Origin of the sequence: Shewanella sp. SW32 (assembly GCF_025653365.1) — a bacterium.
Lineage (GTDB): Bacteria > Pseudomonadota > Gammaproteobacteria > Enterobacterales > Shewanellaceae > Shewanella > Shewanella oncorhynchi.
Window position 1 is genome coordinate 1 of the sequence record NZ_JAKKSJ010000008.1, and the last position, 115,343, is coordinate 115,343.

At 46.3% G+C, this 115,343-nt stretch carries 97 protein-coding genes, 3 tRNA genes and 1 pseudogene (1 of these 101 running past the window's edge); 36 read left to right on the plus strand and 65 right to left on the minus strand.

Going from position 1 to position 115,343, the window contains the following annotated elements:
• Both L5M28_RS06055 and L5M28_RS06060 read left to right on the plus strand, forming a co-directional pair.
• Nucleotides 1-241 (plus strand): integrase core domain-containing protein (locus tag L5M28_RS06055; RefSeq protein ID WP_263148716.1); only part of this gene is annotated, 241 nt, incomplete at its 5' end.
• A gap of 117 nt (nt 242-358) precedes the next feature.
• Nucleotides 359-1,120, plus strand: coding sequence for a hypothetical protein (locus L5M28_RS06060; protein ID WP_263195956.1), 762 nt, complete (start codon nt 359-361; stop codon nt 1,118-1,120).
• A gap of 731 nt (nt 1,121-1,851) precedes the next feature.
• On the opposite strand, the gene L5M28_RS06065 is transcribed toward L5M28_RS06060, so the two are convergent.
• Complete coding sequence (locus L5M28_RS06065; protein WP_263195955.1) at nt 1,852-2,421, minus strand: DUF7010 family protein; 570 nt, start codon at nt 2,419-2,421, stop codon at nt 1,852-1,854.
• A gap of 575 nt (nt 2,422-2,996) precedes the next feature.
• Here L5M28_RS06065 and L5M28_RS06070 point away from each other — a divergent pair.
• Nucleotides 2,997-3,488: a TIGR00645 family protein gene (locus tag L5M28_RS06070; protein ID WP_263195954.1), complete on the plus strand. Its 492-nt coding sequence runs from the start codon at nt 2,997-2,999 to the stop codon at nt 3,486-3,488.
• Between the two features lie 117 nt (nt 3,489-3,605).
• Here the strand turns inward: L5M28_RS06070 and L5M28_RS06075 are convergent, their stop codons facing one another.
• From L5M28_RS06075 to L5M28_RS06105, 7 genes are all read right to left on the minus strand, one after another.
• Nucleotides 3,606-4,850, minus strand: coding sequence for a dicarboxylate/amino acid:cation symporter (locus tag L5M28_RS06075; protein ID WP_263195953.1), 1,245 nt, complete (start codon nt 4,848-4,850; stop codon nt 3,606-3,608).
• Nucleotides 4,851-5,241: 391 nt separating this feature from the next.
• A complete protein-coding gene (locus L5M28_RS06080; protein WP_263202753.1) occupies nt 5,242-6,114 on the minus strand; it encodes a hypothetical protein in 873 nt (290 codons plus the stop codon).
• Nucleotides 6,102-7,322, minus strand: coding sequence for a hypothetical protein (locus tag L5M28_RS06085; RefSeq protein ID WP_011790750.1), 1,221 nt, complete (start codon nt 7,320-7,322; stop codon nt 6,102-6,104). The genes L5M28_RS06080 and L5M28_RS06085 overlap by 13 nt, the downstream gene beginning before the upstream one ends.
• Nucleotides 7,323-7,370: 48 nt before the next feature.
• On the minus strand, nt 7,371-8,024 hold the full coding sequence (locus L5M28_RS06090; protein WP_011790751.1) for a hypothetical protein: 654 nt from the start codon (nt 8,022-8,024) through the stop codon (nt 7,371-7,373).
• A 112-nt stretch (nt 8,025-8,136) separates the two neighbouring features.
• A complete protein-coding gene (locus L5M28_RS06095; protein ID WP_263202755.1) occupies nt 8,137-11,811 on the minus strand; it encodes an ATP-binding protein in 3,675 nt (1,224 codons plus the stop codon).
• A gap of 369 nt (nt 11,812-12,180) precedes the next feature.
• A complete protein-coding gene (locus tag L5M28_RS06100; protein WP_263202757.1) occupies nt 12,181-12,792 on the minus strand; it encodes a response regulator transcription factor in 612 nt (203 codons plus the stop codon).
• Nucleotides 12,792-14,804, minus strand: a complete 2,013-nt coding sequence (locus L5M28_RS06105) for a PhnD/SsuA/transferrin family substrate-binding protein (RefSeq protein ID WP_411569167.1) — start codon at nt 14,802-14,804, stop codon at nt 12,792-12,794. Before L5M28_RS06105 ends, L5M28_RS06100 begins: the two co-directional genes overlap by 1 nt.
• 315 nt (nt 14,805-15,119) lie before the next feature.
• Between L5M28_RS06105 and dsrO the strand changes: the two genes are divergently transcribed.
• From dsrO to L5M28_RS24140, 4 genes are all read left to right on the plus strand, one after another.
• On the plus strand, nt 15,120-15,902 hold the full coding sequence (gene dsrO, locus L5M28_RS06110; RefSeq protein ID WP_011790755.1) for a sulfate reduction electron transfer complex DsrMKJOP subunit DsrO: 783 nt from the start codon (nt 15,120-15,122) through the stop codon (nt 15,900-15,902).
• The gene (gene nrfD, locus L5M28_RS06115; RefSeq protein ID WP_025008365.1) at nt 15,892-16,974 is read left to right on the plus strand and encodes an NrfD/PsrC family molybdoenzyme membrane anchor subunit; all 1,083 of its coding nucleotides are present in this window, start codon (nt 15,892-15,894) and stop codon (nt 16,972-16,974) included. Before dsrO ends, nrfD begins: the two co-directional genes overlap by 11 nt.
• A 35-nt stretch (nt 16,975-17,009) precedes the next feature.
• On the plus strand, nt 17,010-20,117 hold the full coding sequence (locus tag L5M28_RS06120; protein WP_263202759.1) for a tetrathionate reductase subunit A: 3,108 nt from the start codon (nt 17,010-17,012) through the stop codon (nt 20,115-20,117).
• Nucleotides 20,118-20,420: 303 nt separating this feature from the next.
• Entirely contained in the window at nt 20,421-21,725 is a 1,305-nt protein-coding gene (locus L5M28_RS24140) for a methyl-accepting chemotaxis protein (RefSeq protein WP_168827655.1), read from the plus strand.
• Between the two features lie 83 nt (nt 21,726-21,808).
• Here L5M28_RS24140 and L5M28_RS06135 read toward each other — a convergent pair whose 3' ends face one another.
• The 7 genes from L5M28_RS06135 to L5M28_RS06165 form a co-directional block, all read right to left on the minus strand.
• Nucleotides 21,809-22,510, minus strand: coding sequence for a DUF3581 domain-containing protein (locus L5M28_RS06135; RefSeq protein WP_113939131.1), 702 nt, complete (start codon nt 22,508-22,510; stop codon nt 21,809-21,811).
• Between the two features lie 424 nt (nt 22,511-22,934).
• The gene (locus L5M28_RS06140; RefSeq protein WP_113939132.1) at nt 22,935-23,165 is read right to left on the minus strand and encodes a hypothetical protein; all 231 of its coding nucleotides are present in this window, start codon (nt 23,163-23,165) and stop codon (nt 22,935-22,937) included.
• Nucleotides 23,166-23,324: 159 nt separating this feature from the next.
• Nucleotides 23,325-23,720, minus strand: a complete 396-nt coding sequence (locus L5M28_RS06145; protein WP_105250257.1) for a DUF2391 family protein — start codon at nt 23,718-23,720, stop codon at nt 23,325-23,327.
• Nucleotides 23,721-23,799: 79 nt separating this feature from the next.
• A complete protein-coding gene (locus L5M28_RS06150) occupies nt 23,800-24,078 on the minus strand; it encodes a peptidylprolyl isomerase (protein WP_006084190.1) in 279 nt (92 codons plus the stop codon).
• Between the two features lie 159 nt (nt 24,079-24,237).
• Nucleotides 24,238-26,556 (minus strand): penicillin-binding protein 1B, encoded by a 2,319-nt coding sequence (mrcB, locus tag L5M28_RS06155; RefSeq protein WP_173248724.1) that lies wholly within the window; start codon nt 26,554-26,556, stop codon nt 24,238-24,240.
• A 91-nt stretch (nt 26,557-26,647) separates the two neighbouring features.
• A complete protein-coding gene (hrpB, locus tag L5M28_RS06160) occupies nt 26,648-29,221 on the minus strand; it encodes an ATP-dependent helicase HrpB (RefSeq protein WP_263202761.1) in 2,574 nt (857 codons plus the stop codon).
• A gap of 103 nt (nt 29,222-29,324) precedes the next feature.
• Entirely contained in the window at nt 29,325-31,544 is a 2,220-nt protein-coding gene (locus tag L5M28_RS06165; RefSeq protein ID WP_263202763.1) for a putative bifunctional diguanylate cyclase/phosphodiesterase, read from the minus strand.
• Nucleotides 31,545-31,743: 199 nt separating this feature from the next.
• Here L5M28_RS06165 and thpR point away from each other — a divergent pair, with 199 nt between their 5' ends.
• Nucleotides 31,744-32,295: an RNA 2',3'-cyclic phosphodiesterase gene (gene thpR, locus L5M28_RS06170; RefSeq protein WP_263202765.1), complete on the plus strand. Its 552-nt coding sequence runs from the start codon at nt 31,744-31,746 to the stop codon at nt 32,293-32,295.
• Nucleotides 32,296-32,402: 107 nt separating this feature from the next.
• On the opposite strand, the gene L5M28_RS06175 is transcribed toward thpR, so the two are convergent.
• On the minus strand, nt 32,403-33,182 hold the full coding sequence (locus L5M28_RS06175; protein WP_105250260.1) for a tetratricopeptide repeat protein: 780 nt from the start codon (nt 33,180-33,182) through the stop codon (nt 32,403-32,405).
• A gap of 430 nt (nt 33,183-33,612) precedes the next feature.
• On the opposite strand from L5M28_RS06175, the gene crp reads away from it, so the two are divergent.
• The 4 genes from crp (at nt 33,613) to L5M28_RS06195 (ending at nt 36,658) form a co-directional block, all read left to right on the plus strand.
• Nucleotides 33,613-34,248 carry a cAMP-activated global transcriptional regulator CRP gene (gene crp / locus L5M28_RS06180; RefSeq protein ID WP_006080082.1) on the plus strand — a complete coding sequence of 212 codons (636 nt, stop codon included), beginning with the start codon at nt 33,613-33,615 and terminating at the stop codon, nt 34,246-34,248.
• Between the two features lie 82 nt (nt 34,249-34,330).
• Nucleotides 34,331-34,678, plus strand: coding sequence for a PepSY domain-containing protein (locus tag L5M28_RS06185; protein ID WP_105250261.1), 348 nt, complete (start codon nt 34,331-34,333; stop codon nt 34,676-34,678).
• Nucleotides 34,659-35,333 (plus strand): response regulator transcription factor, encoded by a 675-nt coding sequence (locus L5M28_RS06190; protein ID WP_263202766.1) that lies wholly within the window; start codon nt 34,659-34,661, stop codon nt 35,331-35,333. The genes L5M28_RS06185 and L5M28_RS06190 overlap by 20 nt, the downstream gene beginning before the upstream one ends.
• On the plus strand, nt 35,330-36,658 hold the full coding sequence (locus L5M28_RS06195; RefSeq protein WP_113939137.1) for an ATP-binding protein: 1,329 nt from the start codon (nt 35,330-35,332) through the stop codon (nt 36,656-36,658). Before L5M28_RS06190 ends, L5M28_RS06195 begins: the two co-directional genes overlap by 4 nt.
• A gap of 102 nt (nt 36,659-36,760) precedes the next feature.
• Here the strand turns inward: L5M28_RS06195 and L5M28_RS06200 are convergent, their stop codons facing one another.
• From L5M28_RS06200 to orn, 27 genes are all read right to left on the minus strand, one after another.
• Nucleotides 36,761-37,567 (minus strand): DUF1338 domain-containing protein, encoded by an 807-nt coding sequence (locus L5M28_RS06200; protein ID WP_263202767.1) that lies wholly within the window; start codon nt 37,565-37,567, stop codon nt 36,761-36,763.
• Nucleotides 37,568-37,776: 209 nt separating this feature from the next.
• Entirely contained in the window at nt 37,777-39,237 is a 1,461-nt protein-coding gene (gene astD, locus L5M28_RS06205; protein WP_263202769.1) for a succinylglutamate-semialdehyde dehydrogenase, read from the minus strand.
• 9 nt (nt 39,238-39,246) lie between these two features.
• Complete coding sequence (gene astA, locus L5M28_RS06210; protein WP_105250266.1) at nt 39,247-40,266, minus strand: arginine N-succinyltransferase; 1,020 nt, start codon at nt 40,264-40,266, stop codon at nt 39,247-39,249.
• 127 nt (nt 40,267-40,393) lie between these two features.
• Nucleotides 40,394-41,611 carry an aspartate aminotransferase family protein gene (locus L5M28_RS06215; RefSeq protein WP_105250267.1) on the minus strand — a complete coding sequence of 406 codons (1,218 nt, stop codon included), beginning with the start codon at nt 41,609-41,611 and terminating at the stop codon, nt 40,394-40,396.
• A 308-nt stretch (nt 41,612-41,919) separates the two neighbouring features.
• The gene (locus tag L5M28_RS06220; RefSeq protein ID WP_219251059.1) at nt 41,920-42,831 is read right to left on the minus strand and encodes an alpha/beta hydrolase; all 912 of its coding nucleotides are present in this window, start codon (nt 42,829-42,831) and stop codon (nt 41,920-41,922) included.
• A gap of 54 nt (nt 42,832-42,885) precedes the next feature.
• A complete protein-coding gene (locus L5M28_RS06225) occupies nt 42,886-44,031 on the minus strand; it encodes an HDOD domain-containing protein (protein WP_263202771.1) in 1,146 nt (381 codons plus the stop codon).
• A 205-nt stretch (nt 44,032-44,236) separates the two neighbouring features.
• Nucleotides 44,237-46,717 (minus strand): prolyl oligopeptidase family serine peptidase, encoded by a 2,481-nt coding sequence (locus L5M28_RS06230; protein WP_263202773.1) that lies wholly within the window; start codon nt 46,715-46,717, stop codon nt 44,237-44,239.
• Nucleotides 46,718-46,896: 179 nt separating this feature from the next.
• Nucleotides 46,897-47,481, minus strand: a complete 585-nt coding sequence (locus L5M28_RS06235) for an anthranilate synthase component II (RefSeq protein ID WP_263202774.1) — start codon at nt 47,479-47,481, stop codon at nt 46,897-46,899.
• A gap of 178 nt (nt 47,482-47,659) precedes the next feature.
• Nucleotides 47,660-48,097: a ClpXP protease specificity-enhancing factor gene (locus L5M28_RS06240; RefSeq protein ID WP_105250272.1), complete on the minus strand. Its 438-nt coding sequence runs from the start codon at nt 48,095-48,097 to the stop codon at nt 47,660-47,662.
• A complete protein-coding gene (gene sspA / locus L5M28_RS06245; RefSeq protein WP_006080065.1) occupies nt 48,097-48,726 on the minus strand; it encodes a stringent starvation protein SspA in 630 nt (209 codons plus the stop codon). The genes L5M28_RS06240 and sspA overlap by 1 nt, the downstream gene beginning before the upstream one ends.
• Before the next feature lie 96 nt (nt 48,727-48,822).
• Nucleotides 48,823-49,518: a cytochrome c1 gene (locus L5M28_RS06250; RefSeq protein ID WP_131523976.1), complete on the minus strand. Its 696-nt coding sequence runs from the start codon at nt 49,516-49,518 to the stop codon at nt 48,823-48,825.
• Complete coding sequence (locus L5M28_RS06255) at nt 49,518-50,732, minus strand: cytochrome b (RefSeq protein ID WP_263202777.1); 1,215 nt, start codon at nt 50,730-50,732, stop codon at nt 49,518-49,520. Before L5M28_RS06255 ends, L5M28_RS06250 begins: the two co-directional genes overlap by 1 nt.
• The gene (petA, locus tag L5M28_RS06260) at nt 50,732-51,322 is read right to left on the minus strand and encodes a ubiquinol-cytochrome c reductase iron-sulfur subunit (RefSeq protein WP_006080059.1); all 591 of its coding nucleotides are present in this window, start codon (nt 51,320-51,322) and stop codon (nt 50,732-50,734) included. The genes L5M28_RS06255 and petA overlap by 1 nt, the downstream gene beginning before the upstream one ends.
• 370 nt (nt 51,323-51,692) lie before the next feature.
• Complete coding sequence (hflC, locus tag L5M28_RS06265; RefSeq protein ID WP_113939145.1) at nt 51,693-52,586, minus strand: protease modulator HflC; 894 nt, start codon at nt 52,584-52,586, stop codon at nt 51,693-51,695.
• A 3-nt stretch (nt 52,587-52,589) separates the two neighbouring features.
• Complete coding sequence (gene hflK, locus L5M28_RS06270; RefSeq protein WP_028761770.1) at nt 52,590-53,729, minus strand: FtsH protease activity modulator HflK; 1,140 nt, start codon at nt 53,727-53,729, stop codon at nt 52,590-52,592.
• Between the two features lie 36 nt (nt 53,730-53,765).
• Complete coding sequence (hflX, locus tag L5M28_RS06275; protein ID WP_028761769.1) at nt 53,766-55,073, minus strand: ribosome rescue GTPase HflX; 1,308 nt, start codon at nt 55,071-55,073, stop codon at nt 53,766-53,768.
• 23 nt (nt 55,074-55,096) lie between these two features.
• A complete protein-coding gene (hfq, locus tag L5M28_RS06280) occupies nt 55,097-55,369 on the minus strand; it encodes an RNA chaperone Hfq (protein WP_006084207.1) in 273 nt (90 codons plus the stop codon).
• Nucleotides 55,370-55,462: 93 nt separating this feature from the next.
• Complete coding sequence (gene miaA / locus L5M28_RS06285) at nt 55,463-56,389, minus strand: tRNA (adenosine(37)-N6)-dimethylallyltransferase MiaA (RefSeq protein ID WP_028761767.1); 927 nt, start codon at nt 56,387-56,389, stop codon at nt 55,463-55,465.
• A complete protein-coding gene (gene mutL / locus L5M28_RS06290) occupies nt 56,382-58,295 on the minus strand; it encodes a DNA mismatch repair endonuclease MutL (RefSeq protein WP_411569168.1) in 1,914 nt (637 codons plus the stop codon). Before mutL ends, miaA begins: the two co-directional genes overlap by 8 nt.
• A 13-nt stretch (nt 58,296-58,308) precedes the next feature.
• Complete coding sequence (locus tag L5M28_RS06295; RefSeq protein WP_028761765.1) at nt 58,309-59,766, minus strand: N-acetylmuramoyl-L-alanine amidase; 1,458 nt, start codon at nt 59,764-59,766, stop codon at nt 58,309-58,311.
• A gap of 8 nt (nt 59,767-59,774) precedes the next feature.
• Nucleotides 59,775-60,233 (minus strand): tRNA (adenosine(37)-N6)-threonylcarbamoyltransferase complex ATPase subunit type 1 TsaE, encoded by a 459-nt coding sequence (tsaE, locus tag L5M28_RS06300; protein WP_263202781.1) that lies wholly within the window; start codon nt 60,231-60,233, stop codon nt 59,775-59,777.
• Between the two features lie 102 nt (nt 60,234-60,335).
• The gene (locus L5M28_RS06305; protein WP_263202783.1) at nt 60,336-61,820 is read right to left on the minus strand and encodes an NAD(P)H-hydrate dehydratase; all 1,485 of its coding nucleotides are present in this window, start codon (nt 61,818-61,820) and stop codon (nt 60,336-60,338) included.
• Nucleotides 61,821-62,088: 268 nt separating this feature from the next.
• Entirely contained in the window at nt 62,089-62,544 is a 456-nt protein-coding gene (locus L5M28_RS06310; RefSeq protein WP_028761762.1) for a hypothetical protein, read from the minus strand.
• 556 nt (nt 62,545-63,100) lie between these two features.
• Nucleotides 63,101-63,176 (minus strand) — tRNA-Gly (locus L5M28_RS06315).
• A gap of 121 nt (nt 63,177-63,297) precedes the next feature.
• A tRNA-Gly gene (locus L5M28_RS06320) sits at nt 63,298-63,373 on the minus strand.
• Between the two features lie 42 nt (nt 63,374-63,415).
• Nucleotides 63,416-63,491: transfer RNA gene (locus L5M28_RS06325), tRNA-Gly, on the minus strand.
• A gap of 271 nt (nt 63,492-63,762) precedes the next feature.
• Nucleotides 63,763-64,308 (minus strand): oligoribonuclease, encoded by a 546-nt coding sequence (orn, locus tag L5M28_RS06330; RefSeq protein ID WP_263195935.1) that lies wholly within the window; start codon nt 64,306-64,308, stop codon nt 63,763-63,765.
• Nucleotides 64,309-64,420: 112 nt separating this feature from the next.
• Here orn and rsgA point away from each other — a divergent pair, with 112 nt between their 5' ends.
• From rsgA to L5M28_RS06355, 5 genes are all read left to right on the plus strand, one after another.
• Nucleotides 64,421-65,485, plus strand: coding sequence for a small ribosomal subunit biogenesis GTPase RsgA (gene rsgA / locus L5M28_RS06335; RefSeq protein WP_105250279.1), 1,065 nt, complete (start codon nt 64,421-64,423; stop codon nt 65,483-65,485).
• 62 nt (nt 65,486-65,547) lie between these two features.
• Complete coding sequence (asd, locus tag L5M28_RS06340) at nt 65,548-66,426, plus strand: archaetidylserine decarboxylase (RefSeq protein WP_028761759.1); 879 nt, start codon at nt 65,548-65,550, stop codon at nt 66,424-66,426.
• 6 nt (nt 66,427-66,432) lie between these two features.
• Nucleotides 66,433-67,314 (plus strand): DMT family transporter, encoded by an 882-nt coding sequence (locus L5M28_RS06345; protein WP_263195934.1) that lies wholly within the window; start codon nt 66,433-66,435, stop codon nt 67,312-67,314.
• Nucleotides 67,315-67,382: 68 nt separating this feature from the next.
• Nucleotides 67,383-70,586: a mechanosensitive ion channel domain-containing protein gene (locus L5M28_RS06350; protein ID WP_263202825.1), complete on the plus strand. Its 3,204-nt coding sequence runs from the start codon at nt 67,383-67,385 to the stop codon at nt 70,584-70,586.
• 14 nt (nt 70,587-70,600) lie between these two features.
• On the plus strand, nt 70,601-71,323 hold the full coding sequence (locus L5M28_RS06355) for a glycerophosphodiester phosphodiesterase (RefSeq protein WP_263202784.1): 723 nt from the start codon (nt 70,601-70,603) through the stop codon (nt 71,321-71,323).
• 20 nt (nt 71,324-71,343) lie between these two features.
• On the opposite strand, the gene L5M28_RS06360 is transcribed toward L5M28_RS06355, so the two are convergent.
• Complete coding sequence (locus L5M28_RS06360) at nt 71,344-71,679, minus strand: DUF3392 domain-containing protein (RefSeq protein ID WP_113939153.1); 336 nt, start codon at nt 71,677-71,679, stop codon at nt 71,344-71,346.
• Between the two features lie 92 nt (nt 71,680-71,771).
• Here L5M28_RS06360 and L5M28_RS06365 point away from each other — a divergent pair, with 92 nt between their 5' ends.
• Complete coding sequence (locus tag L5M28_RS06365) at nt 71,772-72,707, plus strand: D-2-hydroxyacid dehydrogenase (RefSeq protein WP_263202785.1); 936 nt, start codon at nt 71,772-71,774, stop codon at nt 72,705-72,707.
• Nucleotides 72,708-72,793: 86 nt separating this feature from the next.
• Here the strand turns inward: L5M28_RS06365 and L5M28_RS06370 are convergent, their stop codons facing one another.
• The gene (locus L5M28_RS06370) at nt 72,794-74,368 is read right to left on the minus strand and encodes a PAS domain-containing methyl-accepting chemotaxis protein (RefSeq protein ID WP_263202787.1); all 1,575 of its coding nucleotides are present in this window, start codon (nt 74,366-74,368) and stop codon (nt 72,794-72,796) included.
• A gap of 260 nt (nt 74,369-74,628) precedes the next feature.
• On the opposite strand from L5M28_RS06370, the gene L5M28_RS06375 reads away from it, so the two are divergent.
• Nucleotides 74,629-74,820, plus strand: coding sequence for a bacterioferritin-associated ferredoxin (locus L5M28_RS06375; protein ID WP_076498521.1), 192 nt, complete (start codon nt 74,629-74,631; stop codon nt 74,818-74,820).
• A gap of 276 nt (nt 74,821-75,096) precedes the next feature.
• On the opposite strand, the gene L5M28_RS06380 is transcribed toward L5M28_RS06375, so the two are convergent.
• Together L5M28_RS06380 and L5M28_RS06385 are read right to left on the minus strand one after the other, a co-directional pair.
• On the minus strand, nt 75,097-75,753 hold the full coding sequence (locus tag L5M28_RS06380) for a thiopurine S-methyltransferase (RefSeq protein WP_263202789.1): 657 nt from the start codon (nt 75,751-75,753) through the stop codon (nt 75,097-75,099).
• Between the two features lie 102 nt (nt 75,754-75,855).
• Nucleotides 75,856-76,197 carry a hypothetical protein gene (locus L5M28_RS06385; protein ID WP_105250285.1) on the minus strand — a complete coding sequence of 114 codons (342 nt, stop codon included), beginning with the start codon at nt 76,195-76,197 and terminating at the stop codon, nt 75,856-75,858.
• Between the two features lie 249 nt (nt 76,198-76,446).
• Between L5M28_RS06385 and L5M28_RS06390 the strand changes: the two genes are divergently transcribed.
• On the plus strand, nt 76,447-78,255 hold the full coding sequence (locus tag L5M28_RS06390) for a protein kinase domain-containing protein (protein ID WP_263202790.1): 1,809 nt from the start codon (nt 76,447-76,449) through the stop codon (nt 78,253-78,255).
• Nucleotides 78,256-78,275: 20 nt separating this feature from the next.
• Here L5M28_RS06390 and L5M28_RS06395 read toward each other — a convergent pair whose 3' ends face one another.
• The 3 genes from L5M28_RS06395 to L5M28_RS06405 all read right to left on the minus strand — a co-directional run bounded on the left by L5M28_RS06395 (nt 78,276) and on the right by L5M28_RS06405 (nt 86,139).
• On the minus strand, nt 78,276-80,684 hold the full coding sequence (locus L5M28_RS06395) for a zinc-dependent metalloprotease (RefSeq protein ID WP_263202791.1): 2,409 nt from the start codon (nt 80,682-80,684) through the stop codon (nt 78,276-78,278).
• Between the two features lie 128 nt (nt 80,685-80,812).
• Complete coding sequence (locus tag L5M28_RS06400) at nt 80,813-84,529, minus strand: response regulator (RefSeq protein WP_173496262.1); 3,717 nt, start codon at nt 84,527-84,529, stop codon at nt 80,813-80,815.
• Between the two features lie 215 nt (nt 84,530-84,744).
• A complete protein-coding gene (locus tag L5M28_RS06405; protein WP_105250289.1) occupies nt 84,745-86,139 on the minus strand; it encodes a PhoH family protein in 1,395 nt (464 codons plus the stop codon).
• A gap of 406 nt (nt 86,140-86,545) precedes the next feature.
• Between L5M28_RS06405 and rapA the strand changes: the two genes are divergently transcribed.
• Both rapA and L5M28_RS06415 read left to right on the plus strand, forming a co-directional pair.
• Nucleotides 86,546-89,452 (plus strand): RNA polymerase-associated protein RapA, encoded by a 2,907-nt coding sequence (gene rapA, locus L5M28_RS06410; protein WP_107403577.1) that lies wholly within the window; start codon nt 86,546-86,548, stop codon nt 89,450-89,452.
• Between the two features lie 189 nt (nt 89,453-89,641).
• The gene (locus tag L5M28_RS06415) at nt 89,642-90,544 is read left to right on the plus strand and encodes an alpha/beta hydrolase family protein (protein WP_263202793.1); all 903 of its coding nucleotides are present in this window, start codon (nt 89,642-89,644) and stop codon (nt 90,542-90,544) included.
• 35 nt (nt 90,545-90,579) lie between these two features.
• Here the strand turns inward: L5M28_RS06415 and L5M28_RS06420 are convergent, their stop codons facing one another.
• Nucleotides 90,580-91,386: a crotonase/enoyl-CoA hydratase family protein gene (locus L5M28_RS06420; RefSeq protein ID WP_263145490.1), complete on the minus strand. Its 807-nt coding sequence runs from the start codon at nt 91,384-91,386 to the stop codon at nt 90,580-90,582.
• Nucleotides 91,387-91,948: 562 nt separating this feature from the next.
• Here L5M28_RS06420 and L5M28_RS06425 point away from each other — a divergent pair.
• On the plus strand, nt 91,949-92,944 hold the full coding sequence (locus tag L5M28_RS06425) for a response regulator (protein ID WP_028759518.1): 996 nt from the start codon (nt 91,949-91,951) through the stop codon (nt 92,942-92,944).
• A gap of 18 nt (nt 92,945-92,962) precedes the next feature.
• Nucleotides 92,963-93,937: a sensor domain-containing diguanylate cyclase gene (locus tag L5M28_RS06430; RefSeq protein WP_263202795.1), complete on the plus strand. Its 975-nt coding sequence runs from the start codon at nt 92,963-92,965 to the stop codon at nt 93,935-93,937.
• Nucleotides 93,938-94,019: 82 nt separating this feature from the next.
• Here the strand turns inward: L5M28_RS06430 and rraB are convergent, their stop codons facing one another.
• The 6 genes from rraB to L5M28_RS06460 form a co-directional block, all read right to left on the minus strand.
• On the minus strand, nt 94,020-94,427 hold the full coding sequence (rraB, locus tag L5M28_RS06435; RefSeq protein ID WP_113939164.1) for a ribonuclease E inhibitor RraB: 408 nt from the start codon (nt 94,425-94,427) through the stop codon (nt 94,020-94,022).
• Nucleotides 94,428-94,467: 40 nt separating this feature from the next.
• Complete coding sequence (locus L5M28_RS06440) at nt 94,468-95,211, minus strand: 1-acylglycerol-3-phosphate O-acyltransferase (protein WP_105250295.1); 744 nt, start codon at nt 95,209-95,211, stop codon at nt 94,468-94,470.
• A 162-nt stretch (nt 95,212-95,373) separates the two neighbouring features.
• Nucleotides 95,374-96,174: a metal ABC transporter permease gene (locus L5M28_RS06445; RefSeq protein ID WP_263202797.1), complete on the minus strand. Its 801-nt coding sequence runs from the start codon at nt 96,172-96,174 to the stop codon at nt 95,374-95,376.
• Nucleotides 96,175-96,178: 4 nt separating this feature from the next.
• Complete coding sequence (locus L5M28_RS06450) at nt 96,179-97,087, minus strand: metal ABC transporter solute-binding protein, Zn/Mn family (protein WP_263202798.1); 909 nt, start codon at nt 97,085-97,087, stop codon at nt 96,179-96,181.
• The gene (locus L5M28_RS06455) at nt 97,071-98,255 is read right to left on the minus strand and encodes a hypothetical protein (protein WP_131523951.1); all 1,185 of its coding nucleotides are present in this window, start codon (nt 98,253-98,255) and stop codon (nt 97,071-97,073) included. Before L5M28_RS06455 ends, L5M28_RS06450 begins: the two co-directional genes overlap by 17 nt.
• An 81-nt stretch (nt 98,256-98,336) precedes the next feature.
• Nucleotides 98,337-98,627 carry an ABC-type zinc uptake system zinc chaperone gene (locus tag L5M28_RS06460; protein ID WP_263195924.1) on the minus strand — a complete coding sequence of 97 codons (291 nt, stop codon included), beginning with the start codon at nt 98,625-98,627 and terminating at the stop codon, nt 98,337-98,339.
• A gap of 288 nt (nt 98,628-98,915) precedes the next feature.
• On the opposite strand from L5M28_RS06460, the gene L5M28_RS06465 reads away from it, so the two are divergent.
• Nucleotides 98,916-99,041 (plus strand): hypothetical protein, encoded by a 126-nt coding sequence (locus L5M28_RS06465; RefSeq protein WP_105250299.1) that lies wholly within the window; start codon nt 98,916-98,918, stop codon nt 99,039-99,041.
• 145 nt (nt 99,042-99,186) lie between these two features.
• Here L5M28_RS06465 and L5M28_RS06470 read toward each other — a convergent pair whose 3' ends face one another.
• A complete protein-coding gene (locus L5M28_RS06470) occupies nt 99,187-99,516 on the minus strand; it encodes a hypothetical protein (protein ID WP_113939169.1) in 330 nt (109 codons plus the stop codon).
• 234 nt (nt 99,517-99,750) lie between these two features.
• On the opposite strand from L5M28_RS06470, the gene L5M28_RS06475 reads away from it, so the two are divergent.
• Nucleotides 99,751-101,409 (plus strand): mechanosensitive ion channel family protein, encoded by a 1,659-nt coding sequence (locus L5M28_RS06475; RefSeq protein WP_263202800.1) that lies wholly within the window; start codon nt 99,751-99,753, stop codon nt 101,407-101,409.
• Between the two features lie 84 nt (nt 101,410-101,493).
• Here L5M28_RS06475 and L5M28_RS06480 read toward each other — a convergent pair whose 3' ends face one another.
• Entirely contained in the window at nt 101,494-103,206 is a 1,713-nt protein-coding gene (locus L5M28_RS06480; protein WP_263202802.1) for a formate--tetrahydrofolate ligase, read from the minus strand.
• Between the two features lie 167 nt (nt 103,207-103,373).
• Here L5M28_RS06480 and L5M28_RS24145 point away from each other — a divergent pair.
• Nucleotides 103,374-103,471: pseudogene (locus tag L5M28_RS24145) on the plus strand (oxidoreductase); the annotation flags it as partial.
• Between the two features lie 80 nt (nt 103,472-103,551).
• Here L5M28_RS24145 and L5M28_RS06485 read toward each other — a convergent pair.
• Nucleotides 103,552-104,382 carry a MaoC/PaaZ C-terminal domain-containing protein gene (locus L5M28_RS06485; protein WP_081729006.1) on the minus strand — a complete coding sequence of 277 codons (831 nt, stop codon included), beginning with the start codon at nt 104,380-104,382 and terminating at the stop codon, nt 103,552-103,554.
• Between the two features lie 727 nt (nt 104,383-105,109).
• Here L5M28_RS06485 and L5M28_RS06490 point away from each other — a divergent pair.
• Nucleotides 105,110-105,883: a methyltransferase domain-containing protein gene (locus tag L5M28_RS06490; RefSeq protein WP_263178301.1), complete on the plus strand. Its 774-nt coding sequence runs from the start codon at nt 105,110-105,112 to the stop codon at nt 105,881-105,883.
• A gap of 34 nt (nt 105,884-105,917) precedes the next feature.
• On the opposite strand, the gene L5M28_RS06495 is transcribed toward L5M28_RS06490, so the two are convergent.
• Nucleotides 105,918-106,820: a TraB/GumN family protein gene (locus L5M28_RS06495; RefSeq protein ID WP_263178304.1), complete on the minus strand. Its 903-nt coding sequence runs from the start codon at nt 106,818-106,820 to the stop codon at nt 105,918-105,920.
• A 48-nt stretch (nt 106,821-106,868) separates the two neighbouring features.
• Here L5M28_RS06495 and L5M28_RS06500 point away from each other — a divergent pair, with 48 nt between their 5' ends.
• Nucleotides 106,869-107,177: a prephenate dehydrogenase gene (locus tag L5M28_RS06500; RefSeq protein WP_263178306.1), complete on the plus strand. Its 309-nt coding sequence runs from the start codon at nt 106,869-106,871 to the stop codon at nt 107,175-107,177.
• A 165-nt stretch (nt 107,178-107,342) separates the two neighbouring features.
• The gene (locus L5M28_RS06505; protein ID WP_263182568.1) at nt 107,343-109,100 is read left to right on the plus strand and encodes a GGDEF domain-containing protein; all 1,758 of its coding nucleotides are present in this window, start codon (nt 107,343-107,345) and stop codon (nt 109,098-109,100) included.
• Between the two features lie 43 nt (nt 109,101-109,143).
• On the opposite strand, the gene L5M28_RS06510 is transcribed toward L5M28_RS06505, so the two are convergent.
• Nucleotides 109,144-109,668 (minus strand): DUF3016 domain-containing protein, encoded by a 525-nt coding sequence (locus L5M28_RS06510; protein ID WP_263202804.1) that lies wholly within the window; start codon nt 109,666-109,668, stop codon nt 109,144-109,146.
• Nucleotides 109,669-109,946: 278 nt separating this feature from the next.
• Here L5M28_RS06510 and L5M28_RS06515 point away from each other — a divergent pair, with 278 nt between their 5' ends.
• Together L5M28_RS06515 and L5M28_RS06520 are read left to right on the plus strand one after the other, a co-directional pair.
• Nucleotides 109,947-110,255 carry a hypothetical protein gene (locus tag L5M28_RS06515; protein ID WP_105250308.1) on the plus strand — a complete coding sequence of 103 codons (309 nt, stop codon included), beginning with the start codon at nt 109,947-109,949 and terminating at the stop codon, nt 110,253-110,255.
• A 135-nt stretch (nt 110,256-110,390) separates the two neighbouring features.
• A complete protein-coding gene (locus tag L5M28_RS06520; RefSeq protein ID WP_263202806.1) occupies nt 110,391-110,705 on the plus strand; it encodes a hypothetical protein in 315 nt (104 codons plus the stop codon).
• 13 nt (nt 110,706-110,718) lie between these two features.
• Here the strand turns inward: L5M28_RS06520 and L5M28_RS06525 are convergent, their stop codons facing one another.
• Nucleotides 110,719-111,228, minus strand: a complete 510-nt coding sequence (locus L5M28_RS06525; RefSeq protein ID WP_212599624.1) for a DUF4240 domain-containing protein — start codon at nt 111,226-111,228, stop codon at nt 110,719-110,721.
• Between the two features lie 127 nt (nt 111,229-111,355).
• Between L5M28_RS06525 and L5M28_RS06530 the strand changes: the two genes are divergently transcribed.
• From L5M28_RS06530 to L5M28_RS06545, 4 genes are all read left to right on the plus strand, one after another.
• Entirely contained in the window at nt 111,356-111,736 is a 381-nt protein-coding gene (locus L5M28_RS06530; protein WP_105250311.1) for a hypothetical protein, read from the plus strand.
• An 82-nt stretch (nt 111,737-111,818) separates the two neighbouring features.
• Nucleotides 111,819-112,616 carry a response regulator gene (locus tag L5M28_RS06535; protein WP_105250312.1) on the plus strand — a complete coding sequence of 266 codons (798 nt, stop codon included), beginning with the start codon at nt 111,819-111,821 and terminating at the stop codon, nt 112,614-112,616.
• A 159-nt stretch (nt 112,617-112,775) separates the two neighbouring features.
• Nucleotides 112,776-113,048, plus strand: a complete 273-nt coding sequence (locus tag L5M28_RS06540; protein ID WP_006079990.1) for an HU family DNA-binding protein — start codon at nt 112,776-112,778, stop codon at nt 113,046-113,048.
• Nucleotides 113,049-113,338: 290 nt separating this feature from the next.
• Nucleotides 113,339-114,031, plus strand: a complete 693-nt coding sequence (locus L5M28_RS06545) for a TorF family putative porin (RefSeq protein WP_263171819.1) — start codon at nt 113,339-113,341, stop codon at nt 114,029-114,031.
• Between the two features lie 59 nt (nt 114,032-114,090).
• Here L5M28_RS06545 and rimK read toward each other — a convergent pair whose 3' ends face one another.
• Together rimK and L5M28_RS06555 are read right to left on the minus strand one after the other, a co-directional pair.
• The gene (gene rimK / locus L5M28_RS06550) at nt 114,091-114,996 is read right to left on the minus strand and encodes a 30S ribosomal protein S6--L-glutamate ligase (protein ID WP_113939182.1); all 906 of its coding nucleotides are present in this window, start codon (nt 114,994-114,996) and stop codon (nt 114,091-114,093) included.
• Between the two features lie 179 nt (nt 114,997-115,175).
• On the minus strand, nt 115,176-115,343 hold the final stretch of the coding sequence (locus tag L5M28_RS06555) for a putative bifunctional diguanylate cyclase/phosphodiesterase (RefSeq protein WP_263195918.1). It continues 1,548 nt past the right edge of the window; the window shows 168 of its 1,716 coding nt (coding positions 1,549-1,716); its start codon lies off the right edge, out of view — the gene reads right to left on this strand; it ends in the stop codon at nt 115,176-115,178.

Sequence of the window (115,343 nt, forward strand, 5' to 3'; positions counted from 1 at the left end):
GAGTCGTCGCGGGAATTGTTGGGATAACGCACCAATGGAGCGTTTCTTTAGAAGTTTGAAATCTGAGTGGATACCCGCCAATGGTTATGGGAATTTTACAGAAGCAGATAAAGAGATCACAAATTACATCACTGGATATTACAGTGAGACCAGACCCCATCAATATAATGGTGGGTTAACGCCAAATGAGTCAGAACGTTTATATTGGAATGACTCTAAAATCGTGGCCAATTTTACTTGACCACTACACAAAGAAAATCCAACCCTCAAAATGGAAGACTTCTTTCATGGGATAATGAAGCGGCCAGATTTCCCAGCAATCTATGGTGAACTCAACTTTCGAAATGTTGTGAGTCTAATGCCTGATGGAGAAAGGCTAATAAGCAAATTTGAAACGGTTGCATTTCGTCATATTGAAGAAATCATGAGCAATGCAAATAAGCAAATCAAAGACACAATCGAATTGCTCAATATGAATAGTCAAACTGCTGGAGGGCTGATTATTATTAACGAGTTAGCTGACTTTTTTGAACCAGATATTTTAGTCGATTATATATGCAAAAGGATAAGTCAAAAAATAGGAACTGAGCTAAGATTTTCACACATTAACTACGTCACACTTATTCAAGGCACTCATAAAGTAAAAAATTCGCACCTAAGTGGCCCAGTTATACCGATCTACGGAATAACTAATGATAACGTTCCACAGAATCAAGTTAGCAAACAAGCAGCAATGGCTTTGAAGCAGCTTTTTGAGCACTATTCTTACTTTAATAATTGTAACCACAAACTCCAAGATTCTGGTGAAGATGAGTTTGAAATTGAGAAATTGAATCAACCAAAATTAGAAATACCCAAGAAAGGTCAAGCATTTATAGTAGACCAATATCAAAAAAATCGGTATATGAAAGATTGGTCAGATAAACAGCTAATTGAGTTCGGCTCTATGGTTATGTCTGCATGCAATGCTACGTTATTAAAAGAAAATCCTTTGGTAGTTGATGAACATAGGAAGATGTATCTTTTTAAAAGCATGATTGAGTTATTTGAAGAAAGCAGATTAAGGCCATTTGACTTAAGAAGGCTCGATATTAACCCCTCAAAATTTTCACCGTTGTAAATTAATAAAAAAGTTGTGGACAATATCGCTTAACAAAAAATAGGACATATATGGTCACCTCGGGTAAAGATAGGACAGGCACAAATCTTTAGGACTAACAGCTAACACCAAGGCAACAGAAGTTCACCATCCCCTGCGAAGTTGCTGAAGAGCGTTGAAGAAAATCGCGTGAGCGAGGCATGGATGCCTCGCTAGCTTTCGGGGTACAGGATGTACCATCGGAAGCGTTAGTGATTTTCGAATAAGCACGAAGCCACTAACTAATGCATGTAACTTCGCTAGGGGCGTCTTGGAGAATCCAAGGAGGATAGGACGAGCAGTCCTCCTTGGTCGGGTGTGGGGTGAAGCCCCACGACTTTAACCGACCTCGGCCGATAGGCCGCAAGACTCATAAACCCACGAAAGATGGGACAGGCACAACTCTTTAGGACTAACAGCTAGCACCAAGGCAACAGAAGTTCACCATCCCCTGCGAAGTTGCCGCGGGGCGTTGGAATAAATTGCGTGAGTCCGGACATGGATGTCCGGCTAGCTTTCGTAGGTACAGGGACGTTGCCTTCGGAAGCGATAGCAATTTATCCATAAGACCAAGGCCAGTAACCAATGCATGTAACTTCGCTAGGGGCGTCTTGGAGCATCCAAGGAGGATAGGACGAGCAGTCCTCCTTGGTCGGGTGTGGGGTGAAGCCCCACGACTTTCTCGGCCGTAAGGCCGCAAAACTGACTAACAACTAACTTGCAACACAAAGATTTTGCTGAATCTTCCAACGACGTTCCATGAGTGGAATCGAAAACCCATAACACACCACCACAATCAAAGGTTGAAGCTGAAAACTCAACTCAGGCCAAAGCATGAAAGCTGCCACACAGGCTAAAGTGCGCACTATCGCATGCACTATGGCCACCTTTTGCGCAGCTAAAATACCGTGGACTAACCACATTAAACCTGTTTGCACCGCAAGGGCGAAAGGCAAAGCCAGATAATTTTCCATAAAAAAGGGAATACTGATGCTAAAGGTTAAAAAACTCATCCCCATCGCAGCGAGAAACACAGTCTCAAACCAATTACGCTCAGCGCTTTTCTTAAACGAGATATTCTCGCCCGTCAGCCGCGAAATACCCATGGCAAGGTAGATAATAGAACCAGTACCGATAAAGACCGCCATCACCAACTGCGAAGGAGGTAATACAAAGCTCAATACAAACAGTAAGCTCCACACAATCATGCCGGATAAGGGCATAGCTAAAGCACGTTGTTGACGGTATTCGATTAATTGTTGGTCCAGTGATTTATGTTGCATGATTAAGCCTCCTTGTTTAGATGACTTAAGTATCTGCGTAAAATGTCCATCACGGCAGTGTGAGTTGTCAGCAATCTAGGATGACAAATGTCATCGATGATAAACTTATTAGGGAAAATGAGCGGGAAAGATGGCACAGACATAACTCTTTCAGTAGTTACAGCCCACACAGTGGCCACAGAAGTTCACCTCCCCTGTGAAGTTGCTGAAGGGCGTTGAAGAAAATAGCGTGAGCGAGGCATGGATGCCGAGCTAGCTTTCGGGGTACAGGATGTACCATCGGAAGCGTTAGCGATTTTCGAATAAGCACGAAGCCACTAATCAATGCATGTAACTTCGCTAGGGGCGTCATGGAGCATCCAAGGAGGATAGGACGAGCAGTCCTCCTTGGTCGGGTGTGGGGTGAAGCCCCACGACTTTGTTGATCCACCTCGGCCGCAAGGCCGCATAAAGAGTTTCATACCATTATCGAATTGAAAAACTATCCGCCGATAGCGCGGCTTTAACCCAGTATGTTATTGTTTTAGCATCATAGATTCGATTTTTGTGCTTTAACCACTAAGGGTTTACTCCAAATGGAAAAAATATTTGAAAGACTCATGTATGCATCGCGCTGGATTATGGCGCCCATCTACTTGGGGCTGAGTCTGGTGTTATTGGGCTTAGGCATTAAATTCTTCCAAGAAATCTTCCATATTCTGCCGATCATTTTTGAGATGACGGAAGTGGATTTAGTGCTGGTGACCCTGTCTTTGATTGATATCACCCTTGTCGGTGGCTTGATTGTGATGGTGATGTTTTCTGGCTATGAGAATTTTGTCTCGCAGCTGGATGTGGGCGAAGACAGTGAGAAGCTAAGTTGGCTGGGTAAATTAGATTCTGGCTCACTGAAAAACAAAGTGGCGGCGTCGATTGTGGCGATTTCGTCTATTCACCTACTGAAAATCTTTATGGATGTGAAGAATATCGATAACGACAAAATCATGTGGTATCTGTTAATACACATCACCTTTGTATTATCAGCCTTTGCCATGGGCTATCTGGATAAAATTACTCGCACTAAGTAATGGGCTAACATAGTTGATGCCAACCTAGCAACGCATCAGTACCAGCATAGAGAATATTAAACAAAAGCCACTGTTTTCAGTGGCTTTTGTTTTTATAGAATACGACTTAATGGCACATTAACTCTTCGCCGACTCAAGCTGATGCACTTTCTCGGTTTGATCCACTATGGTCAACACCGCAGTATCACCAACCACGTTACAGGATGTCAGCACCATATCAATAATCCGATCTAAGGCCGCCACTATGGCAAAGGCTTCAATCGGTAATCCCATTTGATGGATTAACACACCTATCATCACCATGCCGCCACCGGGCACACCGCCCGCACCGACAGATAATAGGAAGACACTAAATAACAGCGAAGGCAATTGCTCAGTGGTAATGGGCATGCCAAAAGCATTGGCAACAAAGAAAATCGCAATAGTGATATAAATCGCCACACCGCCCATGTTCATGGTTGCACCCAGCGGTACACCAAAACCAGCAACAGCACGGTTCACGCCTAACTTGTCCGTTAAAGTACGCATGGTCACAGGAATAGTCGCATTTGAGCTTGCAGTCGAGAGTGAAAACAGCACTTGCTCTTGGGTCTTCTCGCGGAAGGTTTTGGCTGAAATTGGGGTAAATATCCCCACTGCCATAGGATAAACCACAAAAATCCACAGTAGCAACAGCGCGAGGATCAGCACCATATACTCAACCACACTCATAAACACACCGGCATCTAAGGTCGCGCCAAGTTTAAACATCAAGGCAAATACACCATAGGGCGCAAGACTCATCACCACAGAAATCAGTTTCATCATGATTCTATTGGCTGTTTGAAAACCTTGGACAGCACCCGCAACATGCTCCCCAAGGGACTTAATCACACCGCCAAGCAACAAGGCCATAAAGATCACTTGTAGCATATTGCCCGACATAAAAGCCGTCACAGGATTACGTGGGACTATGTCGATCACCAGCGCCATCAGGCTTGGCAATTCAGTTGCTGTAATCGCTACGCCATCCGTACTGCTCATATCTACACCTTTACCGGGTTCGAGTAGCAGTGCCACTAATAATGCCGTCGCGATTGCGACAAAGGTATTGATGATATAAAAACCGAAGGTCTTACCGCCCAAGCGGCCAAAACTTTTGAGATCTTGCAGCTCACAGACACCACAAACGATGCTCACAAACACGAGTGGCACAACCAGCATCATGATCATATTGACGAACATAGTACCAACGCCACCGGCAAGCTCGACTAAATTACCCGAGAAAAAACCGATATCGTTTAAGAAGTATTGCACTATTGTGCCGAAAATAAGGCCGGCAAACAGACCAATAAAGATCCGCGTCGAAAGTGATTTCATCATGCTTGTGATTTCCCCAGAAAGGTCATTTATTTGTTATTCATCTTCCATGATGAGCACAATTGCCAATCCATTTTTGGCTCAGGCGGGGATAGTGAAACATGCTAGCCGTTAATTCAATGAATAAATTTACTTATTTAATTTCAAATTAAGCAAAACACATCACAAAAAACTTATATCCATATGATTTTAAATAAAATAAAAACAACTGAATAATAAACAACCAGTTGACCACTTTATTTTAAAATAAAAATAATAACAGAATTAAAACAAAAAAATCACGATTAACGGGTTTTATTGGGATAACTCTAGATTTAAAAACTGAATAAACACTTTAATCAGCATTTAAAACCACTTATATCGCATTTTACAGAGATATGGGGAAGGATAAAGGTTAACTGTATGCCAGTAGTACTAGCTCAAGCCGATGATGCAGCAGGTGCTGCTGTTTGAGACTAATATGGTGTTGATTTAGCCAAACGGCTAATTTTTGCCAATGCTTTAACTCGGTATTTTGTAAATACTTAACCTGTTTCGCTTGCTTGTCGAAATCATCAGTAGAATTAATTTGTGCTATTGCCAATAACTCAGCAGGTGCTGTCAGCGCAAGTTGTGGCACAAGGCAATGGGTCACGCCCATTAAAGTATGGGCGATTTGTAACCCTGCGGGATCTAAGTCGGTAAAGGCAATGATCGGTAATTTATTTGCCATCGCTTGCAAAAAATGCCGCACGCCAATCGGGGAATGATGACCGCTACCTCGGTAGATAACCATCACATGAGTTAAATCCTGTGGTAAACGCGCTTGATAGATAACATCAAATACATCCAAATTTTCAACCACTAGGATGGCTGCGACATTGAGTTCATGGCAATGCTTTTGTGCTTCATCCAAAGGAATTCGCAGTGATGTGCGAGTTGAAATCCCAGTTGGTGAAGATTCGAAACCTAGATACTTCATCAAAACGTATTCGGCTTCAGGGCGTATCTTAGCGAGCTTTTCATCGTGACTTTTGGCGGACATCGCCATGCGATCGACATTAAAATCAAGCTGCCTTAAATCAAGCCCCATTAACGCCAACACGCTTTGCCTTAGCAGTTCAAAATCTTTGGGCGCAAAACACAGATACTTTTCGGATCCGTCTAACTCACCCACTTCTAACTCGCGGTAAATAGCGCGCCAGTTAGCCGTGAGCTTAACCTTGGGAGAACGCTTAATAAAAGCGTTCTCCAACAGTTGTAATTGTTGTTGGCCTAGGCGAGCCATAATTCCACATCGCGAATGATAAAGTTGCCGCTATAGATGGGATGCGGTTCGCCCAATGGCTCAAGCTCAAAGTAAGCTTTGTGTTCATCGGGCAGACCTTCGTAGCCACCAATCACTTGATAAATCCAGCTTTCAGCGTCCCAAGGCAAAGCCTTATCCGCCAGATATTCCAGCGCCGATTGGCGCAGGCCAGACTCAATTACATCGACGAAATACTCATCCACCGCTTGTTTGAGTGGATTATCCGGCACATCGAAGTCTTCACTTTGGGTGATAGAAACGGATACATCATGCTCACGCACAGCCGCAATTACAGGATGGCGGCTGATGGCCTTGATATGCGCGACTATGCCCATCAACTCCAGCTCTTGGCTGGCGTTGTGCACGTCCACCGATGCAGGGGCGAGCAAGATTTCGGCGCGATTAAATAGACTCGGGATTTCCTTGTGGGACACATGGTCCGCAGGCCGATAATCCGGATGCAAATCAGTGTAGAGCAACCAGCCCTTGAGCAAACGGGTACGCCCACGGATTTGTCTGAAGCGTCCTAAGAGTTCGAGTAAACGCCCCTGCACTACGCTCAGTTCCTGGGCGCAGTCGCTCATGGTTTCCTGCAAAGTCGTCACTAAGAGCTTGCGCAGTTCACGGATATCGCCAGCGATTTCGCCTAGCTCACTAAACTGGAACATCTCTAAGCCATTAAGCAATTCAGACACTTGGCTTTGAGCTAATTCGTTTTCGCGGATCTTAGCGTTGATCGTACCCACATAACCGAACTCGTTATTAATGCGGCCCCAGAGCACACGGATCGAATAACGCAGACTGTCGGCGAAACTATAAACATGCTCGCTTAAATCTGATAAATAGGCCTCGGCGGCGCTGTAGTCTGAGCTATGACGCGCCTCTTTATAATGATCGGCCAAGGTTTTAATCGTGGCTAAGGCCGAACCGACATTAGAGTCGATTTGGCGATTGCGCTCGTCACTTAAGCCTTCTTCGAGTAAGGCACGCACAGAACGCTTAAGCCGCAGCTCCTGATCTGGCTCTGGCCGCCATAAAATCCCTGCCTGTTTAAGCTTTTCGACCACGCTTGGATCGTGCGCATCCTCGTTAAGAGAGCCCGCTAAATAGGTGTCCATAATGATGTCAGCATGGCGACCTAACTGCTTGAGCAGTTTCACACCCGCCTGATGTAAGTTACTGCTCATCATGGCCTCCTTGGTCGCAGCTTTTACCTAGGTTTAACAGTGCCAACATTATATTAGATCCCGCTGGGTCGCCGTTTCTGCCTGCGCTTCTAGGCTTAAACCTTCGGTTTCATCGATAAAACGAATGACTTCATACAGATAATCCAGCTTGCCCGTGGCGATATAGATTTGCTTCTCCGCATTGGGTCGTACTAAATAGCCGAGTTCGACTAAGCGTTTGAAGACTAATTTGATTTGCGCATCGCTGTTAGTGCTAGTTGAGCCAAATAAACGATATTGGCTGAGCTTGGCTAACTGCTCACGGAACGCCGGCGTGTCTTCGATACGGCTTTGCAGCTCGGTTAAACGCACGGGCGCACCTTCGCTCAGCGGCGCATCTTGGCCACTGGCTTCTTGCACTAATACCAACCATTCCACCAGCGGGATCAATGCCTGACAGATATCTTTAAACTGCGATGAAATCACTTTACGTTCGGCATCGCCTAACTGTAAGTAACCGCAGAAGAACACATCACCTTCGGCGGCAGACGCCACGGTACGGTTGATTTGATTGAGATAAGCTTCGACCCGCTCGCGGGTACTGCTATTTTTAAGGGCGCGCCAGCCTTCTTCATTGGTGGTGCGGCAAATAAACTCGCCCTTGAGTAACAGCTCAATCAAAGCGCCAGTGCCAACTAATACGGTTTGGGTTGCATCACTCATTAGATGGCCTCCTTCGACAAACGCTTATTCAACATGTCGGCAATTGCGCTTTTCACGTTAGCCTTAGGTTTTACCAGCTGCAACATCTTGGTTTGTTTTAATTCAAGCATGATTAGATGGCCTCCTTCGACAAACGCTTATTCAACATGTCGGCAATTGGGTTGACCTTAGGCTTCACCACCTGCAACTTCTTAGTTTGTTTGTTGATAATGTAACGGTTGGCGAACAAGTTCAGCACCTCAGACTCAGGGTTCGGGAAGGCACCCAGCACACAAATATTGTTGTTTTCGCAGGCGTCGAAAATCTTCTTCACGTTGGTATGGTGCAAAGTGCCCAACTCATCAATTGGCCAGTGAATAGTCACATTGGCGCGTCCACGCAGCAAGCGCGTGAATGCCAACAAGAACTTACACAAAATCAGATACGCCATACCGTGGCTTGAGGATTCGTTAAGTTGTCTATCGGTGCGGATGATTAAGTCGCTGTTACCTTCTTTGAGGCGCAGCTCGATTTCCAGCAACTTAGAGATCCCCCCCGTTAATGCGGCGCGGCCGATAATGTCTAAGGCGCGGCGCATACTGTTGGTGTAATCCTCATCGGGCAAGCCATTAAAGCCATCGGCTTTCCAATGCTTAAAGGCTTTGACGAACTGCTCAAGCTCAGGCCAGAACTCTAACTCACTGATGCGCGAACGAATACGTACCGCCGATTCAGACACGCCATCGAGGAATAACTCTTCGCCCACTTCGCGGGTAATACGCGCACTTTGGGAGGCAATGCGGCGGTCGATATCGGCTAACACATCGTAGAAGGCGGTTAAGTCGACACCAAAAATCCGTCCTTGCTCACGCAGCGCTGTAATCGATTGCGGCACTATTACATTCAGCAATTGCTCAAGCTGAGGCACTAACTTGCGGTAATCCAGCAGACGAATACCTTTGTCATTGATAAAGCTCGATTCCTCACGGGCACGCTCCCAGGTTTCGGCAAGGCCCGAACCTGACTTGCTGGCGATCACTGAGTCGAAATGCTCTACATATTGCTTCACCGAACCCATCAGGTAATCGCGTTTTAGCAGCAAATCCTCACCTTGGCGCAGACGCTCGCCTAGGCTGCCTTGCGCTTCTTCGTTATTGGTCGGTAACTTAAGCTCGGCGAGTTTACGCATTACGGCACGTAACTTAGTTAAGTTTTCAGAAGCTTCAACCTGCGCCGCATCGGACGCTTTACGCTCGGTTTCAAGTTGTTGACGGCGAGTCTTAACATCCTGAGTTTTCGCCTTAAGCTGTTGATCGATTTCCGATACCGCGCGCTTCACATCGCTAAGCTGAGTTTGCAGTTTAGGTTTGCGCGCAAGCCAAGTGTGCTGATACCAATCGTCGAAGCGCAGTACGTCGCTGCGACGCTGCTCGGCGCGGCTAATTTTAGTTTCTAAATCACGAATTTGTTGCTTGAGTTTGAGGATATTATCCTCATCCACACCGCGGGATTTAAGCTCGTTTTTGTACCAAGTCTCACAGGCTTTCTGCTCGATTTTGGCACTTTCGCGGCGTCCTTCAATGGTCGCTTTAATTTGGCCGAGTTGATTGTCGAGCGCGCCGATAACTTCCTGCCAATAGGCATTCTTTTCCATGCGCGCTTCTAGCGCTTGCTCTTTTTGATCTTCGAGCCAGAGTTCGTGCTGATGTTTAAGTTGTTTTAGCTCACCATCGAGTTGAGTCAGTCTTTGTCCCGCATGGGCTTTGCGCTCGCTCAATGCTTTGTTAATTTTCTCTTGCTCGCTGCGCTTTTCATCAAATAGGCGACGCAGATCGTCACGGCTATTTTTGTACGCCGTGCGGGCAAAAGTCAGTTCACGGCTGAGATTATCCAACTCGCCATTAATGGCCACCAGCTGAGATTCGGCCTCGGCTTGCATTTCTTGGGCACTAGTGTGGGCTTCTTCGGCTTTGCTTAACCGAATACGCAGCTCCTGTTCGGAGGCGGCATATTCAGGCACATCGATCGCTTTAAGATCTAAATGCACGCCAAAGAAAGCTTCGCTCGATTCAGTCACTAAGCTTGGATGTAAATCAGTGCGATGCAGTAGTTCAGGTGCGATCACTTTCCCTAAACTTTGCTCCCAACCTTGGGATTCTTTACGCAGAAACTCCAATAGGGTGTGGGATTGCGGGAACAGCATGTGGTGCAGTTCATCCAGCGCAGTTTGACGCTCATTCACCCTTAAGGTGGCAATACGCAAGGCTTCGTTGGCTTGGTCACGTTTGGCTCTGAGCTTGCGTTCATCGCTGCTTAAGCGTTCAACCTTGGCATTGCAGCTTTCTTGTTCTTCGTCGGCGCGGTGAATACGTTCGTCGAAAATCGCGAGACTCAGCTTTTCTTCTTCGGTGTAAGTCACGCCATCAACACGCAATTTAAGCTCGGCGGCAGTGAGTTTGAATTGGTATTCCTGCTCGCTAAAGCTAGCCTTGCCCGCATCCATTTGGTTGCGCCATTGCAGCTCTAGGGCGTCAATATCGGTGCGCGCCACTTCACGTTGTTTATCGCGGGCTTCACGCTGCTTGTCTTGGTCGGCATGCAAACCTTCAAGCTCGCGGTTTAACTGCTCGCCAATCTTACTGCGACGGGCATTGTACGCCGCCTCAATGTCTTGGTGCTTCTCGGTTTGCAGCTTATGGCGTTCACTTAGGTTTTCAACATCGGTGCGCCAGTTCGGCAGCATCTCAAGATCGGCCTTGGCTTGCTCTATGTTCGCATCTAAAAAGGCAGCATGCTGATCTTCAATGGCATCGAGCTCATACTCGCACTTTGCCACATCGCCCTTAGCTGCCGATAAATCGAGATTGAGCTCATCGCGCTGCTCTTTCCATTCATCATCAAGCAATCTGAGTTTTAAATTCAGCTCTTTAGATAAGGTTTGCTGAATATCTTGGCGATCGGCTTCTAAGGTTTCATCGTTGCGATAACCGCGAGACAGACTCGATAAACGCAGTTCGGCGCTGAGCAGTTGGTTAAATTCTTGCTCGAGTTTTTCAAACTCAGGGCGAATGACTTCAAAGCCTTGGATAAGTTGGCTTTCACGGATCCACGCCTCAACGCGCTGCGGATTCAAACGTGAGCTGGGCGGATTAACCCCATCTTCCTCTAAAATGGCGGCGATCATGGATTTGACCGTCTCCATCTTGCCTTCTTTGGAGTGCACCGCTTTAGCGAGTTTTTCGATGTGGCGCAGGGAATGCTCCCCCTCACACAGGGCAAATTGGCGTGCATAACCGCGTAGTTCACTACGGTTACTGCCCGTGCTTAATAGGGTGCGATCGTTTTGAATAATGGCGCGATATTCACGGGTATTAAGCAAATTAGTGGTCGCGATGCCGGCACGTTTTAAATCACGGCCTAATTCCGCCATGGTGTGGCACAGAATAGTGTCGCCATTTTGCGATTTAATATAATCGCTTAGCTCAAAACCTTTGGCGATAAAACGATAGTTAACGCCCTTACCATCGCCCGCCGAGGCCAACACGGCTTGATACAGTAAGCCATCGGCCTTTTGATATTCGTAAATGATGTAGCTTGAATCGTGTGGCAAATACCAACGCTCGAAACTGTCGCGGGTCGAAGGCACCACGCGGCTTGGGTATTCACCATAAAAAACAGGGACTAGACGTTGTAATGTCGTTTTACCCGAGGCGTTAGTACCACAAATGTTGGTATGACCATTGAGGGCGAGTTCCACCACGCCCGGAAGGTGCGTATCAATCAGCACAATACGAATCAAGCTTGCCATTTCATTCCTTATGCAAACAGGAGAGTCTTATCTAAGCTGCAGAAGCTTCTACACAAATAAGAGAAAACAATCCAAGAGGGCCACTGACATTAAAATCGTCACTGTAAATAAACACTTTAAAAAAGTGACTAAAAAGTGATGTTAAAAATCGTGGCCTAAAAATAGTGCCCCTAAAATAAGGCAATCACAGTGTATTGGCAATTAAGCGGCGATGCACTAATGCCTTGGCTCACATCTCAGCCCATTGCTCAGCAAAAACATAACCCTATAGCTAGGCTCAAATCAAACGGCCAATGATACGACAACTTAGCCAAAATAGGCGGCTAACAAAGCGGCAATTAGCGCGATAAAAGGTAAATTCCAGCGGATTTATTCGAGACGCAGGCGTTCGGCAATCCGACTGTAGATCAGCATCATTTCCGCCAGCGATCCCACTTGCATGCCTTTCATCAAATTGGCGCGGTGGATCTCAACCGTGCGCATGGCAATACAGAGACTATCGGCGATCTCTTGGTTCTTCAGGCCTTGGGCAATCAGGTTGAGTATTTCCCGCTCCCTTGGCGTGAGCGCTTGATAAGTCTCAAGATACTGATTGTCTTGATGATGCGCCTTGGTATGTTCCAGCGCTTTGACGACCGCCTCGGCTAACTTAGCGCCATCGGCGGGCTTTTGGAAAAAATCCACCGCACCGAGTTTAAGCGCATCTACCGCCATTGGCACATCGCCATGGCCGGTGAGATAAATCACCGCTAGCGGACTATTTTTTACCACTAATTCAAGATGCAACTGCTGACCACTCAAACCCGGCATACGCACATCGACCAGCGCACAACCCGGCAGGGTTAAGTCTACGGCGGAAAAAAAGGCTTCGGCGCTATCAAAGTCGGTGATCTTAAGGCCATAACTTTCAAGCATAAAACGCAAAGAACGACGCACTGAGTCATCGTCATCGATTAAATACACTGGTAGTTCAAGACTCATTATTGTGCTCCATTAGGTTCAGGTTTACGCGGTATTGCCACCTGCGCTTGGCAACCGCCACCCATAGCGCTTTCTAGGCTAAACGTACCACCATGGCTCTCGGCAATATCACGGCAAATCACTAAGCCTAAACCTAACCCCTCTGATTTAGTGGAATAAAATGCTTGCATCAGCAGACTGGTCTCTTCGGTTAACCCTGTGCCATTATCTGTGACTGTCAGCAAGAGCGTACATTCTTGATAGCGAAGATCGATATCGATCGTAGGTGTGTATGGCTTTTGCGTGATGCTCTGTTCGGTGCCACTGGATTCAAGCTCTAACCGCTGAACGCAGGCGTCAAAGGCATTTTTCAGCAAGTTAAGCAACAACTGCTGCATGCCAACTTCATCGAGGGACTGTAAATAGGGTTCACCATTCACATTGACGGCAAGATTGATTTGATGTTGTTCAAACTCATAGGCAAGCAGTGGCACAGTATCATTGACCAACTCATGCAGATACAAAGGCTGTTTCGACACAGGTCGCTTCTTCAATAAATTACGTAAGCGACTGATAATATTGTCGGCGCGCGTGACTTCCTGCTGGATCAGCGCCAATACAGATTGCAACTCCTCAGGGCTCGTCCCCCGCTGTAATCGCACTTCGGCGCCATGACAATAATGGCCAATCGCCGCCAAAGGTTGATTCAGTTCATGGGAGAGACTCGCGCCAAGCTCGCCCGCGATAGCAATACGCTGGGCATGTTCCAGTAACGCACGGTTTTCATTGAGTTGGCGCTGAGTGTTAATCAACTCACGGCCGCGGCGGCTAAAGCGGTATTCAAGCCAAAAATGATACACATTGAGTAAAACCAAAATCCCTAACACAAGCCAAGCCCATTGTTGATGTAACTTGATCCACTGCCACGCCCTTTGCCACCATGGTGCCTGCAAAGGATGCATATCGAGATCTTTAAGCAGTTGATCGATCGCAAGCTGACTCACGGCCGTGGTCCAGCCCGCCGAATCAGCAGACTTAGCGGCGAGATGATCTTCAGGCAGCGCCAGCAAAGCTTGAGTCACACTTTTAGCCAGAGACTGGGAGGCGCGATTGGTCTTTGCCATAGACCAGTTGGGATAAAGGTGGGTCGAGACTTGGCAATTAAATCCCGCAGGCGCTTGATTATCGAGTACTCGATAATGGGCGATATTAATAAGACCTTCCGTTTGCATCTGCTCAAGCTGACACACGGGCACCACAGCCGCATCCAGTCGATTGTCTTTCGCCGCATAATTACCACTTTTTTGATCATCTAACTGATACAACAGATTATCTAGCGGGAACCCCAGCGGAATAATCTCACCCACAAAGCGAGGCAAATCTATGCCCTTTAGCTGCGCTTCGTACACTAAGGTCAAGTAACCGCCGAAGGCATTTTTCGACACTATCCCGAGTCGACGTCCCTTGAGATCAGTTAAAGTCTGATAGGGTGAATCGGCGCGCACCACCAGCGCCGAACCCACTTGCATCGCCGCGCCATTATTTAACGGACTGCGCAGGGTCGCCAACCAAGTAAGGGAATATTGCCGCGCCAGCAACACGAATTGCCCTGGGTTAGTGATCACAAAATCGAGCCCTTGGGTTTCAACGCCCTTAGCGAGCTCATCGAGGGAGAGAGGATGTAACCTAAAGTAACTGTTGGGAATTTGGGTTTCGAGCCAACCCATTAACGGCTGCCAGCGGTTAATCGTCGCCTTATAACCGCGGATGGCTAACACGCCCACATCGACCACTTGATAACCGGTCTCTTCGTTAGCGACTGGCGCAACAACCTCAGCCTCCATTACATCCGAAGGCGCGCTTTGATTCTGCGGCTCGGCGGCAAACACGTTTGCCGAAGCGAGCAAGCACGCTAACGCCACGGCTAGTGCCATCCTGAAAATCATTCGTGTTGTCACCTTAGTTGCAATTTGCCCCTGAATCGATAACGGCCGCTTGAGCGACATCCCTGAGCTAAACACTGTTTTCATCATCCTCAATAACGTGAAGTGCAATCCTTTATCCCCAATCACTCAAATTCAACTCAAGCTCAAATTCAGTTAAAAGCAGATCCAATTCAAATTGGAAGCAGGCCAAACTCAAGTAACAAAAAATAAAACCCTAGCATTTTGAAGGCTATTCTAACGGATATTTGTTGCGCTAGATCAAGTCCACACCCGATATGTGGAAAACCACTATAGTTATGCCGCCTCCCCTTTTACAGAATGCCTGTAAACCTCGCCATAAACCTTAACTCTAGGTCTATGAGCCAGTTTATTCGCCATCTGCAAGTAGTGAAGGAAATCTGTATGGACAAGAGTAAACGTCAGTTTCTCGGCAAAATGGCCAGCGTCAGTGTTGGCGCCGCACTCATCCCTGTCGTGCAAGTGTATGCACAGGATGATAAGCGCAGCCCTCAAATGCACAGTGCCAGCGAAGGCCAAGTGGGTAAACGTTACGGTATGGTAATTGACTTGCGCCGCTGTGTGGGCTGCCAAGCCTGTACCGTCGCTTGCACTATCGAGAATCAACCGCCCCTCGGGCAATTTCGCACCACAGTGCAGCAGTATGAAGTCTCGCAGCAGGAAGATACCACTCCGCCTGCGTTTTTAATGCTGCCAAGACTTTGTAATCACTGTGAAAACCCGCCCTGCATCCCAGTTTGTCCTACGGGCGCGACCTTCCAGCGCAAGGACGGCATAGTGGTCGTCAACAATGAATGGTGTGTTGGTTGTGGCTATTGCGTGCAAGCCTGCCCCTATGATGCGCGCTTTATCAACCACGACACCAATACCGCCGACAAATGTACCTTCTGCGCCCACAGGTTAGATGCAGGATTACTGCCTGCCTGTGTCGAAACATGCGTAGGAGAAGCCCGTGTGATTGGCGATCTGAATAATCCCAACAGCCAGATAAGCCAACTGCTTGCCGCCAACAAAACCGACATCAAGGTGCTCAAACCGACGGCCAACACTGCGCCACGGGTGTTCTACATCGGCATGAGCAGCGCTTTTGAGGACAAGATTAGCGGCCAAGCCCCCGTTAGAACCTTACTTACCGATACTGGCGAGGAGATCCACCATGGTCATTAAAGAAATCTTTACCCCAGATATCGCCATTACTTGGCTACCTTGGGCAGTGCAATACTTTTTTATGATGGGGCTCGCCTACGCCAGCGTATGGGTAGCGACAATACATTTGTTTAGCCAACCCAAACCCGATGACAGATTGCTGAAGCTCTGCGCCTGTTTAATGTTAACCGCAGGCATAGTCGCTCCTATCGCCTTACTCGCCGATTTACACCAACCGCTGCGGGCTTGGCATTTTTATGCGCAAGTTCGCCCTGATTCTTGGATGTGGTATGGCGCCTTTTTACTGCCCGTATTCTCGGGCACCAGCGCAGTATTTGCTTGGCTGCTACTGCGTCAATATCTGCCTAAGCACACCACGAATCAAGACTCAGATTGGGTGAATAAAATAGGCCAATTACTGAGATTCGGTGATTGGAACAGTGACAAATTCATCAAGCCGATCGCACTGATTACGGCCCTGAGTGCCTGCAGTATCGCCCTCTACACTGGCATGGAAACCATGGCCATTAAGGCGCGGCCACTGTGGCATACCTATTGGCTGCCACCTTTGATGGCAATGAGTGCCCTGCTCGCCGCCTGCGGCACTTTGGTGGTACTGAATCGACTATTAAAGGGCTACCAACAGCGCACCCAAGACAGCCTATTACTCTGGGTAAGAGCGAGTTTTGGTCTATTCGCCCTATGCCTTATCGGCTGGGCGTTATTCGATAAGGGCTCGGCCCCCGAAGCCGCATTATTGCTTGAAACCAGCCCAAGCTGGCAACTTGCTGCAATTTGGGTACTGGTCACACTCGCCGTGCTAGCACTGATGCTCGCCATTCGTCACTTACCCAATATGGCAATGCTAATCGTCAGCCTCACGGCCATTCACCTTGCGTGGGGATTTCGCTGGATAGTGTTAATTCAAGCGCAAACCGATCCTAAATACGGCGCGGGGACTTATCTCTATCAACTGCCTTGGGGACCTGAAGGGCTATTAGGCATAGCTGGTACCTTCGGCCTCTGGTTAGCATTAATGGCGCTGGTCTCCGAACTTATTCGCCACACGCCTGCAGCAAAACTTGCTCGCTGAGTACCCAATTAGTTTACAGAATTAAGGAGTCCATCATGGATAAGAGTAAACGTCGTTTTATCAAAGGGGCCGCTGTAACGGGTGGTGTGGGATTATTTGCTGCGGGTTATAGCCATACATTAGCGCAAATAGGTAAAGGTGTCGTCAATGGTACTTCAGGAAAACCAACCCAAGATCCGCTGCATGGCAATTCCTTAGCACCTGAATACAAAGTCGATTTACAGTCAGGCCAGTTAATCAACAATGACGATCAACGCATCGCCAATACTATGTGCTTAGGTTGCTGGACCAAATGCGGCGTGCGCGCTCGTATCGATCAAAAAACCGATAAGATCATCCGTATCAGCGGCAATCCCTATCACCCACTGTCATCGCGGGAACATATCGATTTCGATACGCCGATAAAAACCGCCTTTGTCGGGCTTAGCGCCTTTCAAGAACAAGGTCTACAGGGGCGTTCCACCGCCTGCGCCCGCGGTAATGCCATGTTAGAACAATTAGATAGCCCACACCGCGTCACCCAATGCCTTAAACGCGTGGGTAAGCGCGGCAGCGGCCAATGGCAGAGCATTAGCTTTGAGCAATTGCTGAATGAAGTCGTCGAAGGTGGTAATTTATTTGGTGAGGGGCAAGTCGAAGGCTTAAGAGCGATTCGTAATATCGCCACGCCGCTCGACGCCAATAATCCAGAATACGGCCCTAAAGCTAATCAGTTACTGGTCTCAAACGCATCAGATGAAGGCCGCGATGCCATTATCAAACGCTTCACCTTCAACAGCTTTGGCACGCGCAACTTTGCCAACCACGGCGCTTACTGTGGATTTACCTACCGTGCTGGAGCGGGCGCTTTATTGGATGATTTGAAAAAATACGCCCACTTAAAACCCGATTGGGACCATAGTGAATTTTTACTCTTTATCGGCACGTCGCCGCAGCAATCGGGCAATCCCTTTAAACGCCAAGCAAGACAATTGGCTAACGCGCGTGTGAATAACACCAATTTCAGTTATGTGGTGGTGTCGCCCATGCTACCCAATACCTCGAATCAACCTTGCGCGGGTAACAATACTTGGCTGCCGATCCGCCCCGCCACCGACTCGGCCCTCGCCATGGGCATGTTGCGCTGGATTATTGATAACCAGCGCTATGCCGCCGATTTTTTGAGTGCGCCCAATGTCGATGCCGCAAAAGCATCAGGTTACCGTGGCTTCAGTAACGCAGGATTCTTGATCGTCAGCGAACCTACCCATCCAAGATATGGCCAATATCTCTTTGCCAGCGATCTTGGCTTACCTTTCGACGGCAAAGCCTACGGCGAGCAAGACTCGCAGTTGGTTGTCGATGCCGCGAGTGACAAGATAGTTTTGGCGAGCCAAAGTCAGAAAGCCAAGCTCGACGTTAACCAAAACGTCGACACACCTAAGGGAATGATTGCGGTTAAATCTAGTTTCCAACTGTTAAGTGAAGCGGCGCAGAGCTTCGAGATCGCACACTATGCCAAGGAGTGCGATATCAGCGAGGCGCAAATTATCGCCCTCGCGGATAAATTTACCAGCCATGGCACTAAGGCTGCGGTGATCTCCCACGGCGGCACAATGAGCGCTAATGGTTTTTATAGCGCGTGGGCAATCATGATGCTCAACGCCATGATAGGTAACATCAATTTAAAAGGTGGCGCATTAGCTTCCGGCGGTTCCTTTCCCGCCTTTGGTAAAGGCCCAAAGTATAATCTGCAGGAGTTTGACGGCATGGTCGAGCCTAATGGCGTATTCCTATCGCGATCTAAATTCCCCTACGAGAAAACCTCAGAGTATCGCCGTAAAGTCGAAGCGGGCGAATCGCCTTATCCTGCAAAGGAGCCTTGGTTTCCGATTTCATCACCCTTGCTTGGCGAACATTTAACGGCGGCGGTGCACGGTTATCCCTATCGACTCAAAGCATGGATTAACCACATGGGCAATCCGATTTATGGTCAAGCGGGCCTAGGTGAAGCCATTGGTGAACAACTGAAAGATCCCAAAGTGCTACCACTGTTTATCAGTATCGACAGCTTTATTAACGAAACCTCGGCGCTATCGGATTATATCGTGCCCGACACATTAACGTATGAGTCATGGGGTTGGAGCCCTTCGTGGCATGGGACTCTGACAAAAGAAACAACAGGTCGCTGGCCGATTGTCGAACCAAGGGTCACAAAAATGGCCAGTGGCGATGTGGTGTGCATGGAGTCTTTCTTGAGCCAAGTGGCGATAAAACTGCAACTACCTGGCTTTGGCGAAAATGCCGTTAAAGCCGCCGATGGCAGCTTACATCCGTTAACGCGCGCAGCGGATTACTCACTTTACGGCGCCGCTAACGTGGCCTATTTGGGCAAAGCCGTCGCCGATATCAACGCTGAGGACATGTATCTTAGCGGTGTGAGTCGTATTCAAAGTGAGCTCAACGCCAGACTCAAGCCAGATGAAGTCAAAAAAGTCAGCTACTTATTTGCCCGCGGCGGCCGCTTTGAAAATATGAGCGGTGCACGGGACGAAGTGGGTAATCCAACCAAGGTTTGGCCAAAACCTATGATGCTGTGGAATCCCGAAGTGGGCAGTCGCCGTAACAGTCTCACTGGGGAATTTATGAGTGGCTGCCCACGCTTATATCAACCCGCATTAGCCAATGGCACACCGCTCGATAAGGCGTTTAATAAATCACAATGGCCTTTGCTGATCAGTAGTTACAAATCCCACACCATGAGCTCTATGAGTATTGGCTCGGATCGTTTGCGCCAAGTGCACCCTAATAATCCGGTGCGGCTAAACGAGAAGACCGCCAGTCGACTTGGGATCAGCACAGGTGACACGGTCAAGATCAGCACGCCCAACGGTAGCGTGATTGCCTTAGTAGAATGTGTTGCCGGAGTGCACCCTGACTGCATCGCTATCGAACACGGTTATGGTCATAAGGAACTCGGCGCGCGGGACGTAGTGATCGACAACCTTAAAATCGCCGCCAATCCGCTGATCCGAGTAGGCATCAATATGAACGACTTGAATCTGTTTGATCCGAGTCGCCACGGCCGCTACCCGCTGGTGGATTGGGCAAGTGGCGCTTCGGCCAGACAAGGGCTGCCAGCTAAGATTGAAAAACTAAGCTAACCGCCGAGCATAGATGACACTTAAGAAGCTGCCCTTTGGCAGCTTTTTCTTTGGCGTCAATTCAATCTGATTAAGCCTAATCGCCTCATTAATGCTTTCTAGCTATGCCTATTCGCGAATAAACCGAGGAATAGTGATCTTTTTTACTCAATTTAGGTATATAGATCCCGATCACGCGTTTCATAGAAATAAACCACATATTAAAATCACAGCTATATTTATCAGTATATCTAGCTCGAAATATCGAGCTTTCAATAAAGAACTGCAGTTTTTGAGTCAGTTAGACTCATCAGGAGTATCTCAGTGTTCAACTCTTCATTACGTAAAAGCCTTGAAGTGAGCGAAAGCAAACGCCAAGAGGCAGAGTCGATCATCGACTCGATTAAACACAGTATTGCCACAGTAGAATTTACGCCTGATGGAATAATTCTCGATGCTAATGCGTTGTTTTTAAAAACGGTAGGTTATTCACTTAATGAAGTCGTAGGCCAACATCACAAGCTGTTTTGCTCGGCGGCTTATGGTAATTCTGCTACCTACCAGCAATTTTGGAGCAGTCTAAAAGCAGGTCATCCACAGGAAGGCAATTTTGCACGAGTGAATAAAAATGGCCAAGAGATCTGGCTTAGAGCCACTTACTTCCCCATAAAACAGGCAGGTAAAGTCGTTAAAATAATGAAAACAGCCTCTGATATCACCCAAGATAAGCACCAACTTGACGACCAAGCGGCCATTTTTAATGCCTTGAATCGCTCGCAAGCCATTATTGAATTCACTACCGATGGCACGATTTTGAAAGCCAATACTAACTTCTTAAAGACAATGGGCTTTAGCAAAGAGCAGATTATTGGTAAACACCATCGTATTTTCTGTTTTGATGAGTTTTATCGACAAAATCCACACTTTTGGGACGATCTAAAGCAAGGTCGATATAGCAGCGGTCTCTTTGAACGTAAAAATGCTTATGGCGATTCGATTTGGTTAGAAGCGGCATACAATCCTATTATGGATGAGCAAGGTAAAGTGGTTAAAGTAATTAAATTTGCGAGCGATATCAGCAAGCGGATCGAGCAAAGCCACGCTGTACGTGAAGCCGCCAATATTGCACTGACCACGTCACAACGTACCGTCGAGCAAGCAGAACAAGGCGTACATTTACTCAATGCGACGGTAAATACCTCTAATGCTATTGCCGAGCAAACCCATAAAGCGACCTTGGCGATAACTCAACTCAATGAACAATCTCAAAGTATTCAAGCCATAGTCGCAACCATTAGTTCGATTGCCGATCAAACTAATTTACTGGCATTAAATGCCGCAATTGAGGCCGCACGAGCGGGGGAACAAGGCCGAGGTTTTGCCGTTGTCGCCGATGAAGTAAGGCAGCTTGCTTCCAGAACCAGTAAATCAACCAGTGAGATTGCCGCCGTCGTCACTAAAAATACACAACTCACCACAAGTGCAACTAGCATGATGAACGAAGTTGAAGGTATTGCACTGGAAGGAAAACAACAGTTAGCGGAGGTAACATTAGTAATGGGAGAAATACGTAGCGGCGCGGAAAACGTCTCAGCAATCGTGTCGCAGCTATCAGTCAATAACAATTAATTGCTAACATTTAATCGCGCTATCAAGGATTGCATGGCGCTTTATCTAAAAGACAAAACGCCAACCTATTGCTTTTACGTCAATCAATAATCAGTTTTACGACCTTCATAGGTGGCGCGCATTTGCTGTACTAATGGCTCGTCGTAAGCACGTAATCCACTCATCACTAAGGTTTTGATACCTGTGCCAACTAAAGTGTCGCCACTGTGTAATTCAAAGTGCAATGTCACATCGCCACGTTTACCGTCGATTTTTAAATCTTGGCCAACGAGTGATAAGGTCACTTGCACAAAATCGAGAGTAGTTAAGTCAAACGACATACTTTCGTAAATCACTAAAGGCCGTTCTGGGTTGATCATCACTTGATGTTGTTTCATCAAAGGGATCAGAATATCGATAAAATTATGCCCAGAGAAAGCAACATATTGACGAATAAAGGATTCGGTCTGCGCATCGCAACAACTCACATCGCCATGACGGCTGACATTAAGATAGGTTTTTTCACGACTATCGCGAATCGAAAAACTCTCGCTCACTTGTTCAGGGAATTGCAGTTCGACGCTATCACCCACCATACCCGCAAAGCTAAACTTCATGCTCTGGCTCAAACCATATTGAGTCAATACTAGGGCAAACAGTAAATCTCCCGGTACGCAAAAGCGTTTTGCCCCCACATCGTGGATAGGATTAAAGTCCTGCGCAATTTTCTTCGCGAAGTCACTGGCTTGTTGTGCTGAAACGGAAATAGCTTGATTTTGCTTAGAAAAATAAGGCGCTAGAAACATACAAACTCTATTTGTAATAACTCAATACAGGGATGGATAACAAAATTATCACGAGTCTACCTTAAAATAGGTATTTAACTCACCCGATGACTTGACCCACGTAAGGCGTACAAAGTAACACCCTGCCCACATTTGTAAAGCCAAACAAATAACAGGGGTATCAGGATCTGTTGACGTTTCAGGTTTATTCTGCAGATATTAGGCGGGATTTTATGCAAGATAGAGCCTGTATGGCGAGATGACGCGACATATAACAGCCGATAATGCCGCAGAAATGTTAGCTAAATAAGGCCGTTTTCATCACTCGTGACTCATTTAAAATAACTCAACATCATTTATCGTTTGGCGAGCAATACCTTGTCAGAACAAATAACATCTAAAACGTAAGTATTGCCTAGCCACCGATAAGCCAAGGAATAAATCGTTAGACCTTTTTAAATTCACGCTTTAACTGAAAACCATCGTCAGTGGCTAACTGCTCTAGCACTTCGATACGCTGACGAAGGATGGCTAACTCGGTCTGAAAAGCTTGGTTTTCTGCCACTTGCTCACGAGTCGACACACCTTGTTTGTTGCGAATTTTCATTATAGCGACCACATATCCGCCAACAATTGCGAGTATTGGGATAAGTAAAGCGAGGGCACCAGTGTTCATAGTCATTTCCTTTATCTATTGGCGTTATCGTTATCAAGCTCAACATTTAGGTCTGCTTATGACGCTTAATCAATGTCAAAGTCAGAACATGGAAATAAGTATGCGCAAGACAACCGCAATCAACCAGTGACAAAAGTCATGAGATTTAGCGAAAAAGTGTCATTCTTTATCAAAACTATCCACAACAATAGCGCCCATAGAGGCTGGCATAGTGATCACTATGATCCGTTTTATAGAGGTTAGTGGGTCCTCAAAAAAGGGCACTTTATCGAGGCAAAGCAGCACGAGGAAAACCACAAGGGCAGTGAGCAAATACGCCACCACGATACGAAAAATAAACACAGGAACGCGGGAAGCAATATTCTGTTGGAACACGCTGTGATAGGTGAATACCCCAAGAAAGAGCAGCGATAAACTAAAAAGCATACCGATATTCAATAAAGGTAAAGTCTCACCGAGATGCCACGCTTCCTCAGAAAATGCAACGGGAACCGCAAGGGCAAAAGCCCCTACGCAAACTTGGCTCGCATCTTCGGTGTTAAAACTAAATTTCATGCTGATCGCTCCCTAATCTTCCAATCTATTTGATTAGTCGAAAATAACGTTCGGTGAAGATGCGCTTATTACTGGGGTATTAAGTGCGATACAACACTTTAACCACATGCCAGCCAAACTTAGTTTTCACTATATGTGGCACCAGTAATTCACCTGAAAATGCAACCTTATCGAACTGTGGCACCATTTGGCCTTTTTTGAACTCGCCTAAATCGCCACCTTTTTTGGCCGAAGGGCAAGAGGAAAAACGCTTAGCGAGCACAGCAAAATTAGCACCATTATTCAGCTGCTTAACAATATCCTCAGCCTGTTCTTTGTGTTTCACTAAAATATGCACAGCGGCAGCGGTTTTAAACATGTCATTTCTCACTTTGGATTAACGTCCCGTGCAAAGGGAAGATTAGCGCCCCGAGTTTGCCCTCGATCACACCACTTCCATCGGCACAGGTTCTACTGACTAAAAGGTTTAATATCCAACGCATAAGTGCGTTATTGGCCCATTATCGACCCTATTAACCTAGAAAATTTTCTGCCACCACTGCAAAGGGTCGCCGCAGTTATTCACTGGACGATAGGTCGCAGCTAATGCCGGAAGCGCATCGACATTGCTGCAAGTGGATTCCTTAGCCACACCTGTATCTCGGTCAAAAAAGCCCTTCACTACGCCGCTTACAGGGATTGAGCGCAGACTAATAGGTGGACGTTCCTTTAAGAAGGCAAGATACACGGCCATGGCGCCACTGCTACCATACAAACTGGTTTTGCCGTTATCGTCACGACCAACCCAAATGGCGGCGACGTTACGCTCATCAAAGCCCGCAAACCAAGAGTCGCGGCTGTCGTTACTGGTGCCAGTCTTACCCGCAAGTCCAACGCCAGGGAAAGCATTACCTAAACGCGTCGCCGTTCCCGTATTCACCACTTGCTGCATAGCAAATTGAATTAAGAAATCTGTCTCAGGTGCTATAGCTTGCTCTTTAGGCAATCGCGTCACTGGCAATGGGTTCTTATCAGAATCTAGCACAGCGGTCACTGTGGTTAACTTACGGTAAACACCGCTATCAGCTAAGGTTTGGTACACTTGCGCTACCATTAATGGCGAGCCATTGACGGCGCCGAGTAACATGGAGGGATACTCGTTTAACGGCTCCTGCCAACCCGATTTAGCCAATGTTGTGGCGACCGCATCCACACCCACAGCAATTCCAAGATTTACCGTCGGTACGTTCATCGACTTTTTCAATGCCGTTAACAAAGGCACCTGACCACTGAACTTCTTATCAAAGTTTTGTGGTGACCATGTCTTACCTTGCTCGCTTTTTAAGGTAATAGGTTGATCTTTAAGAGGGGTCGCTAAGGTAAATTGGCTATTAGGTGCCAAAGCCGTAGCATACACAAAAGGCTTAATTAACGAGCCAATAGGACGACGAATTTCAACCGCGCGGTTAAAGCCATCAAATCCCGGGGTTTTATCGCCGACCATAGCCGCAATACCGCCCGTGTATTTGTCGGTCACGACCATACCAATCTGCAATGATTTATTGCTCTTATCTAAGCTTTTGAGGGTTTGAGTCACCGCAATTTCGGCTGCTTCTTGGGCCATAGGATCGAGCGTGGTATAGATTTTCACCCCAGATTGCTTCAATAGCGCATCGCCATAACGCTCGTTCACTTCCTGTTTTACCAAGGCGAAGAAGGAAGGCAATTTTTGATGTGCTGGTTTATTGAGATTACGGATCCCTAAGGGTGACTCTACCGCCACCTTGTACTCAGCCGTGGTTAAATCCCCCGCATCCATTAACAAACGCAATACTAGATCACGGCGTTCTTGAATACGATCCGGATATTTCCATGGATTGTAGTAAGACGGTCCCTTAATCGCAGCCACTAAGAATGCCTGCTGGGAAATAGTCAACTCACTGATAGGACGGCCGAAATAGAAACGTGAGGCCAAACCCATACCATGGACGGCGCGGGATTTATCCTGCCCCATATACACTTCGTTAAGATACGCTTCGAGGATTTCGTCTTTGCTGTAACGAAAATCAATAATCACCGCCATTAAGGCTTCGCGCACCTTACGCAGCAAGGAACGCTCACTCGAAAGGAAAAAGTTTTTCGCTAACTGCTGAGTTAACGTCGAGCCACCTTGCACAGTGCGACCGGCGCTGATGTTCACAAAAGCCGCGCGCGCAATCGCGAATGGATTCACACCATGGTGTTCATAAAAACTACGATCTTCCACCAGCAGTAACGCCTGCACGATCGACTTTGGCATTTCTTCGGTCGGCACAAACAGCCTGTCTTCACCATCGCCAGTAATAATACGGTCGAGCAATACAGGCTCAAGGTGGAATACGGCGAGTTGACGCTTGTCTGAGACTCGAGTGACCGAACTGATGCCATTGCTGTCGAAGCTGATCATGACTCTTTGTTCGACTTGATCGCCTTCAGGATGCAAAAACGGTCGACGCCACAATTCAATACGAGTGCTCGATGCCGAAAACTCTCCCACTTGGCGTGGGTTAGCGACTTTGCGATAGCCGAGCAACTTAAGCTCAGCCATCATTTGCGGATGGCTGACTGCCGCACCAGGGTACAGCGCCATAGAACGACTAAACACCTGTGCTGGCAAATGCCATTTTTGGCCTTCAAATTTTTGCGCAATAATTTGATCAAGATAAATGCTGTAAAAAGTCACTACAGCTAATCCAGCCAAGCCTAATTTCCAACTGATAGACCAAATTCGTCGAAATAAACCGCGGCCATGATTAGCCCGACGGGAAGCGGGTGATTTTTTTGTCGTCTTAGTTGTCATATCTACTTCATCATTCATGCATTTAAAGACATCAGCCATAGGCACAAAGCTAACGTGGTGCGAATCAAAGTGTTTCATAACAAAATGTTATAAAACCAGCGGCGTGGTGCTAGGGCTGAGCTAAACCCAAGGTTTTCTTCTTGGTAAATTTTGTCGGCAGTGTATTCACAGGATCGTCTGGCCACAGATGTTTTGGATATCGACCGCGCATTTCCTTCTTAACTTCCACATAAGGTCCCTGCCAAAAACTGGCTAAATCCGCCGTCAAAGCCAATGGGCGCTGGGCCGGAGAGAGTAATTCCATCGTCACCTTTAGCTTGCCCTGCGCCAACATAGGACTCTGCGCCATGCCAAAGGTTTCTTGCAGACGTACACGCAGCAGCACACGTCCAGACTCGTCGTATACTATTGGCGCAGAGGTACCGGTGACTAACGGCCAGGAAGTTGGCAATAACTCGTCAAGTCGCTGTTTCTGCTGCCAGCTCAAACAGTTTGCCACAAAACCAAAGCAATCAAGCTTAACTAATTGCGGCAGATTATTCACATTTTCGAGGTAAGGCGCCAGCCAAGTTTCTAGGCTCGCTAATAATGCTTCATCATCAACCTTGGGCCAGTCACTGCCCGCGTCGAACTCAGTTGCCAGTTTGAGCCTGTGTTGAAACTGTTCTAAGTTAGCGTTCCAATTAAGGATTTGTAATCCTTGCTGGCGAATATAGCCCAGTAAGGCCGCGACAATTTGCTTACGTTCAGGCTTAGCAATCGTCTCAGTTTTCACTAAAATTTGTCCGACCTTGTATTGGCGCTGCGCAATCACTCGACCTTTAGCTTCATCCCAGCCACAGATCTCATGAATGTCCAGCAAACCTTTTAGCTCGCCGTCGAACAAGCTTGGCTGAAGCTGACTCGCTAAGTAAATCCGCCCAGCGTTTCGGCCTTCAGTTTCTTGAAAATCCGCCACCACCATCCACGGCGTTTGCGCCAATGCATCATCGGCTGCGAGCACGACGCCAGTACCATTGGCTAATTGGTAGCCCTCAACACCGCGGGCTTTAGCGATACGATCCGGATACGCAAGTGCTAATAATAACCCCACATCGCTGTGGTGTGCATGGGTCGCTATCTTAGACAAATCCGCCGCTAATCCTAGCTTTTTCTGCCACTGTTTTGCTTGTTGCCCAGCTTGTCCATGACAGGCAAAGTGCAGGTAATTCATGATATCGGCGCCCTTTTTAGGCAAACCGCGCGCCTCTAAAACCCCCGACAACAAGCAGGCCAAACTGCCCAATTGCGTTGCTTGTTCGTTAGCATTATTGACTCCCCCATTGTTTGCACCCAAACTTTTTGCGCCCAATAACATATGAGCAAGCCTTGGGTGACACCCTAGCTCGTAGGCCGCTTTACCGTGGGGAGTGAGTTTATTTTGAGTATCGACCATACCTAAATCTTGTAACAGTTTCCACGCCAACGCCTCATGCACACTTGGCGGCGGCGTTAACAACATCAAGTCGCTAAAGGATTTTGCGCCCCAGTAAGCACAATCGTGGGCCATAGCCACCAGATCCGCTTGGCTGATCTCGGGTTCATCGGCCCTGAGCATGCGGCCATGTTCTTCTTGGCTCCACAGGCGAACACACACACCCGCTGATAAACGTCCGGCGCGGCCACTGCGCTGGGTTGCGGAGGCTTGGCTAATACGTTTCAAACCTAAGCGGGTGACACCGGTTTTAGGGTTAAAACTCGCTTGTCGTTTATAGCCACTGTCGATAACAAACCCTATACCTTCAATGGTTAAACTCGATTCCGCCACGTTAGTCGCTAGCACGATTTTGCGCCTGCCATCTATAGTTGCAGCGATCGCGCTATCTTGCTCGGCACCTGAAAGTTCACCATAAAGAGGGCAAATCAAAAAAGCATCGTCCGCTAAGCGCTCGCGCAAAAACTGCTGTAATCGTAAGATCTCCCCTTTACCGGGTAAAAACACGAGCACGGCATTATTGGCAGCCGTTTTATCAACACTGGCACTGCTGCTGGCCGAGACCAGTTCGAGCACGCAGCGGCCGAGGTGATCGATCCAATGCTGCTGAGTTGGCACAGGGCGATATTCGATGTCGACAGGAAAACTCCGGCCTTCGCTGTGCAAGGTCACCGCTTCTGGCATGAGTTCAGCTAAGGCAAGACCAGATAGAGTCGCTGACATAGCTAATATCTTTAAATCGTCCCGCAGTGAAGCTTGCACTTCGAGCGCTAGGGCAAGACCTAAATCTGTGGTGAGGTGACGTTCATGAATTTCATCGAAGATGATCATTCCAATCCCAGTTAACTCGGGATCTTGTTGGATCATTCGCGTCAGTATGCCTTCGGTGACAATTTCTAAACGGGTATTGGCGCTGATTTTAGCTTCACCGCGGACGCGATAGCCGACTTCTTGCCCCACCTTTTGCTGGCGACAGCTGGCAATATAGTGCGCCACACTACGCGCCGCGACACGCCGCGGTTCGAGCATTAAAATGCGTCCGCTGATTTCAGGCCAATCCAACATAGCCAAAGGTAACGCCGTTGATTTACCCGCACCTGTCGGTGCCTCGAGGATCACTTGGGCGTGACGAGAAAAAGCCGCGCGCAGCGGAGCTAATAAGCTATGAATAGGTAGAGAGTTCAAGAAAAAGACATCAGCGGCCAACACAGGGCGTCAGTGTACTAACAATCGGCTTTGAGTACCATTTCGCAGCAAACATTATCAAGTCAGTGCTGACATAAGTAACAGCTCAAGGCTGCCATGCCCAAGATTACAGCTGTGGATAGGGAGCAAAAATCTCACGCTTTTCGAGCCAAGGTTGACTGAGCCCTGACTGTAGTTCAGCTAAGCGTATCGGTTTATTGATGGCGTAACCTTGAGCATAGTCGACGCCTAAGGCTTGCAATTTCCAACCTATTTCTTGGGATTCGACAAATTCAGCAACCACATCAAACCCCATATCTTGACCAAGTTGGCAGATGGATTTTACGATCGCCTGATCCGCAGAGTCTTCGCAAATATTGACGACAAATTGGCCATCAACCTTTACAAAATCCACATTGAGGCGCTTAAGGTAAGCAAAGCTAGAAAAGCCTGCACCAAAATCATCGAGGGCTAATTTACAATTGAGTGGACGAAGTATCTCGAGTAACTTTGTCGCTTGATCAAGCTGACTCACAGCCGCGGTTTCTGTGATCTCGATGCAAAGCTTATCCACCAGCTCAGGTTCGGCCATCAAACGCATTTCTAGCCAATTCATAAACTCATGATCGCCCAAAGAGGTTGCCGACAGATTCACAGACACAAGATCCAATTGCTGCCAAATATCTAAATGACTACCACCCCACTTGAGCAAATTATCGATCACCCAAAGATCAATCTTAGAAGCCAAGTTGTATCGCTCGGCGGCGGGTAAGAAGATAGCAGGAGACACTATAGTGCCGTTAGTCTGCACCATACGCAGTAGGATCTCTAAATGTAAGCCAGTTTCCTCGCGGTTTAACGGCACTATGCTTTGAAAATAAAGCTCGAATTGGTTTAACGCGAGTGCGCCGACGATATCAACAGAGGCCATCATCTCGGTGTAGAGACGGTTCATTTTAGGATCGCTCGCACTGTATAAATGCCAGCCATTTCGGCCTTGATCCTTCGCTAATCGACAAGCAGCGTCAGCTTGACTCATGACGGTATAAATATCGGCAGATTTTTTATCTAGCCTAGCAATCCCCATACTAACACTGACATTGTGACTACGACTTTCCCAAATAAACTCATGATTTGCTAACTGGGTACAAATCCGCTTAGCAATCTGTTTCGCAGAATCCACATTGCAGTAATGCATCAGGATACCAAACTCATCGCCCCCTAAACGGGCAACAATATCGCCTTTACGTACGAGCTGTTTCAAACGTAATGCGACTTGGCAAAGCAGTTTATCGCCCGCCTGGTGGCCACTGATATTGTTAATGACTTGGAATTGGTCTAAATCGAGAAACGCCACGCAAATAGGCATATCGTCGTGGGCGTGTAGTAGGTTTTCTAATAGAGCTTCAAAATGTAGCCGATTAGGTAAACCCGTCAGTGCATCATAATTGGCATGGAAGGATAACTCATCGGCTAAGCGGTACTTTTCACTGACATCTTCGGCAATCATGACTAAAGTATCTTTATCGCCGCTAATCTGGCTAAAACTCAGTTTTAACCAAGTTAATTGATGAATTGATTTTAAAGGTAATTCACACCAAGCTTGGCCGAGCACGCCTTCTCGTACCACATGTAAGGTATCGGTTAGCATGGCGTGCTCTTCCTCACGCACCATGTCGAATAAATCATAGCCATGTTGAATTGGCAGGGTTTGCAGAGCGACTTTATTCAGCATAGTCAATTGATCATGCTTATCTAACAAGGCGCAAGATAAGGGCAACTGGTTGAATACTTCACAATATTTATGTTCACTGGCAAGCATGCTTAAAGCAATACGCGTCAATTCCATCGCAGAGCCAATCATCACAGCGGCGTGATTAAACTCACTTATAAACTCTTCGCTCCATTCACAACATTCTGAGCAATTCACCGCGCCCAGCGCAATACGGGTTTCGCCAAACACGACTGGCGGCAATACTAATAGACTCTTGACGTCCCAATCCCTTAATAAAGCTCGCTCAGCCTGAGCATCGGCAGGCAAGGTATTCACATCAGCCAGATTTAATAGACGCGGAGTACGGACAAGAGAGCGAAAAAATGGCATTCGTGCCAAGGGCCAGACTCGTGTCTGTTGGCCTTGGGCAAATTGAGGTTTTAAATACAGATTACGCGTGCGTAAACGATCCAGTGACTGGCTTCCGGTTAATACAAATACCCCGTCACAATGCAGTTGCAAAGTAATAGTCTCAAGCGCTCTGTCAACATTCTGCTCTAAGGTTTCTAGCGGGGATTCACTAAAAATACTGACCAAAGCCTGTTGGAGTGGATTAGCTAAACCTACTGACATGAAAAGTCTCTTCCTTACCTAAAAATCCATTTAAGGTATTATCGACGTGCATTAAGTATAGGCTCACAGTGAATTAAACGTCTGCTTGAGTCACAAATTAGCTGATAAATTCAACAGCTAGATTAACGCTCAAAGACGCTAAACGTCAAAGTGTTCCCAGAGATAATCCGTGTTGAACGCCACAAAGGACGATAAACCGATGCAACAAAGGCTATTTCTCGGCTTCGCGCCTACCGCTGCACAAATGACAAGGCTGAGTGATTTACAGCAGCAACTGATTTGCCACCTCAATCCGGAGGCGAAAGCGGTTAGCGTCAGTAATATGCATTTAACGCTCTGCTTTTTAGGACAAGTGGACGACGGGCAACGCATCGCCCTCCTTGATGCAATTGACCGCTTAGCTAAGCCTAGATTCAACACTCAGCTTAACCAGCTCGACTTATGGCCCAATGCCCAAGTTTGTTGCTTGAAAGGCGATGACGTTGAGCCGCCGTTAGCGCAATTAGCTAAACAGACGCAAGAAATTGCCGACCGACTGCAATTGCATCGGAATGAGCACAGCTTTTGCCCGCACATCAGTTTATTTAGAAAAGCAAAACAATGGACACTAGATGAGTCGGCTTTATTGCAACTCAAAGGTATGAATACGCTGACGTTAACGCCCGATAATTTGCATTTATACCATTCAAAAAGCACAAGCACGGGTGTCGAATATCACATCCTAGATTCTTGGGCGCTCGGTGAGCCTTAAATCAAAAACAAAAAGCCCGAGTATCCACTCAGGCTTTATTTTTAAACTTATGAATCAATACTAAAATAAAAATAGCAGTTAACTAGAGAGCGATGATGAAGAAATACCTATTCGAGTAAACGTAAGGTTTCGCGATAGGCACGCTTTTGCTCGTAGGTTTGTAACCGCAGCATAAACTCATCAGTCTTAGTCATTTCAGCATTCATTTTCAACGCTTCGATCGCTTTCTGCTGCGTCGAAATAGCAGCACCAAAATCGCCTAACTCCGCATAAGCCGCGGCTAAATTATCAAGATTTGTAGGATCGTTTTCATTCACTTTGAGTAATTTTAAGGACAACTCGACCGCTTTATTGCCATCACGATATTCTGCTTCGGGACAAGTTGCTAAAATCCACGCCACATTGCCCAAAGCAACATCATCACCCACTTGGGAAAATTGCTCGACCGCTTTACCGCAGTTGCGCTGCACACCGTCACCGCCAGATGCATAAATAAAGCCTAAACGGAATTGAGCCCAACGACTGCCCTGCTCACTCAACGCTTTATACCAATGCTCAGCAACTGACAAGTCACGCTTGATCAATTGGCCTTCAAATGACAGATCCGCTAAGGTTTGCTGCGCTTTTTCATGTTGTTGTTCGGCGGCAAGTGAGATCCAGTGCAATCCAGTCGGCACTTCTTGCGACACAAAACGTCCAGAGAGATACATTAATCCCAGCAAAAATTGAGCATCGGCATCACCTTGCTCTGCCGTCACTTGAATATGCACAAACTTACTGGCCGCAAGTTCAGCTGCTGGCTGCGGGATAGAAAATGCGTGCGCCGCAGAGCTCAGCCCAATTGTTAAGCTTAAACCTGCACCTAAAACCCATAATCTGTATTTCACTTGCTTACCTCTCTTAAAAACAACTGCCCTCAAAGTTAGCCAGAATTAACCCCATAAGTCGAGCCTAAATACACACAAACCTCAGGATAATGGGGGAAACTAAGCCAAATGGAATGTCAAATTTAAAAAGTGAAACATGTTATTGTGTAATTTAGTGGCATATTTTATTCATAATCTATAATAAAACTGCTGAAATAGACTGGTAAGATGTGATTAACTCGACAGAGTTAAGTGAATCCAGCGAGTTTCATACCGATTTAGTTGACTTAAATCACTAAAGTAGCAAAATAAGCTCTAATTTTAGATGTTTAATTGCATTTATTCACTTATTCTAAACTAAGACTTCCATCAAGTTTTTGTAAGTTTAATTGACGTAAAATGTTTAATTAGCATATTCTTACTTTCGTTTTAATCAATCGAGGAACACCACATGGCACTGATTGGTAAACCAAAACCTGATCCAACTTTGGAATGGTTTTTATCACACTGTCACATTCATAAGTACCCTGCAAAGAGCACTCTTATCCATGCTGGTGAAGACTCAGATACCCTTTATTACATAGTAAAAGGTTCTGTAGCGGTATTGATTAAAGATGAAGAAGGTAAGGAGATGATCCTTTCTTATCTGAATCAAGGTGACTTTATCGGTGAACTAGGTTTGTTTGAAGAACAAGCCGAACGTACCGCTTGGGTTCGTGCTAAGCAAGCTTGTGAAATCGCTGAGATTTCATATAAGAAATTCAGACAGTTAATTCAAGTTAACCCTGAAATTCTGATGAAGCTGTCTGCACAAATGGCCTATCGCCTACAAAGTACCAGCCAGAAAGTGGGTAACCTTGCATTTTTAGACGTTGCAGGCCGTATTGCTCAAACTCTATTGCATCTGGCTAAACAACCTGATGCTATGACACACCCTGATGGCATGCAGATTAAGATCACTCGTCAAGAGATAGGCCAAATCGTTGGCTGTTCACGGGAAACTGTGGGTCGTATCTTGAAGATGTTAGAAGAACAGAATTTGATCCAAGCTCATGGTAAGACAATCGTGGTATACGGTACCCGTTAAGTTAGTCTTCAGCTTGATTTAAGCCTGCCTTATTAAAGTGGCCTAGAATAAATTCTAGGCCATTTTTTATTGGGGAGCTCAAATGAAACGGCTGTTTTTAATCTGTTTTTTCAGCCTATTCACGCTGGTGCATCCAATAATCTTGCATGCCGAACCTATTGAATTAGAACATTATCAAGCCAAGGCGTTAGTTAACTCTGGGCAAATATTGTCCTTAAACGGTACACTCGCCGTAGTAAACCAATTTTGCCAAGGTGAACTAATTGATGCTCATCTCTATCAAGAAGATCATAAATGGCGCTATGATTTGCAAATCAAAGTTCAGCGTGGCCAAATCGTTAATCTCAGTATTGATGCAACAAATGGTCAAGCCGATCAATCAATAGCACTACCGAGCGAATGTCGAAAACATGAAACTGTTACTCGTTGAAGATAACCCAATGCTAGTCACCGAGCTGGAGAAACAACTCAAACTCGCTGGCTATGTAACCGATATTACAGACAAAGCGCTTGAAGCCGATTATCTGATCAAAGAAACCCAATACGATTGCGTAATCTTAGACATAGGTTTGCCCGATGGCAACGGCCTCGAACTGCTCGAAGGCTGGCGAAATCAAGGGATCAGCACTCCAGTCATCATGCTGACGGCCCGCAGCCAATGGCATGAAAAAGTAGAAGGTTTTAATGCTGGCGCCGACGATTACTTAGGTAAACCTTTCCACGCCCAGGAATTATTGGCCCGAATCCAAGCTTTAATCCACCGTGCACATGGTCGTCTAAACACCTCAAGTAAACAATTGAGTTATGGTGGCGTGGTTTTAGATGAAGCAGAGCAAACGGTAAAAGTGGCCGAGCATCTGTATGAACTCACAGCAATGGAATTCAGGCTGTTAAAAATCTTCCTCATGTCACCTAAGAAGCTGCTATCTAAGACGCAGCTAACCGATAAGCTCTATCAGTTTGACGATGAAAAAGAGAGTAATGTGGTCGAGGTGTATGTCACCCATCTACGCAAGAAACTGGGTAAAACCACGATCGAAACCCGTCGCGGCCAAGGTTACATCTTCCACGGCATTATTGAATGATCTCGATCCGCACTAAGCTCAGTTTATGGTTAACTGGCTTACTCGTGTTAGGTACTGTGATTGGACTGATACTGTTTGAGTCCATGCTACGTCAGGCCTTCCACGACTCTATTATCAATCGCTTAGAAGAAGATCTCGAACATATCATGCTGGCAACCCATATCCACGATGGGGAGATCAGCATAGATCAAAGCCAGCTTTCCAGTTTCTACAAGCCCGCCTATTCAGGCCGTTATTTTCAGCTTAACCTGCCAAATGAAGTGATTCGCTCACGCTCCCTGTGGGATATGCAGTTAGATATCGAGCCACTGGCACCGAATCAAACCCGCGTCTGGCAAGCTAAAGGGCCAAAAAATAACGATATGCAGTTGTTATCACTGGGATTAAATTCCAGCAGTGCCAATGTCAGCGCCACCTTAACCGTTGCGCAAGATTTGAGTATCGGTAGACGTGTGTTTAGCGAGGTTTATGGCACTAAGCTTGGTGTCAATCTGGCGATGTTAGTTGCTATGATCGCGGGGATATTCTTGATCCTACGTCAATCCTTTAAGCCAGTTAAGCACATACAGCACGCACTTTCTCGGCTAAGACAAGGGGAAATTAACGCGCTTGAGCTCAATAATATTCCCCCCGAAGTACAACCATTAGCAAAAACCTATAATGAACTACTTGAGTACACAGCCAAGCAAATTGAACGTAGCCGCAATAACTTAGGTAATTTGAGCCATGGGCTCAAAACGCCACTTGCCGTGATGCAGCAACAGGTTGAAGCTCTTGGCCTCAAAGATCCTGAAACTGCCATTGCCCTGCAGCAGCAACTTGATTCGATTCACAAGATGGTCGAGCGTAAACTGGCTGCGGCGAGGATCACTGGCGACATGCTCCCCGCAGCGCAATTGGTTATCCCTAGGGATTTACATAGCCTAGCCAACACGCTAAATAAGGTTCACCGCAATAAATCCATTGAATGCAATTTCGAACTCGATCCCAATATTCTCAGACTGCCTATTCACAGAGAAGATGGCATGGAGCTCTTAGGCAACCTGCTAGACAACGCCTTTAAATGGGCCCAGAGCCGAGTCAGCATTCAGCTATCGCGTCAGCAAGAGCGTCTCTGCCTTTGTATTGATGATGATGGTCCAGGGGTTGCTGATGATGAGCTAGATAAGCTCACACAAAGAGGAACAAGGCTTGATGAGTCAGTGATGGGTCACGGTTTAGGATTATCAATAGTGAAAGAAATTGCCGAGCAATACGAGATTGAACTGCAGTTTAATCACAGCACTCGCTTAGGTGGATTGAGGATCGAGCTGACCTTTAGCTAGCCCAGGCTATGCCAATCGTATTAAATGCCTTGTTTGAAATATCCATAAAAAACGCCATCGAATTGATGGCGTTTTTTTTATGCAGAAAGCAATTTGAGGACGTTAGGCTTTATTCACATTGGTGCTTTCAAAAATCTTGTCGGCAGACGCCGCCACAAAGCCTGTGTAGAGCTCGCCATTAGCCATAGGATAACGTAGCGCAAACTCATAGAAACAGCTTGGGATTTCCACTGTCGCGTCAGTAAATTCAACACCAATTTTATCGGCCATAGTCGACGATTGTTCTAATAATACTTCTGGCGAACCTTTGATCTCACCACCTGAACTATTGAGCACAAAGCCCGCTTGCTTCAGTGCTTCATTCACTGACTCTAAAGTCTCAAAACCGTCGAGGTGATTGATAGACACAGTGAAATGGTTAGCGCGATAACCAAAAGCCGCTACCCAAGCTGCGTATTCACTCTCAGTTAATAAGTCCTGATAGGTTTTAGCATCTAAAGACCAATGACGGCCTGAGTAAATAAAGTTGTCCGCCGTTGTCGCTGCTGCTGCATCCACTTGGGCGATTAAGCCTTGAATAGTTTTTTGCAGTGCAGGGCTAAACTCTTCAACCAACAGCTCAGAGATAAACACTTTAGGCTGAGTCGAGTCTGGATGTTCAAAATGCTTAGCGATCAGTTTTTTCTGTTCAAACTTATAATCACCGCAAGGTACATAACCTAACGAAGTGAAATGCTTAGCCAGCACATCCAAATTCACCTTAGCGATATTGAAAGTACGCAGGGCAATATGGTCGTTGATGATCGGCTTACCATGACCCAACAAAGCGTGCACTTTTGCCGCAGAAGGGGTCATTTGAATATAGTCTTGCCACAGAGCGGCAAATAACGCGTTGATGTCGGTATGCATAAAAACTCCTTTTATTGTGCTGCGGTTATTGCTGTTATTTTGCCGCAAACACTAAATGTAACGACCTAAATGCCACTGTTGCAGCGTCACACATACCCACAGTAGAAACTCAAGTAACGTTACTGCTTGTTATTAAAAAGGAAGAACATTAGTCCTTCCTCCTCTTGCCCACATATTCTTTACCACATAAAAGTCAAATCTCTACCCGCTTACAAGCTCAAACCTGGGCTTAATGTCGCGGGTAAACTCACGGCATCAGCCTCGACAGAAGCGACCGGATAAGCACAGTAATCGGCGGCATAGAAAGCACTCGCTCTGTGGTTACCCGAAGCCCCAACACCACCAAAAGGTGCCGCGCCAGATGCGCCAGTGATTTGTTTGTTCCAGTTAACAATGCCAGCACGAATACGCGCGAGGAAATAGTCATAATCTTCACGGCTATCGGCAAGTAATCCCGCAGACAAGCCGTAACGCGTTTGGTTAGCCAATTTGATCGCTTGATCGAAATCACTGTAACGCACTAGCTGCAGTAGAGGTCCAAAGTATTCTTCATCCGGCAATGCATCGATCGCTGTCACATCGATAAGGCCAGGAGACACTAAGCCTGTACCCGCTTCTAGATGGGTCAACTCGACCAAAGACACACCGCCTAAGTTCAGCAAATTCGCCTGCGCCGCAACCATACCTTTGGCGGCAGTTTCAGAAATCATTGAGCCCATAAAAGGTTGTGGCTGCACATTCCAAGGACCGACTTTAATCTGTTTAACCGCATCGACTAACATGGCAATCAGCGCATCGCCCTGCTCGCCTTGCTCGACATATAAACGGCGCGCACAAGTACAACGTTGGCCAGATGAAATATAAGCCGACTGCAAAATATCGTGCACTGCGGCCTTAATATCCTGCACACCTTTGATGATCAGTGGGTTATTGCCTCCCATCTCAAGTGCTAAAATTTTGCCCGGATGACCGGCATATTGTTGATGTAAAAAATGACCTGTGCGTGAGCTACCGGTAAAGAACAGACCATCGAGCTGCGGGTGTGAAGCCAGCGCTTTACCCGTATCAACCTCACCTTGGACTAAGTTAAGTACGCCAGCTGGCAGACCCGCTTTATCCCATAGGCTGACCATCAACTCGGCGACTTTAGGCGTGAGCTCTGAAGGTTTGAAAATCACGGTATTCCCAGCCAGCAGCGCAGGGACTATGTGGCCGTTCGGCAAATGACCAGGGAAGTTGTAAGGACCGAACACCGCCACAACACCGTGGGGCTTATGGCGGATAACCGCACGCCCTGCTGGCGTATCGTTGGCTTCAGTGCCCGTACGTTTATTGTAAGCCGCAGCCGATAAAGCAATTTTGCCTATCATAGCGCCGACTTCAGTCGCGGTTTCCCACTGAGGTTTACCGGTTTCTTGGGCAATCGTTTCAGCCAGTTCCGCTTTATTGGCTTCGAGTTGGCTGCGATACGCTTCAACTATGGCTAAACGCTCATCGAAACCTAACATAAACCAATCAAACTGTGCGGCGCGCGCGGCATCAACGGCGGCATTAACTTGTTCTGCAGTGGCCGTTTTACCGGTCCAAATAGATTGTGCATTGGCAGGGTTAATTGAGGTCACGTCATGACCTTTGCCAGCATGCCACTGGCCTTGAATATAATGTGTCATTGGTTATTCCTACATTGCCAAAATACGGATTTGATCGCCTTTTGCGAGTAACAAACCCGCTGCCAGCTCAGGGCTAATGATGATATGTTCGGATTTGTCGTCCACGGCCAGTGCGGCAGACGTCGCTCGGTAATTGGCTAATTGGGTATTTGAGATAATAAATTGAGTGTCGGCTTCGACCATGTCACCAATATCGACGGTCAATAAACGACTTTCACGCACGCCGCGAATGTCCGATAAACGACACTCAACAGTTGGACCACCATCAAAAATATCCACATAACCGCGGCATCTAAAACCTTCGGCCTGCAGCAGACTTAATGCCGGACGGGTATTGGTATGCACTTCGCCAATCACTTTCTGCGCTTCTTCCGGCAACAGACATACGTAGACAGGATTTCGTGGCATCATTTCGGCCATAAATGCCTTTTTACCTAAGCCAGAAAGATAATCCGCCTGAATAAAATCTATGCCCAAAAAGTGTTTTTGCAACCAACCATAAAAAGGTGAATGCCCCTCAGCGTCGCTTACACCGCGCATTTCGGCAATCACAGTTTCGCCAAAACGCTTCGCATGTTGAGCTAAAAACAGAAAGCGACTGCGGGATAACATGCGGCCATTGTTGCCCTTGCGATATGCTTCACGCAAAAACAGCGTACACATCTCAGCAGCGCCAGTGTAGTCATGGCAAAGGGTGAGTGTTTCGACCTCGTTACGCACATCAATTTGTTCGGAATGATAGACTTCGGTACCGAGTCGATAATGGTAGAACGCATCTTCCATTCCCACCGCCGCTTCGATGGCGCACGTTCCCACCACTTCACGGGTATCGGTATCTTCCAGCACCATCAGATAACCTTCATCGAAGGGAGTCTCTACGGCTTTGACGAATGAGGCTTCTGCTCGAGCAATTTTATGTCTGAGCAGATCCGCATTCACAGGTAATGACGTAAAACCATGACCAGACTCTTCGGCAATTTGATATAAGGCCTCAAAATCACCAGCCTGAATAGGACGTATGATTAACATCTTAGTGTCTCCTCACTTTGGCTTACCGTGCATCAAGGCACCTCTCTTTAAAAAGACAGGCAGTGATGCAGGTAAGTATTCCCTGACAAAAAAGGAGTGCGAATAAATTCAGCACTCCTTTGGTCATTTAGGCGGCAGCTATGCTCGCCACAGCACGTTCAAAACGAGCTAGACCTTCAGCAATATCTGCCTCAGGGATCACCAGAGAAGGAGCAAAACGCACCACGTTAGCACCCGCCATCAGGCTCATTAAGCCTTCAGCGACAGAGGCCACCAAAAAGTCGCGTGAACGACCTTGGTATTGTTCATTAAGAACGGCCCCTAAGAGTAAACCTTTACCGCGGACTTCTGAAAAAACATGATATTTTTCATTGATTTTGTTCAAACCATCACGCAATAACTGCTCGCGATGTTTTACGCCATCTAACACTTCAGGTGTGTTCACTACATCTAACACAGCATTACCGATAGCGCAGGCTAATGGGTTACCACCGTAGGTAGAACCGTGAGTGCCCACTTTTAAATGCTCGGCAATCTCAGCCGTTGTCAGCATAGCTGCGATAGGGAAACCACCACCGAGCGCTTTAGCTGTGGTTAAGATGTCAGGCACGATTTCAGTACCCATGTAAGCGTAAAGTTCACCAGTACGGCCCACACCCGTTTGGACTTCATCAAAAATCACTAGTGCATTGTGCTTATTAGCCAATTCACGCACGGCTTTTAGGAATGCAGGATCGGCATCGATAATACCGCCCTCGCCTTGCAGCGGCTCAAGCATGATGGCGCAAGTCTTATCGGTTACTGCGGCTTCTAAGGCGGCAACATCGTTAAATGGCAGGTGAGTAATGCTCTGCGGCTTAGGACCAAAACCATCGGAATAGGCAGCTTGTCCACCGACACTGACGGTGAAGAATGTACGTCCGTGGAAAGCTTTATCGAACGCTATGATTTCATCTTTCTCAACGCCATGTTTTTCTAAGGCATAACGACGGGCAAGTTTTAATGCGGCTTCGTTGGCTTCGGCGCCAGAGTTGGCAAAATACACTTTGTCGGCAAACGTGCTATTAACTAATTTAGTCGCTAATGCTAAGGCAGGCTCATTCGTCATTACGTTTGACAGATGCCATAATTTTTCACCTTGTGTCTTAAGGGCATTCACAAGGGCTGGATGACAGTGACCTAAGCAATTTACCGCAATACCGCCAGCAAAATCGATAAACTCGTTACCCTCTTGGTCCCAAACTCGGCTTCCTTCGCCACGAACAGGGATCACGGCAGCAGGCGCATAATTAGGCACCATCACTGCGTCAAACTGGGCACGGTCCAACTTCATATCAACGCTCATTCTTCTTCGTCCTTTGTGTTTGTTTAACGGCGCCTTGCACCGTCAGAGTCCCATAGGTATCTTTATCTAGAGTTAGTGATACTGGGATTGCTTGTGTCTATTAATAACCATTATTAGCGAAAATGTGATCAAAATACCAGTTTTTCACAAACATCAATCCACGCACTTCCACCCAAAGTGCATAAAGATTGCAGTTTAAGAACTATACAAGCGGTTAAGCCCGTGGCTTGCAGCATAATTAGTCAGAAAAAAAGTTATTTACCCCACATTTTGCTAGCTATTCACTGAATGTGAATAACTACACCATTTTAACGAATCAAGTGTGAAAGCACAAAATGACCAATTTTCGACCTCACTTCAAGGGCTTCGGGTAATAAATTGAACAGAGGAAACACATGGGGCATGTTAGGGTAAAAGCAGCCCGTTATTTCACCACCACAGGCTTTTATTTGGGCGACTAAACGTTCAGAATCCTGTAATAATAACTCCCGCGTACCCGCAATCACTAAGATGGGCGGCAGATCTACCAAGTTCCCTTGTAAGGGGGAAACTTTTGCCGACATAGGATCGGCCCCAGCAAGATAAGCGCCACGTAAGCGCAGCAATGCCTCTATGGTGAAGAAGGGATCGTCGGCTGCGAGTATCAACTCAGTATCCCCCGTAAGCGCTAAGTCTAACGCGGGCGATAGCAAGATACAGGCGGTCGGTAAAGGCAGGGCTAAACGTTTTAATTCCAGCAACAAACTCAGTGCTAAATTGCCGCCCGCCGAGTCACCCATGAGGATCAAATTCTCCGTGCCTTTCAGCTCAATTAACCGTCTATAGGCTTCAAGTACATCATCAAATGGCGCGGGGAAAGGATACTCAGGTGCGAGACGATAATCCGGAATATAAGCATCTAATTGACAACGCTGGCAGATATCTGCGACCAGTCTTGCATGGGCATGGGGCGTTTTAAAACAGAAGCCTCCGCCACGGATATAAAATAGATTTCCAAGGCGAGGAGGTTCGTTGAGAAGCACATAATGTAACAAGTTTGAGTGTTGTAAGGGGATGGTAGCGCTGACTAACTTATCCGGCCAAGGGAGCCAGCGTCTATCAAGCTCAAGCAACTTTTCACGCACTTGCGCTAAGGGCATTTTGGCCTGTCCACGACTGATGGATGGCCTAGCGACATAGGATAAAATGGTATTTAGTACAGATGCTTGCCAGCTTGGCATATCCCTTCCTCTACTTAAACGCCGCAATCATGGCGCTACGTAGCAGACCGTGGATTACAGCAGATCTAACTTCCTATAGTTTTGTGCTTTTAAGCGCAGTACTTCTTGCTCAGTTAACTCATAATAATCAAACATTAAGCGCTTTTCTTGGGGATCGATTTGACGCATTTCTTCGAGTAATACCACCTTAGCATAACAGTTTGCCCGCGCGACTAATGCCGACTGAGGCGACAATTCTCGATAGCTTAAGGTTCGGTCTAACTCCTTTAACAACCGAGTTAAGGGACTCGCTTCAAACTTAAGTAACTCTAATAATTGCCAATTAAGTTTAAGGCCATGGCTTAACACTTGTTCAAACACGGCCTTAGCAGGAAACTCAGTGGCAATCACTGCATCATACACTTCCTTATCACGGCTGCTACTGGCTTCTCTTATCCAAGATCCCCATGTTTGGTCGAATAAACGGGCACTTAAACTCAATACAACGGATGTACCTAACTGATTAAGTAAGGCACTACTATAAACCAAGGCTGAGTCAGTATTATGAAGCTGAGCTAAAGCATTGGCCGCTATGCCACTGACTATGCTGTAGCGCCATAATTTACGGGTAGTCCATAACAACTTAGCATTGCCACTAGGAAGCCAATTTCGCAAACAAAAGTAAGGGATAATGGTGCGAAGGTTTTCGATACCGATGTAATTCATCACTAATTTGATATCAGTGACCCGCACATCTGAGCTCTGAGACCGGCGAGCGCGAAAAGATGGGCTGTTGACCATGTTAGTTAAGTCGCGGCACAACCAACTTAAGTTACTGATCAGTAGCCTTAATCGCGTTGCATCGAGATTTTTTGCCAGCAATAATTCCAGCAAGAGGATTTGCGACTCATTGATGTCTGACTTAGCCAGAACCAGTTCGGGGGACGCGAGTTGATGATCGATGGCGTTATTGACCGTTTCATGCAGCTGGCTCGACACGGCTTCAAACACTTCTTTAGCTTTAATTTGTTTCATCAAACGCACCAAAATCGCTTCGCGTTCAACATCTAACTTATTTGCATCGGCCTCTAATTCAAGGTCGAGTTCATCCAAAAGAGTCGGGCTCGCTTTTTGCTTTCCGAGGATCAATTGTTGATAGAGTCTGTGCTCTATCTCTATAATTTTGCCGGGTCTTACACCGCCCGCAACCGAAATCGCCACTATGAATCTTTCCTATATCGCTAATGCCCGAGTGACGTCAACACAATCAAACTCTCAAAATCATTACAATTTCAGCACATACACTTAATCTTAGCAATAATGCAAAGTCGCAGAACGCAAACAAAGAGTTATATCGGATATTTCCTAGTCAGTTACCCAATAAAAAGGCCTCGACTAGGAGACCTTTAACAGAAATCGAACTGAATTATTTGAGTTCTTGTTCAAATAACTTATAGATGCGGCGGTATTCATCTAACCAGCTAGAAGGTTGACGGAAACCATGGGGCTCGACAGGATAAATCGCCATTTCAAAGGTTGGTTTTTCCAGTTCAATGAGGCGCTGTACCATACGCACACTGTCTTGGAAGAAAACGTTGTCGTCCATTACGCCACTCATGATAAGCAATGGTTTAGTTAATTCTTGAGCATGCTCAATAGGAGAGCTGCGCTCATAGGCGATAGGATCGACATCAGGCGTATTTAAGATATTAGAGGTATAAGGCGCATTATAATGTGCCCAGTCCGCCACAGGACGCAATGCAGCTCCAGCTTGGAACAAGTCCGGCGCGGTAAACAAAGACATAAACGTTAAGAATCCACCGTAAGAGCCACCATAAGTACCGACACGCTTAGTATCGACATGGGTATGAGTCGCCATCCACGTTACGCCATCCTTTAAGTCTTCCACTTCTGGATGACCCATATTGCGATAAATAGCGGTGCGCCAATCTCGGCCGTAACCTTTAGAGCCACGGTAATCCATGTCCATCACAACATAACCTTGTTGAGTCAGCAGGTTGTGGAACATAAACTCGCGAAAATAACCGCTAAAACCATAATCGGCATTCTGCAGATAACCTGCGCCGTGATTGAAGATCACCGCAGGATATTTCTCAGCGCGGGACTTATCATAGCCTTGCGGCAGATAAACTCGAGCGTACACATTGCCAGCACCATGATTTGAAGGTACTGCTACCACTTCTGGCGCTTGCCATGGGTAATTTTTGAAGGCATCACTGGTATAAGACGTCAGCTGCTTTAACTCGCCGCCAATGGGTTGAACATAAAGCTCATTTGGCTGAGTACGGCGTGAAGCATTGAGTAATAGCTGAGTGCCATCGGGGCTTAAGCTGTAATCTAAGTTGCCATCCCACTGGGTTAGTTGCTCATTTTTACCTGTGGCAAGATTCACGCGGTGAACGTTATAAATGCCGGGGTGACTCTGGTTCGCTTTGTAATAGATGTAATTGGCATCCGGTGACAGCGTAATATCACTCACCACAAACTTGCCTTGGGTTAACGCACGCGGCTTTTCGCCTTGAGCTTTAATATAAAGCTGCGAATAACCGGACTCTTCTGACAAGTAATACAAGGTATCCGTATCCGGTAACCAACCGAATTGGTTGTAGTCGTAATTCACCCATGCATCATCATGCAAACGATGTTCGGTAATGAATTTACCCTTAGCAAGATCGACACTGGCGATCCAGCGATCTTTGTTATCAGTTGCTTCTAGCATCAGGGCTAATTTATTTTCCGACTCATGCCATTGAATCGCACTCTGAGTCCAGCCCCAATCCTGCATCAACTGAATTTTACGTGGCGATTTAGTACTTTGATAAGTTTCGCCTTTCGCTTTAGCATTTTCAGCTTTCACTTTGGCTAGCACATCTTCATCAAAACCAGTAAGGCCCTCGATTGTGATATCGACTTTTTTATGTTGTTTTAAATCAAGCACAACAAAACGTTGCCCTGGTGGCGTATCTTCAGCCACGCGCGCACGCACTGGCACAGGGTCGATATAACCTTCGCTACCTAAGTAATTAGGCATGATGTCGTGTTCGCTGCTACCTGTGTAATTTTTATCTGTAAGCGCAACTAAAATATAGCGGCCATCGGGTGATAAACTCAGCTCTGACACCACTTCGCTATCGCCTAAATACCAAGTGCTGGCGGCGAGCGTTGGATCGTTTTTTTGTAATTCATCTTGGTACTGCGCTTTAGCTTTAGCATTTTCTTGCTGCAGCGCTACATACTGAATCAATCTGTGCTGTTGTTTCGCAATATAAGACGTCGGCTCTTTTACCGCTTCTGGTGCTTTCGCCATTTTAATTTCAGCAAGTTGCTCGACTAAGCCTGAATCTTGATGAATTTGGAAAACATTGTCGCCCTGCCAATAGGCAATATCGCCATTATTGAGATAACGCACACCATCGATGGCGGTGCGCTGGCGAGTCAATTGGCTGATCTTACCCGTGCTTAATTGCTTAACAAAAATGTTGCCTTGATATAGGTAAGCCTTGTGGGACTTAGTGCGATCAAACACGCCAAACTGCTGATCTGCCGCATATAACTTATCGAGAGCTAGCTCGACGGCGCGGCTGTCATTGATGCCTTGCTGATAATAGCTACGCAGAGGTGAAGCACTCGCTTGGCGGGCAAATAGCACGCTTTGGCTATCGTCGCTCCAGTAAGCCTCTTTGGCAAAGATCCCCATCCAATCAGGATTTGCCATAATTTGATTAAGCGTAAGCGCCTGTGAAACTTGTGGCGGTTGGGCTAAGGGAACTTGGAATGCTGGCGGAGCTATTACGGGAGTTGCAGTTTCAGTCGATGTCGCTGCGCACCCTGCCAATACGGCAACCGCTAACGCACTAAAACCCAAATTTCGCATTACGCTTCTCATTTATCCTTCCTTTTATTGTTATCGCAATGGCTAAATGACCCAGTCTACTTATCTGCTGGTTTCGCCTATTCGCGTAGTTTTGCGGCAGTTATAGCATAGTTAATCGCTAAACTTGCTTAAAAGAAGGATAAATCTTGTAACAGAAATTGATAGTGTGGAGAGTTTTTAAGGCGAGGAAATTATACGGGCACAGCCGGTTGCACTAAAAAATTGGCTAACAGTTCGAGACCTTGCTCGGTGAGAATTGATTCGGGATGAAATTGCACTCCATAAAGCGGTAAGTCTTGATGGCTCATGGCCATGATTTCTCGGCCGTGAATTGCATCGTCAAACCAAGCATCGAGTACAAAACCTTCAGGCACAGCATCAACCAGTAACGAGTGATAACGTGTCACGGTTAAAGGCTGATTTAATCCCTTAAATAACCGCTGGCCAGTGTGCGTAATGGCACTGACCTTGCCATGCATTACCCGTTCGGCACGCACTACATTGGAACCAAAAACCTGTGCCATCGCCTGATGTCCCAAACAGACACCTAAGATTGGCATGCGCGCAGCAAAATGTTCAATCGCCGCGAGGGAGATCCCCGCCTCATTGGGAGTACAAGGTCCGGGCGAAATCACCAGATGACTAGGCGCAAGCGCCTCAATGTCGGCTAGGCTAATTTCATCATTACGCTTAACCACTATCTCTTGCCCTAGCTGCTGAAAATACTGCACTAAGTTAAAGGTGAAAGAGTCGTAATTATCGATCATTAGCAACATACAAGATCCATTGGTCTAAATGGGTAAAGGTAACGCATATCTAACGGATGAATGCGGGCGCAAATGCTATCACACCTTGTACTTAAGGTTTAACCAATTACGGCGATAAAATACAGCGACAAAAAAGCCAGTCATTAGACTGGCTTAGTTTTTAAACGACTTGGGCATTTCACCACAGTTATTTAACCACAGTTAAATGACTGCGACGCTTAGGGGGCTCGTCTGTCGGTTCAAACGCTTTATCTGTTGTTTCAACGACAGATAAAGATGAATCGACTTCATCGTCCATCAGGTAAGCATCTTCGATATCGAAGACAGTGCCAGCACCGTTTTCGCGGGCATAAATAGCGACAATCGACGCCATTGGCAACATCACCTGCTGAGGAACACCACCAAAACGCGCATTGAACTCCACACACTCATTGCTAATTTGCAAATTGCCCACTGCGCCAGCAGCGATATTTAACACTATCTGGCCATCCTTCACGTATTGCTGCGGTACTTGAGTGCCTTCAACAAAGGCATCAACCACAACGTGAGGAGTCAATTGGTTGTCCATCAACCAATCATAGTAAGCCCTTAGTAAATAAGGACGATTTGGAGTCAAAGGTTTCATTACATACCCATGCGCATTTCGCGTTCGGCTTCAGTTAAAGAAGCTTTAAACGATTCACGCTCAAAAATACGTGTCATATACGCTTTGATATCTTTAGCTACACGGCTATCTAGCTCAATACCTAATACAGGTAAGCGCCACAACAATGGGCCAAGGTAGCAATCCGCTAGACCAAATTCTTCGCTCATGAAGTAAGGCACTTCACCGAAGATAGGCGCAATTGCGATCAGGCTTTCAGTCAACTCTTTACGAGCCGCTTCAACACGATCACCTTTACGGATACGGTCAACGAGCGAATACCAGTCAGTATCGATGCGATGCATCATCAAACGGCTTTGGCCGCGAGACACTGGATAAACTGGCATCAAAGGCGGATGAGGAAAACGCTCATCCAAATATTCCATGATAATGCGTGATTCATATAAAACGAGTTCACGGTCTACCAAAGTTGGCACTGAGTTATATGGATTTACTTCGAGCAAATCCTCAGGCATTTCGTTAGGGTCGACCTGTAAAACATCAACAGTAACCCCTTTCTCAGCTAACACGATACGTACTTGATGGCTATACAGATCATCAGCACCTGAAAACAGTGTCATGATAGAGCGTTTGTTGGCAGCAACAGCCATTGATACCCTCCAGAATCGAAATAAAACAAAAGTAAACGAGGGGCAAAGCCCCCCGTTTACACTATGCGGATATTACATTTTACCCGTTATTGGTGCCTAGTGTACATCTTTCCAATACTCTTTCTTCAAGAGGTAGGCCACAATAAAGAATATAAATAGGAATCCGAGTACCCACCAGCCCATAGCTTGACGCTCTAGCTTAACAGGTTCAGCCGAATAAACTAAGAAGCCAGTGATATCACGTACTGCTTGGTCGTATTCTTCCGCATTCAATTTACCGCCAGTCACCACAATAGTGCCATCTTCTTGTTTAACTGGTGTGCCTTGTAACTCTTCGAGTACATGTGGCATACCAACAGATGGGAATACTGTGTTATTCACACCAAATGGACGACTTGGATCTTTATAGAAGCCTTTCAGATAGGAATAAACCCAATCTTCACCACGCACGCGAGCAACTAAAGTTAAGTCTGGCGGTGTAGCACCAAACCATTTAGCAGCATCTTTAGGTGGAATAGCGTTTTGCATCAACTCACCAATTTTAGCATCGGTGAACATATACTTATTACGCATATCATCCGCAGAGATACCGATATCGGTCGCTACACGTTCATAACGTTGATACTGAGTGCTGTGGCAACCAGAACAGTAATGTTGGAACAGGTCCACACCACGCTCTAAAGAAGCTTTATCATGCAGATCAACATTGGCGTCTTCTAAATGTACGTGTCCGCTCGCGGCAATTGCCAAGGTCGGCAACAAGGCAACTAATGCAATCAATAATTTTTTCATTAGTGTGTCAACCTCGCTGGAACAGGTTTAGTTTTTTCATTCTTGCTGTATACCCACAGCGCCACAAAGAAACCAAAGTAAGTGAAAGTAAACACCTGTGCAACTATCGTCAGCGTCGGCGTGGCAGGCACTACCCCTAAATAACCCAATACTATGAAAGATATAGCAAATTGAGCAATATTCAGCTTATGTAGCGTACTACGGTAGCGAACTGACTTCACTTTACAGCGATCTAACCAAGGCAATACGAACAGTACTGCAATCGACAGACCCATCATTATCACGCCACCCAATTTATCAGGCACAGCACGTAAAATGGCGTAAAAAGGAGTGAAGTACCAAACGGGTGCAATGTGCACTGGTGTCTTCATCGAGTTAGCCGGTTCAAAGTTTGGCTTCTCAAGGAAGTAACCACCGCCCTCAGGGATAAAGAACAACACGTAACAGAATACAATCAGGAAGCCCGCGACGCCCATGATGTCTTTTACAGTGTAATATGGGTGGAATGGAATACCGTCAACTGGCCAGCCATTTTCGTCTTTGTTCTTCTTGATTTCGATACCGTCAGGGTTGTTAGAACCCACTTCATGCAGCGCAATTAAGTGTAAAAACACGAGTACGACTAATACTAGCGGCAGAGCAATAACGTGCAGCGCAAAGAAACGGTTCAGCGTTGCGCCAGAGATCACGTAGTCACCACGGATCCACAGGGTTAAGTCGTCACCAATAACTGGAATCGCACCGAACAGAGATATAATTACCTGCGCACCCCAATATGACATTTGACCCCATGGCAGCAAATAACCCATAAAGGCTTCGGCCATCAACACGAGGAAAATTAACATACCGAACAGCCACAGTAGTTCTCTAGGCTTCTGATATGAACCGTAAATTAAACCACGGAACATGTGCAGATAGATGACAACGAAGAAGGCTGATGCACCCGTTGAGTGCATATAACGCAGCAACCAACCGTATTCAACATCACGCATTATGTATTCAACAGAGGCAAATGCGCCTTCTGCTGTTGGTACATAGTTCATCGTCAACCAGATACCTGTCAGTAATTGGTTAACCAATACCAACATCGCTAGCGAACCGAAAAAATACCAAAAGTTAAAGTTAGTTGGCGTAGCGTACTGGCCCACGTGACGGTTATAAGTCGCCGTCATTGGGATACGCGCATCAATCCAATTAATTAAATTCTTAACCATTACGCCACTCCTTTATCTACACCGATAATCACGGTGCCATCATCAACGTATTGATGTGGAGGGATAACTAGGTTCAATGGAGCAGGTACGCCTTGGAAAACGCGACCAGCCATATCGAACTTAGAGCCATGACATGGACAGAAGAAACCAGAAGTGACACCTTCAACTTGCTCACCAAATGAATCTGGCAAATAAGTAGGTGAACATCCGAGGTGGGTACAAATACCGACAGCAATAAAATACTCTGGCTTGATTGAGCGCAAAGGATTTGTTGCATAATCAGGCTGCTGCATCTCAGCAGAAGCAGGATCTCTTAACTTATCATCATGTGTTGGCAGTTCATTGATCACAGCATCTGTGCGACGGACAACCCATACAGGTTTTCCACGCCACTCAACACGGATCAGCTGACCTGGCTCTACTTTACTGATATTTACTTCGACCGGTGCACCTGCAGCTTTCGCTTTGGCACTCGGATTCCATGACTTGATGAAAGGAACCGCTACAGCGACGGCACCAGCACCACCTACTACGGCGGTTGCGGCTGTCAGGAATCTGCGACGTCCGGTATCGACTGGCGCATTGCTCATCCACTTATCTCCCAGAGGGTGTTGGAATTTTTATATTTCAAAGACTTTCAGCCCTTAGTCATCACTAGGGTCAAAAATCGAAGTTTGAAGCGGGGCTCATTATAGCTAAAAATTAGAAGCAGATCATAGTGAAAACACGCAAGTAAGTTAGGGAGATTGCGTGTTTTTTAAAAAAAGCCTAAAAAAGACCCAACTATTAACCCATTTTAATTCATTTGGATCATATTTTAAGCTTCTTGTCTGTGACATCGGCATAAAGCATGCATCGCTAATATAAATTAGCCCAGACTTTTCAAACTAAGTTAACAATCGTCAGATAAAAAAATAGGCCCTGAGTAACAGGACCTATTAAATGAATACTTTTAATGTATTACTTCTTAGGTGCAGTGCTCTTCATATACTTGAAGAACTCGCTATCAGGCTCTAACACCATAATATCGGACTTGCCTGAGAAGCTGGCTCGATAAGCCTCTAAGCTACGAACAAAACCGAAGAACTCAGCATCTTTGTTGTAAGCATCAGAATATATCTTCGCTGCTAACGCATCCCCTTCACCTCGAATGGTTAAGGCTTTACGTTCAGCTTCGGCAATCTTCACCGTCACATTAGCATCTATTGTTGCACGAATAATTTCAGACTGTTCTTTACCTTGCGCTCTATGCTCTTTTGCCACAGCTTGACGCTCTGCACGCATACGCTGGTAAATACTGTTACTGACGTTAGCCGGTAGATTGATTTGCTTTACACGCACATCAACAACTTCAATACCTAAGTCTTTTGCACTTTCTGAGGCATTGGATAACGCATCATTTTGCAGTTCATCACGCTTACCAGAAACAATCTCTCTGATAGTGCGACGACCAAACTCTGTGCGTAAATCGTTGTTGATCTTACGTTGTAATAGCGATTCTGCATTCGACTTAATACCACCGTTTGTAGACAGGTAATATTTTTCGAAATCCATAATGCGCCACTTCACATAGGAATCGACCATAAGGTCTTTCTTCTCTGAAGTCACAAAACGATCAGCTGCACCATCGAGTGTCTGAATACGGGCATCGAGTAATTTTACTTTATCGATCACAGGCACTTTCATGTGCAGGCCTGGGCCGTAGACGCGGGTGACTTGCTTACCGTCAACGTCGTCTTTTAAAATTTCACCGAAACGCGCCACAATAGCGCGCTCGCCTTCATTCACCACCATTAAAGATGACAAACCAATACCTAAGAGCACGGCGATAAGAATAACGCTTAATCTACCCATGGATTACTCCCTCCCTTGGCGAGTACGATCATCGCGGGATGGACGTCCACTCAAAGGCTCATTCGCGCGAGTCGTTGATACAGATGAAGAATTAACATTTTGCTGTGGCTTAGCTTCCAGCTCATTTGTCGCAGGCTTCTGCTGAATTAACTTATCTAGCGGTAGGTACATTAAGTTGCCGTTGTTCTTAGCATCAATCAGCACTTTATTCGTATCTGTCATCACTTGCTGCATTGTATCAAGATACAAACGCTTACGAGTCACTTCAGGCGCAGCTTGATACTCTGGTAATAACAACTCAAAACGAGCCACTTTACCGCGAGCCTCTAAGACTTCACGCTCTTTGTAAGCATTCGCTTGTTGCGCCATACGTTCAACTTCACCACGAGCTTTTGGTTCAATTTCACGGGCATAAGCTTCAGCTTCACGAATAAAACGTTGTTCATCTTCTTGGGCAGAAATCGCATCATCGAAGGCGTCTTTCACTTCTTCTGGCGGACGTGCCGGTAAGAAGTTAACGTCAACAACAGCAAGACCCAATTTGTACGGTTCAAGAATGCGCTCTAACTCTTTCCACGTATCGCGACGAATAGCATCACGGCCCGTAGTCAGAATATCATCCATCTTGTTATGTCCAATGACATAACGCAGTGCACTGTCAGTCGCTTCACGCAAACTGGCGTTCGCATCGACGGCACTAAATAGATATGAGTAAGCATCTAAAATACGATACTGAACATCAAGCTCAACTTTCACGACGTTTTCATCGGATGTCAGCATGCTACCAGACGCAGGAATAGAGCGAACCGATTGAATGTCGACGGGATAAATTTGGTCGATAAATGTGGCTTTCCAATGAAGTCCAGGGCCAATTTCGCCAGCGTGTTTACCAAATCGCAGTGCCACACCACGCTCAGCTTCTTTAATTGTATAAAAACCCGAAAGTCCCCAAACAACTACAGCAACAGCAAGAATGATGATTAGGCTAAACGAACTAAAAGACTGGCCTGAGCCATTTCCTTTGCCGCCAAAGCGCTTTGAAAGATTACGAAAAACCTCGTCAAGGTCCGGTGGTCCTTTGTCGTTACCACCTTTATTTCCCCAAGGATCATTACCCTTGTTACCGGGCTCGTTCCAAGCCATTTAGCACTCCATAAGTGGATGAAATAAATTAGATTATTAACAAACAGCTTCATCTATCGAATCTTCGAAGATGAAGGTTTCTAACTCACCCTGACTCTGTTTTGTTAATCGGCGCCAATCGGCGTCCGATAAACGAACAGACAAAATACAGTTCCCCAGATCGTCGTACTCTTTCTGCTGTATCGCATCCAGTCGATAAAACTGGCCAAGATAATGTCCAGCAGTTGCCGGAATTCTAAGTGTTAGCTCTTTAATCACCTCACCAATAAGCTCAGTGATGGCTTTCAAGAGCAAATCAAATCCTAAACGCTTCTGTGCTGACACCCAAACTCGAACGGGTTTGCCTATGTCGTTATATTCAATTCTTGGCGTCACATCTTCGAGTAAATCGATTTTGTTACAGACCACGAGTTGCATGACTTCATCGGCTTGGATGTCTTTCAGTACAGATTGAACCTGATCAAAATTATCCGCCATGTTTTCATCTGCACAATCAACTATGTGTAGTAATAACTCAGCTTGCCTTGTCTCTTGTAAGGTTGCCTTAAATGCAGCAACGAGATCATGGGGCAAATGACGAATAAACCCGACAGTATCCGCTAATATCACAGCACCATCAGGTAAATCTAACTTTCTTAGCGTAGGATCGAGTGTGGCAAATAGCTGATCTGCAGCATAAACATCAGATGATGTTAGGGCATTAAAAAGCGTTGATTTACCCGCGTTTGTGTAGCCGACTAATGAGACTGTCGACAAATCACTACGCTTACGTGCACGTCGACTCTGTTCACGTTGCTTATCAACTCGCTCTAAGCGTTTGTTGATATTTTTAATCCGTCCTCTGAGCAAACGTCTATCGGTTTCGAGCTGGGTTTCCCCTGGACCACGTAAACCAATACCGCCCTTTTGCCTTTCAAGATGCGTCCAACCACGGATCAGGCGAGTCGACATATGGCGCAATTGCGCTAGCTCCACCTGTAACTTACCTTCGTGAGTTCGCGCTCTTTGGGCAAAAATATCGAGAATAAGTGTCGTACGGTCGAGCACACGACACTGACACACTTGCTCAAGATTACGCTCTTGGGCTGGACTCAATGCATGATTAAAAATCACCACATTGGCTTCAGTCGCCGCCACTAATGCAGCTAACTCTTCGGCTTTACCAGAACCCACAAAAAATTTGCGATCCGGTGAACGTCGACTTCCAGTAATCACCCCGACTGATCTTGCCCCAGCTGATTCTACTAATAGCTGCAGCTCGACTAAATCTTCTCGGCGTTCCTCATCGGAAAAGTCGATATGGACAAGAACCGCAGTTTCTCCCGCCTCATAACGATCAAACAAGAAGCAAACTCCTCAGATAATACTTATTCGCCACTAGGCGCATCATCTTGAGCACCATATCCGCCTTGGGCATTTTGGTGACCAGTAACGTTGAATGGGCGTGCTGGCACGACAGTAGAAATAGCGTGTTTATAAACCATTTGGCTCACTGTATTTTTCAACAGAATGACAAATTGATCAAACGACTCTACCTGTCCTTGGAGTTTAATGCCGTTAACCAAGTAAATTGATACAGGAACGCGCTCGCGACGCAATGCGTTCAAAAATGGGTCTTGTAAAGATTGCCCCTTAGCCATTTTATTATTTCCTTTTTTAATTTATATAAAATAAATCGATATCAGTGATAGTTTTTTGTTTAGTTTTAGTATTATACAGCAAGGGCTAATAAGCTAGCGGCATTGACGCATAAGTATAACTAAATTCCCCTCAGCACCACTTTCAAGCCAATTCAACTCTGGCCAACTCCGCAACCATGTTAATTGACGCTTAGCCAATTGCCTAGTAGCAGCAACCGCTTTTTCGACCATAGTATCATAGTCAAACTCACCATCTAGGTATTGCCAGCACTGTCGATAACCGACACAACGCATTGAAGGCAAGTCTAAATGCAAGTCTCCGCGGGCTTTTAGCTCTGTGACTTCCTCAATAAAGCCCTGTTTGAGCATAATCGCAAAACGTTGCGCTATTAAGTCATGTAACACTTTGCGTTCGCGCGGTGCAATAGCAAACTGCACTACGTCATAAGGCAAGGGAGCTGACTTGGTCTGAGTCAACTCAGTCATGCTCTTGCCGCTTATTCTATAGACTTCCAGCGCTCTTGAAAGTCTTTGTGGATCATTAGGATGAATTCTTTCTGCCGACACGGGATCTATCTCCCTTAATTGGTCATGCAGTGCTTCCCATCCCTTTTCATCCGCCTCCGCTTGGATCTCGGCTCTAATGGCCTCATCCGCACTCGGCAAAGGTGACAAACCTTCGAGTAACGCTTTGAAATACATCATGGTTCCGCCAACTAATACTGGCGTTTTCCCCATGCTGACAATCTCTTCTATCTGGGCTATTGCATCGGCTCTAAAGTCGGCTGCCGAATAGCTTTCACTGGGATCACGAATATCAATTAATCTGTGCGGCCCGCGAGCCAGTTCGTCTGCTGAAGGCTTGGCACTGCCAATGTCCATACCACGATAAATTAATGCCGAATCGACCGAAATAATTTCACAGTTATGCTTTTCGGCCAATTCTAATGCTAAAGCTGTCTTACCTGAGGCCGTTGGCCCCATCAAAAATAACACTTTAGGCTGTAATTCTTTATTCACTTGCTTGCTCTTCTAGCCACGATTGCCAAGGTAAGAATATCGCTTTGTTGGCAATAAGCTGTTTTTTCTCTTCAGCTAACTGCGAAAATGCTGCCCAGACTTCTGGTGCCGAAACGAATCCCGTTAAACTGTGTTTTGCCAACCAAAACGCCAATGCGCTCGGCGCAGGTGTTTCAAAACGTAGCGATTGTAGCCATTCAGGGATCACTTTGGCTAACTGGCTCTCTCTGATATATGGGGGCACTTTCTTAATAATCAACTGCTGGTAACGAATTGTTAGTTCTAAACCTAATTGGCGGATCAGCGTGTCGTGTTCAGTGAGCACAGCCTGCCAATCCGCATCAGCCGCGACAGACACTGGCATCAATAAAGGCTGACCAATTAACCCCGTCGCTAGTTTAGCTTCAATCTCTTGGCATCGCGTCGCCAATGCTACTGATTTTATTGATAATAGACTGAGTTTATCTTCCGACGTCATCACCCAATATTGCCCATCTAATATCGATGGCATAGGTAACACAGACTGATAATCTTGATCTTTTACACTGTAAGAAGGGGTTTGCAGTAAAGCACCATAACTTGCTATTGCCGCCTTTGACGGTAATTCAGTACGTTGTCGAGATTCACCTACAGAATAACTGCCACGGCTGCTGTCTCTTGGCATTGTCATGCTGCCAAAAGCATTGGTTTGAGTGCCAAAACTGGCGCCTTCTCGTCCTGCGCCTACAGACTTTACTTGAACTGCAGGGGCTACTGAATCTTGAGCAGATTCAAGTGTATCAGTTTGCGCATTAACTAGAGCTGAGTCAGCGCCAAGTGCAAAAGGGGCAGCTATTCCAGCTGCGCTTGTTGGAGCATCCACAAACACATCTTCAACCTCATCCAAAGAGCTAGAGTCAACGAAGTTGAGCTCTCCTGCTTCTTCCAGCGCCGATTGCAATGCTTGCAGAATATAATCATGCACATAGCGACTCTGATGGAATCGCACCTCATGCTTAGCAGGATGCACGTTAACATCCACTTGATGGGGATCGATATCCAACATCAGCACGTAGCCGGGTTGTTCAATTTCTGCTTTTTGAGCAAAGGCTTGGCGCACTGCATGATTGACCAAGCGATCACGGATAAGGCGTCCATTGACATAAAAGTAATGGGTATCGCTGATAACCGGTGACCAAGGTGACTGCAAATAGCCACTGAGGCGCAAATCATCGTGTTGGCATTCAATCTTAAGCGCTTGCTCGGCAAATGGACGGCCACACACTTGCGTCAAACGCTGTAAATACTGGGCTTCATTCATGGCGGGACGATAATTACGTACTATCTTGCCGTTATGCGTCAGCGTGAAATGGATATCGCCGCGCACTAATGCAATGCGCTTTAACCATTCATCGATATGGGTAAATTCGGTTTTGTCACTCTTTAAAAAGCGTCTGCGAGCCGGTGTATTAAAGAATAAATCCACCACTTCAATCGTCGAACCAACTGGATGCGCGGCGGGCATCACTTTAACTGCCATGTCGGCACCTTCAGCATGGGCTTGCCACGCTTCGGTTTGCTCAGCCGTGCGTGAAGTTAAAGTTAAACGTGAGACTGAGCTGATACTGGCTAGCGCTTCACCACGGAAACCAAAACTAAGGATCGCTTCAAGATCATCTAAAGTGTGCAGCTTTGAGGTCGCGTGGCGCGATAAGGCTAGCGCGAGTTCATCTTTAGGTATGCCAGAGCCGTTATCGCGAATTTTAATCAGCTTGCTGCCGCCTTTGTCGATTTCAATATCGACTCGGCTCGCTCCTGCGTCGAGGCAATTCTCGACCAATTCTTTGACTACGGAAGCGGGTCTCTCAACCACTTCCCCCGCCGCAATTTGGTTGGCTAATTGCGGAGGCAGGATCTGAATGCCCATCATGCTTTCCTATTTAACTCTGGGGTATGACTAGCGTTTGCCCTAACTGCACCACATCGGACTTCATTCCATTCGCTTGTTTGATGCTGGACATTGGCACACTGTAACGTTGCGCGATTGCAGATAAAGATTCTCCGCGACGGACCTTATGTTTAACCTTTGTCGATACCGCATCGCCAACATAGGCTGTAGGTGTTCTCTCAGTTGGCGTTCTTTCTGCTGATGCTTTTGCTGTGGTTTTGGCCGGCTTAGCACTGCTAGAGCTTCCTCCCCTTCTTTGGGCAAGCAAAGTATCCGCTGGCGGATTGTTGTGATAGTAACGGCTCACCCCCTTATAAATAGCATTGGCAATGCTCTCTTGATGGCGACTACTTGACAGTAAACGCTCTTCTTTAGGGTTTGAAATAAAGCCCGTTTCAACCAAGATTGAAGGAATATCCGGTGACTTCAGCACGGCTAAACTCGCGGACTCAGGGCGACTTTTATGCAATTGAGTCACACCACCTAAATCTTTTAAAATATCCCCCGCAACAGAATGGCCAATTGCCATCGAACTGTTCATCGACATATCGAGCAGCGTCATAGCCAAATACTGTTCATTATCCGTGTTTTGGATAATCTCACCCGCGCCGCCCAGCAGCTCAGAGTGTTTCTCTTTTTGCTCTAACCAACGACCAATTTCACTATTAGCACGACGCATTGATAGCACCCATACGGAGGCGCCACGTGGATTGGGCGAGGTAAAGGCATCCGCATGGATAGAAATCAGCAGATCTGCCTTACTGTTGCGCGCCAGTTCAGAGCGTTTATTTAAATTCACAAAATAATCACCAGTACGGATCATCACAGCACGCATGCCTGGCGTGTCATTGATTTTGCTGGAAACACGTCTGGCGATTTCTAGGGCGACCTTTTTTTCATAAACACCAGAAGGACCAATGGAGCCAGGATCGTCGCCACCATGACCCGCATCAATTGCAATGACAATATCGCGGGATGATTGCGCCGCTTGGGTGACAGTTTTGACGGGTGTAGATGACACGATAGCCGTTGCCGTAGTTAACGTTTTATCTTCTAAATCAACAACTAGACGATTGCCATAGGGCGCAGTAACAGGCAAAGAAAACAAGCTTGCATTTAATGGTTTTACGAGATCGATCACTAAGCGCAAATCACCTTTAGTCGGTGACTTACTGATCCGCACGCCCTTAACTAACTTACTGTTGTTTTCAAGATTTTTAAGCACAACTTTAGCAGTGGTCTTTTTTAAATCCACCACTAAACGATTAGGGCCATCTAAAGAGAAATAGGTGTAATCAGGCACTCCACTCAAGTCAAACACGATTCGAGTTGACTCAGGCGCGGCCCAAATACGTACGCTTTCTAACTGATTAGCAGCATGGGCCACCACAGAGAAAAAAGAACACAAAGAAAGAATAATAATTTGAAAATACGGGTTATTTTTTATCATTTTAGTTTTTATTTTATCGCTTTTAATAACTTTTCACCTGGCTCAGACAAGGCCTCTATGCATATTTCTCGCCCACTATTTTGATAACTTAAATGCATATGGACATCGGCAGCGGGCAGTAACCCCTCTCCCTTATCTGGCCATTCAACAATGCACAGACTCTTATCCGTAAAGTAATCGCGGATCCCCATAAACTCGAGTTCTTCTGGATCGTTTAAACGATACAAATCAAAATGATAAACTTCGACACCTTCTAGCTCATATGGTTCAACTAAAGTGTAAGTCGGGCTTTTAACTGCACCTTTATGGCCTAATCCCTGAATTAAGCCACGACTCAGCGTCGTTTTACCGGCTCCTAAATCACCCGTAAGATACAGAGTCAAAGGCGCTTGGACATGGCGGGCTAATTTTTGCCCAACCGCAATAGTGTCGTCTTCGTTGTCTAAGAAAAAAGTTAACTCTGTCATATCCGCTTATATCACTGCTGTTATTGATGGAGAAGCGACTCAATCCTAAAAAGGCACAGGGCACATAACAAAGTCCAGCCCCGCTTGAGTCTCACATTCCGCCTAGAGTAAATCACTATTCACTAATTGGCGAATAAAAGGCATTAAATCGCTCGCTAACATACCCCGTTCTCCCTGTATTGCCGCAAGATCAGCGGCGCAACCATGTACGACTACGCCAAGCACAGTTGCCTGCATATTATCCATTCCCTGAGCCATGAGCGCGCCTATAATACCAGATAACACATCGCCACACCCACCACTGGCAAGCCCAGGGTTGCCGACTGGTGCCACTACCATTTGCTGACCATCAAAAATGACCGTTCCTGCGCCTTTTAGCAGTACAACACCGCCGTACTTTTGCTGTATCGCGCGAACAGCGGCAAATCTGTCCTGTTCAATATCGACCACGGTACAACCAAGTAAACGCGCCGCCTCACCCGGATGTGGTGTTAGTACCCAATTCGTTTGGCGCCTTGGTTCATTACTGAGCAAATTCAATGCATCGGCATCTAAAACACAAGGCTTATCGCTCAAGCCCACGGCTTTAAACAAATTATACCCCCAGTCATGCTTACCTAAACCAGGGCCAAGCACGATAACCTGCGCCCAACCAAGGCGCAGATACACTTCCATATCGACTAAATCACAACCCCAAAACATCAGTTCAGGACGGGAGACATTCACCGTCAGTTGATGCTCAGGTCGACTAATCACAGTGACTAATCCCGCGCCTGCACGTAGGCAAGCCTCACTTGCCAGTCTCACGGCGCCAGCCATGCCCATATCCCCACCAATTACAGTGACTTTGCCCGATTGGCCTTTATGGCTATCCCGTGCTCGGGCGGCAAAATAGTCCTTAAGAGTCTCTCTTCCAACTCTTTGTGCGCTCGCTTCAGCAAAGAAAGGCGTTAATCCTAAATCTGCAAATTCAAGCTCGCCACTGTAATGCCGCGCCTTACCTGTTAACACACCTTGCTTTACACCACCAAAACATAAGGTGATATCCGCCATCACAGCAACACCTACTACGGCGCCTGTATCAGCAATGACTCCAGAGGGTAAATCAAGGCTCAATACCCAAGCCGAATTGTCATTGATGGCACGGATATATTTAGCCATATCGTCGCGTACAGCATCATGTACCCCCGTACCTAACAGACCATCGACTATGATTTTCGCAGCGAGAATAGGTTCAACCTCTAACGGCAGTAATTTTCCACCTTCAGCAAGATAATGGGTCAATGCTTGCTGACACTCAGGTGTACCTGCCGCTGACGTCATCATCACAGAAACGTCCATACCACTGGCACGGGCTAGACGGGCGCACACTAAAGCATCGGCACCATTGTTACCGCTGCCAGCAAGGATTAACACAGGTAAGACTTTGGAGCTATGTTTCGCTAAACACTCAAAAGCCGCCGCGCCAGCACGCTCGACCAATTCATAGAGACTAGAGACTCCCTGAGACACCGCACTCAGTTCCGCTTCGCGAACTTGTGTTTGGGTGTATAGAGCTTTGGGAAATTGCGATAGATCTTGTGCCATGAAGGATCTCCTTAGACACCAATGACTCCATTTCACAATGAGTAATCTCACCATAGAAGTCTTGGCAGAATTGAGCAAGGCCAATAAAAATCAGCCAATAGATCAAGAAAGTAGCAAAAAAAGCAGCGAGAAATTATGACGTAAATCAGTTCAGGCGCAGAAACCCGCCCAAATGGAGCAAAGTAGAGTAAAAGTTGCCGATACAAAGTCGACATAAAAACCAAAGCCAGCACTGGGCTGGCTTTGAGAATCGAGAAAAAATGACGGTTTAGATATCGTCCATCCGAATCGTACTATGGACTAAACGTTGCTGCTGAGTTTTCTCTACTCGGATCAAATTAGCTAACGCATTGCGCGCATCTTCTGCCGTGGTTGAATTAACTGTTTTTTCTAACAAACCAATCAGACGATTCTCTAGGTCTAAATGTAAGTTGAGCACATCATCTTCATTCATATTTGCGGGCAACATAGTATCTTGGCAACGCTTAGTAAAGTCTTCAAAAGTAAAGTCTTTATACCAAGTATCAAGAATACGATGTGGTGCTTCATCCATATAATCACGCAGTTTTTCTGCCATGGTTTTTTGGTGTGATTCAAAATACTCCAACATCATTTTCACACGAGCCGAGTCAGCTTGATTGTTGAGTCGGCCATAGAGTTGCGCCATATCTAAGCGGCAATTTGCCACATACTCGAGTAGATCACGTAATTGTTGAATACGCATATAATGCACTCCATTGTCAGGCCAACTACTTGGCGCTATTAATTTTGTCTAATTCCATTATGTGAGTAAAAGCGTTACGAATATTTGAACAAGGTCATAATTTAACTTTCACGCAGCTATCTAATTTAGGAAAACTTGAAGAAACACGCTATAGATCACGCATCTAAATCCTATCACACTGTTTTGTATAAAAGAGAAAAGCCAAAAGAGATCTCAACACACTTAGCCCAAAGGGTATTCGTAAGTCTTTAGTTGCAGATGGTAAATTTGAGATAGAGGGCTTGAAGTAGATAGCAGTGAATCAAGACAAATACAGATGAGCGAATTGAGGGAATTATGTGAGAAGTACAGCGACATTATGCACTTAACCAATTGAAAGTTAAATAAACAATAAGGAAATGGAACGAAATTGGAGCGACATAATTTTGATCAAGAGCAGTTCGAACCGATGACCTATACCTTGACTAATTTAACAATCACAAAGGTATCGCCATATCAAAAATCACCACTGAGCTAATGTCAATTGAGTAATCTGATAGTGGAATATTTAGGAAATTGGAGCGACATATCGGGTTCGAACCGATGACCTATACCTTGGCAAGGTATCGCTCTACCAACTGAGCTAATGTCGCATAATTATCGCTGTCACATCAGCCTTCAACATTCAAAAAGGTATCGTCTATCAACCTTTATCAACTGAGCTAATGTCGCATAATCTGTATTAATGATTTKGTAAATCACTAAGTTTTAATTTGGAGCGACATATCGGGTTCGAACCGATGACCTATACCTTGGCAAGGTATCGCTCTACCAACTGAGCTAATGTCGCATAATCTGTATTAATGACTTGGCAAATCACTAAATTTTAATTTGGAGCGACATATCGGGTTCGAACCGATGACCTATACCTTGGCAAGGTATCGCTCTACCAACTGAGCTAATGTCGCTTTTTTGCATCGCTGCTACATTTGCCTTCAACATTAATAAAGGTATCGTCTATCAACTTTTATCAACTGAGCTAATGTCGCTTTTTGCATCGCTGCTACACTTGCCTTCAACATTAACAAAGGTATCGCCTATCAACCTTTATCAACTGAGCTAATGTCGCATTCAATCTAAATGACCGTACATCTCTGTTCGCATCAAAAAGTTGAGGCCGCATTATATGAAAAATTCATGCGGCTGCAACCCCTTCTTGCATATTTATCTACTGATCGGTCAAATTTTAAATACTTTGCTGCGATAATACTGCAATTCAGCGATCGACTCTTGGATATCCTGCAGGGCTTGGTGAGTATTTTGCTTCTTAAAGCCATCCATGGTTTCTGGGCTCCAACGCTTCACTAGCTCTTTAATCGTACTGACATCCACATTGCGGTAGTGGAAATAATCTTCCAGCTCGCGCATATAACGATTTAAAAAGCGTCTATCTTGACCAATGCTGTTACCACACATTGGAGAGGCGCCCTTAGGAACATACTGTTCTAAGAAGGCAATCGTCTTAGCCACGGCTTGCGCTTCGGTTTCTTGGCTAACACGAACGCGGTCAATCAACCCTGACTCACCATGGTGCTTTTGATTCCAATCATCCATAGCGGCCAGCACATCATCTGACTGATGAATCGCGATAACCGGACCTTGACCGATAATATTGAGTTCTTGATCTGTCACTAAAGTGGCAATTTCAATGATCCTGTCGACGTCGGGCTCTAACCCTGTCATTTCCAAATCGATCCAAATGAGATTATTTACATCTGCCGTCATAAATCAGCCTTATCGTGTCAGTTAGCCTAAATTCAGGCTTTTTTATTCAAGAGCGTGTATCATACTGCTTTTTTCCAACACAAAAAATCACCTAATTGACGAAGACGAATCAGTGAGTAAAAAGAAACCCCTAAGCCAAGGTCAATTACGCCGTATGCGCGCTAATCACGAGAAGCGACTCAATCGTGATAGTGGCGATAAAAATACGCCAGAGTTACAGGATAGTTCATTGGGGCAAGAACAGCCCGGTACTGTGATTTCACGTTTTGGCCAACATGCCGACATAGAAACTGAAAGCGGCCAAATTGTGCGCTGTAATATTCGCCGTGCCGTCACAAGTTTAGTGACTGGCGATAAAGTGATCGTACGCTTAGCCATTGAGAGCCAAGCCAATAGCGGCATCGCAGGTATTGTTGAAGCCGTTCATCCACGTCGCTCATCACTTACACGCCCAGATTTATACGATGGCGTGAAAATCATCGCCTCGAATATCGACCAGATTTTGATTGTCTCCTCGGTATTACCCAGCTTTACCACCCAGATCATCGACCGTTATTTAGTGGCTGCCGAAGATACCGATATTCCGCCTATCATCATTTTGAATAAAATTGACTTGCTCAATCCCGATGAAGCGCAGGCAATCGATGAAGCGCTACAGCGCTACAAAGACATTGGCTATCCGGTTTATAAGGTTAGCAGCAAGCTCGGTGATGGTATCGATACCATCAAAGGCATACTCAAAGATAAAGTCAGCGTGTTTGCTGGCCAATCTGGTGTGGGTAAGTCATCGATCATCAATGCATTACTACCCGATGCAGAGCTTATTATCGGCGATGTTTCCGATAACTCAGGTTTAGGCCAACACACCACCACCACAGCCAAACTGTTGCACTTGCCTAGTGGCGGCGATTTAATCGACTCTCCGGGCGTGCGCGAATTCGCCCTATGGCATCTTCCTGCACAACGTGTCGGCTGGTGCTTTATCGAGTTTCGCGAGTATCTTGGCGCATGTAAATTCCGCGATTGTAAACACGGTGACGATCCCGGCTGTGCACTGCAAGAAGCCCTGAGCCAAGGTAAGATCAGCGCAGATCGCTTTAATAATTACCATAAAATTATCGCCAGCTTAGATGAACAACGTCATGCCCGCCATTTCCGTGCGGCCACTGATGAATAACGACTTATTGATAAATAACAACAGTCTCAGCAAAGATTGAGCAGTAAGAAAAGGAATTGAAATTGGATAAAGTCAAAATAGCGCTGCAGTACATGCTGCCAAAACACTTGTTATCTCGTTTAGTGGGTAAACTCGCTGCAGCCGAAGCTGGCGCCTTAACCACGGCCGCCATCAAGTGGTTTATCAAGCAATATAAAATTGATATGAGCGAAGCGGCGCAGAGTGAGCCTGAAGCCTATAAAAGCTTTAATGCTTTTTTTACCCGCGCCCTCAAACCCGGTATTCGTCCGTTAGATATGGACGCCGATATCATGGTGCATCCCGTCGATGGTGCGGTAAGTCAGTTAGGCCCAATCAAAAACGGTCGCATCTTCCAAGCTAAGGGTCATCACTATTCATCGTTAACCCTGCTTGGCGATCAAGCCGAAGATGCTAAACGCTTCGAAGGCGGTGATTTTGCGACTATCTATCTGGCGCCTAAAGACTATCACCGTATCCACATGCCGATTAAAGGCACGTTATCAAAAATGACCTATGTACCTGGCGAACTGTTTTCGGTGAATCCGTTAACGGCGAGACACGTACCCGGTCTATTTGCCCGTAACGAACGCGTTGTGGCGATTTTTGAAACCGAATTAGGTCCATTGGCCATGGTATTGGTTGGCGCAACGATTGTTGCCAGTATTGAAACTGTATGGGCTGGCACAGTCACGCCGCCGACAGGTAAGCAAGTCTTCACTTGGGAATATCCAACCCAAGGCCCAGATGCCATCACCTTAGACAAAGGTGAGGAAATGGGTCGCTTCAAGTTAGGCAGTACTGTAGTGATGTTGTTTGCTAAAGATGCTATCGCGACCTTTGCTGAAGGTGTCGAAGCCGAAGCAGTGACTCGTATGGGACAAGCCTTCGCTAACCTGAAAGACGTTAAGCAAGCGGATTAAGCTTTCTTGAGTTCTGCTAAACCTTCGGGATTAATTGAATTGCATCTGGCTGTGCTGCTATTTGGCGGCACAGCTTTGTTTTCTAAATTAATCCCGCTCAGTGCCCTCGACATCACCTTTCTACGCTGTATCGTCGCAGCCACTGTGTTAGGTTTGCTAGTCAAATTCAGCCGCAAACGTTTAACGCTGGCAAGCAAACAAGATTATCTAGTCGCAATCGGGCTTGGGGTTATCGTCAGCCTGCATTGGGTGACTTATTTTGCGGCCATGCAATTATCGTCGGTCGCCATTGGCATGATTGCGTTTTTCACCTATCCGGTGATGACAGTGATTACCGAGCCGTTGCTGACAGGTAATAAGATAAAATTACACGATATGATCAGCGGCGTGTTAGTGCTGATAGGGGTGATATTACTGATCCCTGAAGCCAATTTAGGTAACGACACTACGCTGGGCATTGCCATCGGCATAGTGTCCGCCATCTTGTTCACTGCCCGTAACTTATTGCACAAACGCTACTTTTCCCAGTACAGCGGCCCACATGCTATGTTCTACCAAACCTTGGTCGCCGTCGTGTTCCTAATGCCGTGGCACCAAACGGAACTGAACAGCATCTCATTAGAAGTGTGGGGATTAATTATTTTACTCGGCGTCGTCTTTACCGCAGCGCCACATGCGCTATTTACTTCCGCACTGAGGCAACTCAGCGCCAAAACGGTTGGGCTAGTCTCTTGCTTACAGCCCTTTTATGGTGCCATGTTAGCGCTGATCATTTTAGGTGAAGAGCTCAATCTCAACACCCTAATTGGTGGCACTATCATAGTCGCGACCGCCATCTTCGAAACCCATCAATCGCACCAATCACAGCGGCGAAAAAAGAACGCCTGAAACATACCAATCTCAACGCAATTTGGCTAATATGGAGCGTCTTTCGCCCCTAAATGTCTTTAGCCTATATGCCACGTATTTTATTGTTCATTATTGCTTTTTTCACATTTTCCGCACTTGCCAATTCGCCTTTGCAGTTGGACAAACGTCTTGGCATGAACAAGCAAGATCAGCAACAAAATCTCAGCATTGATGAACAAATTAACGAACTAAAAATTAACATAGAAAAACTCGCCGCCAACGCAGCCAGTTTCCAACAAGCGCAGATTGATTTTGAGCAACATAAGAAGCGCACTAACCAAGCGCTGAAAGACGCCTATAAGCCTTTATCACTAGAAAAAGGTACTGACCTCAGCCAGCAGGCTTCCATGGCCTATATTCGCTTGTCTGAACTTAAAGAAAGCGAATCCACCCTTGGCCGACAAGTTAACGATTTATTACTACGTCACAATGACTTACCTACCGTTATCGCCAGCGCGAGGCAAACAGTCGCCCAAAACAAAAAAGCAGAACTCGCCCCGCTAGATACCCCTACGGGAGAGTTACAGCAAACTCAACGACTCTTCTTTGAACAAAGCCTTGCCACCGATGAAGCAGAACTTGCCAGCAGCCAAAAACGCATTGAACTGACGCAATTACAATTACAGCTAGTCCGCCAACAACTGGTGCAGCAAGAAGCCTTGATCGAAACCATCAATAAGGCAATCAATAAACAACGTCAGCAACAAACGGATGCCACCCTAGCCAAAAACTTAGTTAATACCGAAAAAGTCATCGATCCTATCACCCGTAATATTGCCGACACTAACCAGATTTACGGCCAAAAGCTGCAAACGTTAACTTTGCAGATCAATAATGTGGTCGAACAGCAGGAACAGGCAGAAACCCAATATCAATCCCAAGCTAAACAACTGGCAAACATCCAAGAGCAGATCACTTGGGTCAAAATGAACTCCGCCTTTGGTGAGCGCTTTTTGCAGATGTTGCAATCACTGCCTAAACCACCGAATCACGAAAAACTGCAAACGCTGATCGCCGATGCGCGCTTAGACAGATACCATTTAGAGCAGCAACAAGCCCTCAATGAGCAAGAATTAGAACAACCCGGCTTATACAATGAGCAGCAGATTAAGCTCTTACACTCGCAACAGAGTTTGATCTCGCAGTTGATGCAAAGCTATGACCAATACTTAAGTGAATTAGGCAAGCTGAAGGTCAATTACCAACAACTGAGTCAACAGAATCTCACCCTCAAAAATACCCTTAACGAACATTTATTCTGGGTGCCTAACGCTGCAAGTATCAGTAAGTTATGGCTTACGGATCTTGAGCGCAGCACGGTTTGGCTTGTGCAACAAGCACAGTGGGATGAACTGGGAAAAGCCTGGGATGAACAAAACGATTATTGGTCTTGGTGGATCATATTGCTGGTACTGTGTTTAGTCGTACAAGACTTGATCACGCCTAAATTCAATCGCTTGCTAAATCATTACACCACTTATGTGGGCAATGTGACCCAAGATAAATTCATTTACACTCTCAAAGCGCTCGCCTGCAGTATCAGCTATGCGTTGATAAAACCTTTCCCAGTGATCATGGCGGGATTGATTTTCTATCATTCCGATCGCAATTTTGTGCAAGCAGTGGGTATGGGCATACTGGCGATTGGTTTAGTGTATCTCTTATATCGCTTTATCTTTATTCTGACACTCGACAAAGGCGTACTCGTGGGCCATTTCAAACGCCCCTCAAAACTCATCCAAGCGGGACAATCACGGCTCAGACACTTTGTGCTGATTGCTAGCCCATTATTGGGTCTGATGGGCTTTACCGAAGTGCTCGACACATCACTGGTGCGTAATAGCATAGGCCGCGGCGCATTCATTATTTTCTGTATCGTTTTATTCTTGTTATACAAAGATATTTTAATCCTCAGCCGTAAAAACTCAGATGCCAAGAAAGACGGTAAAAACAAAAAACTCATTCAGAAAATGCTCTGGACCTTGCTGATTTCTGTGCCGCTTTTAAGCGCAGTGTTAGCCTTTAGGGGTTACTACTTCACCGCTTTCCAAATGCTGTTACAACTGCAATTATCTATCGTGCTGGGTCTGGGTTTCTTGCTCTTATACCAATTGATCAAACGGTGGATGTTAATCGAACGCCGCCGTATCGCCTTCGATCGCGCTAAGGCAAAACGTGCCGAACGCTTAGCACAAAGGGAAAAAGGCGAAACACATCACCCTTCCGTCGATGGACTCGATACCTACGAAGAACCCGTAGTCGATCTCGAAACCATTTCGAGCCAATCCCTTGGCCTAGTGCGTTCACTCTTGTTATTGGCCTTTTTAGCCAGTTTGATTGGTCTGTGGACTCAAACCCATACAGCGCTGTTTTCTTTCCTCGATGGCATTACGCTGTGGACGACCAATACCAGTGTAAATGGCTTAGAGCAACAATTACCCATTACCATGAAGTCACTGATGTTTGGACTGATAGTGGTGGGTTTCTCGTTAATGATTGCCACCAATTTACCCGGCCTACTTGAGCTAATGATCCTGCAAAGGCTTGATCTCTCGCCTGGAACGGGTTTTGCGATCACAACCGTCAGTCGTTATCTGGTGGTTTTCCTCGGACTATTAATCGGCTTCTCTAATCTCGGGATGGAATGGTCTAAGTTGCAATGGCTGATTGCCGCACTGTCGCTCGGTTTAGGTTTTGGTTTACAAGAAATTTTCGCCAACTTTATCTCAGGTTTGATCATTTTATTTGAGAAACCCGTGCGGATTGGCGACACAGTGACAATTCGCGATTTAACAGGGACAGTCAGTAAAATCCAAATTCGGGCGACCACCATTATTGACTGGGATAGAAAGGAAATTATCATCCCGAACAAGGCCTTTATCACAGAGCAGCTGATCAACTGGTCCTTGTCAGATCCTATTACTCGGGTCATTGTTTATGTGTCGGTGGCGCGGGATTCAGACCCTGCCAAAGTTGAAGCGACCCTGTATCAAGCGGTGCAAGAGTGTGAAGATGCACTTGCCAGCCCAGAACCTGAAGTCTGGTTTGCCGGATTTGGTAAACATACTCAAGATTATGAAGTGCGCGCCTATGCAAAAGATATGTCGGCACGTTGGCCACTGCGCCATGATTTACATAAACGAGTGACTAAAAAACTCAAAGAAAACAATCTCGAACTCGCCTATCCGCAGATGGAAATCCATATTAAGAATGGTCAAAGTCGAGAGCAACAAGGCATTATTAGAAGCTAATAGGATCGCAGAACATGCTTATTTTTGCTCACCGCGGCGCCAGCGGTTATCAGGCCGAAAATACCTTAGCCGCCATGGCTAAAGCGTTAGAATTGGGTACACAAGCCGTCGAACTCGATGTACATAATGTCGAAGGTGAGTTAGTCGTGTTTCACGACCGAAGACTCGATAATAAAAGCTCGGGCACGGGCGTCATTCACTTAGTGAGCAAGGACTACCTAGCAAGCATCAATGTGAAAGGTGAATCCATTCCGACGCTATGGCAAGTACTTGAGCTGATTGCGGGGCGCTGCATAGTCAATATAGAGTTAAAAGGCATTAATACCGTCACGCCGTTAATCGACTTATATCCAAAGGCTATGAGTCAGCTTGGTTTTAATAAGGAGCAGTTACTGATCTCTTCCTTTAATCACCCCTATCTGCATGAACTTAAACAAGTGTTGCCGGATGCGTTAGTCGCACCACTGCTTGCCAGTATTCCACTCGAAGGGGCTGCCGTGGTAAGCGAACTGAATGCCTATTCATTGCATTTAGATGTGAGTTTTATCAGCCAAGCGCTAGTAGACGACGCCCATAACCGAGGTGCCAAGGTTTATGTTTATACTGTCGATCATATTGATGATATTCATGCGCTTAAGCAGATAGGTGTCGATGGCGTGTTCAGCAATTACCCCGATCGCGCCATGCAAGCCTTAACCCAAAAGGCAATGGCCGATTACTCTGGCTACTTTGAGTAGCGGCAAAAATAATAACGATATTAAGCTTGGCTATTTCGCTGAGCCCAATAACCGATAAAAATAAACATGGCCACAATTAACAGAAACATCCAATGGGATGGCATAGCCACTATGTGTCTTGCCACCCAAGGCGTGGCTTTCACGATTAATAGGCCATAGCCAAAGGCATTCACAATAATAAAAACAAATGTCCGCAGCACAAAAGAATGCCCCAACAAATGACGCCTTAAGATACGATTTACATCCGCTGAAAAAACCAAAATAAGACACACCACCATAGCGGTAGCAATATCGAAGGCCCAAGGGCGAAGCATATTACCTAACTGGGCAATAATGGCGACTAATTGATCAAACATAGACTTAACCTAAAAAGATGCAGCGCAATCCATCTTAGCGGCCGCGACAGCACATTGAAAAATAACAATAACCAAGCATAAAGGGAGACGCCATGGGGCACAAGTTACTCTTGCTAACAAAGGCAAATCAACAGTACCGCGACTTGATTGAAGCGCAGAAACTCCCAGATTTAACGTTACTCGACGATAATCCTACGGGCATAATTGATGCAGATATTTGGTTAGCCGAACCTAAACTTGCCGCGCCCCTATTGCCCCATGCTAAAAATCTGCAATGGTTACAATCAAGCTTTGCTGGCATAGATGCCCTGATGAGTCCAAGGGGCAGAAAAGACTATCAACTCACCAATATTAAAAGCATTTTCGGCCCGCTGATGAGCGAGTATCTATTCGGCTATTTACTCGCGCATATCCGCGGCCATCGTTTTTATCGCCAGCAACAAGGACAAAAACAGTGGCTGATTCAACCCCAGCAGCGCCATTCAAGCCTACAGGGAATGCGATTACTCTTACTCGGTACTGGCTCAATTGCCCAGCATCTCGCGAAGACGGCAAAGCACTTTGGCATGCATGTCACAGGGATCAATCGAAGTGGTAATACCGTAGAAGGTTTTGATGCCATAGAAGCGATGGCCAATTTGGGCCAAGTGTTAACACAGGCCGATGTGGTTGCAAATCTACTGCCAAGCACTCCTGCAACGCATAATCTTCTCAATGCTGACATGTTAGCTATGTTAAAAACTGATGCAGTGCTGTTTAACGTCGGCCGCGGTGATGTACTCGATCTCGATGCACTCAATATCCAACTTATCGCTAATCCTAGTCAGCAAGCGATCCTCGATGTATTTGCTCAGGAACCTTTGCCCAATAGCCACCCTATTTGGGAACGGGAAAATGCCGTGATCACGCCGCATATTTCGGCGCCAAGCCATCCTGCACAAATCGTCGATATCTTTAGCCAAAACTATCGCCGCTACATCATGGGTAAACCACTGCAGAATCGAGTCGACTTTAGTAAAGGTTATTAGATCAGAGATAAGAAATTGAGTTAGAAATCAGTAAAAGAAAAGGCAATAGTCAGACTATTGCCTTTTTTATCTTAAATTTTAGTCAGTTAAATCCTAAAGCTGCGCTTTAAGAATTGCTCGACTAATACCGAGTGAGAATCCATCTCGCGAGTCACTTCGTCATTCAAGCCGACCATTTCACTGCCGAGTTGATGGCTAGAATGGGTAAATTGCGACACATTCACCACGCTGCGATTCATCTCATTTGCCACACTCGATTGCTCTTCAACCGCGCTGGCAATATGGTGCGTCATATCGGTAATGGTCGAAATGGCCTCACGAATCGTACGTAATGCCGTACCCGCTAAATCCGCCGTTGAAATACATTCAGCAGCGGCAACCACTCCTTGCTGCATGCTGATAACAGCTTTATTCGTCCCCTGCTGCAACAGATTAATCATACTGTGGATTTCTTTGGTGGCATCGTGAGTACGTTGTGCCAGCGCCCGCACTTCGTCAGCAACGACAGCGAAGCCACGACCTTGCTCACCCGCTCGAGCCGCTTCAATTGCTGCATTCAATGCCAGTAAATTCGTCTGCCCCGCAATACTCTGAATCACATCGAGCACTGTGCCAATATCTTTACTGTGGGCTTCTAACTCAGCAATCACTTTTGACGTTTGTTGCAGTTGCTCCGCCATGGCTTGAATCGAGCGAATAGTACTCGACACCGTTTTATCACCATTGATGGTTTCAGCGGATGCCATTTGCGTGGCACTCGCCGCATCGGCACAATTGGAGGACATATCGCCTAATGTGGCGGTCATTTCCTGCATAGCTGTAGCAACTTGTTCTATTTCAGATAGTTGAGCCTGACTGGTACTCTGGATTTGTTTGCCCTTGGCGGCAGATATTTTGGCCTGTTCTGACACATTATAACAGGAATCCGATGCACGCCCAAGAATCGACTTAAGCTCTGAATTCTGCATTTGCAGTGCTAAATCAATCGCGCCAAGATCGTCACAGTTACCACTATAGATATGAGCCATCAGCGGATTATCGTAGATATGCTTTGCCTTAGCCACTATCGCGTAATAGCGACTCAGCACCAGATTACCGCCCACTAGCAATACTAGAACACTTATCGCTAGGGCAATAAAGCCCATTAAGCCAATTTGCAGAGCAAGGTAAAGCATAGGTAGCATGGCAACCAATGCGAGTAACAGCAATTTAACTGGCATATCCAAGGTACGTTTTAACGCGCTGACGCTGCCCTTTTTGTTCAACTCCGCATAGGCTATTTCTGCACGCTTAACCTGATCGCGCGTGGGTTTAGTGCGTACAGATTGAAACTCGACGACTTTGCCATTAACTGAAATCGGTGAGACATAGGCATCGACCCAATAGTGATCGCCATTGGCGCAGCGGTTTTTTACTATCCCTTTCCAAGGCTCGCCTTTTTTGATGCATCGCCACAGATCTTCAAATGCTTGCGGAGGCATATCTGGGTGACGCACCATGTTGTGGGGCTTGCCTAGCATGGCATCGAGGTCGTAACCGGCAACGGTACAGAAAGATTGATTGGCGTAAGTGATATGACTTTGAGTATCCGTAGTCGACAATAAAATCCAATCCGCTGGATAATCATATTCTCGCTGTGTAACTGGTAGATTAGTTCTCATGAAACCTTATGGATCTTTGATTAATTCTTCGTTATTCATCCATGAGTTATCCATCCGTGAGGCATCATCACCCTGACTCTGTATTCCTAAACCTACTTCTAAAACTGCCTAGCTTTTTAGTGCTAAAACACACCTAGCATAGACGATAAAACGTGCGCCATGTAACAAAAGCGTTAAAGTATGAAAATCGCCCAAAAACATGATTGCATTTGATAAGCGTTTTCATTTAGAATTAGCGCAATTCGATTGGAGACTAATATATGTACGTTTGTCTTTGCCATGCGATCACTGATACGCAAATTAAAAACGCAGTAAGCCAGGGCGATAGCTCGCTTGCTGACGTAAAAAAGCGCTTAGGTGTTGCCGATCAATGTGGTAAATGCGCCAGAATGGCAGTGCAGATCATTCAGAATCAACTAGAGCTTGAGCCTAATTATTACGAAGTCGCATAGAATTCATCACGAATAGCGTGGTAAAGGGTAACTCACTCACCAACAAACTTCAGACAAGTTAAATACACGCTGACTCAAGCAAACTTAATCCAGCTCAAGCAAACTCAATCCAAAAAAGTCCCGCGACAACAAAGCCTTCTATCCGCCACTTCGTCTTAAATAATCTTGCCAGTTTAGACTTTAGATATGATGTTTTAATGACAAGCCCCACTGAACTCCAAGCTCGAAAGCCGCGAATAATTCAATGGGGTTACAGATCCAACTTCCGAGTCAAGCCTACTTACGTTTCAACAAATAAGCCGCTTCATTAAGCCAAGGCACTGCTTTCTTAATAAAACGTGGATTGTCGGCCAACACATCTTGCGACGCTAATACTTCAATATCAAAATCCTCACTCAGATGCTGATCTACCCAAGTAGGGGATACAGCAAAAGGCGGGCCGATAAGGGATTCTTGCGGATAATCTAAAGTCACTAATAAACCGACACTACCGCTAGGTAATAAGCTCGCTAACTGCTTGGCATATTGTACACGCATACTTTCTGGCCATGCGATCAAAGCCGCGCGATCGTAAAAAGCCGTCACGTCTTGGGTGATAGTCTTAGGTAGGGTGAAAATATCGCCTTGATACAAGCTGATCTGTTCGGTTTGATAGTGCTGGTGTTCACCCACGGCCGTTTGCGTCATCTCGAGTTGGTTATCGCTAAAAAATTGCTGTACAGCCAATTCATTCAACTCACACCCTATGACCTGATGCCCCTGTTCTGCGAGGAAACACATGTCTAGCGACTTACCACATAAGGGCACAAAAACCTTGGTATCTGCGGGTAATGCAAGCTGCTGCCAATACTTAACGAGGAAAGGATTGATGTCTTGCTGATGAAAACCTATCTGTTGCTGCTGCCACTTTTCATGCCAAAAACCGGGTTCCATGGGTTTATCTCTATTCGCTAATGTTGTCCTTACTCTAATGACATTTTAAAGTGGATGCAAAGCCTCCTGCCATTCGGCAAACTCAGCAATGTAAAGACTAACTTACTGATCTAACGTGGCTTGCACTTTACGCAGCCAAACACAGTTATCGCATTGGCATTGACGGCGTGATAAATGATGTGGGCTTAAAGATGAGTCGATAAAGTCCACGGCGATCAACAACTGCTGTTTTAACTCGGCAATCGATTTTTCGTTCACGGCCACCAGCTCGTCATTCTGGTTCATCCAGATACATTCCATGCCCTGATGACACGTTAAACATTGCTCGTCTCTATCATTAAAAAATACCGCATGCGGGCAATGAGTCACTTCCATTGACTGTAAAATACGCTTACGCGGATATTCCAAAAGTTCGATCAACAAGGCTTTATATTGGGTGGGCATACGCCCTCCTTAGCTGCACTTTGTCTGTGGGTTAATTAACAAAAATTGATTCCATCTAATGCCCCAAAGATTACCTATAGTCGCGAGGATTTAATTTGATGTAAGTCAAAGTCAGTGACGAAATGATCGTATAGGTAAGCCGCGCCTGACGCTGATCATCAATGCCATTCAAAATACTAAAATAATGCCACCCGCTATTTGATTATCTCCCCCGCTTACTGGTTAAATGAACAAAACAAGGAGCACAATTTGCAAACACCTCAGCTGCAGCATTTTTATATTTCTGAAGAGCAATCCATTTACTTGCTCAAAGCCAATGATGCCCGTAAACACAAGGCGTGGATCCGCCTCTGTAAACAACAGCTGAGCAAATTAGGTTATACCGATATCGAATTGGTCGGTAAAGGCGCCTACGGTTTCGTGTTTGCGGGTATCAATCAAGCGGGCGATGCCCATGTGTTTAAGTTTTCACGGATTAATTTACCGCAACATATTCAAGATCGGCTCGAAGAAGAAGCCTTTATGCTCTCCTTACTCAAGCACCCCAATGTGCCGGGGGCGATCAAATTTGAGCGAGTCGGCAAACAAGGCATACTCGTGATGGAACGCGCAAAAGGGGAAGATCTCGACCAACTTTGCCGCCGCATGGGCGCCTTACCTACCGCTATGGTCATGAGCATCGCCCGCCAACTCGCCGATATCTTGTATTACCTGCGCACGGGCAAGCCTTTAGTGCATGGCGATATCAAACCTTCGAATCTGGTTTACGATATTGAACAACAACACTTATCGTTAATCGATTGGGGCTCAGCGGTATTTGCGCAGCGGGATGAATATAACAAGCCCGTCGAAGACAATGTGATGGCGTTAATGTCGAGCGATCAACAACACACCAACGCCCGCATGGGTGATGTGTACTTTATCGGCGAAGAGCAACTCAATGGAGCCCTCTCCAGCCCGCGCTTTGACGAGCAAGGTGTTGCCGCGACTCTGTATGCCCTCGCCTCTGGGCAAGCAAGTCGCTTCGGTGCACAGGTGATCTCGCCCACCAGCATTGGCTTACCGATAGAATTAGCCCGTACCTTAGAAGGCATGCTCAGCACTGATCCGCAGCAGCGCAACATTGCCGGCGATTACTTTTTAAAAAGTATGCGCCACAGCCACAGATTACATTTACCTGAACTGCCCAAAGCTGATTTACAGGGTGAAATTCCTGTATGGGTACAATCCCGCGACAAAGATGTTGAAACTGTCAGCTACAGTTCGCGTAAATCCTTTTTAAAGGAACACAACGCCCAAGATCCCATCGCTAAGATGGATGATATTCAGCTCGAAAAATATTACCGCAACTTCCTCGCTGGCATGGGCGATACCGAAAAAGGCTTTATCGCCGCAGTGGGTCGGTTAGCGCAATATCCGATCGTGGGCGGTCTCGCGATCCACTGGCAAGAAACCGGCGTGTTTATCGACTCCAATCTTGCGATTTACGATGCAAAGCAAAAAAGTGCCTTGATCATTGCGGTCAACAATATGGTGGATCTGGCGCGGGGAATTAAACGTATTGGGGTGTTTAAAGCCTGTTTCTTTAACGCCAAAGACACGCTGCATATCGAGCGAACAGATATCAGCGAGCCGTTTATCGCCAGCGCCGATCTGCAATTACCCTTTGAAGTCGGTGATGTGCCCACCTTAGAAGATAAGTCGCGATTGCACTCTTACTTTGAAGACGGCAAAGATCCCGACGAAAACCTCGAATTGCCGGTGGAGATCATGGAAGAATTAGCCCGCATCAACCAAATTCACCACACAGGCTGCATCATTTTTGAGGCGCTGCCGAATCACTTAAAGATCCACAGTTACTTGAAGCTGCTCAATCCACGTAAGCAAGCGGCATTTCGCGCCAGTCTCGATCGCATCTTGCATCATGTCGGCAAAATCCAAGGCCACGGCGTGTCGGGCTTTATGAAATTACCCTACAAAAACACCCGCCGCTTTACCCATCTAGAGCGAAAAGCCGATCACTTTTATCCGAAAAATCCAAAAGAAATAGGCGCCTAATGGCGCCTATGTTCATCGGATTAAATCGGCGATCCCGGCGGTAAGGTCAATGGCTTAGGGATCAGCTTAACCTTAGCATCGGTTAAGCCCGCAGCCAGACCCTGTTGCAACCAAGTATAATGGGCCGCAAGACTTGCATTCGCTCGATTCGACTTCGCTTTCAATTGCTTAATCACAAACTGAGCGCGATCGTTGATCGCAGCCCTCACCTCTGGTGAGGTTTGAGGATTGTGCAGCGTTGCCAGCACTTCATCAATCACCACAGCGTTCACTCGCATCCACACGCCTTCGACCAGCCCAAGCTTGTCCTCTTGATACAAGGTCGCCGCGAACAACTTATCCAGTAATGTCGTCACCGATAACTGCTCGCTATCTGCCATGGATGCTTGGCTGACACGATTCAAGCGTTTAGGCATCAATAGCAAGCTCACGGTATGACGGCTAAACACTTCAGCCATACCGAGAGGGTCGTTAATTGCACCTAGACCTGAATCGAAGGATTCCCGCGTGACATGATAATTCCCCGCCTTTGGCACTAAACTGTCGAGCAAGGTTTGCGGCACAGTTAAACTCGCCGCATCGAGTGTGTTAAGTAGCGCGTCTAAGCCCGTTAACTGCAACTGCGGCGCAATATAGCTCCAGCGGCTGCCTTCACCAATAGATTGATAGTTATAGTCAGTGCCGCCAATAAACTTAGCGACCGCATCGATTTGATAACGCGTCAGCAAATAAATTGGCGCAAAGGCATCGGCTAGCTCGCCCAGTGGCTCATTGGGTAACAAGGCCGCACTGGAGAAATCCGCAATCGCCTTAGTGCGAATTTTATTTAACTTACCCAGCTGATCGATCGGATCGTCACTACTATCCCACAAACTGGCATAGGCCTGACTCGCATCCTTTTGGCGGGAATCGGCCTCACCGATATAACGTAAGCCACGTTTGGCTACATCGGCCAGCAAGTCGACTTGCAGTGCTTGTTGGGTACGGGCATCACCTTGATCGCTATAACCATAGGCAATAGTAAAATCATCCCAAGGACCAACACCTGTAGTGTAAGGTGCGGAAATATCAATATCATTGCCCTTTAGCTGGATTTTCGGATGGGGATAATCCATCACAGAGGCATCCTGATTGGTCGAAGCGGCAAAGTTATGATCTAGCCCTAAGGTATGGCCGACTTCATGGGCAGCCAGTTGGCGAATACGCGCCAGCGACAAGGCTGTCGCCGCTTTCTCGGCCGCCACTCTATCCTGCCAGCCTGCGGTTAAGCCTTTGGCAATCAAGTAATCCTGACGCACACGCAAACTGCCGAGCGTGACTTGACCCTTAATGATTTCACCGGTGCGTGGATCGGTCAGCGCGGCGCCATAGGACCAACCCCGCGTCGCCCTGTGCACCCATTGGATCATGTTGTAGCGAATATCCTGCGGATCGGCATCTGCCGGTAATAACTCAACTTTAAAGCCGTTGATAAATCCGGCGCGAGTAAAAGCCGTCTCCCACCAACGCGCGCCATCGAGCAACGCCGACCGTATAGGTTCTGGCACACCAGGATCGAGATAATAAGTAATAGGTTTAACGACTTCGCTTGGCGCTGGGCCTGGATGCACTTTCTGTAAACGGTGGCGTAGGATAAAACGCTGCACTAAAAGTTGGTTAAAGGGCGTAGCATAATCGCGATACTCATCGGACAAATAACCGCTCATCGGATGATAAGCCCGCGGCTGGTAATCCGCATCGGGAAGCTCAACAAAGGAATAACGCATCCGCACCGACATTAAGGTGCCATCGGGTGTTACCTGTGCGACCTGCGCGCCAGCAACATCGCCTTTGAACGTCAGTTGCACATCCACATCGGCGTTTTTCTCAAAGGATTTAATCCCTTTGGGTAAGATGACAGAACGGCTCAAATCGAGCTGATAATTGCCCTGCTCTGTTTGTTGCAATACGGAAGACACGCCGTGTAAATCATTGAGCACCAGATCGTTGATCGCTACCAAATCTGGCTTGCCCTCAATCACTTTGCCTTGCCATAACACAGAATCGGCAAAGGCTTCTTCAACCGCTCTTTGCTCGGCGGCATCAGAGGTATTCGCACGATATTGGGTATTGAGTTGCTTAAGTAAAACATAGGGACCTTGGCGCTCAAACTGCACCATACGGGTCTGACCCAGTTGGCCGCGATCGAGACCAATGTCGTTTGAGCCTACGCCCTGTGGCAGGCTAGTAACTAAGATAAAAGGTTGATTTAAACGATTGACCTCAAGATATAACTCTCCCTCAGACTCCTCGTAATAGAGATTAAGAAACCCTTTCGCCTCTTGGCCCTGCTTAATGATCTTGGCGCTAGGCGCCGCTGCCGCGACCGTAACGGTGGAAAATCCTAACAGCGTTATAAATAAGGCTAAGGCTACACTTTGGGGTTTCATCTTTCCTCCTGATTCGGCTGGCTGCGTTATTTACCTTATAAGTCATTGGCATCTTTGATAACTGCTTATCTCAAGCGATTGATTTAAAGTAAATAATGCGAGGCCATCACTGGCCCCGAGCAAATAAATTAACGATTCTGATGCTGGTTCTTGTGTTTGATCCAGTGATTTAATGTTTCAAATAATTCGTTGAGCACTATGGGTTTAGTGATGTGGGCATTCATCCCTGCTGCTAAACTCTTTTCCCTGTCGCCCGACATGGCATGGGCTGTCATGGCAATGATAGGCAGTTCATCGGCACTAAAACGCTCACGCAATGCCCTTGCGGCCGTTAACCCGTCCATCACTGGCATTTGAATATCCATCAACACGGCATCAAACGGCCGCGAGTCGATGGTATCCAGCGCCACTTGACCATTGTCGGCCAGCACCACTTCGTAGCCAGCGCTCTTAAGGAGCTCAGTGGCCACTTGCTGGTTGATAAAGTTATCCTCCACCAGCAGCACTAAACCTGTGTGCTCTCCTTCCTCAACTTGAACTTCAACCATAGGCTGAACCACATTCAATCTCGGTTCATCGGCAAAGGCGGCAATGATCTCATCGAACAGACTCGATGCCTTGAAGGGTTTTTGCAGTACGGCAAACACATTGGCACTATCGACTTCATGCTGCAAGGGCTCTGCCGCATAGGCCGTCATCATGATAATCACAGGCCGTTTCGCTAAGCGGCCTTCGGCGACCATAGTATCTATGGCGCTGACCACATCACTGCCGTCCATCTCTGGCATCATCCAGTCGAGTAATAACAGATCGATTGGTGCCCGCGACAGTTTGTAAAGCGCTTCGGCGCCGCTGGCGGCAGTATCGACGTCGAAGTGGAAATCTCGCATCAAGGTCGAATAAATTTGCAGTGCCGTCGGGTTATCGTCAACGACTAAGGTGCGTAGACTATTGAGTTTTTCCGGCACGACCAAAGGCTCAATCTTAGCGGCTTCGGCAATTTCAAAACTGATGGTGAAGCTAAAGGTACTACCGACCCCAAGCTCACTCTGCACTTGCATCTTGCCGCCCATCATAGACACCAGATGCTTACTGATCGACAAACCTAAGCCAGTGCCACCGTATTTACGAGTGGTCGAACCGTCGGCTTGGGCGAAGGCATCGAATAACTTATCCTGTTGATCTTTACCTATGCCGATCCCCGTATCGCGCACCCAGAACTTCAAGGTAATCCGATGATCCCGCTCGCCGACATCTTCACAGCCGAGCTCAATCTCGCCAGATTGGGTAAATTTCACCGCATTCGATAGCAAGTTAATCAGCACTTGGCCTAAGCGCAGCGGATCGCCCTTAAGAATGAGTCCCGCCGTCACGGGGGCATATAAGAGTAATTCGACGCCTTGTTCTTGTGCCTTGAGCGCATTGAGATCCAGAGCGTGATCGAGCACTTTATCCAGCGGGAACGGCACCCGCTCAAGCTCCAACTTACCCGCCTCAATTTTAGAGAAGTCGAGAATATCGTTGATGATCCTCAGCAGCGATTGCGCCGAGAAACCGGCTTTTTCGAGGTAATCTTTCTGCTGCGCCGTTAACGAAGTGCGCTGTGCCAACTGCAACATACCGATAATGGCATTCATCGGTGTGCGGATCTCATGGCTCATGTTGGCCAAGAATTCACTCTTGTAGAGGTTAGCGAGTTCGGCGTCTTGCTTGGCTTCAAGCAACGCCACTTCGTTACTCTTATGGCGGGTAATATCCTTATGGGTACCAAGCATACGTTTGGGCTGACCTTCGGCGGTGAACTCCACCACACGACCACGGGATAACACCCAGTGATAGCCGCCATTTTTACCTAACATACGGAATTCAATTTCGAAAGCACCGACGGGATCAGCAAGATACTGAGCACGGTATTCCTCGACGCGAATACGATCGTCGGGGTGGGATAATTCATCAATTGTCGATACTAAAGCTGGGAATTCATTGGTTTTATAACCCAACATAGAATAATAGGCTGGGTTACAAATGATCTGTTCAGAGTCTAAATACCAGTCCCACAGGCCATCTTCCACCGCATCCATGGCTAAGTGATAACGCTCTTCGGACAGGCGTAATTGTTCGGCGGATTCGTATTCCCGCGTCACATCACGCCACACGGCAATCAATCCCTGCAGTTCGCCGCGGCGATTGTAGAAAGGCAGTTTGAGGGTATCGAGCAGCACAGGTTTACCCGCAAGCTCGACCTTTTCTTGGTAGCGCAGCGGCGTGCGATCTTTTAAGACTTGTTCGTCTTCGGCGCGGATACGTATGCCCATTTCAGGCGAGGTCAGATCCTCAGATGATAAACCTATCATCTCACTCTCTGTGTAACCCAGCATGCGTTCAGCCGCCTTGTTACAACCTAAATAGTTGCCTTCTTTATCTTTAAAGACAATCGCTTCAGGAATCGAGTCAAGCAGGGATCGCAGTAGCGCATATTCGCGCTCACGCCGCTCTGTGGTGTCTTTTAAGCGTTCAGTACGCCGCGCCACTAGCTTATCGAGCCGCTTATTCTGCTCAGCCAGATGGTGGGTATATTGTTTGTTTTCCTCAAAGATCCGACTGACCAACAAGAACCAAGGCTCCCAGCCACGGGTGATTTTCTCCGGTGGTTTACGTGGCTCTTGGGAGCAACCTTCAAGGTGCGACAGTAATCGCGAGGCTGGACTCACAAAAGATCGACGCGTCTGCCAATGCACTATGGTCACCAACACCGACAGGGCGATAACCACTAAAATAAAGGTCAGCTGCAGTTTTTCCCACGAGTCTTGGAATAGGTCGTCTTCATCCTGCAAATACAGTAAACGCCAAGGCGCGTTATGCAGGGCAACCGAGTGAATGTAATAGCCGTTACGAATGATGCCATCGTGGGCATCGAACAATTCCGACTCAGGTAAAGAATGCAGCTCAGAGGGAATACGTTGGCTGATGTGATAGACCCGATTGATATCTGAGCTATCAAAATCGCTGTGGGATAAAATATTGTTCTGTTGGTCGAGCAAAATCACTGTGCCCGGCATCTTAAAGTAAACCCGAATTTGCCGCGCTAACGAGGCAAGCGTCATGTCTAAGTTGATTGAGCCAATGAACTCATCATCCAAATAAATGGGCACACCTAAAGTGGTCAATAAGCCTTTGCCCGTGGAGTCAACATAGGCTTCACTCCAAAATACACTGCGCTGCGGATTCATTGCTGGGGTGGCGTATTGGAACTGTTTCTTGTTGAGTAATTCGTCCCTAAAACGTTGATCGTCATTCGACCAAGGGAAATAGGACATGATCCTACGTTTCGACAGGTAATAGATCGCCGAGGCTTTCGGGGCGGCTTCTTTGGCGACGGGGAAGGACAGTGACAGCTCAAACAACATCTCAAGTTCTTGATAGAACTTGTCGTCGCGGCCGTCGAGGGAACCCGCGCCAGTAATCCTCCCCATGTTGGTAAAAGGCTCACCGCTCTGGGCGTAGCTAGGTTCTAAGGTAAAATACTGGCCGCTTTCGTTGAATTTACCGTATTGGGGTAAGCGTTCTTTACGCACGAGTTCGCCCAAACGTAAATGATCCACAGCAACGTTGCGTAAGCTTTTTACCGCTCTAATGCTCGACTCAAGTAGCAGATCGATTTGCAATACATGGCGCTGAACCTGCTCTTCACGCTGCTCCATCTGCTGTGCTTTTTGGCGGTCGAAAAACATCCATGCGGTCAACAAAGACATGACGATAACGCCGATGTACGTATAAAAAACGGCACGGTTGTAGTTCTTCTGGATCGGCGATTTTAGTTGGAGATCCGGCTCACTCGATTTCATCCACTACCCTTGATTGCAGCGCTTAATTTCAGCCTACTGCGGCAAAAACTATGAGCTCCATATAGTAGCAGGAAGGAACTGCCAATCACATAAAATAATTGTTAGATAAAGCCTACTCATACCACTGATAAGTCGATTAAAAATCTACTACTCCATCAAATTAAGGCCTCCATATCTGAGGCCTTAGTCATTACCCAAAATTAAACCGACCTGCTTTACAGATGCTCTTCAGCGTATTCCGCTAAGCGTGAACGCACCACGCCATTCAGATACACGTTGGCACTGCCTTCAAAGTCTTTAAAACGTTCGACAATATAGGTTAAACCTGAGGTAACAGCGGTTAAGTAGTTAGAGTCGATTTGCGCTAAGTTACCGCAACAAATCAGTTTTGTGCCTTCGCCCATACGGGTGATCATAGTTTTGATCTGCGAGGCAGTGAGGTTTTGGCATTCATCTAATAGCACTATGGAGTTTTGGATCGACCGCCCGCGCATAAAGTTTATCGACTTAAACTGAATGTTAGCCTTCTCCATGATGTAATTCATGCTGCCCGTGGGATTCACATCATTCTTATGCAGTACTTCGAGCGTATCGGTAATCGCGGCCAGCCACGGCATCATCTTCTCCTCTTCCGTGCCGGGCAAGAAGCCGATAGATTCGGCGATTTCTGGGGTGTTACGGGTGACAATCACTTTGTCGTAGCGATTACGCTCGACCACCAGTTCCAACGCCGCCGCCATGGCGAGCAAGGTTTTACCGCAACCCGCTGGGCCAGTTAAGATCACCAGATCGATATCGGGATCGAGCAGCGCCTGCAATGCCATGCCTTGATAGACGTTTTTAGGTTTAACACCCCATGCCTCGAGGTTTTTCACCCGCTCACGGCCTAAATCTAAAATATGTAAATGGGTGTCAGTGCGTTCGATAACACGACCGCAAAAATCAGACTCTGTGTCGATAAGATATTGGTTGATATAAAAATTATCATTTTCGAGGTCTTTGAGCGGTACTTCATGCACTGTATGTCTACCGTGGCGCTCGGTGGAGACCTTGTTCAAGTGCTCCCAAAAATTACCTTCGAACTGGTAAAAGCCTTTACTGAGGAAGCGGATATCATCGATCAACTGGTCAGTTCGATAATCCTCAACCAATTGAATACCCGCACCTTTGGCTTTAAGGCGCATATTGATATCTTTGGTGACTAAGACAACGGTACGGGGATGATGTAGGTTTTGTAGATGTAGCGCGGTATTGATAATGCGATTGTCGTTTCCATCTCCAGGCAGTGCGCCTAAGGTAAAATCGACAAGGTGATCAGGGAAAATTGAGAGCGAACCGACAGCATCGGCATGACCCTCTCGACTGGGTAAAGGGACGCCATTGATAATCTGCTCAGGGGTAGTTTCACCACCTAGGGTATCTTCCAATGCCCTGATAGCAACCCGGGCATCACGACTCACATCACTCTTTCGATCTTTAATCTGGTCCAACTCTTCTAGCACTGTCATCGGAATGACCACATCGTGCTCTTTAAACGAATAGATCGCCAAAGGTTCATGTAGTAACACATTGGTATCCAGTACAAACAACTTTCTGTCGTCTTGTTCCATGGCGCCTCCAGAGTGCTTCATTAAAGTTTAAACACACTTTTGAGTCTCAATAAAAGTTACACGGCTCCTATTACTGGCTAAGCATATGGCAAAGAATGATCATAAGGTTCAAGTTGATAGCACTTTACTCGCACTTAAACCTTAAGTTGATATTGGCACCAAACTCACGAGATAACAATACAGCAACCATTGTTTACCTTACAGACTCGAAGCAGTGTATAACCGCGGATGTGACATTAGCGTGACAGTTTCATGTACTGCCACGACAATTTTGTCGCTTGTACAATTTGTAATCTAGCACTCTGGGAATTAGGCTCTAACGGGTGAGAGGGCGATTTAAATATCACGAGTATTGGTATAACATACGCGCCCTTTGTTAGAGTCCGCCTAGAAATGAGAATTTAAGATGCCGTTCGCCTTAGGTCAACGTTGGATAAGTGATACCGAGTCAGAGCTTGGTTTAGGAACTGTGGTTCAAGTAGAAGGCCGTATGGTCACTGTATTATTCCCTGCCACGGGTGAGAACCGCATGTTCTCCCGAGCAGAAGCCCCTCTGACACGCGTTATATACAATCCCGGCGATTCGGTTGAAAGCCATGAAGGCTGGAGCCTTGCGGTCAGTGAATTGACCGAGAAAGACGGGATAGTGATCTATCACGGCATTCACAGTGAGACAGGCGAGCAAGCTACCCTGCGTGAAACCCTGCTGAACCACAATATTCGTTTCAACAAACCCCAAGACCGTTTATTTGCTGGCCAAATCGATCGCCTCGACCGTTTTGGTGTGCGTTATCAATGCCAAATGTTGCGCCACAAACTGGCCTCATCGGATTTGCTGGGTCTGCAAGGTCCACGCGTTGGACTTATTCCGCATCAAATGTGGATTGCCCATGAAGTCGGCCGTCGCTATGCACCGCGTGTACTGTTAGCCGATGAAGTGGGTTTAGGTAAAACCATTGAAGCGGGTCTGATTATTCACCAACAACTGCTGACCGGCCGCGCCGAACGCATTCTGATTATCGTGCCCGATACTCTGCGCCATCAGTGGTTAGTGGAAATGCTGCGCCGCTTTAATCTGCGCTTTTCGGTATTCGATGAAGACCGTTGTGTGGAAGCCTATGCCGATCACGACAATCCTTTCTACACAGAACAGTTAGTGATTTGTTCACTCGAATTACTGCGTAAGAAAAAACGTCTTGATCAAGCCCTAGATGCCGATTGGGATCTGTTAGTCGTTGACGAAGCGCACCACTTAGAATGGACCGAAGAAGCGCCAAGCCGCGCCTATCAAGTGGTTGAAGCATTGAGTGAAGTCATCCCAGGCGTTTTGCTGTTAACCGCAACGCCGGATCAACTCGGCCATGAGAGTCACTTCGCCCGCTTGCGTCTGCTCGATCCGGATCGTTTCTACGATTACGATGCTTTCTTAGCTGAAGAAGACAGTTATAAAGACGTCGCCATTGCCGCCGAAGCCTTAGCTGGCAACGCTAAATTACCCGATGCCGCCATCAACAGCTTGACCGAATTACTGGGCGAGAAAGACATCAGCCCAAGTATTCGTTTAATCCAAGCCGACGGTATTGATGCCGAAATACAACAGGCCGCCCGTAGCGAATTACTGCAAGAATTACTTGACCGTCACGGTACTGGCCGCGTGTTATACCGAAACAGCCGCGCCTCAGTAAAAGGCTTTCCAAAGCGTTTCTTTAACGCTTACCCACACGCCATGCCAGATCAATATCAAACAGCCGCACGCGTCAGTGGCATGATGGGCGGACACAAGTCATTAGAGGCAAAAGCGGCGCAAGCCCTTAGCCCTGAAAAGTTATATCAAGAATTTGAAGATAACAGCGCCAGTTGGTGGAAGTTCGATCCCCGTGTGGATTGGTTAATTGAGTTCTTAAAATCACACCGCAGCAAAAAAGTGCTGATCATCGCCAGCCAAGCGGAAACCGCCCTGAGCTTAGAAGAAGCCCTGCGTACCCGCGAAGGGATTCAAGCAACGGTATTCCACGAAGGCATGTCGATTATCGAGCGCGATAAAGCCGGCGCTTACTTTGCCCAAGAGGAAGGCGGCGCACAGGCGCTGATCTGTTCTGAAATTGGCTCTGAAGGCCGTAACTTCCAGTTTGCCAGCCACTTAGTGCTGTTCGATCTGCCGCTAAACCCCGATCTATTGGAACAGCGAATCGGTCGTTTAGACCGTATCGGCCAGAAAAATGATATCCAAATTCACTTGCCATACCTTGAAGATACTGCCCAAGAACGTTTGATGCAGTGGTATCACCAAGGGCTGAACGCCTTTGAACTCACTTGTCCGAGTGGTCATGTGCTTTACAGTGAATTTGCCGAGGATCTATTAAACGTGCTTGTGGGTGATGACAGCGATGAGCTGACAAACCTGCTCAATCACACCCAGAGCCGTTATAAAGAACTCAAGCACGCCATGGAGCAAGGCCGCGATAAGCTGCTGGAAATCAACTCACACGGCGGCGAGAAGGCACTGGCAATCGTCAACCGCCTTGCCCAAAGTGACGGTGATACTCATTTAATCGGCTCAGTGATCCGTCTGTGGGATATTATCGGTGTTGATCAAGAAGATAAGGGTGAAAACTCGATTATTCTGCGCCCGAGTGAGCACATGATGTTCCCAACTTACCCTGGCTTGCCAGAAGATGGCGTAACAGTGACCTTTGATCGTGACACAGCGTTATCACGCGATGATATTGCGCTGATCACCCAAGAGCATCCGCTGGTGCAAACGGGGCTCGATCTGATCACAGGTTCTGAAACTGGCACCACCAGCGTCGCAATTCTAAAAAATAAAGCCCTGCCAGCAGGTACCTTATTCTTAGAACTCATCTACATGGCCGATGCTTCAGCACCTAAGTCGAGCCAGTTGTACCGTTATTTACCGCCTACCCCCATTCGCGTGTTGTTGGATAAAAACGGTAACGACCTGTCGGCTAAAGTGGATTACGCCAGTTTCGATAAGCAATTAAGCGCAGTGAATCGTCACATTGGCGGCAAGTTAGTCACGGCATCTCAGCCAATTCTGCATCCGTTATTTGCTAAGGGTGAAGAATATGCTCAAGTGGTTGTCGATGAAATGGTCGCCCAAGCCAGAGAGAAAATGACTCAGCAACTGAGCGCAGAGCTTGATCGTTTAGAGTCACTCAAGGCGGTGAACCCCAATATCCGTGAGGAAGAATTGGAATACCTGCGTAATCAGATGCAAGAGTTAAACACTTATCTGGATGCCAGCCAGTTACAACTCGATGCGATCCGTATGGTCCTCGTTAGCCACGTATAGACCCAAGCGGAACAGCAGGTTTCAATCAATTAGCCCAGCCTCAGCGTTGGGCTTTTTTATGCCCTGTGGCTTTTTATACTAAATGACAGGTGCAATTCTTTGGCGAGGAAAATTCACTTTTTGGTAATTGTTCAGGTTATACTCAAACACTGATGAATTTATGAGACTACACAGGTGGTTATCAATTCTATGCCGCGCATTCTTTCACTCCTCTTTTGCCTCATTCTCGGCATCACAACCATCGCTACCTACGCGGCAGACACTACAACAACTCCGCCAACATCTGCGCCAGCCGAAATCAGTGCCAAAAAGTCGAATCACAGCTATCTACCCACAAATGAAATTAAACAAATCACGATTGATAATCAGCCCTACGATTTGTTAGTGCGACCATGGGAAGGTAAAAAGAAACTTGGTGCGGCGATAATCCTGCCCGCCACCAATGGTACCGCAGACGCGCCGGGATTGATGGCGTTTGTACGCCGCAATATCAATCCTGCCGGTTGGGCCAGCTTAAGTTTAACTCCGCCAACTGAAATGCCCGCAGCTAACTTTGCTACCGCCGCCACTGAAGTGACCTCGCCTGGCGCCGCGCAATTAAGCTCACCGTCCAACAAACCAAGCCCTAAAATCAAGCCCGAAGATAACAGCAAGCATCTGCAAGAGCAGGAAGATTTTCTCGTCAAAAGCATGTCGCAGTTAGATGCCGTCGGTGCAGATTATGCGGGAAAACGTATTTTGATCACCGCCGACCAAAGTGCAGGATTATTGATTAGCCTATTAAGCCAGAAGAAGATTGCCGATCCTGATGTGCTGATCGTCATTAATCCCTATCGTGAGGACGAACAGCGTAATCAAGCACTCGCAGAACAACTAGCAAAACTTACGCTGCCCATTTTAGATATTCAATCGCCAGACGGTCACCCAGCCTCATTGGAGACGGCCGACAATCGCAAAAAACTCGCGGTGACCTTAGAAAGCCCTAACTATCGCCAAACTACCCTAGCGCTCAATTTAGATAACGAGAGCGCATGGCAAAATTGCTTAAATGCGATTAAAGGCTTTTCAGCCCGAATGAGCGGCGCGCAGTAAAAACGGCGATTTAAGCTAATTCAGACAAAATAGTATTACCAACCCGATTGGCGATCCCGATAGGGTTTCTGCGGATCTTTCAACTGACGCGTCGCCGCTATCTTGCTATTTTTGCCTAACAATAACCGAATCTGACTAATAGACTCGCGGCACAGCAGGCTACGAATAGAAGCAGTCCAACTGCGATTAATACTAAGTTTGATGGCCGCAGCCGCATCCGGTGAGGTTTGCATCAGTTGCCGCGCCAGTTGTTGCGCCGCTTCCATGGGCGTCTCACTCACTTGTGTCACGAGTCCTAAGGCCAGCGCTTCATGACTCTCCAGCACTTTTGCCGTCAGGCTAAGTAACATGGCTTGATCCTTAGGCATAATTTGCCTTAATGAGACTAACCCCGCCATATCTGGCACAAGTCCCCATTTCGCTTCCATGATAGATAACTTACTGTCGTGGCTAGCAATACGCACATCTGCGCCTAAAGCGATCTGCATACCGCCGCCATAGCAACAGCCCTCAAGCACGGCAATCACTGGCACAGGCAAGGTTTGCCAACCTAGTGACACCCGCTGTGCCAAATTCGCATTCCCTGGTAAGCCCTTAAACAGTAACTTAACTGCCTGCATCGGTGCCGACATGACGCTTTTGACATCGAGCCCAGAGCTAAAATGCCCACCCGCTCCCGAGAGGATCACGGCTCGCACCGCACGATTGGATTTAATACTTTTAATCGCGCAGTCAAGCTCACTAAACATTAAATAGTTAATAGCATTCATTTTTTCAGGACGATTAAGCAACACATAGGCGATGCCATCATCGATTTTAACTTGTACACTTTGGCCACTCATGAAATATTCCGTTACTGGTCAGTCCAGAATAAATGTTAACACGTTTGGCATAATTCACTAAAAGATATAACATGAGCCTGTTTTTTGACTTGAGTCAAAATATTGCCAATTCCATCATGGATTGAAGGCAACTTATGTTAGGCTGTCATCACTACGTGCAGTAATCCTAATGTATTTTTCGATTAGATAGCCTTAGCAAGCTCAATAATTAAGCGTATTTAACCGCTAGCTATTTAACTACTAATAATCGACACCAGTATCGCAATGCTACCTGCAGCGAAGGATGATTGGGCAGCCATATATGGATTCTATAGTCCTTTTTTAGTCACTATATCCTTGTTATTTACTCAACATTAGCTAGTTCGATTTAAGATTCTGCATGATTTGATTCAACAATGATTCAAATTTTAATGCCATCAGAAAATATAAATTTATCAATGATATCTATAAGTTACATATAAAAGATATTAATCATACTTGCCCGAAGAACGCAATTCGTCAGTCAGACCTAAAAAATAAGTGTTATCTTCAATAAATGGGCAAATAAGGATCACTAGTCAGCATGTCAATATCTGTACTCATCTGTGACGATTCCGCCATGGCACGTAAGCAAATGGCCCGCACACTCCCCAAAGAGTGGGATGTGGAAATAACTTATGCGACCAATGGTGCCGAAGGCCTTGATGCCATCCGCGCAGGAAAAGGCGAAGTGGTGTTTCTCGATCTCAACATGCCTGTAATGGACGGTTATGAAGTACTGCAAACCGTACAGCAACAGGACTTACCCGCGCTGATTATTGTGGTATCCGGCGATATTCAAATCAAAGCTCACGAGCGAGTCAAAGCCTTGGGTGCGTTAGATTTTATTCAAAAACCGGTGAGCGCCGATGCCATCAGCAACATTTTGCAAGATTACGGCATCTTAACGCTGACGCAGAAAGATCTCACCGACGAAGTCCCGATGATCAAAGTCGACATGCGCGACGCTTGCCAAGAAATAGCCAACGTTGCCATGGGACGCGCCGCCGATCTGTTAGCTAAGTTACTCGATGTATTCGTGTTACTACCTATCCCTAATGTGAACGTGCTTGAAGTCAGTGAGTTAACCATGGCGCTCAAAGCCACGGAAGAAAGCTCAACTGTATCCGCGCTCTGCCAAGGTTTTATCGGGGCGGGTATTGCGGGAGAGGCCCTGCTTTTGTTCCATGATTCCAGCTTTAAAGACATGGCCAAGCTGATGGGATTAGCTAATCCAGAAGACAAAAATACTGAGATAGAAGTCCTGATCGATACTGGAAACGTGCTGATAGGCGCTTTCCTTAACGGCATTTCTGAACAGCTCGACATGAAATTTAGTCAGGCTCACCCTGTCGTGCTGGGACGGCACTGCACGGTTAACGATCTGATCCATGATAATTCAGAGAAATGGCACCGAACTTTGGCAATGGAGATCAACTATCGGATTGAAGATCATAATATTCAATGCGATTTGCTACTGCTCTTCACCGAGGATTCTATCCCCACACTTAGCTATAAACTCGGCTATTTACTCGATTAACCAGTTGGATTTTATCCTATGTCAAATGACCAAAGCGCAATGAACGAACTACACTGGCTCATCGATATGGTACAAACCATAGAGGTGGGATTAGTGGTATTAGATCGCCATTACAATATCCAGCTGTGGAACGGTTTTATGGAGAATCACAGCGGTGTTTCCCCTAATTCGATCAAAGGTCAAAACCTGTTTACCCGCTTCCCCGATCTGCCTGCCACTTGGTTAAAGCAGAAAATGGAATCGGTTTTCATGCTTAAAAACCGTGCTTTTATCAGCTGGGAACAACGTCCATACGTTTTCCAATTTAAAAACTATCGCCCGATTACAGGCCGTGCAGACTATATGTACCAGAACGTGACCCTGCTGCCGCTGGCATCGCTCACGGGACAAGTGACCCATATCAGTGTGATTATTTATGACGTGACAGATATCGCCATCAACAAATTGCAACTTAAAGCTGCCAACGAGCAACTCGAACGCCTTAGCCAAACCGATGGTCTAACTCAGTTGCATAATCGTCGTCATTGGCAAGAGTGCTTAGACCACGAGTACGACTTGTATGTCCGCTACTCAGGTATGGCAAGTTTAGTCATGATAGACATCGATAACTTTAAACATATCAACGACAGCTATGGTCATGTGGCGGGTGATAAAGTCATTCAGCATATTGCGCACTTACTCAGCCAATCCTTACGTGATACCGACTGTGCAGGACGTTATGGCGGCGAAGAATTTGCGGTCGTATTGCCTAAAACCAGCGGCGCAGATGCGATGAACTTTACCGAGCGACTCAGGGAGAAAATCGCCGCATCCGTCATAGTGTATGAAAGCCTTAAGATTACTGTGACGGTAAGTTTAGGCGTATGTGAAATTGGCTCCCATATTACCAGCAGTTCTAGCTGGATCTCCTGCTCCGATAAAGCCCTGTACGAAGCGAAACAAAAAGGCCGTAACTGCAGTGTTTTACATACGAGTAAAACAAGTAAATCCTAAGTATACCCAATAAAAATGCCCATCAATGATGGGCATTTTTATTTAAAACAAGTGAAGATTAAACTCGAGATCCGCCAACGAATTAATGAGGAAAACCATCATCTTCTTCGTCTTCATCTTCTTCGTCATCCATTTCATCGCCGACGAAATAGGTACCCCAACCGTCATATTCCACTTTCTGCTTTACCGCTAATTGCAGCAATTGCTCGGCCGCTTTGTCCAGTAATTCAACATCCAGTTTGTGGTGTGCGACAGCATCGAAACAGAAGATTATTGAACCATCCTCCAGTTCCATTTCTTCGGCATCATTCACCTCAAAACCTAATTTGAAGGCATCCACAGCCGCTTTTTCAAGACGGTCAAAATTGGTCGATGAAAAGTGATGCTCAATAACATATTCCGCATCAGGCTCTGAGCCATCGTCAAGCAGGGCTTGCACTATGTCACGATTCTCTGCAAGTTGGGCTTTTAACTGACTTTCAATAGACATGGATTTGTCTCCGTTAAGGTAAATCTGGCTCAAATTGGCATTATACGTCATCACTCGCGAGAGTTTTACCCATAAGTGCTGCCGCTTCTTGATTTATCTCAGCAAATCTCGCCGACATGCTGGCATGAATTTGCGCAGAGAAGTTTTTCACATCGGCTTTATCTAAACCTGCGGTCGGCACAGGTGCCATCATATCGATGATGACGACACCGTTATTCCAGCGATTTAACTTAATATGGCTCTGACACGAAGCAACCACTGGCACCACTGGCACTCCCGCCGCGATTGCAGTATGGAAAGCTCCCGCTTTAAAAGGTAACAGACCACGACCACGCGAACGTGTACCTTCAGGAAAAATCCATACGGATAGATTCTTCTGCTTAATTTTTTCAACCGTTTTAGCCATAGTATCAAAGGCACTGTGACGGTTTTTACGGTCGATAAGAATATTACCTGACAACCAATAGATTTGACCGAATAGTGGCATCCACGCCAAACTCTTCTTGCCTAAACTCACTGTACCTTTAGGAACTGCTGTCGTGTGAGTAAAGAGATCAAAGTTATTCTGATGATTTGCTAAGAAAATATACGGGCCGTCCTGCACATCTTCGTGCCGGCGAACAATCACTTTAATCCCAAGGATTGGTGCAACCGATGAGAAGATCTTGGCGAACATATGTACATTGTCGCGATGGCGAGGCCTTAATAAACACACTAAGCCACCAAAAATAAAGGCAAGCAACAAGGATACCGCCAACAACATTGATCTGACGATTAAAAGCACGATTTACTCCGACTGTAAAAGTGGCGACAGTATAGCCACCATGGCTTTGGGACTCAATATATTGTTTACATCTGTAAGCTGACTTGCTAACAAGCAAGCAAAAAAAGCCCATCGATATACTGAACCTCCAGTGTATCGATGGGCTTTAAGATTAATATCGAACTAAGCGTGGTGCTTGGGTAGGATTTCAGACTCAGTTGCCTGAGGTGAGACTTTACTTAACACAAAGCGGATCACTAAGGCACTCACGGCCAAAGTCGCGACAATTGCCGCACCACTAGGGAGGTCTAAGGTCGCCGACAGAACTAAGCCCAACACATAGCCCAGTAAACCGACGAGGTAAGCGTAAAATAGCCGACCTTTACCACGGTACTTGTTCAACGCTAAAGCTGGCAATATCAAGGTACTGAACACCAGATAAACACCTACTAATTCAACCGATAAGGTAATCACTAACGCAAATAGCAGATAAAATCCTGCCCCGTCCAACATCTGGGGGCGCAGGAATATCGCTAATAACACCAGTGAATACACCACAGCCGGCAAAATCAGTTGTGACCAACTCACCCACAGGATCTGACCTGACATCAATTGCTTTAACAACTCGGCGCCATGTGGGTCGTTTGCCAGCAACAGCATTGCAGCCACCGCAGACAAGACGTAAAAGCAGCCAATCATAGCCTCTAACTCACCCACCATCCGCTTAGCTAACCAAGCGATAAAACCTGCACCCGCAAGGGCAAACAGCGCTGGCATCCACACATTAGCAAACGGCATGTCTTCTAATCTGTGGTCCATGTGAGCGACGATGGCACCTAAGGCTGCTACTTGCGCTATCGCTAAATCAATAAAGATGATGCCACGCTTAAGCACTTGTCTCCCAAGTACAATATGCGTCGACAACACTAAGATCCCCGCTGCTAATGCAGGTAACAGAATCGACATCAGCTCAAGATCAAACATAGGTTTATTTCACTCCATTTAAGAGGGAAATCACGCTGTCATACAGGCTAAATAAATCTTGGCTCTTATCATTCCCCCCCACAGACATAGGTAGCATTACCACGGGCAAGTTCGCTTTTTCACCCAGCCATTTTGCACCGCGCTCATCCTGATAAGATGCTACAACCACGGCCAAAATATCCCCCTGCTCGGCGCGCGTCAGCAGACTCGCTAAGTGACCGCTAGTGGGAGCTAAACCCGGTTTTGGCTCTAAATCTGCCACTTGCTCGATACCAATCCAGTTGAATAAGTATCTAAAGCTTGAGTGGTAAGCGATCACTTTTTTACCTTGTAATCCCTTAGCTTGCGCTTCCCAACGCGGGACTGCGGCTTGCCAGCGAGTGGTAAAATCTGCCAGTGACTGTTGATAATCTGCCGCACCAGCAGGATCTAGCTGAGTCAGCTTAGCACTCAGTGCCGTGGCGACTTTTAACAGTCGCGTCGGGTCAAAATGAATATGTGGATTGCCTTGAGCATGCACATCCCCCATGCTGCGATCGACACTGGACAGTTTATCTAAAGTTTCGATTTGATCGGCTGCGAAAAACAAGCCTTGCTCGGTCGAGCGCACTTTTGCGTTTGCCGACTTCATCTGCAGCATAGGCAACCAACCCACTTCAAGATCGGCACCTGCGCACACCACAAGATCCGCCTGACGCATTTTAGCGATCAAACTCGGACGCGCCTGCACTTGGTGAGGGTCTTGTAATGCCGTCGTTGCCGAATAGATGCTAGCCGTTGGAGCAAGCTCCTTGGTCAATGCCGCGTATTCAGGTTCACAGGCAAACACATTCAGCTCGGCATGGGCCAAACCAGTATAAGTGACAGATAAGGCCACAGCGGCCAATTTAGCTAAATTAGAATTGATGCGCACCGTGAGCCCCCAGAGACATAATATATTGAATAGTGAAGATGTTATCGTCTTCTATTCCATCGAAGTTAGTACCCTTTTGATTGGTATACTGGAAACGAACCGTCGAGAAGTGGCTAGAATGCCAAGCCAAACTCACCTCAGATTCCTTCAACTTTTGCCCATGAAAATGATCGCCATGGAGCTCTTGCGTATCAGCTTCACCATAACGCACACCCGCTGACCAGCTCGGCGTGAATTGATACACACTGCTCAGATACCAACCTTGGTGGTAATCTTGGCTCGGTGCATCCTCAGGATGTAAATCGATAGGTGTAAAATCGCTCACGCGGTAGTACTCACCGCTCACTGTGAGATTTTGATATTTGTAGTTACCGTTAGGCGCCCACTTATACACAAAATCAGCACCATAGGTATTTTTACCTGTGTAAGATGCGGCATGGCTATGACCTTCGTGCTCATCACCATGAGCATGCTCATCTTCATGTTCCCCTTCTTCATGGGCAGTCACTTGGCCATTTTCGTTGCGCAAGTAACTCAACCCCGCTTGCCATGAGCTATTATCGCCTATGTCGCCACCTATTTTTGAGTACAAGGTATAAACACCGACCTTCTTAAACTCACGCTCACCATGCTCATCGGCAGCATGTAAACTATCGCCTTTAAAGGCTTCAACGCCCATGGTCCAATACAAGTCCGTCGGCGCTACGTAGTTAAAACGTATACCGTCATCAAAATAATGTCCCCCTAAGAATGCACGGTAAACCACAGGACGGTCGGTGAAGGAATCAGTATGTAAATGTTGGTTATTGAGGTAACCAATGTCCGATAAGAAACGGCCACCACGGATAGAAAAACCCGCTGGCATCGCCATGGTTTGAATAAAGGCTTCTTCCAGATTCAGTTCAGTCTCACCGTCATGCATTTCAACTACTGCGGTGATTTTACCGTAAAACATATCATCGATATTGGCACTCATCGCCAGTTCAGTTTCACCTAAACCAAAGCCATCTGGACTCTCGGCTAATGGGCGCTCTCCCGTCTGATAATATCCATTTAGCACACCACTGATATTAGGGTTGGTCAAGCTCGAGTCTTCTGCAAATAAGCTAGGCGAAACGAGCGCACACGCCAAAGCCACCAAAGAAATTCGGGTATTTAAAACAGTCATGATATCTCCAAAATACAACTAGCACTCGACGACCGATATAAAGTCATCAAGAAATACAATAAGTTAAAATTTTAAGTTGATTTAGAGAGCGAAGGGAGGCGCACGACTGCGATAAACACTGACGTGTTCAAAAATAGAGGAAGGTAAAATAAATTCGACCACATCGAAATGCTGTATAGCTAAATTCAGCGTCAGCGGATCGGTCAATAAAATCTTGTTGAGTTGGTGCTGATGGAAGCACAGAGTACAGTGAGTCTTAGCGCCATCATCAAGATGGGTCACACTATGGGCTGAGGCAGCAAGAGACAGCAATATCAGTACGGCAGCAAGCCATATCGAAATTGTGCGTCTAATGTGACTTTTAAGTCTCACTCAGTCGTCCCCATAGTTAAAAAGTTGCATAAGTCTATGTCAGTGCCATAGCAAGTTGCAATAAGGTAATCGCTTTGCAAAAGGTTACAAGATATTTGAGGTACCCAGTCTTACCAATAACTTCTTGTTTCAATAGCGGTAGGATCTTGTGAGAACTCAGGTAAAAAAACGCATTTAAGATTAGCTTAAGTGAGTGTAACTATAGTGTATTTAGTTTTTATGTCTGCGAGCACAATGACGAAATCAAGCTCGATATGGCTCCGTTTTATCCACCTAAAGGCAACTATTATGCTAGCATTTTTTCGTGAAAACTTAGGGCTTATCTTAGGGATAGTCATCTTCAGCGCGGTGATATTTGGTGGTATTTATTACGTTGAGCACTCCTTAACGAGTCAAGAACAAGTCGTGCAGTAAACAAAGACTCATTAAGCGCGGCTGAAGTTCACCCCTTAAACCCTCTTAATTGCATTTTGAGCGCCTGCTAAAGGCGCTCAAATGATGTTCGTCTCTGGAAAATTTACCGCCGATTTTCCTATCCATAACGAATCCACTTATTAGCCTAACGATACTTCTGTCTTTGATCGCTATCATCGACTTGCTCGGGCGCTTCAATGGTGATGACTTGATCCATAAAATGGCTCACAAACAACAACATCAACGAAAAAATCATTACAGGGATCGCAAAATACCGCACAGAGGCATCAAAGTAACTGTATCCCGCCGTAAACACACTCAAATAAAATCCTAATAACTTGAGTTTAGCCAATGTTGGACTGCGGCCTAACCAAGCCGCACAATGGGGACAACGCACTTGAGCGTCGAAACCTTTGCCTCTTTGCTGGCTAATGTCACTGACCTTGATGTACTGATTACAATGGGAACACAACATGAAAACACGATTCCTAAATAACGATGCGCAAGTTTACCAGATACCGACTAGAGTTCGGCCTGTAAATACCCAAAATGTCGGAAAAAGCAGATAAAGCACCGCACTCAAGGTTAAGCTCAAATCAACCCTTCCCTAAAAAGTTTAATTCCAAGGGCTATTTCACTCGCAGATATTTTACAGTAGATCCGGCAACATCTATCATACTCAGACATATTTCTACTTAAGATCACTCCTATGCACCGCTACCTCGCTCTCGTGTTTGCCCTGCTAATACCACTACTCAGCCTTTCATCCCAAGCGCAAACTGAACCTGTCGCTGCAACCGAAAGCCCATTAAGCACTCCTGTAACGCTCAAGGCAGAACTGGCAATGCTGCAACAGGCTATCGATACGGATATACGTAAACTAAAAAATGCCAAAGGCGAATTGAAGACAATTGTTGAATATCGAATTCAAAACAAAACCTTACAGTTACGTAATAAGATTAAAGATCTGCTCGAAGCAACGCCAATCGACAAGGCTTTTCTGCAGCCATTAATCCAAGGACAACTTAACTACATCCAACAAATTGATGCTTATATCGATGACAACATTAGTAAATTGGAACAGCAATTAGGTTCGAGCACAGATGATGCGACTCTGCTGGAAATATCAAAGCGCGAATTAGAAAAAGACACCTATTACAAGCAACAACTCGAGACGCTCACTTGGCTCGAACAAGTTGGCCAAGATATTAGCGAAGCACAAAAATCACTGATGCAAATTTTAGTTGCTCGTGCCGATACGCTAGAAAGTTTAGTGACTTATACCCAGCAACAACTACAAACAGCAATCGATACCGCAACTAATGCAGGTAAAGATGTCACTTCGGCACAAACCAGCCACGTAATGATGCTAAAGGAACGCTTAGCACAGAATAGTCAGAGCTTGAATATCGACATCAGCCTACTCGACGCCTTAGGCCATGATACCGCCGCGCTGAAAAAGACACTCTTTAGTGTTTCAGGTGATATTACTCAAGATGTGTTGAACTTTGATGTGGCATCAAGGCTCATTGAGCAGTGGCTAAATACGGCACAAGAACAAGCGATTAATCACGGCCCAACCGTCGTGTTTAAGTTATTTGTTTTCTGTTTGATCTTGTTTATTGCGGGTCTCGCCGGCAAGTTAGCCAAACAGATAGTGAAAAATACCGTTAGCAATTCTAAGTTGAATTTAAGTAAGTTATTACAAGACTTCTTCACCTCGCTATCAGGTAAAGCCGTCTTTACTATCGGGCTGTTAATTGCCCTTTCACAGCTTGGGATCGAACTTGGTCCCTTGCTCGCAGGCTTTGGTATCGCGGGTGTTATTATTGGTTTTGCCCTGCAAGATACCCTGTCGAATTTCGCCTCAGGCATGATGATCTTAATTTACCGTCCCTATGATGTGGGCGATTTGATCAACGCCGCTGGCGTCACCGGGCGCGTCAGTCACATGAGCCTTGTCTCCACCACGATTAAAACCATGGATAACCAACGTCTTATTATTCCTAATAATAAGATTTGGGGTGACACAATTAACAACATCACAGCTGAGCATCAACGTCGAGTCGATATGACCTTTGGGATCAGTTATAGCGACAGCATCGAACAAGCTGAAGCGATTCTCAAGTCCATCGTCGAAGCGCATCCTAAGGTACAACCATTGCCAGAACCGACGATTAAACTACATCTATTGAGCGAATCTTCGGTCGACTTTATCGTTCGCCCTTGGGCAAAACCGGAAGATTACTGGGAAGTGTATTGGGACATTACCCGCGAAGTGAAAATGCGCTTTGACGCCGAAGGGATCAGTATTCCCTTCCCACAGCGTGATGTGCATATCTATCAAACCACGAAATCACCGCTTTAAACCAGCGTTAAACGAGAGAAGAAGGGCGTTGCAATGAGCTCGCCCTTATTTTTATCTCTGGCCTATAAATCTCTGCATCAAGTGTTAGCCTAAGCCGACTATCTCACCTTGCGCATCAATATCAATTTTTAAGTAACCCGGTTTCAGCCCAAGTCCTGGCATAGTCATCACATTCCCCACCAAGGCGGTAATAAACCCCGCACCAGCATGCAAGACTAAACCACGCACTGGGATCTCAAAGTCCTGAGGAACGCCCTTTAAGCTAGGATCGTGACTAATTGATAACGGCGTTTTGGCCATACACAGGGGCAAATGTCCATAACCTAATACGGTCAGCTGCTGCGCCTGTTGTTTGGCCTCGATAGAAAGGCTAACGCCCGCTGCGCCATACCCCACCTCGGCTAAAGTGGATAACTTAGCCTCCAATGAGGCTTCATCTGAATATAACAGCTTGAACTGACTCTCGGTTTCAGCGGCGCGAACCACAGTCTGCGCTAAGGCGACAGCGCCAGCCTCCCCTTGGCTAAAAGCATCGCTGACCTCACAGCCAAAGGCGCTGCTCGCGTTGACGGCTTCAGTTAGCCATTGCAACTCGGCATCAGTGTCAGTGGCGAAACGGTTAATGGCAACCACCACAGGAATACCATAGCGAGCCACATTATTGATATGCCAGTTTAAATTTGCAAAGCCTGCTTCGAGTCGAGCCTGATCTGGTAGATTGATATCTGACTCAGACACTAAACCACTATTGGCCTTCAGCGCTTTTAAAGTAGTGACCAGCACAGCGGCAGCGGGCACCTGACCCGATTGACGCACCTTGATATTACAGAACTTTTCAAAGCCCATATCTGAGCCAAAACCAGCTTCAGTCACCACAAAATCCGCCAGTCTGAGGGCGATGTCATCGGCAATAATGGATGAATTACCGTGGGCAATATTGGCAAAGGGTCCCGCATGGATCAGGCAAGGTGAACCATTTAAGGTCTGCATTAACGTCGGCTTTATCGCATCCGCCATGATGGCCGTCATCGCGCCAGCGACACCTAAGTCTTCGGCTGTGATCACTTGCCCTTGAGTATTTAACGCCAGCACTAGACGACCGATCCGTACCCGCATATCCGCCAAATTATGACTTAAGGCTAAAATCGCCATTAACTCAGAGGCGGCGGTGATATCAAAACTGGAGGCGTACTCTGGGCCATTATTATCGCCTAAGCCCACCTGGATTTGCCTAAGACAGCGATCGTTGTGATCGACCACTCGGTGCCAACGGATCTCACTGGGATCGATATCCAAAAACGCTTGCCCAGATTGCGCCTCAAATTCCGCCTTACCTAAGCGCGCTTCATGAAATAGCCGCGCCGCAATCGCCGCTGCCCCTAAATTGTGGGCACTGCTGACGGCATGAATATCACCCGTGAGATGCAAATTCATCTCCTGCATGGGCACCACTTGCGCATAACCGCCACCCGCAGCGCCACCTTTTACCCCAAATACAGGCCCCATGCTGGGCTGGCGAATACAGGCACAGGCCTTTTTGCCTATGGCATTTAACGATTGCGTTAAGCCAATGCTAGTCACCGTTTTACCTTCACCGTGAGGCGTAGGCGTGACTGCGGTGACGATAATCAATTTGCCTTTGCGCTGCCCAGCCAAACGCTGCAACACACTGAGCTCGACCTTGGCTTTAGTGTGACCAAATTGCATCATCTCTTCGGGTAATAGACCTAAGTCGGCGCCCAGTTCATTAATGTCTTTTAGGCTAGCGCGATTCGAAATATCCGTATCTGTCAGCATGCGTCGATTTCTCCCTTTCAAATACGCTTTGGTTTAGTATGAGGGGTTGCTAAGCACAACACTCATTGAATAGGGCGGATATTAGGTGATTGGCTTTAAGATATATAGCCGTCGAAAGGGTTAATGAGCGATTCCTTAATCTGCATCAAATAATCTGCCCTGCGTCCGAGCGGCTCAAGAGTGCCGTTGCCTCAAATGAGATCCAGCTCGACGCCAGCAATGGTTCAGTATATGGCAGGCATCTATGGGTCACAGCGTACCTTGATTTTTGTTTCTCAAAAGCAACAACCATAAACAACAACGGCGCCAGAAGGCGCCGTTGTTGTATTTATTATTGAGTGCGGCTTAAAACTGCACATCGCCACTTAAATGAGGTCGACGGCCTTTGCTGTCACGTAATTCAAATACCATATTATTAGCATTCTGCTCATAGCCAAATCCAACATCGGCAGGCATCAAAAGTGGCAGTTTAAAGGTCACATCCACAGTGAATGGACGATCGCCAATACTTGGCATCAACTCTGCTAAACAACGGGCCTTAGACCACATGCCATGCGCGAGAACGCGATCAAAGCCAAAACGCTTTGAAAGCACTGGATGCAGATGGATCAAGTTATAGTCGCCAGATGCCTTAGCATAACGACGACCTAAATCTTCACTCAAACTCCAGCTTTGTGGTGTTTCCCATGCCATATCAATGGCTTTAGGTGGGCGAACGCGACGCCCAGCAACATCGATACGATATAAATAGGTGGATAGCGATTCCCAGACGAGTTCTTCACCCACAAACGCCTTAGACACAAATTCAAACTCTAAGCCAGAATCCGTCTCGCGGCTCGTGGTCAAAGCGCACTCGAGGGAGAAAGTCTCGTCCACCGTCACAGGCCGATACACTTGAATGCGGTTCTTAAGGTGGATCATCCCAAGCAGTGGGAAAGTGATCCCATCGTGGGTAAAGATCACCGCATGCAGGCGAAATGCCATCACGTAGAGATAGGTTGGCGGTAGAACTTTACCGTCAAATTGAAAACCACACACCTGCGCATATTGGCTTACTTTAGCTTCAGACACAGTCACATGCGGCGCGGTCACCTTGATTTGGGGCAACGGCTGTTGATCCCAACCAGGCTTACGGCCAAAGAAGATCTTGCGATAAAGAGAAAACAGCGACGGCATCGCGTTCAATTCAACACAATATGCATTATTCAAGTCTGAGTACCTTTTAATTAACTATCCCTTGGCACAAAAATACATTGCCATAAATTACCCCGCACAGACGAGTAACGTCTGATCAATCAAGCTGATAACGAGTGTAAAACAGGCAGTGCTGCGTCTTAATAAGGGCTGATGCTGACTCTCCGAATGGACAACTATACCCAAACAACCTGAAAATGCAGGATTCAGCGGGAATTTAACGCACTTTAGGCAAGGCCCTTTATTGCTCCTGCATAAATGGCATTCACGCCATCCATGGCGATTGCGGTTATTTGCGGACCTAGTGGACTAAGTTCAAAATAACCAACACAGCATAAAGTGCGTTAAAACCCGCCGGGACGGAGCGCCTAGGGCACTTCACTTCCGTGTTGCATCAATTCAAAAGGTGGCCGACATTCTGTCATTGATGCGCCTTGAATTGAAGCACCCTAGGCGCTCTGAAACTCGTATCTTCAGGTCGCTTGGGTATATAGAGTCAGGTTTGGCGAAAACGGCGTGATTATAACCCAGAGCACTGAGTTCTGTGTATCCCTAAGTTTAGTAGGAATAATTACTACTAATAAAATCAATACATTAAGAATTAACGATGCAAATTTATCCATCTCAACTCGGCAATAACATCTCCAGAGTGCGAAAAATTTACGACTGTGTCACACTATCGTTCCACTCTCTTTAACCTAGTTATCACGTGCAAGATAAGAATTTTGATAAGCTCGCGCAAAAATTTGCGAAAAACATCTATGGCACGCCCAAGGGCGAAATTCGTGCCGCAGTGCTATGGCGCGACCTCGTCCCCGCGCTGGCAAAACTGGGGGATAAAAAACTCAGAGTATTAGATGCGGGCGGTGGTTTTGGTTACTTTAGCCAAAGATTAGCGCGCCTCGGCCACGAAGTTGTACTCTGCGACATCTCTGCTGAGATGCTGGCTCAAGCCAAAGAACAAATTGATGCCTCACCTGAACCATTAGCTATCCAGCTTATCCATGCGCCTATCCAAGCATTATCGGTCGATAACCATGGCTATTTCGATATCATACTGTGTCATGCGGTCGTTGAATGGTTAACGGATGCTAAGCCCACTGTAGCGGGTTTACTTACTATGCTAAAACCCGGCGGATTATTCTCTTTGATGTTTTACAACAAAGAAGCCATGCGCTTTCATGCTTTAGTGTCGGGCAATTTCGATTACGTCGCCGCTGATTTAAAAGTGAAGAAGAAAGTGCGACTAACGCCCACTCATCCGCTTTATATTCAAGAAGTTAAAGATTGGTTTAGCGAGTGGCGAATGTCGCTCATCAGCCAGTCTGGCGTGCGTGTAATCCACGACTATTTGAAAAAGAGTCAGCCCGCGGATTTCGACTATCAAAAGCTGCTACAAATGGAGCTGGAGTACTCGCAACGCGAACCCTATATTTCCCTCGGCCGATATGTGCATTTTTTAGGGCAGAGTCCTGCAGGTTAAATGCGCGTCGCTCTAAGCGCAGCGACCTAAACGATTACTGACAAGTCTGTTTCCAGCAGGCGCTCACTTTGGCGCCTGCTTGCTCTAGCAATTGCACCACGCTTTTATCCCCTACCACATGGCCAGCACCAACCACCACAAACAAAGGTGAAGTCACATCAGTCGAGCCCATTAATTTTATAATGCCATCGGCCATCACATGGTTTCGCTGCCAGAGGATTTTCTCTAGCATTTTAGTGTCGCCCTCGCCGCCCATTTGCTCCTGCATTATGGAATCAAGCTCAGTTTCATTACCTGAACGCCAAGCCGTTATTAACGATAAAAGCTCCGCATCCGATGCGCTAATCGCCTCACGCACCATAGACCACTGCTCTTGGCTATTAAAAGACGCTAACAATTGAAATTGTGACTCGGCGGTTTCCAACGGATACACAGGCAAAGTCGCATATCGAGCCATCAACTGCATATCAACGCCATAATCCGTGCTGTAACCTAAGTCGTTATAACGCAATAAGTTAACTTGAGTAGCCTGCAGCCAAGGTGCAAAAGATTGTATCGACTGACAAACATTTGCCGTGGCCGCGCAGTAAGGCGTCATGCTCTCAACTGTTTGTTTATCTCGGCTCTGCCAATCTAAACCTTTGGCTTTATCGGCGCGGCCGTATTGCTGCAGTAAGGCTGTGCTATCGACTTTATTGATATCGACTTCTACGACTAAGCCCTTAGCTTTACCCAACGCGATTTCAATTTGGGTGGGTAAAGGATAAAAGTCGGCACGTCCAATATGAATCGAACCCAGCAAATACGCGCTCTTGCCTTGCCATTGCACTTGATAAAATGGTGGTTTATCGGTTTCTGCACCCGCCACTTTCGTGCTCAAACCCGCTAACGCCAGAAAACAGATTGATGCAATTAGTCGCCATTGGCTTGTTGCCATATCCTTTGCCCCTTATAATTCCTGCAAATTTTGCAATGAGACGCTGTTATGCCACATACCAAGGTTATAGAGCAACTGAAAGAAAATCTTCAAATCGCCTATCGCCAAGCCATAGACGCCGACGCTAAGTTAGATGAACTAAAGAAAGCTGGCCATGGAAACTTCACCAGCATATTCACGGCAGAACAAGGTTTTATCGCTTCGAGTAATCGCTTTCTGCCCTATGTGCAAGAGTTGGTCGATGACTTAACTCGCATGGAAGGACATCAAACGCTCGATCCTAAAGAACTCGAAACCTATGTGCGTCAGTTAGGCGCATTACTGCAAACATTGCAGGCCTTTAAGAAGCAAAGCTAAACCGAGATTAGGAGCTGGAACTCACCTTAGATTTCAGCTCTTTCCATGGTATATCTAATCAAGCCCACCAACACAGATAGATAGCACTAAGCTTCCCCAAAACTGTCATCATTTTGTCATTTCTAAGTCATAGACTCCGCTCACATAGACGAAGGGGCTGACGTAATGACAAGTTTAGATCTGGCTAAAGAGCTCGATAAAATAATCTCTAAAGCGGCAATCAGTCCCTTATTTCAGCCAATTTTCAATATATTAGAACATAAAATTCATGGTTTTGAGGCGTTAAGCCGTGGCCCTGAACACAGCCCGTTATACTCCCCAGTCCCGCTATTTCAGACCGCCGAACATCAAGGTAAATTAAGCGAGCTAGAAACCCTTTGTCGCCGTATTTCACTCGAGCAATTTAAGTTGCGTCAGTTTCAAGGCAAGCTGTTTATCAATATCTCGCCCAAGGCATTATTAGATCCTGCCCACCCCAAGGGCATGACCTTACAACTGCTGCAACAACTCGGCATAGCGCCATCACAGGTTGTGATTGAACTTTCAGAGCAATATCCCGCCGATGATATCGATTTACTCAAATCCTGCTTGAATCACTATCGTAGCCAAGGTTTTTTAACAGCGATCGATGACTTAGGTGCAGGTTATTCGGGTCTGAGACTCTGGTCAGAATTGTCACCCGACTATGTCAAAATCGACCGTCACTTTATCCATCAGATTGATTCGACTCCCGTCAAACAGGAATTTGTCCGCTCGATTGTGGAGTTATGCCAAAGTTTAACCTGCAAAGTGATAGCCGAAGGAATTGAAACGCAAGAGGAATTAGCCGTACTCAAACAACTGGGTATCGTCTATTGCCAAGGCTACTTACTCGGCCGTCCAGAAGTACTCCCCTGCCGCGCGATGAAAGCGACCTTAGTGCCAAGCAATACTCAAATTCAACCTAGATACAGCGAATCGGCCGAGAGCCTGTGCACGAGCGCCATAACCGTAGTGCCTACACTTAAACTCAAATTTTTAAGTGACACCTTTATCTCGCAACCTGCATTACAGGCGGTTGTAGTGGTCGATAACCAGTTGCCACTCGGTATTATCAGCCGCGCGACCTTACTTGAACTCTTCAGCACACCCTATGGTCGCGCCTTACATGAAAATCATGCTGTGAGTGAAGTGATGGACCCGCAAGTCATCCAGATTGAGGCCAACGAACCATTATCCATCGTAAGTCAATTACTGACCTCAGAGAGTGCTAATACGGTAGCGCAACAGTTCATTATCCTTCGCCGTGGTAAACTACTCGGCATAGGCCATACCAAGGATCTGCTACAAAGGATCACAGAGCACAGAATTAAGATGGCGCGCCATGCAAATCCTCTTACAGACTTGCCGGGTAATGTGCCCATTCAAGAGGAATTAAAACGCCTTAAGATCCAAAAGAAACATTTTTATCTAGCCTATTTTGATCTGTGTAACTTTAAGCCCTATAACGATATTTATGGATTTTGCCGTGGCGATGAAGTGATTTGTGAAGTGGCGAATCTGTTACTGAAGTATAAAAGCGACAATTGCTTTGTTGGCCATGTCGGCGGCGATGACTTTGTAATTATCAGCACCTGTGAGCATATGATCAGCCGTTGCCAGCGAATTCTAGCGGATTTTGAAACCCATAAGCATTTATTTTATAGCGCAGATCACTGGCTGGCCCAGGAAATGCTCGCCGACGATAGAAAAGGTGAAGCCTGTTACCATCAATTGATCAGTCTATGTGTAGGCATTTTACCACCCGCACTCACCTTTAACGCCCATGAACACAGTCTATCGACCTTAAGCGCTAGGGCAAAAAAACAGGCAAAATCCGCAAATAACGGATTTTACCTGTTAGAAAATCATCTGATTATCGACACTCAGGCACTAACGGCATAGTTAAACAGCTTAAATCCTCAGCATTACCGCCCGATATGAGTCATTAAAGTTGTGGTGCAATCGTCTTCTTTAACCACTCGGTTAACATTTTGGTTTCATACATAAAAGGTTTATCATTTAAAGATTGGATCCCACCCATAAACCCCATATCCGACAGTTTTTCATCGCCCGCGATAATCACTTTATCGTTTTCCATGACTTGATAAGAAAAAGTCATACGTGGCGGATAAATGTCTTTGATAATGCGTAAATCATTGGCGGTCGCACCAAATGTTGGACGCATATCACCCGCAAGATCAACATCGGTAATGGTCATTTTAAGCTTTTGATTTTGCTTTAAAATCTTCGCGGCTTCTTTATTGATGTTTTCAGTTAAGGTCTCAAATAAGCGCTTCTCATAACGGGATTGGAGCTCCCCTGATGATTTTATATCGCGATAATCTTTAGGACTTTGCCAAATAATTTTAACCACACCATCTTCGGTGACGGGATCCACAGGCGCTTCATCGGCCGCCCAAGCCGCACTGCAACTTAATACACCTGCGAGTAAAAGGGACTGAATTTTCATATTTGCCTCCAAGGCCTAGATAACTTTCTGAGAACCACAGTACAAAATCTAACCTGAACTAGAGCTTAACGCAAAACTGATATAAGTACAGCAAATGTGTCGTAAGCTTTTGTATAATTAGGTAAATATTATTTAACTATCACAACCGATACGTATCTTTTTGTATCGAGATTGCACCAAGTAAGTGCATAGTTATCAATTTGTGAACATTTCACGCGCATAACGACAAAAAAAGCGTTATCCTTCCGCTATTGTTTACATTGCCCACTTAATAAAAAATGAAATTCCCTGTTGTACCTGTGTTCATTCTTATCCTGTTTACCTGCGTCGTGAGTGCGATTTGGTTTATCTCCCCGAGTGACAAAAATACTGGCCCTAAAACTTGGTCAGCCTTTATCTACAACCATGGCTATGATTCAGGAAAGTATAAAAAAACCGATAACTTTGACAGCTATAATACTTGCCGCGATTTTGCTCGCGAACAATCTGCCTTCTACGACAATGTGCCTTGGGAATGTGGATCTATGTGCCAGTTCGATACTCGTAAGCAAGGATTTCAATGCGAAGAAATGAAGAATGAGCACTAACTAACCATTCAGCATAGGTTCAATATTTATACAATAAACTCAGCTCCTCACAGTACAACTCGTTTTCTTTACCGTCTAAGGATGCACGATTTAGAACTAACGTGTTAAACGTAATTTTTAACTTGGAGCTTACCTATGAACCTAAAAACGGCTTATCTATTCAACCCATATTCACGAAAACTCGCTTTATTGGCACTGCTGACAATTGGAACGAGTATCAGCCTTTCAAGCCAAGCTGCACCATTGACCATCAGCCAGCAACAAGCTGTTACTGTTCATTTGAGTAAATTGGCTCAGGCGCAAAATGCGGCTGAACATCAAATGACAGAGCAGCTTAAGCAAGATTTTAGTCAACAATTAACCGCGCAAGAACATGAGTTTATGAGCGACATCTGCCCTAAATACGGCATGACCTTCGATGTCACTACCAACGCTTGCTTGCGCTCGTAAGGTATTGCCAAGACTAAAATGGAAAACGGGCACTCAGTTCAGGGTATTGCAGCTTTAAATCCTTGGGCTTAGTGCTAAATTTTTTACCTACGGGCGTCGCCTTGCCCGATGGCATAAAGGGCAGTTCCTCACCGGTTCTATCTTCGTATAATTGCCCTGCAATAAGATCGTATTCATCCACAAAGGGATAAGCATAGGCATCTCGCTCTGGCCAAGCGACTAAACGTGCTAGGGTGTCAGGCTGATTAACCACACCTTCGAAAATTTCTTTACCAAGCGAAATCAAAAAACACCTAAACTCGGCAAAAGCATATTCAGAATCACAACCAGTAATAATGTAAGCCGCCCCCCAAACAGACCACAGATAACTACGGCGCATCTGCTGACCAAAGATTTTATCGAAAGCTTTTAACTCTTCATTACTCAATTCGGCAAGTTTCTGCTTCAGTGCTTGAGTCAAAGACTCCTGTGATTGCGCCGCTTCCATTCGCGTGACTAAACCCCAAAACTCAACTTCTGTCATAAACGTCACCTATTAGAGCCTCTAGCAAAAAGGCATATTCTACACGATATTAAGGTTATACTGGACTCGGATTAGGGCATTTCCTACACTTGCTCATCTTCTTTGCTACTGGTGTGCACTTCAATCTATGCCTAAACGTCTTATACTACTGATCACGTTATATTGCCTCTTCAGCATTGCTGCACTTTGGCGTACTGTGATGACTCAATCCCTTGATGTATTCACCCTAGGCGTCCTCCCCGTACTCGTTGGCATACTCATACGAGCGCCGTGGTCTAGCTTAGTGTTGAAAATTTATATTGGCATGCAAACCTTAGGATTCTCGGCTCTGGGGATTACAGCAATTATTGCCTATCGCATTACCCCTGAGGATGTAAAAGTGGTTGTTTCTGGTCACAATATTCCTATGTTGCCACTCACAGTGAGCATTATTGTTATTTTACTCGTGCAGTATTGGATCGCATTTTCTAAGGTCACGAGACACTATTTGACCCGCCAAACTCAGTAATGGACTTTGTTGCTAAGCTGTTATCAACAGCGTAGCTTAGCGACCCAGTAAAATACTTACGACTTTTAACTTGAAGTAGACTATGAGCCATTTATCGCCCAGCGAACTTTCCATTCTTTTGGTAGAACCTTCAGAGACACAGCGTCGAATTATTATTCAGCGCTTACAACAAGAAGGCATTCTCAGCATTCAAACCGCAGAAAACATAGAAGCGGCTAAAGATATTATTGCTCGCCATAAACCTGACCTTATTGCGAGCGCCATGCATTTCGATGATGGCACTGCCATCGATCTCTTGGGCTACTTAAGGGCCAACGCTGACTGCAAAGATATCCAATTTATGCTGGTCTCGAGTGAGTGCCGCCGTGAGCAACTTGAAATATTCCGCCAATCGGGTGTAGTAGCGATTCTACCTAAACCCTTCAGTGCCGACCATTTAGGTACAGCATTGAATGCCACGATTGATTTACTCAGCCACGATGAACTCGACTTGAGTAATTTCGATGTACAAGATGTGCGTGTATTAGTGGTCGATGATAGCCGTATGGCAAGAAACGTCATTAAACGTACGATTGGTAACTTAGGGATGAAGCTAATTACCGAGGCCGAGGATGGCGCGCAAGCCATAGCGTTAATGAAACACAATATGTTCGACTTAGTGATCACTGATTACAATATGCCGAGTGTAGATGGGCTAGCTTTGACACAATTTATCCGCAATGAAAGCCAACAATCACACATTCCCATCTTGATGGTGTCTTCCGAAGCCAACGATACCCACCTCAGCAATGTGTCCCAAGCGGGTGTAAATGCCTTATGTGACAAACCCTTTGAACCCAAACTTGTTAAAAAATTACTCTATCAACTGTTAGAAGAATAAAACCAGAATAAAACTTAAGTCACGAACTGAGTAAATATTCTGCGCTTTACTGAACATCCTGCTGCACGCTAGACGCAAAAGGCTTTCCAAGTGCTAAACCTTATGGCATGTTAGGCACGCTTATTTCAAATAAATCTACGGAAAGAAGAGACAATAAAAATGAACAAAACTGAACTAATCGCCAAAATTGCGGAAAATGCCGATCTAACGAAAGTAGAAGCAGCACGCGCATTGAAGTCTTTTGAAGCAGCTATTACCGAATCAATGAAAAATGGTGACAAAATCTCCATCGTAGGCTTCGGTTCTTTTGAAACAGCGACTCGTGCCGCTCGCACTGGCCGTAACCCACAAACGGGTAAAGAAATTCAAATTGCTGAAGCGACAGTGCCTAAGTTTAAAGCGGGTAAAACCCTACGTGACAGCGTAAACTAAGTTATAAAATTCAATACAACGCCTCCATTGTGAGGCGTTTTTTTTGCCCAATTCCAGTGAAGCACTGAATATTTTTTGCACAACAAAAGTGCGCCTCTGCCCCACAAACTGGCAAATAAAAACATTTAATTAACATTGTGAATTCTAATACCTTGTTTTACATGGCATTGTAATAGTGGCATGTGATTAGCAAATCCTTCCTTAGAAAAAACCAAGATGCACTAATGAACACAGCTGACTTTGAGTGTGCCAATGGTGAATCGATAAATAAGTCAATCGAGGGGATAAGCATGAAGAAATCACTGTACAGCGTTTTGGCCTTATCGACGGGAATGTTACTGGCAGGCAACGCCTTTGCAGCCGTATCAGGCAACATTGGCGGTACCTCTAATTACCTATGGCGCGGTGCGACCCAAACTAAAGATGCGGTCGCAATCCAAGGTGGCCTTGACTACAGCCACGATTCTGGATTTTATGCGGGAACTTGGGCATCGAATGTGGATTTTGGTGATGATACTAGCTACGAGCTTGATCTATATGCGGGTTATGGCGGCAGTATTACCGAAGACATCAGCTACGACTTTGGCTATCTCTACTACGCCTATCCAGACGCACCGGGCAGTATTGATTTTGGTGAGCTCCATGCTGCTGTCACGTGGAAATGGCTCGAACTGGCTTACTCCCAAGTCATCAATGCCGGTGACGATCTGGCCGCCGATCCTTTAGATAATAAAGATCTCAGTTATCTTGCCGCGACGGTATCCGTTCCTCTCACTGAAAAGCTGAATTTATCAGTGCACTATGGTTACTCAAACGGTGATGTCGTCCAATCTTGGTTTGGCGAAGATAATTATGCCGACTATAACGTGACTCTCAGCGCAGATACCAGTATAGGCACAGTGTCATTTATGGTCTCTGATACCGATCTCACCGATGATGATGCCAAACTAGTACTCGGATATTCCTACAGTTTTGATCTATAAATTCTAAGCATAACAAAACGCCACCTTAAAAAGTGGCGTCGTTTTATCACCATCACCTATTAGGCAATAATTGACCGGTTTGTTTTACGGGCCGCAACCATTTTCTCGATATATTCAACAATGGGCTCAGTCACTGAAATCCCTGTTGTTTGCTCAATCCCTTCAATACCTGGCGCCGAATTAACCTCAAGGATCAGTGGACCACGGTTAGAACGTAAAATATCTACTCCCGCGACAACCAATCCCATCGCCTTCACAGCGGCAATAGCCATTTTACGCTCAACAGAGGTGATTTTTACCACCTCACCACAACCACCTAAATGCAGATTTGAGCGGAAATCTCCCTCGGGACCTTGACGCTTCATAGAAGCAACAACCTTGTCACCGACAACAAAACAACGAATATCACTACCATTGGATTCTTTAATGTATTCCTGTACTAAGATATTCGCTTTGAGCCCCAAAAATGCTTCAATCACGCTCTCAGCAGCCGTTTTAGTTTCAGCGAGTACGACGCCAATCCCTTGAGTGCCTTCGAGTAATTTAATGACTAACGGAGCGCCGCCCACCATATTGATGAGATCAGGGATATCATTTGGCTTATTGGCAAAACCCGTCACAGGCATGCCAATCCCTTTGCGGGAAAGTAGTTGCAGTGCCCGCAATTTGTCCCGCGAACGCGCAATGGAGATTGAATCATTCGCGGCATATACGCCCATCATTTCAAACTGACGAACAACGGCACAACCATAAAAAGTCACGCTAGCATGAATACGCGGAATGATGGCATCAAACCCAACTAATTCAGTACCTTCATAGTGAATGCTAGGTTTAATAGAATTAATATTCATGTAGCAATTCAGCGTATTGATCACGACCGCTTCATGTCCACGACTTTGGCAAGCCGCGACTAAGCGTTGTGTTGAATACAACTGGGGGAATTGGGATAAAATACCTATTTTCATTGCTGAGTGACCAACTTAAGCATGAGTGAATAAACCGTTCTGCGGCACCAAAAGCACAGCGACAGAAAAAGGGGCTGATATTTGTCTATTGCTCAGTGTAAAGCAAGAAAATATTCCTCACCAGACGAAATCATTATGCTAATGAAATACTTCAAGACCTATCACACTCGAAACTCGGTTTAAGTTAACAGCGGCAGAATATACTTAGCCTCAAACTCCGTTGCATCTAAGGGGCGAGAAAACAAATAACCTTGTAATACAGTACAATGGCGAGAAGTACAAAACTCAGCCTGCTCAATTGTTTCAACGCCCTCAGCTACTGATATGACATTAAACCCATGGGCGAA

Excerpts from the sequence above, each read along its gene's own strand:
- L5M28_RS06060 (WP_263195956.1), top strand. The coding sequence starts at position 359 with ATGCCTGATGGAGAAAGGCTAATAAGCAAATTTGAAACGGTTGCATTT.
- L5M28_RS06065 (WP_263195955.1), bottom strand. The coding sequence starts at position 2,421 with ATGCAACATAAATCACTGGACCAACAATTAATCGAATACCGTCAACAA.
- L5M28_RS06070 (WP_263195954.1), top strand. The coding sequence starts at position 2,997 with ATGGAAAAAATATTTGAAAGACTCATGTATGCATCGCGCTGGATTATG.
- L5M28_RS06075 (WP_263195953.1), bottom strand. The coding sequence starts at position 4,850 with ATGATGAAATCACTTTCGACGCGGATCTTTATTGGTCTGTTTGCCGGC.
- L5M28_RS06080 (WP_263202753.1), bottom strand. The coding sequence starts at position 6,114 with ATGGCTCGCCTAGGCCAACAACAATTACAACTGTTGGAGAACGCTTTT.
- L5M28_RS06085 (WP_011790750.1), bottom strand. The coding sequence starts at position 7,322 with ATGAGCAGTAACTTACATCAGGCGGGTGTGAAACTGCTCAAGCAGTTA.
- L5M28_RS06090 (WP_011790751.1), bottom strand. The coding sequence starts at position 8,024 with ATGAGTGATGCAACCCAAACCGTATTAGTTGGCACTGGCGCTTTGATT.
- L5M28_RS06095 (WP_263202755.1), bottom strand. The coding sequence starts at position 11,811 with ATGGCAAGCTTGATTCGTATTGTGCTGATTGATACGCACCTTCCGGGC.
- L5M28_RS06100 (WP_263202757.1), bottom strand. The coding sequence starts at position 12,792 with ATGAGTCTTGAACTACCAGTGTATTTAATCGATGACGATGACTCAGTG.
- L5M28_RS06105 (WP_411569167.1), bottom strand. The coding sequence starts at position 14,804 with ATGATGAAAACAGTGTTTAGCTCAGGGATGTCGCTCAAGCGGCCGTTA.
- dsrO (WP_011790755.1), top strand. The coding sequence starts at position 15,120 with ATGGACAAGAGTAAACGTCAGTTTCTCGGCAAAATGGCCAGCGTCAGT.
- nrfD (WP_025008365.1), top strand. The coding sequence starts at position 15,892 with ATGGTCATTAAAGAAATCTTTACCCCAGATATCGCCATTACTTGGCTA.
- L5M28_RS06120 (WP_263202759.1), top strand. The coding sequence starts at position 17,010 with ATGGATAAGAGTAAACGTCGTTTTATCAAAGGGGCCGCTGTAACGGGT.
- L5M28_RS06135 (WP_113939131.1), bottom strand. The coding sequence starts at position 22,510 with ATGTTTCTAGCGCCTTATTTTTCTAAGCAAAATCAAGCTATTTCCGTT.
- L5M28_RS06140 (WP_113939132.1), bottom strand. The coding sequence starts at position 23,165 with ATGAACACTGGTGCCCTCGCTTTACTTATCCCAATACTCGCAATTGTT.
- L5M28_RS06145 (WP_105250257.1), bottom strand. The coding sequence starts at position 23,720 with ATGAAATTTAGTTTTAACACCGAAGATGCGAGCCAAGTTTGCGTAGGG.
- L5M28_RS06150 (WP_006084190.1), bottom strand. The coding sequence starts at position 24,078 with ATGTTTAAAACCGCTGCCGCTGTGCATATTTTAGTGAAACACAAAGAA.
- mrcB (WP_173248724.1), bottom strand. The coding sequence starts at position 26,556 with ATGAATGATGAAGTAGATATGACAACTAAGACGACAAAAAAATCACCC.
- L5M28_RS06165 (WP_263202763.1), bottom strand. The coding sequence starts at position 31,544 with ATGTCAGTAGGTTTAGCTAATCCACTCCAACAGGCTTTGGTCAGTATT.
- thpR (WP_263202765.1), top strand. The coding sequence starts at position 31,744 with ATGCAACAAAGGCTATTTCTCGGCTTCGCGCCTACCGCTGCACAAATG.
- crp (WP_006080082.1), top strand. The coding sequence starts at position 33,613 with ATGGCACTGATTGGTAAACCAAAACCTGATCCAACTTTGGAATGGTTT.
- L5M28_RS06185 (WP_105250261.1), top strand. The coding sequence starts at position 34,331 with ATGAAACGGCTGTTTTTAATCTGTTTTTTCAGCCTATTCACGCTGGTG.
- L5M28_RS06190 (WP_263202766.1), top strand. The coding sequence starts at position 34,659 with ATGAAACTGTTACTCGTTGAAGATAACCCAATGCTAGTCACCGAGCTG.
- L5M28_RS06195 (WP_113939137.1), top strand. The coding sequence starts at position 35,330 with ATGATCTCGATCCGCACTAAGCTCAGTTTATGGTTAACTGGCTTACTC.
- L5M28_RS06200 (WP_263202767.1), bottom strand. The coding sequence starts at position 37,567 with ATGCATACCGACATCAACGCGTTATTTGCCGCTCTGTGGCAAGACTAT.
- astD (WP_263202769.1), bottom strand. The coding sequence starts at position 39,237 with ATGACACATTATATTCAAGGCCAGTGGCATGCTGGCAAAGGTCATGAC.
- astA (WP_105250266.1), bottom strand. The coding sequence starts at position 40,266 with ATGTTAATCATACGTCCTATTCAGGCTGGTGATTTTGAGGCCTTATAT.
- L5M28_RS06215 (WP_105250267.1), bottom strand. The coding sequence starts at position 41,611 with ATGAGCGTTGATATGAAGTTGGACCGTGCCCAGTTTGACGCAGTGATG.
- L5M28_RS06220 (WP_219251059.1), bottom strand. The coding sequence starts at position 42,831 with ATGCCAAGCTGGCAAGCATCTGTACTAAATACCATTTTATCCTATGTC.
- L5M28_RS06230 (WP_263202773.1), bottom strand. The coding sequence starts at position 46,717 with ATGAGAAGCGTAATGCGAAATTTGGGTTTTAGTGCGTTAGCGGTTGCC.
- L5M28_RS06235 (WP_263202774.1), bottom strand. The coding sequence starts at position 47,481 with ATGTTGCTAATGATCGATAATTACGACTCTTTCACCTTTAACTTAGTG.
- L5M28_RS06240 (WP_105250272.1), bottom strand. The coding sequence starts at position 48,097 with ATGAAACCTTTGACTCCAAATCGTCCTTATTTACTAAGGGCTTACTAT.
- sspA (WP_006080065.1), bottom strand. The coding sequence starts at position 48,726 with ATGGCTGTTGCTGCCAACAAACGCTCTATCATGACACTGTTTTCAGGT.
- L5M28_RS06250 (WP_131523976.1), bottom strand. The coding sequence starts at position 49,518 with ATGAAAAAATTATTGATTGCATTAGTTGCCTTGTTGCCGACCTTGGCA.
- L5M28_RS06255 (WP_263202777.1), bottom strand. The coding sequence starts at position 50,732 with ATGGTTAAGAATTTAATTAATTGGATTGATGCGCGTATCCCAATGACG.
- petA (WP_006080059.1), bottom strand. The coding sequence starts at position 51,322 with ATGAGCAATGCGCCAGTCGATACCGGACGTCGCAGATTCCTGACAGCC.
- hflC (WP_113939145.1), bottom strand. The coding sequence starts at position 52,586 with ATGGGTAGATTAAGCGTTATTCTTATCGCCGTGCTCTTAGGTATTGGT.
- hflK (WP_028761770.1), bottom strand. The coding sequence starts at position 53,729 with ATGGCTTGGAACGAGCCCGGTAACAAGGGTAATGATCCTTGGGGAAAT.
- hfq (WP_006084207.1), bottom strand. The coding sequence starts at position 55,369 with ATGGCTAAGGGGCAATCTTTACAAGACCCATTTTTGAACGCATTGCGT.
- mutL (WP_411569168.1), bottom strand. The coding sequence starts at position 58,295 with ATGGGCATTCAGATCCTGCCTCCGCAATTAGCCAACCAAATTGCGGCG.
- L5M28_RS06295 (WP_028761765.1), bottom strand. The coding sequence starts at position 59,766 with ATGATAAAAAATAACCCGTATTTTCAAATTATTATTCTTTCTTTGTGT.
- tsaE (WP_263202781.1), bottom strand. The coding sequence starts at position 60,233 with ATGACAGAGTTAACTTTTTTCTTAGACAACGAAGACGACACTATTGCG.
- L5M28_RS06305 (WP_263202783.1), bottom strand. The coding sequence starts at position 61,820 with ATGGCACAAGATCTATCGCAATTTCCCAAAGCTCTATACACCCAAACA.
- L5M28_RS06310 (WP_028761762.1), bottom strand. The coding sequence starts at position 62,544 with ATGCGTATTCAACAATTACGTGATCTACTCGAGTATGTGGCAAATTGC.
- orn (WP_263195935.1), bottom strand. The coding sequence starts at position 64,308 with ATGACGGCAGATGTAAATAATCTCATTTGGATCGATTTGGAAATGACA.
- L5M28_RS06350 (WP_263202825.1), top strand. The coding sequence starts at position 67,383 with ATGCCACGTATTTTATTGTTCATTATTGCTTTTTTCACATTTTCCGCA.
- L5M28_RS06355 (WP_263202784.1), top strand. The coding sequence starts at position 70,601 with ATGCTTATTTTTGCTCACCGCGGCGCCAGCGGTTATCAGGCCGAAAAT.
- L5M28_RS06360 (WP_113939153.1), bottom strand. The coding sequence starts at position 71,679 with ATGTTTGATCAATTAGTCGCCATTATTGCCCAGTTAGGTAATATGCTT.
- L5M28_RS06365 (WP_263202785.1), top strand. The coding sequence starts at position 71,772 with ATGGGGCACAAGTTACTCTTGCTAACAAAGGCAAATCAACAGTACCGC.
- L5M28_RS06370 (WP_263202787.1), bottom strand. The coding sequence starts at position 74,368 with ATGAGAACTAATCTACCAGTTACACAGCGAGAATATGATTATCCAGCG.
- L5M28_RS06375 (WP_076498521.1), top strand. The coding sequence starts at position 74,629 with ATGTACGTTTGTCTTTGCCATGCGATCACTGATACGCAAATTAAAAAC.
- L5M28_RS06380 (WP_263202789.1), bottom strand. The coding sequence starts at position 75,753 with ATGGAACCCGGTTTTTGGCATGAAAAGTGGCAGCAGCAACAGATAGGT.
- L5M28_RS06385 (WP_105250285.1), bottom strand. The coding sequence starts at position 76,197 with ATGCCCACCCAATATAAAGCCTTGTTGATCGAACTTTTGGAATATCCG.
- L5M28_RS06395 (WP_263202791.1), bottom strand. The coding sequence starts at position 80,684 with ATGAAACCCCAAAGTGTAGCCTTAGCCTTATTTATAACGCTGTTAGGA.
- L5M28_RS06400 (WP_173496262.1), bottom strand. The coding sequence starts at position 84,529 with ATGAAATCGAGTGAGCCGGATCTCCAACTAAAATCGCCGATCCAGAAG.
- L5M28_RS06405 (WP_105250289.1), bottom strand. The coding sequence starts at position 86,139 with ATGGAACAAGACGACAGAAAGTTGTTTGTACTGGATACCAATGTGTTA.
- rapA (WP_107403577.1), top strand. The coding sequence starts at position 86,546 with ATGCCGTTCGCCTTAGGTCAACGTTGGATAAGTGATACCGAGTCAGAG.
- L5M28_RS06415 (WP_263202793.1), top strand. The coding sequence starts at position 89,642 with ATGCCGCGCATTCTTTCACTCCTCTTTTGCCTCATTCTCGGCATCACA.
- L5M28_RS06420 (WP_263145490.1), bottom strand. The coding sequence starts at position 91,386 with ATGAGTGGCCAAAGTGTACAAGTTAAAATCGATGATGGCATCGCCTAT.
- L5M28_RS06425 (WP_028759518.1), top strand. The coding sequence starts at position 91,949 with ATGTCAATATCTGTACTCATCTGTGACGATTCCGCCATGGCACGTAAG.
- L5M28_RS06430 (WP_263202795.1), top strand. The coding sequence starts at position 92,963 with ATGTCAAATGACCAAAGCGCAATGAACGAACTACACTGGCTCATCGAT.
- rraB (WP_113939164.1), bottom strand. The coding sequence starts at position 94,427 with ATGTCTATTGAAAGTCAGTTAAAAGCCCAACTTGCAGAGAATCGTGAC.
- L5M28_RS06445 (WP_263202797.1), bottom strand. The coding sequence starts at position 96,174 with ATGTTTGATCTTGAGCTGATGTCGATTCTGTTACCTGCATTAGCAGCG.
- L5M28_RS06455 (WP_131523951.1), bottom strand. The coding sequence starts at position 98,255 with ATGACTGTTTTAAATACCCGAATTTCTTTGGTGGCTTTGGCGTGTGCG.
- L5M28_RS06465 (WP_105250299.1), top strand. The coding sequence starts at position 98,916 with ATGCTAGCATTTTTTCGTGAAAACTTAGGGCTTATCTTAGGGATAGTC.
- L5M28_RS06470 (WP_113939169.1), bottom strand. The coding sequence starts at position 99,516 with ATGTTGTGTTCCCATTGTAATCAGTACATCAAGGTCAGTGACATTAGC.
- L5M28_RS06475 (WP_263202800.1), top strand. The coding sequence starts at position 99,751 with ATGCACCGCTACCTCGCTCTCGTGTTTGCCCTGCTAATACCACTACTC.
- L5M28_RS06480 (WP_263202802.1), bottom strand. The coding sequence starts at position 103,206 with ATGCTGACAGATACGGATATTTCGAATCGCGCTAGCCTAAAAGACATT.
- L5M28_RS06485 (WP_081729006.1), bottom strand. The coding sequence starts at position 104,382 with ATGCCGTCGCTGTTTTCTCTTTATCGCAAGATCTTCTTTGGCCGTAAG.
- L5M28_RS06495 (WP_263178304.1), bottom strand. The coding sequence starts at position 106,820 with ATGGCAACAAGCCAATGGCGACTAATTGCATCAATCTGTTTTCTGGCG.
- L5M28_RS06500 (WP_263178306.1), top strand. The coding sequence starts at position 106,869 with ATGCCACATACCAAGGTTATAGAGCAACTGAAAGAAAATCTTCAAATC.
- L5M28_RS06505 (WP_263182568.1), top strand. The coding sequence starts at position 107,343 with ATGACAAGTTTAGATCTGGCTAAAGAGCTCGATAAAATAATCTCTAAA.
- L5M28_RS06510 (WP_263202804.1), bottom strand. The coding sequence starts at position 109,668 with ATGAAAATTCAGTCCCTTTTACTCGCAGGTGTATTAAGTTGCAGTGCG.
- L5M28_RS06515 (WP_105250308.1), top strand. The coding sequence starts at position 109,947 with ATGAAATTCCCTGTTGTACCTGTGTTCATTCTTATCCTGTTTACCTGC.
- L5M28_RS06520 (WP_263202806.1), top strand. The coding sequence starts at position 110,391 with ATGAACCTAAAAACGGCTTATCTATTCAACCCATATTCACGAAAACTC.
- L5M28_RS06525 (WP_212599624.1), bottom strand. The coding sequence starts at position 111,228 with ATGACAGAAGTTGAGTTTTGGGGTTTAGTCACGCGAATGGAAGCGGCG.
- L5M28_RS06530 (WP_105250311.1), top strand. The coding sequence starts at position 111,356 with ATGCCTAAACGTCTTATACTACTGATCACGTTATATTGCCTCTTCAGC.
- L5M28_RS06535 (WP_105250312.1), top strand. The coding sequence starts at position 111,819 with ATGAGCCATTTATCGCCCAGCGAACTTTCCATTCTTTTGGTAGAACCT.
- L5M28_RS06540 (WP_006079990.1), top strand. The coding sequence starts at position 112,776 with ATGAACAAAACTGAACTAATCGCCAAAATTGCGGAAAATGCCGATCTA.
- L5M28_RS06545 (WP_263171819.1), top strand. The coding sequence starts at position 113,339 with ATGAAGAAATCACTGTACAGCGTTTTGGCCTTATCGACGGGAATGTTA.
- rimK (WP_113939182.1), bottom strand. The coding sequence starts at position 114,996 with ATGAAAATAGGTATTTTATCCCAATTCCCCCAGTTGTATTCAACACAA.